Origin of the sequence: Bradyrhizobium sp. DOA9, assembly GCF_000617845.2 — a bacterium.
Taxonomy (GTDB): Bacteria; Pseudomonadota; Alphaproteobacteria; order Rhizobiales; family Xanthobacteraceae; genus Bradyrhizobium.
This window is the reverse complement of the sequence record NZ_DF820425.1, coordinates 4172621-4285039: the sequence shown is the minus strand read 5'-3', so window position 1 is coordinate 4285039 and position 112419 is coordinate 4172621. Positions and strand designations below refer to the sequence as shown.

Below are 112419 nucleotides of genomic sequence, written 5' to 3'. Positions count from 1 at the left end.
CTGGCACAGCGCAGGTCGAGTGTCAGCGACCGTCCGGGCCTGGTGACGTTGTATGATACTTTACAGCGGACCTTCTCACGCGGACCGTCGGACGGCTTCATCGTGCCGGTGCCCGACCATGCGCCGGCCAGACTGTCGAACACCGGCTCTGCGCTGAGCGGACCGGTGCCGACGAGCGCGAGGCAGACGGCGCCAATGCCCATGCGCGCCGTCAAAGACTTCAAAACCATTCTGCCGATCCTGATCCGTGGAGTATGGGCCACCGTAGGCCCGAATAGCCGCGGGATGTTGACGAGGATGTCTAGAAATGTTGCAAAGATTGCCTGAACGTTGCCGGGACCGGCACATCGAGTACACGCCAAGATGTACCCAGGGGAAACAAATGCCTGCTCCGTCCTCCGAACCCATCATCCCAACCGCCCCATTGACCGCCGAGATGCGCGATGCGCTGCGCGCTATCGTCGGCGACAAAGGCCTGATCGAGGACGAGCACGGCAAGCAGCCGTTCGTGACGGATTGGCGCGGATTGCTGGTCGGCAACGCCGGGGCCGTCGTTCGCCCTGGGAGCACCGAGGAGGTCTCCAAAGTAGTCCGGCTCTGCCATGAGCATGGCGTGGCGATCGTGCCGCAGGGCGGCAATACCGGCCTGATGGGCGGGGCAACGCCCTGGCCTGCGCACACCGGCATCGTGCTGTCGCTCGGCCGCATGAACCGCGTGCTGGAGGTCGATCCCGTCGGCTATACGATGACGGTCGAGGCCGGCTGCGTGTTGCAGACGCTGCAGGAGACCGCGAGCCAGCACGACCGCTTCCTGCCGCTGAGCCTCGGTGCCCAGGGCTCCTGCATGATCGGCGGCAATCTCTCCACCAATGCCGGCGGCGTGCAGGTGTTGCGCTACGGCAATGCCCGCAATCTCGTGCTGGGGCTTGAGGTCGTCTTGCCGAGCGGCGAGGTCTGGAACGGATTGCGCGCGCTGAAGAAGGACAACACCGGCTACGACCTCAAGCATCTGTTCATGGGCGCCGAGGGGACGCTGGGCATCATCACCAAGGCTGTGCTCAAGCTGTGGCCGGCGCCCAAGGACGTCTGCACGGCGTGGCTGGCGGTTCGCGATCCCCGCGCGGCGCTGGAAATCCTGTCCGAGGCACACGCGGCATCCGAGGACAATGTCGGCTCCTGCGAGTTGCTCAGCCGGGCCGCCATCGACCTCGCCCTGCGCCACATTCCCGGCACGCAGGACCCGCTGAAAGCGGACACGCCCTGGTATCTGCTGCTGGAATGGTCGTCGGCGCGCCCGCGCCAGGACGGAACCGAGGGCATGTCCGGTAAGATGGAGCAGTTTCTCGCAGATCAACTCGAAGCCGGCCGCGTGCTGGATGCGACGATCGCGCACACATTCGGTCAATCGCGCAACATGTGGCGCATCCGCGAAGCCATGGCGGAGGCCTCCCGCGCCGAGGGACCCGGGATCAGTTTCGACGTGTCGGTGGCGATCTCCAGGATTCCGGACTTCATCGAGAGGGGCCTCGAGGCCGTGCTCGACATTCTCCCGACCATCCGGCCCTACCCGCTCGGGCATATCGGCGATGGCAATCTGCACTTTTCGTTCATGGGACCGAAGGGCATGGACCAGCAGACGCTGAATCAATACGCGGCCGCCATCACGCGAGCCGTGAACGATCTCGTCACCTCCATGGGCGGCTCGATCTCGGCGGAGCACGGCATCGGCATCGACAAGCTCGACGAGCTCAGCCATTACCGCTCCAAGACAGAGCTCGACATCATGCGCAGCATCAAACGTGCGCTCGATCCTGAGAACATCATGAACCCCGGCAAGGTGCTCCGGCTCTGACCTAGAACTTCGCGCCGGGGCCACCTGGACCACCCGGCGGCCGGCCACCGCCGCCTGATGGCGGCGATGTGCCCGACTTCAGCTCGGCCGCCGTCACTTTACAGTCCGCGTTCCTGTCATATCGGCCGATGAAGCGGCTCGGCTTGTCCACGAACTCCTGCCGGCTCACCTTGCCGTCGCGATTGTCGTCGAAATATCCCAACTCCGCCTGGGCGAATGTCCGCTCGGCGCGGCGGATGGCAGGGAATTCCGACGCGCCCAGAAAGCCGTCCCGGTTCTGGTCGGCAAACCGGAACAGCTGCTCCATGTAGCGCTTCCATTCATCGCAAGTGTAGGTGCCGTCGCGATCGTAGTCCCATATCAACGGCCCGTCGGGAAGCGGATCGACGGGCGGCGGCGATGCGCCTGCCGGAGGCGTCTGTGCGCGTGGCTGTGAGATGCAAAGGAGAGAGACTACGCCGACCAGCAAATAACTGGTGGCTCGTGATGGGCGCGTCATCTGAGTGAACCGGAGATCGGAAGCTGCATGCTGGACCGAGCAACCAATCGCCGGCGGCGACAGTGTGGCCCCGACCTGCCCAGCAATCGACTGATACAAATCGGGCGCGCCCGAGGCCCGGACAGCCGCAAGGAAGTTGACGAGGATGTTTACAGATGTTGCGGAGATTGCCTGAACGTTGCCGGCCGGCGCGTCAATCGGTGATGAATCCAATGCCATCGCGACGATCTTCCGTCGGCCCCGTCCGGCCGTAAATGCGGTTGATGTTGCCGATCAAATTGGCCTGCGCGTCGCTCGCGCCGACAAAGCCGTCAGTCGGCCGGGACAGCTCTCTCGGGCTCACGGCGCGGACCAGGTACGGCGTCACGAGAACGACGAGCTCGGTCTGATTGTTGACGAAATCCTGGCTGCGGAAGAGCGCGCCCAGCAGCGGCACCTGCATGAGGCCGGGCAGGCCATTCACGGCACGCTTGGTCTGGTCCTGAATGAGGCCCGCGATCGCCATGGAGCCGCCGGAGGGAATCTCCAGCGTGCTCTCGGCCCGGCGCGTCTTGATCGACGGCACGGTCAAGGAGTTGGTGGTCGTGTCGCTCACGGCCTGGGACAGAGTAATCGAATTCTCGTTCGAGAGGTCCGACACCTCGGTCATCAAATGCAGACTGATGCGGCCCTCCGCGAGCACGACCGGCGTAAAGCTGAGCGCCATTCCGAACTTCTTGAAGCTGATCTGCGTGGTGCACACATGGGTGGTCGGATCGCAGGAATAACCTGCGGGAACCGGAAATTCGCCGCCGGAAATGAAGGTCGCCGCCTCTCCCGAGATCGCCGTCAGCGTCGGCTCCGCCAGGGTGCGCACCACCCCCGCATTCTCCATCGCCCTCAGCGTCGCGGTCGTTCCACCCGCCGAAAGCGAGACACTGTTGCCGTCGACGAGATTCTTGCCATAGGCCGTGAACGGGTTCGCATTGGTCAGGCTGACCACCGAGGTACCGGAGCTGAGACTCGTGCTGAGATCGACGCCCAGCTGCTTGATGATCTGGCGGGAGACCTCGGCGACCGTCACCTTCAGCATCACCTGATCACGGCCCCGAACCGTGATCGAGTTGACGACCTTGTCGGCGCCGCCCGTGAGGCGCGCGGCGATGTCGTTGGCCTGCTGGGCCTCGACGGGCGTCGCGGCAGTACCGGTCAGGATGACGCCGTCGCCGACGCCGTCGATCTGGACGTTGGCGGCGGGAAGCGCCCGTTTCAACGCGGCGCGAACGCCGTTCAGGTCACGCTTGACGGCGATGTCATAGGCCCTGATCGACTGGCCGGCATCGTCGAAGAACACCACGCTGGTCTGACCGACCGCCGCGCCGATGACATAGGCGCGCTGCGCCGATCGCAGCACGACGTTGGCGATCTTGGGGTCCGCGACCAGCACGTCCTTCACCTCGCGCGGAAGGTCGATCACGAAGGATTTGCCGACGCCGAGCGACACGAACTGCCCATCTGACTGGCCGGTCGCATCCTGCTGTCTCGAGATACGGCGGTCGGCAGCCCCCACCGCCGAAGGCGATGGACAGGACACCGCAGCCAGAACGATGAGCAATGGGAGCACGCGCCTGAACGCTCCCGACAACGATCCGGCTCTGCCATACATGACGATCATCCTCAACGTCCAGTCCCACGGAAGATGCCACGGAGCTCCGCGCAGATTGCGGGATCCAAGTGGCATCAACGCGGGTTTAACGTCGCAGGTCGGCCGTTCGGTCGCCATTACAACAAACGAAACAAAACAGAGGAGAGCGATACACGCCGGAAAAGAAACGCCCGGCGCGCACTCGATCCGTAAATCGCGCAAGATCTCCGGCCGCAACGGAGCCGGGCACCCTCACCCTTTCTCAGCCGCGCGGGTTGACCACAGCATAGCCGCGCAGCGAGCGCGCGTGAATGCGGGTCGCGCGGCCGCCCGAATTGGCATCATACGCCATCCACATATCGCCGCCGAGGTGCTGCTCCAGAACGAAGACGTGGCCGCGGCGGGCGGCGACCATCCCGGGCGCCGGCGACGTCCGCGGGAAGCGCAGCCAGTTCGAGGCCAGATTCAATTCCGGAACGATACGACCAAACACGCGCAGGGACGCGCCGCAGCCGCAGAAGGACGAGGGGCACCCGGCCGGACGCCCGCCAACAATCCGGTCATTCGAGACAATCGTTGAGGTGGCAGTAGTCCCCACGTCAGTCACCGTCATTCGCGTCGAGCGATAGGCTTGCAACGCGTTTCCGGGAGCCCGCTCGCGGCGCGCTTGCGAATACGAGAAGTCGCAGGGCATGGTGACGTTGCATTCGGGCGCTTGAAGGCTGCGATAGGGCCGTGCTTGCGAGGCGGCGCAGGTACAGACAATGAGAATGCACGCAGAAAGAACTCGTTTGATCATTGCAGGTCTCTGAGTTGGAGATCCTGCCCCGGCCGGGAGAAGCCAATATCGATTTGGCCAAAATGGGCCTAAAGCGCGGCCAAAAATCTGCTTCTACTTGCGCTCTTAACATGGATTATGCCCAAAGCGCCTGGTCGACGGCGCAAGGCGCCTTCTACTGCATGATCGCAGCCGCGATCTTCTCCGCCGACATCAACACCGGAAAGTTGGTGTTGGCGCATGGCACCACCGGAAATATCGAGGCGTCGACGACGCGCAGGCCCTGCACGCCCTTGACGCGGCCCTGATTGTCGACCACCGCCATCGGATCCTCAGTGCGGCCCATGCGGCACGAGCACGAGGCGTGCCAGACGCCGATCGTGGCCTTGCGCACAAAGGCTTCCAGCGCCTCGTCGTCGTCCATCACCTGATCGAAGGTGAAGCCTTCGACGACGAAATTGTCGATCATGTAGTGGCGCAGCGCCGCCGGCCCGTCCATCAAGGCCGCGGCGATCGTGGTGAGAATCTTGTTCCTGGTGTTGACCACCCCGATCTTGCGGACGCGATCGGTATAGGCCGCCGGGAACGGCTTGTCCGTCACCTTCCGGACGACCTCGCTCATCTGGATCGCCGCCATCTTGCGGAAGCCGCTCATCAGGCGATCGAGATCGCGCCGGTCGGAGAGCAGGTTGAACTCGACGATCGGCTCTGCGGAAGGATTGCGCGAGGCAAGCTTGACCTGTCCGGTCTCGGAATAGGTCTTGTTGACGAAGGTCAGGAGCGAGCCGATCTGCGCACCGACGGCATGCCAGGCCGATTTGCTGATGACGACGACGAACATGTCGCCCCTGGGCACATCAGGCAGCCCGGAGGAGTAGCGCAGGCCGAGTTGCATGTGACGCCTGGTGTGCCCGTTCATGCGCGCGCCGCGACGGACAAAGGACGACAGCGAGATCGAGGGATGATCCATCAGGCGCTGGCCGACACCCGGCAAGCCCATCAGCACGGGAATGCCCAGATCCTTGAGGTGACCGACCGGGCCGATGCCGGCGCGGAGCAGATGCGCCGGCGAATGGATGGCGCCGCTGGAGAGGATAATCTCGCGTCCGCGGAATTCCTGCTCGCGTCCGTCGACCATCGCCTTCACGCCGACGCAGCGCGAGCCTTCGAACAGCAGCTCTCGCACCTGCGTGTTGGTGGAGATCGCAAGGTTCGCACGCGCGCGGGTCTCGCGATCGAGATAGCCCATCGCGGCCGAGACGCGCTGCTCGGCCTGGTTGGAATGGGTCACCGGGAAAAAGCCGTCGACGAATTCGCCGTTCTGGTCGGCCACGAATTGATGGCCGGCCTGCTGGAAGGCTTGCGCGAACGCCTCCGAATGCCGCGTCCAGTGCGCGCGCGGGATGCGGCGGACCGGGATCCGGCCGTCCTTGCCGTGATACGGTCCGTCGAAATCAAGGTCCCGCTCCACTTTCTTGAAGAACGGCAGCACGTCCGCCCACGACCAGCCCTCGGCGCCGCGCGCTTCCCATTCGTCGTAGTCGGTCGGCGCGCCGCGGTTGGCCATCTGCCCGTTGATCGACGAGCCGCCGCCCAGCACGCGCGCCTGCTCGTATTTGCGCAGAGGCGGACGCACTTCGTCCGGATTGTTGTGGCTGACGACCTGCGTCGTGACCTTGAGCTCGGTCCAGTGAAAACGCGGATCGAAATAGGCGGTGCCGGGATAGCTGTCCCTGATCTCGGCCGGCTCGTTGCCCGGTGGCGTGTCCTGACCGGCTTCGCAGAGCAGGACCCTGTTGGCGCTCCTGGCGGAGAGCCGGTGGGCCAGCACGGACCCCGCCGAGCCGCCGCCCACGATGATGAAGTCGTACACGATTGGCGTTTCCTGTTGCTTTTGTTGGCCGAGCTTAGCGCGTTATTGTTTTGCCGTGGAAGTGGCTTGAATGGCGTCGGCGCCGCACCTCGTGTCCCGGACGCGCCGCAACGCGTAGCGTTGCGGCGCTGAGCCGGGACCCAGCAGGCTCCGGATTCGCTGTGGCATGGGCCCCGGCTCTGCAGCGCACCGCTGAAGGGAGGCGCGCTGCGTCCGGGGCACGAGGATGTTACGGCCTGATCGAAAAATTCTCCGGCGGCCCCGCTTTTCGCAGCGGCTCGGCGAGGCGTGCGAACTCGCACAACAGCGATCGCGTCTTCCTGGGATCGATGATCTCCTCGACCCAGAATTTTTCGGCCGAGCGGAATGGCGAGCGCAGCTTGTTGAGACGCTCCTCGATCTCCTTCAGCTTCGCCGACTTGTCCTCGGCCGCGTCGATGTCGGCACGGTAGGCCGCTTCGATGCCGCCTTCGAGCGGCAGCGAGCCCCAATAGGCCGATGGCCAGGCGTAGCGGATCGAGAAGCGGTCGGCCGGCTGATGCACGACGCCGGCGACACCGAACGCGTTGCGCAGGATCACGGTGCACCAGGGCACGGTGGTCTGATTCACCGCGGCCATGGCGCGGACGCCGTGGCGGATGGTCGCCGCCTTCTCGGCGTCGAGGCCGATCATGAAGCCGGGGCAATCCATGAGGTAGACGATCGGCAGATGGAAGGTCTCGGCGAAGTCGACCCAGCGCACCACCTTCTGGCAGGCATCCGCGGTCCAGGATCCGCCATAGTGGAAGCTGTCGCTGGCGAGCAGCAGCACTGCCCTGCCCTCGAGCCGGGCGAGGCCGACAATGATCGGCTTGCCGAAGTTCTTGGCGACCTCGAAGAACGAGCCCTTGTCGACGACGGACTCGATGATGGGCCGCATCTTGTAGACCTGCTTGCGGTTGCGCGGCACCGCGTTCATCAGGGCTTCGTCGCTGCGCTCGGGGCTGTCCGTGCAGGGCAAGGTCGGCGGCAGCTCGTAGACCGACGACGGCAGGTAGGAGAGGAAGCGCCGCGCGCAGGCGAACGCCTCCTCCTCGGTGTCGACGGCGTGATCGACCGCGCCGGCGCGGGTCTGGATGTCGGCGCCGCCGAGCTCCTCCTTGGTGAGATCCTGGCCCAGCGCCTTCACCACCGGCGGCCCCGCGACGAACATCGCCGACGTCCGCGTCATGATGGAAAAATGGCTGGCGGCCAGGCGCGCGGCCCCCAGGCCCGCCACCGAGCCGAGACCGAGCGCGACCACAGGCACGCGCGACAGGTTCTCCGTCGTGAAGCGATACCAGCGCGTGCCGCCGATGCCGCCGGGCAGATTGGCCGCGCCCTTGGTCTCGATGGTCTTGACCGAGCCGCCGCCGCCGGAGCCTTCGATGATGCGGACGATGGGCAGGCGGAAATCGTGCGCCATCTCCTCCGCCATCAGCGGCTTGGCCGAGATCGACGCATCCGCCGAACCGCCGCGCACGGTGAAATCGTCGCCGACCACGACAACGGTGCGACCGTCGACGCGCGCGCGGCCGAACACGCAATTGGCCGGCGTGAGCTTCTTCAGATCGCCGCTGGTATCGTACTCACCGACGCCGGAGACGGCACCGATCTCGTGAAAGCTGCCTTTGTCGGTCAGCTTGTCGATGCGCTCCCGAACAGTCAGCCGGCCCTGGTCATGCTGTCGCTTGACCTTGTCAACGCCGCCCATCTCCCGCGCGAAGGCTTCGCGCCGGGCGAGCTCGTCGAGTTCCGGCTTCCAGTTCATTCACTCCCTCCGAATGGATCGGCTTGTTATTGTTGTGCACGGCCATGGCGACCGGCTTGCGCGAGATACGGTTGTTGAAGGCGTCGCCTTCCGCCCCTTCCATCAGGCTGCCGAGCGAGCGGCCGAGCTGGAGCATCAGCGGTGCGACTTCGTCGTGCAGACGCTGCTCGTCGTACATCGCCGACAGAAGCCCGATCGTGATGACGACGAAGGTCTGGTATTGCGGCGACCAGATCGGCACCGCGAGGCCGTTGATATGCGGACTCCAGAGGCCGCAGGCGACGACATAGCCGCGCTCGCGCAGCATCTGCCGGTTGGCCTCGATGCGGGGCTTGAGAATCTTCGCAGCCTCGGGGGCTTCCCGCTCCATGTCGGCGACGAAGGCATCTCCGATTTCGGGCGCGAGCGCCGCGGTGTAGGCTGCACCCGCGGCGGTCGAGGCCATCGAGATGCGGCTGCCGGTGCCCTCGTGCAAGCCGAGCGCGGTCGCCGAGCGCGCGAATTGGAGATAAACGAGATGGAAGCGGTCGGGGACGACGAAGCCGACCGTGCCCGGCAGCTGCTCGGCGACTTCCTGCAGCCGCTGGCGAATCATGCTGCGCAGCTGCGCACCCTTCATCATCGAAGCGCTCATCGCCACCGCGCTCGGGCCGATGCGATACTTTTGATCGCGCGGCAGATACACGAGCTGGCCCATGCGGGTCAGCGTATGCGTGAGCCGCGATACCGTCGAGCGCGGCAGACCGCAGCGATTTGAAATCTCGAGATTGCCGAGTCGCGCTTCGTGGCCCTCGAAGCATCGCAACACGTCGAACGCGCGCGACACCACCTGGATCACATCACCCTCACCGGCTTCACCAGCGAGCGCACCTTGCCTGCTCAACCGCTCCGAACGTCGTCCCATGATCCCTACCGTTGTGTTCCGCTCTGCGGAATTAAATTCCACTTGCAGACGACGCTACCTCAGGCATTTTGCGACGACAACAAAAAGGCGATGGCATGCCAGAAATTAAGATCGTCACGGAGGTCGCGGGACGAATCTGCGCAACTCCCGTGCAAGTTGGAGGAACCGTTGCGGATGGCGATGACGTTGTGGTGGTCGAAGCGATGAAGATGGAGATACCAGTGCCCTCACCCGCGAACGGCACGATCAAATCGCTTCTGGTGAAGGTCGACGACGTCGTTGCCGAGGGGCAGACGATCGCGATCGTCGCGAGTTGAATGTTTCATCCGTTGTTTCCGCGACAATCTGTCAGCCGTATTCGTGCATGCTCGGTACGGCGTTGCCATCGCTTGATCGCGGTGACATGATCGGTTTCAAACAAAACGTTGTTTCAAACAAAGAATGAAATCTTCGCGGCTAAGCGAGGATCATTGGAGGGAAACATGCTTCGTGGGCTGCTCGTGCTCGCGCCTGCTTTGGTGGCGGGCGTTTCTTTTGCGTCTACACGCTACTCGTTCGCCGAAGATCTCAAGCTGCCGGCGACATTGACGTTCACCGCCTACGACACCGGCACCGCCGGCTTCAACATCGCGGTCGGCGTCGGCAAGATGATGAAGGACAAATACGGCACCGACGTGCGCGTGCTCCCGGCAGGCAACGACGTCGCGCGCCTGGCGCCGCTGCGCGCCAAGCGCGCGGTCTCGTCTGCGATGGGATCGGGCACTTACTTCGCGCAGGAAGGCGTGTTCGAGTTCGGCTCCAAGGAATGGGGGCCGCAGCCGCTGCAGACCCTGCTCTCGACCGTCGACTGCAATTGCGCCTCGCTTGCGGTGGCCGCCGACACCGGCGTGAAGGAGCTGAAGGATCTCAAGGGCAAGCGCGTCGGCTTCGTGGTCGGCTCGCCCGCGCTGAACCAGAACTCGCTCGCGGTGCTCGCCTTCGCCGGGCTGACGCAAAAGGACGTCAAGGCCGTCGAGTTCGCCAGCTACGGCGCGATGTGGAAGGGCCTGATCAACAACGACGTCGATGCCGCCTTCGGCACCACCATCACCGGTCCCGCCAAGGAGGCCGAGGCTTCCCCGCGCGGCCTGATCTGGCCGCCGCTGCCCGCCAATGACAAGGAGGGCTGGGCGCGGATGCAGAAGGTCGGCTCGTTCTTCTTCCCGCAGCTTGCGACCTGCGGCGCCGGCATCTCGCCGCAGAAGCCGATCGAGCTCGGCAATTATCCCTACCCGATCTTCGTCGCCTACGCCTCGCAACCGGCCGACCAAGTCTATGCGATCACCAAGGCGATGATCGTCAATTACGACGCCTACAAGGATTCCGCGCCCGGCGCCGGCGGCCTTGCGGCCGACCGCCAGACCAAGAACTGGGTGGTGCCGGTGCATCCCGGCGCGGTGAAGGCACTGAAGGAAGCCGGCCACTGGAGCGACGCGCAGGAGGCGCACAACAACAACTTGATCAAGCGTCAGGAGGTGCTCGCCGCGGCGTGGACGGAATTCGGCAAGTCCAATCCGCCGTCGGACGACAAGGCCTTCCTCGACGGCTGGACGAAGGCCCGCGCCGCGGCGCTGGCGAAGGCCGGCATGCCGAACGGGTTCGAGGAATAGAGCGGGATGTTGTCGGGCGTGATCGTCGCGCCGCCGAAGGTGCGCTCCCTCTCCCGCTTGCGGGAGAGGTTAAGCGAGCCCGCGGCCGCATTCGATTCAACTATCTGCCATTCGCTTTAGTCTGCAGTAGTAGCGCACGCGGGGTCGATGATGTCTGCTTCCACTTCAACCGCCTCGGCCAAGCGGGTCGTGTTCGACGATCCGCATGGCGCCGCCGGCAACATGCAGGAGGCGGAGGTCACGCGCGTGCGCACGTTGCGCGGCGTCTGGCGGTGGGCGCTGGTCGCAGCCACCGCGGCGACGATCCTGCTCTGCATCAACCAGCAATTCTCCCTGCGCTTCTTCATCGGCTACACCCAGCTCAACACGGAGTATTTCTATCTCCTGATCGCATTGCTGCTGCCGTTCACCTTCCTGATCTTTCCGGGCACCGAGCGCGCGCCGCTCGACCGCGTTCCCTGGTATGACCTCGTCTTGTTCGTCGTGACCTTCGCGGCGGCGCTCATGCTGATGGTCAACGTCCGCAAGGCCGCGGAGGCCGGCTGGGAATTCGGCGGCGCGCCGAACACGGTGATCGCTGCAGGCCTCGTGATGTGGGTGATGCTGATGGAGGCGCTGCGCCGCACCGGCGGCTGGAGCCTGCTCCTCAGCGTGCTGCCCTTCACGATCTATCCGCTGTTCGCCGAAGCCCGCTGGCTCGGGCCGTTCCGGGGCACGCAGTCGACACTGGAACAGGCGACCAGCTATCACGTGCTCTCGGGCGAGAGCCTGCTCGGCATTCCCATCCAGGCCTTTGCCGACACCGTGATCGGCTTTTTGGTGTTCGGCACCGCGCTGATGATGACGGGCGCCGGAAAATTCTTCATCAACCTCGCCTTCGCGCTGTGCGGCACCTTCCGCGGCGGCGCGGCAAAAGTCTGCATCTTTGCCAGCGGCCTGCTCGGCATGATGTCGGGGTCGATCATCTCCAACGTGCTCACCGCGGGCACCATGACCATCCCCGTGATGAAGAAGAGCGGCTTCCGTGCCTCTTATGCCGCCGCGATCGAGGCCTGCGCCTCGACCGGCGCGGTGCTGGCACCGCCGGTGATGGGCGCCACAGCCTTCGTCATCGCGCAATTCCTCAACGTCAGCTACGCCGACGTCGCGCTCGCCGCGATCATTCCGGCGGTGCTCTACTATGTCGGCCTGTTCATGCAGGTCGACGCCTATGCCGCGCGCCACAAGCTGAAGGGCATTCCGCGCGCCGAGCTGCCGCGGATCACGGATACGATCAAGGACGGCTGGTACTACGTCTTCGTCATTGCCCTGCTGATCGTGATGCTGCTCTACTTCAAGCGCGAGAGCCACGCGCCGTTCTACGCCACCGCGCTGCTTCTCGTGCTCAACCAGGTCTTCTCCAAGGACACGCGCTGGACGTTTGCAACGATCGGCAAGTTCCTGGAGGTCAACGGCCGCACCTTCGTGGAGCTGGTCGGCATCCTCGCCGGCTGCGGCCTCTTGATCGGCGCGTTCTCGATGACCGGCGTGGTGTCGAGCCTTGCCAACGACCTCCTGCACATCGCCGGCGACAATGCCTTCCTGCTGCTCGGCATGTGCGCCCTCACCAGCCTCATTCTCGGCCTCGGGCTGACGACGACGGCCTGCTACATCTTCCTCGCCATCCTGGTCGCGCCGGCGCTGGAGAAGCTCGGGCTCAACCGCATGGCGGTGCACATGTTCATCTTCTATTGGGGCATGCTGTCGTCGATCACCCCGCCCGTCGCGATCGCCTCCTTTGCCGCCGCGGGCATCGCCGGCTCGCCGGCGATGAAGACCGGGTGGGAATCGATGTGGGTTGGCAGCATCATCTATTTCCTGCCGTTCTTCTTCGTGCTCAATCCGGCGCTGGTGCTGCAGGGACCGAGCCCCTATCTCGCCGGTCTCGGCCTGATGGGCCTTGCGGCGTTCGGTACGCTGTTCATCTGCGGCGGCATCCAGGGCTATCAGCCCTTCGTCGGCAACCTCCGTGCCGCCGGCGCGCTGGAATGGCCGATCCGCGTGCTGCTGGTGATCGGCGGCTTCGTGGTGGCCACGCCCGGCGGCGGCATCATGCCACTGTCGCAGATGCAGGTGACGCTGCTGGGCCTTGGCATCCTGCTGCCGACGATCCTGGTCGCGCTGCTCCTGGTCCGTCGCCAGCCTGTGATGCCGGACGGGTTGCGCGTGCCCTGATTGCGTTGCACAAGGGAGGCGATGAAACCGCTCTCGCCTCTCGCCACCGCCTGGACCCGCTCGAAGCCGCCCTTACTGCGGTTTCTGGACAATTGTATCAGCGAATTCTCCGCCGAGACGTCGGGCCATGTCGCCGATTACATTCCCGAGCTCGGCAAGGCCGACCCTGCCTATTTCGGCATCAGCCTGGCGACGCTCGACGGCCACGTCTACGAAGTCGGCGACTCCAGGGTGCCCTTCACCATCCAGTCGATGTCCAAGCCCTTCGTGTTCGCGCTGGCGCTGGACCTGCTCGGCGCCGGCAAGGTCGAAGCCGCGATTGGCGTCGAGCCCTCCGGCGATCCCTTCAACTCGATCCGGCTGAATTCCGAGAACCATCCGTTCAACCCGATGGTCAATGCCGGCGCGATCGCCTGCACCGGGCTGATCTACGACAGCAAGGGCGCGGAGGCGTTCGAGCAGATCCGCCTTGCGCTCAGCCGATTTGCAGGACGCGATCTTGCTGTCGACGAGGCGGTCTATGCGTCCGAGAGCCAGACCGGCGACCGCAACCGCGCCATCGGCTATCTGCTCAAGACCAATGCGGTGATCTCGGACAACGTCGCCGGCGTGCTCGACGTTTATTTCCGCCAATGCGCCGTGCTGGTGACCGCGCGCGACATCGCGGTGATGGCGGCAACGCTCGCCAATCGCGGCATCAATCCCGTCACCGGCGAGCAGGTGCTGAGCGCCTACGCGATCTCGCGCACACTGTCGGTGATGACGTCGTCGGGCATGTACGACTATGCCGGCGAATGGATCTACCGCATCGGCATCCCCGCCAAGAGCGGCGTCGGCGGCGGCATCCTGGCGGCGCTCCCGGCCCGCCTCGGGCTCGGCAGCTATTCGCCAAAACTCGACAAGCACGGCAACAGCGTGCGCGGCATCAAGGTCTGCGAAGCGCTGTCCTCGCATTACGACCTGCACATGCTCAACCGCAGCGACGATGCCCGCAACGCCGTCATCGCCGACTACGACATCGGCAAGAGCCCTTCTCGCCGCGTGCGCCGCCCGCAGGAGCGTGAGATCCTGGCGGCCCACCAGCAGGAGGTGCGCATCATCGAGCTGGTCGGCACGCTGTCGCTGTCGGCGGTCGACTACGTCTCGCGCCGGCTTGCCGGACGACCGCGGCCGCAATTCGTGATCTTCGATCTCCACCGCGTGACCTCGACCACGCGCGCCGGAGCGCGCCTCGTGGCGGAAGCGTTCGAGGAATTGGCCGCGCTGAATGTCACGGTGGTTCTGTCGGGCGTCCGGCGCGCCTCCAAGGAATGGAATACGTTGCGGGAATGGACCGCCGAGCTGAAGAACGTCCGCGACTTCTATCTGCTCGATACGGCGATCGAATGGGCCGAAGACCAGATCGTCTATCGCTACGGCGGCTCGATCGATTTTCACGAGACCACCGAGCTTGCCGAGCAGCCGCTTCTGACCGGGCTGAGCGAGGAAGAGCTGACGGATCTCGCCTCGCTCTGCACCGTCAGGACCTATCAATCCGGCGCGAAGATCCTCACGGCCGGCGACCCCGCCGATGCCCTGTACTTCCTGCGCAGCGGGGCCGTGCACGTCACCTTGCCCGACGGCATCAGGCTGGCGACGCTCACCGCCGGCATGGCGTTCGGCGAGATGGCGCTGCTGGAGCAGACCCGCTCCGCCGACGTGTTCGCCGACATGGCCGCGACGGCTTGCGAGGTGCCGCTCAAGGATTTCGAGCGCTTCCGCAGGCAGCACCCTCGCGCCAGCGAATGCATCATGCGCAACCTGGCCCAGCTCCTGGCCGACCGCCTGATCGTCGCCAACGCCAAGGTGGATATTCTGACATCGACGTGAGCGCAGAGGTCTTCACCTCTCCCCGTCGGGAGAGGTGTAACGGCTTCGTCCGCACCTGACCTAACGGCTCGCCGCTTCGCTGATGCGTCGCTTGATCTTGGCGGCACTGGCATCGAGCAGCGCGGATGGCTGCTGGCCGGTGGCGGCGCACAGGCAGGCCCAGTAGTAGACGACATCGCCGAGCTCTTCGACGAGACCTGCCTTGTCGAGCCAGTCGTCGCGCAGCAGCTTCTTGATGTGCTCGGCGACCTCGCCGGCTTCGCCGGCAAGGCCGAGGCCCAGGTAGGACAGCCGCTCGTTGGACGGATGCTGGTCGACTTTCGCAATGCTCGCGGCCCAGGCCGCATATTCATCGATCGTCATGGGCATCCTCGCGGCAAGTTTTGAATCAGCCCACCACTTCGGTGACGGGCTGAAGATCGATCTCGAAAGTCTCCAGGAACTTCGACGTCATGATGTAGAAACCGACCGAGAGCTGGAGCTCGACCAGCGCGGCCGGCGTCAGCTTCGACGCGATCGCCTTGAAGGTCGCATCCGTAGGTTTCTTCAGCTTGACGATCTCGTCGGTGAAGGCGAGCGCGGCGCGCTGCACCTCGTCGAAGCAGGACGCGCCCTGCCAATTCTCGAGCGCTTCGTTCTGCTCGTCGGTGACGCCGACATTCCTGCCGATGCGCTTGTGCGCGACGATCTCATAGGGTGCCTCGCACAGGATGCCGGTGCGGGTGATCGCAAGCTCCCGCACGATGGGGTCGAGCTCGCCCTTGTGCCTGATCGCGCCGCCGAGACGGCAATATTGCTCGAAGTAACTCGGCGAGTGCGCCATCATCCGGAAGATGTTGGCATGACGGTTCTTGTCGAGGATTTCGCGGGTGCGGTCGGATGCCTTGGACGGGTCGCTGTACTGAATGCGGGCCATGATTTTCCTGAAGTTTTCCCTGATCTTTTGATGCTTCTTGTCGCCATCGGCGCAGGTTCCCGAAGACTCTATTCGCGCGCGGACGCAGGAGCAACATCATCGAGTCAAATTGCCGCCGCATTGCTGATCGACCCTGACACAGTCGATATTCGCCGCGTGGGGACAGATCGCGGCGGATACTCGCAAGGGGTGTTCCGAGTAACAAACAATTGGCCGTCGCGTGCGCTACCCGCGCAACGATGAGTCACGCCCAAGTCTAGGGAGAAAACGGCATGAAGGAAGCCACCAAGGGGGCGGCCTCGGGAGCGCTCGCGCATATGCTGGCGGTGACGGCGATGCTCGTCATCGCCAGCATCTTGTTCTACGGGCGTTGAGTTCGAGTTTGAGCGTTTTCGTCATTCCGGGGTGGCTCTCGCACAAGCCAAGCCCAGAATTCCCGTTCCAGGCTCGGTCACACGACCGCCCCCGAATGACGGATCCACACTACTTCGGTCTGGCGAAGAACGGCACCAGCTTGCCGGCAAAGGGCTTGAAGCTCGCAATGACCGAATCGCCGATGGCGAGGTCATTCTCGCCGTGGGCCATCATGCGAAAACCCTCGGCGCAATCGACCAGCAGGATGTTGTAGGGCAGGTGCGCGCGCGTCTCGGGCGTTGCCGCGCGGCAGACCAGCGAGGTCGCGTACACCCTGCCCTTACCGCTGGCGCGTGCCTCGCGCGGATCCGATTCGCCACAAGCCGCGCAGAAGGCGCGGTAGAAATACTGTACATGCCCGCATGAGCTACAGGTCTGGTAAGTGATGGCCTCTGCGCCCGTGGTCCAGTCCGCCAGTCGCTCGCTCATCTGACCCGCTCCAGGAACATGCTGACGTGAGACGACAGCACGCCGCCGTCGCCGTGCAGCAGCGCAATCGAGGCATCGCGCACCTGGCGGGTCGCCGCCCGCCCCGTCATCTGCAAATGCGCCTCGACCAGATGCGCCATGGCCCCGCCGACGCCGCAATGACCGTAGCTGAGCAGGCCGCCATGGGTATTCAGCGGCATCGTGCCGTCGCGGCTGAAATGGCCGGCGCGCACGCGCGCGGCCGCCTCGCCGCGGCCGGCGAGCCCGAGATCTTCCAGCAGCATCGCGAGCGTGATCGTGAAGCTGTCGTAGATCGCGGCATAACGCACGTCGCAGATCGCCAGGCCCGTGGCCTGCTTCGCGCGGGCGATGGAGATCTCGGCACCAAGCTCGCTGAGGGCGGGCGCGGCCGTGACATGCTGATGGGTGTGCGCCTGGGCGCAGCCGCGGATGCGCACGCCCGCTTCCCCGGTTCGCTCGCGGCTGACGACGAAGGCCGCGCCGCCGTCGGAGACCGGGCAGCAATCGAGCAGCTTGAGCGGCATCGCCACCGGCTTGGAGGCCATGACGTCGGCGACATTGATGGGATCGTGGAATTGCGCGCCGGGATGGGTGCAGGCGTGGGCGCGCATCAGCACCGCGACCTCGGCGAGGTCCTCTTCGGTCACGCCGTATTCGTGCATGTAGCGGTTGGCAACGAGGCCATAATAGGCCGGGATAGTTGGGCCGAGCGGCACCTCGTAGTCGGGATGGCCGACCTGCGCCAGCGCCTGGATCGAGGCATCGCGGCTCTGCCCGGTGAGGCGGTTCTCGCCGGCGACGACCAGAACGTTGCGGCAGACGCCTGACGCGACGAGGTGATGCGCCAGCATCGTCATCGCAAGACCCGTGGCGCCGCCGACCTGAACGGCGTGAGCGTAGCTCGGACGGATACCGAAATGCTCGGCGAAGACAGTCGCGAGCATGATGTGCGGGGAGACCGTGGAATAGCCGCAGAGGATGCCGTCGATGTCGGTGCGCGCGAGGCCGGCATCGTCGAGGGCTAGTTGCGCGGCCTTGCTCATCAAGTCGAGCGAAGTCGAGCCCTCGTGCTTGCCGAACGGCGTCAGGCCGACGCCGGTGATGAAGCTCATGCTCTCACCTCCGGCGCGTCACGCGTGACACCGTCGCGCACCATCGCCGCGATCTCATCGTCCGAGTAGCCGATCTCGCGCAAGATCTCGGCGCCGTGCTCGTTGAGCCGCGGCGCCAGGCGTACCGGCTCGGCTTCGGTCTCGGACCAGGTCGCCGTCACCTTCATGCTGCGGATCGGACCTTCGGTCGGATGGGTCACGACCGGAAAGAACCCGGTCGCTTCCAGATGCTCGTCATGCAAGATCGAGGCGAGGTCGTGCATCGGCATGACAGGCACGTCGGCTTTCGTCAGCAGGTCGATCCATTCTTCCGTGGTCCGCGTCTCGAAGATGCGCGCGAGCTCAGCGTAGACCTCATTGATATTGGCGGCGCGGCCGGCGAAGGTCGCGAATTTGGGATCGGCGCGCAGGTCGTCGCGCCCCGTGGCCTTGAAGAAGTTCTCCCACTGCTTGTCGTTGTAGACGATGACGCTGAGATAGCCGTCCGAGGTCTTGTAAGGCCTGCGGTCGCGCGAGAGATGGCGGGCATAGCCGCCCTTGTCGAGCGGCGGCTCGAAGGTGAGCCCGCCCATGTGATCGCCCATGACGAAGCCGGCCATGGTCTCGAACATCGGGATATCGACGCGCTGGCCGCGGCCGGTGCGGTCGCGGTGCACCAGGCTGGCGCAGATCGCGCCGACTGCGGTGAGGCCGACGATACGATCCACCAGCGCGTTCGGCACATAGCGCGGCACGCCGTCGCCGGTCTGCGCCATCAGCGCCGGCAACGCGGTCGCGCCCTGGATCAGATCGTCGTAAGCGGGCTTTGCGGCATAGGGCCCGTCCTGGCCGAAGCCGAACACGCCGGCATAGACCAGGCGCGGGTTGATGGCGGAGACGACGTCGTAGCCGAGCTGCAGCCGCGCCATGGCCTGTGGGCGGACGTTATAGACAAGGACGTCTGCGTCCTTCAAAAGCCGCAACACGGCTTCGCGCCCCGCCGGCTTCTTCAGATCGAGGCAGATCGAGCGCTTGCTGCGGTTGGTGTTGAGGAACACCGGACCCATGCCGGCGTGACGCATCGGACCGATCAGGCGGGTGACGTCGCCGTCCAGCGATTCCACCTTGATGACATCGGCACCGTAATCGCCGAGCATCTGGGTCGCATAGGGCCCCATCAGCACGGTGGTCATGTCGATGACCTTGATGCCCTTCAGCGGCCCCATCGCTTGCTCCCGATTACGCGGGGCTCAAATGCCCTCGCGATTTCAGTCCAGCTAACGGCAGTGCCGCCGCTCGCGCAAGGGCGGGCGGCGTATGGCGGCATGCGCCGCGGGGCAACATCGTCCGCTATTTCTTCTGGCGGGATTCCCGGATCTTCAGGAGCCGGTCGAGCTCCTCGTTCTGCTGGCTGATCCGGTCGGCGATGCGCGACTCGTTCTGCTCGCCCGAGGCGGCAGCGGCCTGCTCGATGAGCTGGCGGATATTGTCCTCGAGGATCGCGATACGATCGTTCAACGCGTCCATCGACAGCGAGTCTTCGTAGTCAGTGCCCATGATGCATTTCCCTGCAAACCAATCAGAGCATTAATGGGGCCGCGCGGGCCCACCATGATCTAACGCAAAGAAGGTGGGCACGGCGCGTGGCGCCTTTGCCCACCCTACAGGACTGAACTACTTCAGCGGCTCCAGGACGGAGACGTAGTTGGCGACGGCAGCACCGCCCATGTTGAAGATGCCGCCGAGTTTTGCATTTTTCAGCTGCATGCCCTCGGGCGCCTGGCCCGCGAGCTGCATCGCGGTCATCACATGCATGGAGACGCCGGTGGCGCCGATCGGATGGCCCTTGGCCTTGAGGCCTCCGGACGGATTGATCGGCAGCTTGCCGTCCTTCAGCGTCCAGCCTTCCTTGATGGCGCGGGCGCCCTGCCCCTTCGGCGTCAGGCCCATCGCTTCGTACTCGATCAGCTCGGCAACGGTGAAGCAGTCATGGGTCTCGACGAAGGAGAGATCGGACAGCGTGACACCGGCCTTCTCCAGCGCGCGCTGCCAGGCGACCGTGCAGCCCTCGAACTGCAGGATGTCGCGCTTGCTCATCGGCAGGAAGTCCTGGGCGTGCGCAGTGGCACGGAAGCCGATCGACTTGCTCATGCCCTTTGCCGTCTCGGCATCGGCCAGCACCAGGGCGGCGGCGCCGTCGGAGACCAGCGAGCAGTCGGTGCGCTTCAGGGGACCGGCGACGTAAGGGTTCTTCTCGCTCTCGGCGCGGCAGAAGTCGAAGCCAAAGTCCTTGCGCATCTGGGCGAAGGGATTGGCGACGCCGTTCTTGTGGTTCTTGGCCGCGATCAGCGCCAGCGCGTCGGACTGGTCGCCGTATTTCTGGAAGTAGGAGCTGGCGATCTTGCCGAATACCCCGGCGAAGCCGCCGACGGTGTCGCCGTCCTCGGGCAGGTAGGACGCCTTGAGCAGGTTCTTGCCGATCTCGGGCCCCGGCGTGCGGGTCATCTGCTCCACGCCGACGACCAGGACGATCTTGGCGGCGCCTGCGGCAATCGCACGCAGGCCCTGATGGACGGCGGCCGAGCCGGTCGCGCAGGCATTCTCGACGCGGGTCGCCGGCTTGAAGCGCAGCTTCGGATCGGCCTGAAGCACCAGGGAGGCGGTAAAATCCTGCGGCGAGAAGCCGGCATTGAAATGGCCGAGCACGATCTCGTCGACATCGGAGGCCGAAATGCCGGCATCGGCCATCGCCTCGTTGGCGACGCGGGTGACGAGGCTTTCGACGGTTTCGGTGTCGAACTTGCCGAACGGCGTATGCGCCCATCCGACGATGCTGGCGGTCATGGTCGTCTCTCCCTGCAGGTCTAGTCCTGAGCTAAGTCTTAGCCCAGGGATGGCAAGACTTCACGCGGCTTTCAGCGCCTTGAGGGTCCGCTCGCAGATGGCAGTTATGCCGGCCCAGTTCCCGGCCCGGATCTCCGCCGTCGGGCACAGCCAGGACCCGCCGACCGCAACGACATTGGGTTCGGCCAGCCAGGTCGCGGCATTGGCCTCGCCCACCCCGCCGGTCGGGCAGAACCGCACGTTCGGGAACGGCCCGCCGAGGGCGCGCAGGCCCTTGATGCCGCCGGCCTGCTCCGCCGGGAAGAACTTTGCGACGTCGAAGCCGTAGGACAGCGCCATCATCAGCTCGGAGGCCGTGGCAATGCCCGGCGCGAACGGCAAGGAGCTGTCGGTCGCCGCCTTGAGCAGATCCGGGGTCAGGCCCGGACTGATGCCGAACGCGACGCCGAGCCTTTCGACCCGGCTGAAGTCGGCCGGATTGAGAATGGTGCCGATGCCGACGACCGCCTCGGGCACCTCGGTCATCACTGCGCGCGCCGCCTCGATCGCAACTGATGTCCGCAGGGTCACCTCCAGCGTGCGGACACCGCCGGCAACCAGCGCGCGCGCCAGCGGCACCGCATCCTGGATGCGCTCGATGGTGAGCACGGGAATGACGGTCGCGGCTTTGAACAGCGCGACGAGGTGGTTCTGTTGGGCAGAAGTGGTCATAGGTCTCGATTCATGTGGTCGCTGTTTACTTGGCGGCCTGGCGGGAGGCCGCCGGCCGGTGCCGCTTCTTCGGCGGCATGGCATAGCCCGGAATGATGGCGCCGGGATAGCAGATCACGAGGCTGGCGAGGCGATGCCCTGATAGGGCTGCTTCGACCGGCTCAGCGCCGGCGAGCCGGGCCGCGATATAGGCGGCGGCGAAGCTGTCGCCGGCGGCGGTGGTATCGACCACCGGCTTGGTCATGGGCTCGGCGCGGACCTCGCTGGCGCCGCCGGGATAGCGCAACAGGCTCACCGGCTCGGGCAGACGGAACACCAGCTCCGGGGTGGGGATGCGCGCCATCAGTTGCTCGTGACTTTCGCCGGGCCAGAGCGCGAGCAGGTCCTCGGTCGAGGTCAGCACGATGTCGGCGATCGCGAAGGCGGTTGTAAACACCTCCCGCGCGATATCGCGGTCCGGCCAGCCGCGCGCGCGGAAATTGGTGTCGAACACGAACCGGGTGCCGAGCAGGCGCGCGCGCTTGATCGCGGCGAACAGACGCTCGCGCCCGGGCGCATCGTAGATCGAGAGCGTGATCGCGGAGAGGTAGACGATGTCGTAGCTCATCAACGAGTTGAGCAGCTCGTCCGTCTCCGGCAGGCTCATCAGCTGGCGCGCGGCAGAGTTGTCCCGCCAGTGGAAGAACTGGCGCTCGCCCTTTGCATCCGTCTGGATCATGTAGAGGCCGGGCAGCTTGCCCGGCAGGCGCACGACGCGCCGCGTGCCAACGTTCTCCGCGTTCCAGGCGGCGATCATCTCGTCGCTTAGCGCGTCGTCGCCGAGCGCGGTGAAATAGTCGACCTTGACGTCCAGCCGCGCCAGATACACGGCGGTGTTGAGGGTGTCACCGCCGAAACTGCGCGAGTACAGGCCGCCGCCCTGCCCCTGCCCGGCAGACGCGCCGCCCTGGGCCTGCCGGAGCTCGACCATGCATTCGCCGATGCAAGCAACGCTCGCCATCATCAGGACCCGCTCAGTCGGAGGTCAGGCGACGAAATTGCCGCCGAGCTCGTCTTCGATGTGAATGCGGATGATATCGTCGAAGGTCTTCTCGGCGGTGGTGAAGCCGAGCTCGCGCGACCGCCTCGCGTCGAAATTGCGCGGCCAGCCGCCGACGATCCCGACGATGAAGGGATCGGGCTCGCGCTTGATGCGCGCGGCGACCTTCTCGCCCGCAACCCGCTTCAAGGCGGCGATCTGCTCGCCGACCGTTGCCGACAGGCCGGGCATGGTCAGGTTTCGGCGCGGCCCGACGGCCGCGAGATCCATGGTGCCGGCGTGGAGCAGGAAGCCGACGGCCGAGCGCGGCGTCGCGTGCCAGTGGCGGACGTCCTCGGAGACCGGGAGGATTGCTTCCTTGCCGGCCAGCGGCTCGCGCAGGATGTTGGAGAAGAAGCCCGAGGCCGCCTTGTTGGGCAGGCCCGGCCGGATGCAGATGGTCGGCAGGCGGATGCCGATGCCGTCGAGGAAGCCGCGGCGGGAATAGTCGGCGAGCAGGAGCTCGCCGATCGCCTTCTGGGTGCCGTAGCTGAGCAGCGGGGTATGGAAGAACTCGTCGCCGATCGCATCGGGAAACGGCGCGCCGAACACTGCGATCGAGGACGTGAACACCACGCGCGGCTTGTAGCCGCCGCCCGCAAGGCGGATCGCATCGAGCAGCATCCGGGTGCCGTCGAGATTGATGCGATAGCCCTTGTCGAAATCGAGCTCGGCCTCGCCGGAGACGATCGCGGCGAGATGGAAGATCACGTCGGGGCGGCCGGCGATCAGCTTCTCGGCGGCGCCCGGGACGGCGAAATCGCCCGAAACGGTCTCGACCGGGAAGCCGGCTATCTCCGGCTTGTTGGGCTCGACCACGTCGTGCATGGTCAATTTCGTGATGTCGCTCTTGCCGAGCCGGCCGTCGCGGAGCAGCCGTTCACAGAGTTTGCGGCCGACCATGCCGGCGGCGCCGAGAACCAGAATGTGCAAGAGCTCAACTCCTCATTTTATTGGCCGAAGCGCGCCGCTCCTGACGCGCCCTCGGCAAGCCCCGCGATCACTCCTTCACGGCGCCGGTCATCGCCGACACATAATGCTCCACGAAGAAGGCGTAAAGGATCACGAGCGGCAGCGAGCCGGCCAGCGCGCCCGCCATCAGTGAGCCCCAGCGGTAGATGTCGCCGTCCACGAACTCGTTCACGATTGCGACCGGCACCGTCTTGTTGCTGGTCGATTGCAGGAACGTCAGGGCGTAGATGAACTCGTTCCAGCACAGCGTGAAGCAGAAGATGAAGGCCGAGATCAGGCCGGGAATGGCCAGCGGCACCACGATTTTGACCAGGATCTGCCAGCGGCTCGCCCCGTCGATCAGCGCGCATTCCTCGAGCTCGAACGGGATGGTCTTGAAATAGCCCATCAACAGCCAGGTCGAGAACGGGATCAGGATGGTCGGATAGGTCAGGATCAGGGCCAGCGGCGAATCGAACAGGCCGTACTGGTACACGACCGTGGCGAGCGGAATGAACAGGATCGACGGCGGCACCAGATAGGCGAGGAAGATCAGGCCGCCGACGAGATTGGCGCCCTTGTAACGCAAGCGCACGATGGCGTAGGCGGCGAACACCGAGGCGATGATCGAGAGCACCGTGGCGCAGATCGCCACATACATCGTGTTCCAGAGCCAATAGGGATAGTAGCTCTCGAACAGCAGCTTGTGGAAGTGCTTGAAGGTCGGATTCCAGGTCCAGAACGGATTGTACTTGTCGAGGTCGAGCAGCTGCTCGTCGGGCTTCACCGAGGTCAGCGCCATCCAGTAGAACGGGAACAGCAGGACGACGACGATGATCGTGAGCGGCAGGTACAGCGTCACGAGCCTGCGCGGCACCGACTGCAGATAGCTCATGCCCTCGCTGTGATCGGCCGTAGGCGCCGAGCCCGACAGCACATTCTTGAGATCGATGGATCTGGTGGGCAGGTCAGTCATTGCTCTCTCCCTGCTGCCACTTCCGGCGCTGCAATCCGAACCACGAGACCATGATCGCGGCCAGCAGGAACGGGATCATCGCGCTGGAGATCGCGGCGCCCTCGCCGAGCTGCCCGGCGATGATCGCGCGCTGATAGGACAGGGTCGCCATCAGGTGGGTAGCGTTGACCGGGCCGCCACGCGTCATCGCCCAGATCAGCTGGAAGTCGGTGAAGGTGAAGAGCACGGAGAAGGTCATCACGACGGCGATGATCGGCGTCAGCAGCGGATAGGTGATGTAGCGGAAATTCTGCCAGCGCGTGGCGCCGTCGAGCGTCGCCGCCTCATAGAGCGAGGGCGAGACGGTCTGCAGCCCTGCGAGCAGCGTGATCGCCACGAACGGCACGCCGCGCCAGATATTGGCGAAGATCACGCAGATGCGCGCCCAGGTCGTGTCGCCGAGGAAGTTGATGTTCTGGTTGATCAGGCCGAGATGCTTCAGCGACCAGGAGATGATCGAGAATTGCGAGTCGAAAATCCACCAGAAGGCGAGCGCGGAGAGCACCGTCGGCACGATGAAGGGGATGAGCACCATCGCGCGCAGCATCGCCTTGAACGGCATGTGCTCGTTGAGCAGCAGCGCGAGGTAAAGGCCGATGCCGAACTTGATGGCGCTGGCGACGAAGGTGTAGAGCAGCGTGTTGAACACCGACAGCCAGAAGATGGAATCGTCCCACAGCCACTCGTAGTTCTCGAAGGCGATGAAGTGTCCGACCCTGCCGATGCGCGTGTCCGTGAAGGACAGCCAGATGCCGAGCCCGAGCGGATAGGCCAGGAAGAAGATCAGGAACACCATGGCCGGCACCATGAACCAGAAGCCGAGCCAGTTGCGATTGTGTTTGAGCTGGGCCCAGGCGCCAGCCTCGGTCATCTGAGGCTTGGCCCGGGGAATTGCGACATCAGCCATGCCCGATATCCCTGATCGAAATGTTGAAGGGCGGGCGGCCGGATGGCCGCCCGCCCCGTGACCCTCAGCGATAGATGCGCTTCAGCTGGCGCTCGGCTTCCGCCATCGCGCCCTTCGCATCCTTGGCGCCAGTGCAGTAATTGGCGAACATGTCGACGACGATGAAGTCGGCGATCGCGGTTGCCGCCTTCTCGCCGACGGTGCCGATGCCGGACGCCGGCAGTGTGCGCTTGGAGGCCTGCGAGAACACGGCGTTCTTGGGATCGGCCGTCCAGATCGGGGCCGATTCATAGGCGTTCAAGGTCTGCGTCAGATAACCCTGCGCGCCGGCCAGCCACTTCTCGTAGTTCTCCTTCTCCAGCATGAAGGCGACGAAGGCCTTTGCCGCATTCGGATATTTGGTGAAGTTGAAGGCGAGGATCGGCAGCGCCAGCTGCAGCTCGGTCGGCTTGCCGACCGGACCGACCGGCCAGAGCGCGTGATAGGTGTCCTCGGTAAGCTCCTTCTTGCTGGCATCGGTCTTGGCAGCGACGTAGATCGAGATGCCGTTCGCCGTGCAATAGAGCTCGCCGGCGAGGTACGCCTTGTTGTTCGAGGAATCGTTCCAGGACGCCGTGCCCGGAATGAAGCTGTCGTACAGCGCCTTGCAATATTCCAGCGCCTTCGCCGTCTCCGGCGAATTGATCACGATCTTGTCGTTCTGGTCGACCGTGTAGGCGCCGTGGCCCCACAGCACCCAGTGCAACCAGGAATTACCGTCGCCCGAGGCGTGACCGAGCGCGAAGCCGGCCGGGGTGTTGTTGGCCTTGAGCGCCTTGCACATCTCGAGGAAGCCGGGGAAGTCCTTCGGGAATTCCTTGAATCCGGCCTTGTCGAGCGCCGACTTGCGGTAGGTCATGTAACCGCCGTTGGTCGCAACGGGAATGCCGAGCCAGTCGTTGCCGAGCTTGCAGGTCTTGGCCGCCGCATCGGTCCAGCCGCCGTATTTGTTGCCGAGATAGTCGGCGACATCGTTCATCTTCAGCACTTTGGTCGGGAACAGCTGCGGCAGCGTGTGCAGGCCCCAGGCGAGATCGAGGCCGGAGCCGGTGTTGGCCGCAACCGAGGCCTTCGGCTGCACGTCCTCGAAGGACTCGCTGAAGGTGTTCATCTCGGTGCCGGTCGCGGCCTTGAACGCCGCCACCATCGCGTTGAACGCATCGTCCTCGGCCGGCACGAAGCGCTTCCAGCGCATCACGGTCAGCTTGGCGCCGGGCTCGGCCTTCCAGGGCGCGCTCTGCGCCCAGGCCTTGGCGAAGTCGAACAGTGCCGGCCCCGTCAGCATGCCGGTTGCAGCCAAAGCGGTTCCGCCTTGAAGCAGAGACCGGCGGGTAAAGTCTTGCATGTTGTCCTCCCTGTGATGCTTTTTGTCGTCTGATGGCTTGTCGCCTTATGCCTTGTCGTCTGATGCGCTAGGCGTTCATGCGCTTGCCCGTCGCATCGTCGAACAAATGGACCAGCGACGGGTCGGGCTTCAGCCGCACCTTGTCGCCCGGATTGAACTGGTGACGCTCGCGGAAGACCGCGACGACCTGCTCGCCGCCGACCTTGGCGAACACCTGCGTCTCCGAGCCGGTCGGCTCGACCACGATGATCTCGGCCTCGGCGCCGTCGTCCGCGATGGTGAAGTGCTCCGGCCGCACGCCGTAGACCGCAGGACGGCCGTCGGAATTGGCCGGTGCGGTCTTGAGCGGCAGCTTGACGCCGTTCGGCCCTTCGAAGGTCGCAACGCCGTTGACGCGCACATGGCCTTTCAGGAAGTTCATCGCGGGCGAGCCGATGAAGCCGGCGACGAACTGGTTATCGGGCTTGTCGTACAGCTCGAGCGGGGTGCCCATCTGCTCGACGATGCCGTCATGCATGACGACGATCTTGTCGGCCATGGTCATGGCCTCGATCTGGTCGTGGGTGACGTAGACCGTCGTCGTCTTCAACCGCTGATGCAGCTCCTTGATCTCGGTGCGCATGGCGACGCGCAACTTGGCGTCGAGATTCGACAACGGCTCGTCGAACAGGAAGACCTGCGGATCGCGCACGATGGCGCGGCCCATCGCGACGCGCTGGCGCTGGCCGCCGGAGAGCTGGCGCGGATAGCGGTCGAGCAGCGGCGACAGCGCGAGGATCTCGGCGGCGCGCTTGACGCGCTTGTTGATCTCGTCCGAGCTGGCATTCCGCAGCTTGAGCGAGAAGCCCATGTTGTCGGCGACCGTCATGTGCGGATAGAGCGCGTAGTTCTGGAACACCATCGCAATGTCCCGCTCCTTGGGCTGGACATTGTTGACGACGCGATCGCCGATCGAGATCGTGCCGGAGGTGATGTTCTCGAGGCCCGCGAGCATGCGCAGAAGCGTCGACTTGCCGCAGCCGGAGGGGCCGACCAGGACGACGAACTGACCGTCCTCGATCGGAATCGTGACGCCGTGCAGGACTTCAAAATTGCCGAACGATTTCCGCACGTCGCGGATTTGCACAGACGACATCTAGCTCCCTCCTCGAAAGTCCACAGCGCCTTGCGCGCCGCGACCGTCTTGTTTTTCGGACTTCACCGAACGAAGCCCGAGCTTAGCGGGCGACATTGTCGGTAGTTTGTGCGGTTTTGGCAATTTGTCTTTGGTTAGTCGTTGCTGGTAGCGCTGTCAACGTTCCTTTGTTTGCGGGACTGACTGTGTTAAGAGCACCAAATGGGTCGAAAACGCACCAAGTCAGGCAAAATCAGGCTGGCGGAAGTCGCCGAGCTCGCCGGCGTCAGCCCGATTACCGCGTCGCGTTTTTTCCGCAATCCGGAGGCCCTGTCGGTCGCCAAGCGGACGCGGGTCGAGAGCGCCGCCAAGGAGCTCGGCTATGTGCCCAATCTTGCCGCACGGGCGCTGGCCTCGCAACGCACCGAGGTCATCGGTGTCTTGATCCCATCGCTCACCAACAACGTGTTCTCGGACGTGCTGCGCGGCATCTATGACGCCTCCGAAGGCAGCCGCTACTCGATCCAGTTGTCCAACACGCGCTACAGCATCCTCCAGGAAGAGAGGTTGCTGCGCCTGTTTCTGGCGCAGAAGCCGGCCGGGCTGATCGTCACCGGCATCGACCAGACCGCGGAGTCCCGCGCGATGCTTCAGGCCGCGGACTGCCCGATCGTGCAGATCATGGAGATCGGCCCTGACCCCGTCGACATGATGATCGGCTTTTCGCACTATGATGCGGCGCGCGCGGCGATCGCGCACCTGTTCGAGCAAGGTCACCGCAAGATCGGCTTCGTCGGCGCGCGGATGGATCCCAGGGTGCAGCGGCGGCTGGACGGATATGTCGCGGCCATGAAGGATGCCGGATCGTTCGACCAGCGCCTGGTGGTCACGACGGCGACGCCGACCTCGGTGACGCTCGGCGGCGCCCTGTTCACCGATCTGCTGGCGCGCGAGCCCGACATCGATGCGGTGTTCTGCGCCAATGACGACCTCGCGCTCGGCGTGCTGTTCGAATGCCGGCGCCGGGAGATCGCAGTTCCCGGGCAGATCGCGATCGTCGGCTTCAACGACCTCGAATTTATGGCCTCCGCCGTCCCCACCCTCACCAGCGTCCGCACCAATCGCTACGAGATGGGGAAGACGGCCGCCACCATGCTGATCAACGCGATCGAGGGCCGGCGCCCGGAGCAACCGGTGCTCGATCTCGGCTTCAAGGTGATCGAGCGGCAAAGCTCGTCGGGACGACGTTCGGACAGCAGGCCAGCCGTATCAGGCGCGGCCGCGGCGAACAAAATGATAGCGTTACCAAGCAGCCCCGACTAGTATCGGAATCGTGAGGAAACGACCCGCCAGCGGGAAGGCAGATCATTGCGCGCGCCGTTGGGCACCGCACATGCCGACACCATGAGACGGACGGTAGTCGCGTTTGCATTGCAGGAGAAACCAATGACAAAGAAACCAACCAACGGGCATGCCGCCGGCAGCAACGGGACCCGCCGCCATCTTCGCTCGCAGGAATGGTTCAACAACCCGCATAATCCGGGCATGACCGCGCTCTATATGGAGCGTTACCTGAATTACGGCCTCACCCGCGCCGAGCTGCAATCCGGCAAGCCGATCATCGGCATCGCCCAGACCGGCAACGACTTGTCCCCCTGCAACCGCCATCATCTCGAACTCGCGCACCGCGTCCGCGAAGGCATCCGCGAGGCCGGCGGCATCGCGATGGAATTCCCGACCCATCCCATTCAGGAGACAGGCAAGCGCCCGACCGCGGCGCTCGATCGTAACCTCGCCTATCTCGGCCTGGTCGAGATTCTCTACGGCTATCCGCTCGACGGCGTGGTGCTGACCACCGGCTGCGACAAGACCACGCCGGCCTGCATGATGGCGGCCGCGACGGTGAACCTGCCTGCGATCGTGCTGTCGGGCGGCCCGATGCTGAACGGCTGGCACAATGGCGAGCGCACCGGCTCCGGCACCATCGTCTGGAAATCGCGCGAGCGGCTCGCCGCCGGCGAGATCGACTACGAGGAGTTCATGGAGATCGTGGCCTCCTCGGCGCCCTCGGTCGGCCATTGCAACACCATGGGCACGGCCTCGACCATGAACGGGCTTGCCGAAGCGCTCGGCTTCTCGCTGCCGGGCTGCGCGGCGATCCCGGCGCCGTATCGCGAGCGCGGCCAGATAGCCTACGAGACCGGAAAACGCATCGTCGAGATGGTCTGGGAGGATTTGAAGCCCTCGGACATCCTGACCCGCAAGGCGTTCGAGAACTGCATCGTGATCAATTCGGCGATCGGCGGCTCGACCAACGCGCCGATCCACATCAACGCGCTCGCCCGCCACATCGGGGTCGAGCTCACGATCGAGGACTGGCAGAAGTTCGGCCACGACGTGCCGCTGTTGGTCAACATGCAGCCGGCCGGCTTCTATCTCGGCGAGGAATTCCACCGCGCCGGCGGCGTGCCCGCCGTGGTGCGCGAATTGATGAAGCACAAGCGCATCCACGAGGACGCCGTCACGGTCAACGGCCGCGGCATCGGCGAAAACTGCAAGAACGCGCCCGCACCCGATAACGACGTGATCTGGGCTTACGACAAGCCGCTGGTGAAGGACGCCGGCTTCCTGGTGCTGAAGGGCAATCTGTTCGATTCCGCGATCATGAAGACTTCAGTGATCTCCAAGGAATTCCGCGACCGCTATCTCAGCAACCCGAAGGATCTCAATGCCTTCGAGGGCCGCGCCATCGTGTTCGAGGGGCCGGAGGATTATCACGAGCGGATCGACGATCCCTCGCTCGATATCGACGAGCGCTGCGTGCTGTTCATCCGCGGCACCGGTCCGATCGGCTACCCCGGCGGTGCCGAGGTCGTGAACATGCAGCCGCCGGCGGCGCTGATCAAGCGCGGCATCCTGTCCCTGCCCTGCATCGGCGACGGCCGCCAGTCAGGCACCTCGGGCTCGCCCTCGATCCTGAACGCCTCGCCGGAAGCCGCCGCCAATGGCGGGCTTGCCATCCTCAAGACCGGCGACAAGGTGCGCATCGACCTCAACAAGGGCAGCGCCAACATCCTGATCTCGGACGAGGAGCTGAAGAAGCGCCACGCCGAGCTCAAGGCCAGTGGCGGCTTCAAGCATCCGCCGAACCAGACGCCGTGGCAGGAGATCTATCGCAATACCGTCGGCCAGCAATCGACCGGCGCCTGCATGGAGCTCGCCACGCGGTACCAGAACGTCGCCGGCACGTTCGGTGTGGCGCGGGATAATCACTGACAGCCATACCGTCATTGCGAGCAAAGCGAAGCAATCCAGAGATATCTCCGCGGAGACAGTCTGGATTGCTTCGTCGCAAGTGCTCCTCGCAATGACGAGCCGATAGACACATTCAAGGTGAGGAGAAAAACAAAATGGCCAACCGCCTCAAGGGCAAGCGCGCCGTCGTCACGGCAGCGGCAGCAGGCATCGGGCGCGCCTGCGCCATCGCATTCGCGCGTGAGGGCGCAACCGTGATCGCCACCGACATCAACGAGGCCGGCATCGCTGATCTGACCAAGGAAGGCATCACTGAGGTCGCAAAGCTCGATGTGCGCAACACCGCCGACGTCAACGCTTTTGCAAAACGCGTCGGCAAGATCGACATCCTGCTCAACGCGGCGGGCTTCGTGCACCACGGCACCATCCTGGAATGCTCGGAAGAGGATTTCGACTTCTCGTTCGACCTCAACGTCAAGTCGATGCACCGGACCATCAAGGCCTTCCTGCCCGACATGATCGCGGGCGGCGGCGGTAGCATCGTCAACATCTCGTCCTGCGCGGCCTTGCGGCCGCCGGCGAACCGCTACGTCTACAGCTCGTCGAAGGCGGCGGTGTCGCTGCTGTCCCGCGCGGTCGCGCTCGACTTCATCACCAAGGGCATCCGCTGCAACGCGATCTGTCCCGGCACGGTCGAGACGCCGTCGATGCTCGACCGCGCCGCAGCCCAGGGCCCGCAGGGCAAGGAGATGTTCATCTCCCGCCAGAAGATGGGCCGGCTCGGCACCGCCGAGGAGATCGCCGCGATGGCGGTCTATCTCGGCAGCGACGAGAGCGCCTTCACCACCGGCGTCGATCTCGTCGTCGACGGCGGCTACATGCTCTGACGCGAGAAGGCCTCCGGCATGAACAAGATCGATCTCAACGGCCGCATCGCCATCGTCACCGGCGGCGCGCAAGGCTTTGGCCGCGCCATCACCGAGCGCTTCGTCGCCTCCGGCGCCAAGGTCGCGATCTGGGACTTCGACGCCGCGATGGCGGAGAAGACCGCAAAGGAGATCGGCGGCGAGACCAAAGTCTTCAAGGTCGACGTCACCGACACGGCGGCGGTCGAGCAGGCGCGCGATGCGACGCTGGCCGCCTTCGGCAAGATCGACATCCTCGTCAACAACGCCGGCATCGCCGGCGTCAACAAGCCGGTCTGGGAGACCGACCTCGAGGAATGGCGCAAGGTGCTGCGCATCAACCTAGACGGCCCCTTCATCGTCAGCAAGGCGATCGTGCCCGAAATGCTCAAGCAGAAATACGGGCGGATCGTGAACATCGCCTCGATTGCCGGCAAGGAAGGCAACCCGAACGCAGCGCATTATTCGGCCTCCAAGGCCGGCCTGATCGCGCTGACGAAGTCGCTCGGCAAGGAGCTTGCCGCCCACGACATCCTCGTCAACGCGGTGACCCCGGCGGCCGCAAAGACCGCGATCTTCGACCAGATGACGCAGCAGCATATCGACTTCATGCTGGCGAAGATCCCGAAAGGCCGCTTCGTGCTGGTGGAAGAGCTTGCCGCGATGGTGAGCTGGCTCGCCTCCGAGGATTGTGCCTTCTCCACCGGCGCCGTGTTCGACATCTCGGGCGGACGCGCAACCTATTGAGGACATCATGATCCGGGAAGGCGGCTGCCTGTGCGGCGCGGTGCGGTTCAAGGCGGAGGGCGAGCCGCTCAACGTCCGCATCTGCCATTGCCGCATCTGCCAGAAGGCGATGGGCTCGCCCTATTTTGCCCGCGCCCAGTTCGACCAGCGCGCGCTCAGCGTCGAGGGCGAGACCGCCCGCTACGCCTCCTCGGAGAATATCGACCGGGTGTTCTGCAAGCGCTGCGGCACGCGGCTGTTCGCCTGGCGCCGCAACGGCACGCTGGCGGGTATTGCGCTGGCCACTTTCGATGATCGCAACGCCTTCGCGCCGACCGAGCACATCTGGGTGTCGGAAAAGCTCGCCTGGTTGAAGCTCGACGACGGCTTGGTGCAATATCCGGGGACAATCCCGGCGTGAATTTGCTCGACTGCACGACGGCAGGCCGAGGCAATCCATCTGCACCGTGGCATTCCGGAACCGGCCACCCTATGTTGAGCCGAAGCGTTTGCTGCACGCCGGTTTGGCTGGGACGGCTGCAAGGCCGCTAGCTAGCGAACCGAAATGGATGAGCTGTGAACATTTCTGTCTATGACCTCTCGGTATGGGTGCTCCCCCTCGTCCTCGCCATCACCTTCCATGAGGCCGCGCACGCCTTCGTCGCGAACCGGCTCGGGGACAACACGGCCTCGCAGCTCGGCCGGGTCAGCTTCAATCCCATCAGGCATATCGACCCGTTCGGCACCCTGATCCTGCCGGCGATGCTGCTGTTCGCGCATTCGCCCTTCTTGTTCGGCTATGCCAAGCCGGTGCCGGTGAACTTCCGCAAGCTCAACAACCCCAGGCTCGACATGGTCTGGGTGGCGCTCGCCGGGCCCGTCACAAACATCCTGCTGGCGCTGGCCGCGGCCGCCGCCTTCCATGCGATGCCCTTGGTGCCCGCAAGCTCGGCGAAATGGGTTGCCGACAATCTCAAGAATGCGCTCATCATCAACGCCATCCTGGCGGTCTTCAACATGATGCCGATCCCGCCGCTGGACGGCGGCCGCGTTGCGGTCGGGCTGCTGCCGCGAGCGCTCGCCTTGCCGCTGGCCCGGCTCGAGCCGTTCGGTATGTTGATCCTGATCGGGCTCTTGATCCTGCTGCCGCTGGCGGGCTCGCAGTTAGGTCTAAATCTTGATGTTATTTCAGCAATACTGCGGACGTTGACCGGTTATGTGATTCAGGCTGTTCTCTTCCTGACCGGCAACGCGTAGTTGAACCTGACATCCGAACCCATGCCGAAGGGCCAGAGGCCGACTTGGTCAAAGCTGCCGATATGCTGATCGCGCGACGCGCCGACACCCGAGCCCGCGCCGATTTCGCCACCTGGAAGATGATGGCCAAGCTCAACGGGGCGTCCGCGCTGCCTCCGGAGGCCCAGGAGTTCCTGAGCAGCTACAAGAACCTGCTGGCGCAGATGAGCGAGGGCGAGGCCACCGAGGCCACCATCGGTGCGATCTACAAGGCCTATTACGTCGAGATGGGCGGCACCGGAACGCCACCCGACGTCCGTCCCCGCCAGGCCGAGCCGGCGGCGGACAATGTTACCGCCTTTCGGCGCCCGGCGCCGAAGCCGAAAAGCGCCGGTTTCTTCGGGACGGGCGCGGCCAGCGGAGCCCAGAAACGCCCCCTCCCCGTGGCGCTGATCTTCGCCTGCCTGGTCGTGGTCTATGTCGGGATCCGGCTCTACTGGCGCTGAACCGTCTTCTTCTTCTTGGAATCCGGCGGCGTGAAGATGATGTCCACGGTCCGTTCGAAGCGGTCGTCGGTCAGTCCGGCAGGCGGCTGCGGGATCGGATCGGACTTGCGGACGATCGACACCGCCGCAGCATCGTAGGCTGCATCTCCCGACGATTCCGCGACATCGACCGACAGCACGTTGCCTTTCCGGTTGATCGCAAAGCTCACCTTGACCTTCTGGTTATTGGGCTGCTTGCCCTCCGGATTGACCTTGTGAGCCGCGAGATGCGCGCTGATCTTGCGGTTCCAGTCGGCCGTGATTTTCAGGATGTCCTTGCCAAGCCCCAGAACCGGTGCCAGCGCCTTCTCGGCTTCGCGCGCGTCCTCGTCGAGCGTCTGCCGCGCACTTGCAACCGACTTCGGCGATGCCTCGGCCGCGGGTGTTTCGACGGCCTGAATCTTCGGATCGTCTTCCGTTGGCTTCTTCGTGTTGTTCTCGGTCACGACGCGGTCGGGATCCTCGACCTCCTGCGCCTGATCCTTCGGAAGCTCGGTCTCCTTGGTCTCGGCCTTCTGCTCGGGAAGCGCCTGCTGCTCTTGCATCGCTTCGCTGTCAGGCCCAGGCGGCAGATCGGTATCGGGGACCTTGGGCGAAGCCATCTCGACCGCGAACTCCGCACCGGCCGCGCCGAGACCATCGCCGTCGTCGTCGGCGCGCAAATGCGCCAGCGCGAGCGCAGCACCACCGAGATGGAGCGCGAGCGCGGCCACAGCCGCCAGGATCCAGAGCTTCCGGGATGGTCTCGGTTCGTCCGCCATCGTTCCGTCTTCTTAAGGCTGGGCGGCGCCGGCCGCAGGAGCCCCCGGCGCGCCTTCCAGCGCGACCAGCTTGACCCGCGTATAGCCGCCCGAGCGCAACAGCTCCATCACGCCCATCAACTCGCCATACGGCACCGAGCGATCGGCGCGCAGGAAAACATACTTGTCCTTGCTCATGTCGGAAAGGCCATCGAGGGTCCCGATCAACTCGGCCCGGTGAACGGGGTTCTCCCCAATCGCGAGCGTCAGATCGGGCTTGATGCTGAGATAGGTCGGCTTGTCCGGCTTCTTCTGCGGCGTCGCACTCGAGGTCGGCAGGTCGATCGGCAGGTCGACGGTGGACAGCGGCGCGGCGACCATGAAGATGATCAGCAGCACCAGGATGACGTCGATGAACGGCGTGACGTTGATGTCATGCGTTTCCGAGAAATCGTCGTCGTCGTCGTTGTCTGCGAGCGAAACGGCCATGGTCTACTCCGCCGCGCGCGAATGCGCGCCGCCGTGGCTGCGGTCGAGATCGCGCGACAGCAGCCGCCCTGCAGCCCCCGAGGCGCGGCTGACGAGCTCGAGATAGCCCTTCGTCACGCGCGAGAAGTGGTTGTAGATGATGACGGCGGGAATGGCGGCGACGAGACCGATCGCGGTGGCGAGCAGCGCCTCGGCGATGCCCGGCGCGACCACGGCGAGATTCGTGGTCTGCGACTTCGAGATGCCGATGAAGCTGTTCATGATGCCCCAGACCGTGCCGAACAGGCCGACGAAGGGCGAGGTCGAGCCGATGGTCGCGAGCACGCCCATGCCGATCCGGATGCGCCGCTGCTCCGCGCGCACGATCTCGGCAAAGCTGGAGGCCGCGCGCTCCTTGATGCCGGCATCGCTGGAGAGGCCGGCCGACATCCGCGCTTCGCGCAGCGCCGCCGCCAGGAACGACGGCAGGATGCCTTCCTTGGTGCCGAGCGCCATCTGCGCTTCGGCAAGCGAGCGCGCCTCCGCAATCTTCTTCAACGCCGAACGCAGCTTGCCGGAGGCGACCGACAGCTCGATCGACTTGGCGATGAAGACGGTCCACGTCATCAGCGAAGCGAAGGCGAGCCCGATCATCACCGCCTTCACGATGACGTCCGCCGACATGAACATCACCCAGGGCGACAATTCCTTCATGGCCGGCGCGATGGCCGCCTCGGGCTTCGCACTCGCGAGATTGGCGGCCACAGGGGCGGCGCCGGCAACGGCGGGAGCCGTCGAGGCCACAGGCGCAGCCGGCGTGGTTGCCGGGGAAACGGTTCCGGCCGCGGACGGCTGAGCGGTCGATTGGCTCGGTGCCGGCGGGCTCGGTGTCTGGGCGGAAACAGGAGATGCGAGCCAGGCGGACGCCAGCATCAAGGCTGCGGCAAGGCTTGCTTGGAACGACATGGTCTTCATACTTCGGCCCAGTAGCGAATGAGATTGTGATAGATACCCGTCAATTTGACCGTTTCGGGATCGTCACGCCCGAGCCGTTCCACCAACGCCTGTATCGCGGTGTCGAGGTCAAAGATCATGCTCCGGGCTTGATCGTCCCGTATCATGCTCTGAAGCCAGAAGAAAGACGCAACCCGCGTTCCCCTGGTCACGGGCGTGACGAGATGCAGGCTGGTCGAAGGATAGAGCACGCAGTCCCCGGCCGGCAACTTGACCTCGTGCGAGCCATAGGTGTCCTCGATCACAAGTTCGCCACCGTCGTACTCCTCCGGTTCGGCGAGGAACAGCGTGATCGACAAGTCTGTGCGGATGCGAAGGCCGGTCAGGCGGTCGCCTCGGATCGCATTGTCGACGTGCAGGCCGAAATGGTGGCCGCTGCTCGCCGCATAGCGGTTGAACAGCGGCGGGAAGATTTGAAGCGGGATCGCCGCCGCGATGAAGCGCGGGTTCGAGGTCAGCGCCGAGATGACGCGATTGCCGAGTTTTCGCGCGACCTCGCTGTCCGGTGGCAGCTGTTCGTTGCGCTTGACCATCGCCGACTGCGCTCCGGCGGTGGAGCGGCCATCCTCCCAATCGCTGGCGTCCATGATGCGGCGGAAATCCGCCACATCATCCTTGCTGAGAACGCCAGGCAGGCACGTCAACATGATCAGAACTTCGCTGTCGTCACGACGTAGAATGCCCGTCCCGGCGCGACCGCCACGAAGGGAACGTTGCTGCGATAGAACGAGTCATAATAGAGCTTGTTGGTCAGGTTCTGCGCGTAAAACTTCATGCTCCAGTTCTGGTCGATCTTCTTCTCGACGAACGCGTCGAAGCGCCAATAGCTCGGCAGCTCGTTGGTGTTGGCCGCGAACGTGCCGCCATAGACCTTGGAGCGATATACCGCCTGGCCACCAAGCTCCCAGCCGTCGTCGAACTTGTACTTGGTGAGCATGCTGAACGACTGATGGGCGATATTGGCGAGTTGCAACCCGAGATTCGAAGCAACGCCGCTCTGTGTGACCTTCGACTGCATCAGCACCAGCCCGCCGAAGATGCTCCAGCGGTCGGTGATCTTGCCTTCCGCTTCGATGTCGATGCCCTGGATCCTGTAGGCAGCACCCGATGTGAGCACGTTGCTGACGGTCTCGCGCGCGTTGTCCTTGGTGGTTTGGAACAGCGCACCGGTTACCAGCAAATGGCGATCCGCAAGCTCCCATTTGGTGCCGACCTCGATCGCCTTGTTGCGTTCGGGCCCGAGCAAGATGGTCGAGTTCGGGGGAACGCCGCCGTATTCAGTGCCCGTCGCATCCAGCTCCGACCCGAACGGATTGGCCGAGGTCGCATAGGCTCCATAGACGCTGCCGATCGACATCGGCTTGTAGACCACACCGACGTTGTAGTTCACCAGATCGGAACTCTGCTTCACATAGTTCGAATTGTTGGATGCGCTCTGGCTGTAGCCGTCATAGCGGACACCGCCGTTGACGATGATCGTGTCCTGCCAGTTTGCGGTGTCCATGACGTACACGCTGCTGGTGTTGACGCCATAGCGCGTTGGGTTGCCAATCAGCGACGGTATGCCGAAGGGAATGTAGGTGAACTGCGGAGAGTAGAGATTGACGTTCTGGACGGCACCGTTGCTGGTGAAGCCTGCCCCGGACAGTTCCGACGCGAGACCGGCGTAACGATCGATGGAGATGTTCTCGTTCGAATATTCGACGCCGAACACCGCCGTGTGCTTGACCCCGCCGGTGTCGAGCTTGAACGTGGCCTCGTTCTGGTTGGCCCATACGTCGACGTTCTGATAGCGGCTCTGCGCACTCGCCGTCGTGGTCCAGAGCAGCGGGTTGGGGCTGGTCGTATTCGGGTTCTGCGGCAGCGTGCCGATATAGTTGAGCAGCGAGTGCTCGCCGCGCACCTTGCTGGTCAGCGTGATCGCCTCGTTGACCTTGTACTCGATCGTGCCGGTGCCGAAATCCTGCCGCGCGGTCTGGAAGTCGCGATTGAGGAAGCCGTACCAGTTGCCACGCGGAATGCCCGCCGACGTCACCGGCACGTTGCCCTGCTTGTAATAGGGCACGCCGAAATCGGGATAGCCGCTGAGGTCGGTATGGACGTAGTTCGTCGTTATCTTGATGTCGTTGGTCGGGGTGTACTTGGTCGAGATGAAGCTACCCCAGCGATTGTCGGTCACGTAGTCGCGGCCGGCGACGTTGGCATCCTGGAACAGCCCGCCGACGCGCACCGAGAAGGTCGGATCGATGACCTGGTTGACGTCGAGCGTGACGCGCTTGGTCATGTCGGTGCCAAACTCGCTGTCGATCCGCTTGAAGTTGACGTCGCCGGCCTGCTTGGTGACGATGTTGATGGCGCCGCCGGCGGTGCCGCGGCCGGCATAGGAGGATGCCGGCCCACGCAGAATCTCGATCTGCTCGGTGAAGAAGTTCTCGCGGATGGAAACGGCGGGATCGCGGATGCCGTCGATGAAGACGTCGTTGCGCGCGTCGAAGCCGCGGATGAAGAAACGGTCGCCGAACGCGTTGCCGCCCTCGCCCGAGCCGAGCGTCACGCCCGCCGTCGAGCGCCCGATCTCCTTCAGCGTCGTCGCGTTCTTGTCCTCGAGCACCTCCTTGCTCAGCACTGTGATGGACTTGGGCGTATTCAGCATCTTCTCGGGAAACTTGCCCGAGGCCTGGACGTGGTCGACCTTGTAAGGCGCGGCAGGGTCGGCATAGGGATTGCCGTCCGGCACGCCGGACGGGGTGGCTGGAGCCGCCTGCGGCGCCTGTTGGCGCTGCGCGGCACGGCGAAGCGCGTTGCGGGCTCGGACCTGCTCGGGCGAAGGCTTCGAAGCCGCCGGACGCGGCCGCTCGACCGGAGCATCGACGGTCACCGGCGGCAGGTTCGATTGCTGCGCCTCTGCGCCGCTCGACACCGACGCCATCGCGATCAAGCTTGCAACCGCAGAAACCTTCTTACCGGAAACCCCCGTGAGCTTCTCATCCAATGAATTCAACGCTGCGACCGAACGCAACGATTTCGGTGCGACTACCTGCGCCATTAACAAACGCCCCATCTTCCTGTTCGTTCGTTTACTTCGAACGTACGATGAGCGTTGGTATCGGCCGCAAAATAGCGGGTCAATGCGAGCCGCGCGCGAGAACCCTTGAATCAATCCAGATCAAAACGATTCTAATCTGTAGTTTGAAATCGTTCTAATCCTGGATGGGATTTGTTCGAGAGAAGCGACGCAATTCGATTGTTCCGTTCTCAGTCGCTGCTCGGCGGCTTCATCAGCGAGAACAATTCGTCGACCGTCTTCTGCGCGACGGCGCGCACGCGATCGGTGTTGTCCATGCCGGCGATGTTGACGCCGTTCACGACGGCTTTGATCTCGTCGCGAAAGTCGGTGAGGAAGCGCAAAGGATCGCGCTGCTCGTTGGCGACACGCGCGATCAATCCCGTGATCAGAATCTGACAAGCGATCAGCTTGCCGTTCAGCTCATCCATCCTGCGCTCCATTCATGGCGGGGCCGATATGGACGATGCTGATAACCCTGACAACGGAAACGGTCACAACGCAACTTAGAACCGTTCTTGCGACTGATCCGAACCACGACCCGGCACGGGGCCCGACCGGCCCCGAGCACGCCGCTGCGCGTGCTGCGCAAGAATGGCACGCCGACCGGCCGCGGCGGGCAAATGCAGCGCTGCACACCGCCGCGCCAGCAAGCTGCCTGCACAGTGCAAAGCTTTCCAATTGTTTAGGATTCTGAACCGATAGTGCTGTTTACACCGGAATTTGGCGTGTATTATACCTCGACATGGAACCCGCACGATTGCCCCGATTAGCCGAGGGCATACGAGCCGACACGAGACGACATGAAAAAGTCCCGGCCGATCCTTTGGCTTCTGATCATCGCGGCCGCGGCCTCCGCGGGTTATTATGGTTGGCAGAATCTTGGCTCCGAGGTCGGGAAATCGCAGGCCGCACAAAAAGGCCCACCTCGCCCCACCGCCGTCCCCGTCAGTATTGCACCGGTCCAGAAGACCGACTTTCCGGTCTACCTGACCGGTCTGGGCACGGTTCAAGGCTTCAACACCGTCCAGGTCCGCAGCCGGGTTGATGGCCAGATCGTCAGGCTCGAGTTCAGAGAAGGCCAGATCGTCAAGCAGGGCGATCTCCTGGTCTCGATCGATCCCCGTCCCTACCAAGCTGCGCTTGACCAGGCGAAGGCCAAGAAGGAGCAGGATGAGGCCAGTCTCGCCAACGCCAATCTCGAACTTCAGCGCGCCACGAAGCTCGGCGAATTCGCCACTGCACAGCGGGTGGATACCCAGCGCTCCACCGTCGCCCAGCTCACCGCGCAGATCGCCGCCGACGAGGCCGCGATCGCCAACGCGCAGACCCAGCTCGACTACACCCAGATCAGGGCACCGATCACCGGCGTCGCCGGCCTGCGTCAGGTCGACATCGGCAACATCGTCAATGCCTCCTCGCAGACCGGCATCGTCACGATCTCGCAGGTCGAGCCGATCGCCGTGATCTTCACTGCGCCGGAAGACCAGCTTCCCTATATCAGCGAAGGCCAGAAGGCCGGCGCGCTCAAGGTGATCGCCTTCACCACCGACGGCAAGAAGACGCTGGCCGAGGGCAAGCTCGCGGTAATCAACAACCAGGTCGACACGGGCAGCGGCACGATCCGGCTCAAGGCGGTGTTCGACAACACGGAAAGAACGCTGTGGCCGGGCCAATCGGTCTCGACGCGGCTCCTGGTGCGAACGCTGAAGGATGCGACCGTCGTTCCGGATGACGCGGTCCAGCACTCCACAAACGGGCTCTACGCCTATACGGTCAATCAGGACAACAGGGCCGAGCTGCACAAGGTCAAGGTCAGCTATGGCATCGACGGGCGTTCGGTCATCGAGGAAGGCTTGAGCCCCGGCCAGCAGGTGATCGTCGGCGGACAGTTCAAGGTCCAGCCCGGAAGCCTGGTATCGACGGCGGTGGCAAGCTCGGATCCGGCCCAGAACAAGGTACGACAGCAATGACCGAGGGCGGGATTTCGGCACCATTCATCCGATATCCCATCGGCACCTCGCTGCTGATGGCCGGCATCCTCTTCGTCGGCCTGGTCGCCTATCCCCTGCTTCCGGTCGCGCCGCTGCCGCAGGTGGACTTTCCGACCATCCAGATCACCGCCAACCTGCCCGGCGGCAGCCCTGAGACGATGGCTTCGTCCGTGGCACAGCCGCTCGAGCGGCAGTTCGCCCAGATCCCCGGCATCGCGCAGATGACCTCGACGAGCTATCTGGGCACGGCGTCCATCACCATCCAGTTCGACCTCAACCGCAGCATCGACGGCGCCGCCAACGACGTGCAGGGCGCCATCAACGCGGCCAGCGGTCAGTTGCCGAAAAACCTGCCGTCGCCCCCGACCTACCGCAAGGTCAACCCCGCCGACGCGCCGATCCTGCTGCTGTCGGCGACATCGGATACGCTGCCACTGACCACCGTCAGCGACGCGGTCGACGCCCAGCTCGCCCAGCAGATCAGCCAGCTCTCGGGCGTCGCCCAGGTCTTCATCGGCGGCCAGCAGAAACCCTCCATCCGCATCCAGGTCGACCCCGCAAAGCTGGTCGCCAAGGGCTTGTCGATGGAGGACATCCGCAGCCAGATCGCGATCACCACGGTCGACAGCCCCAAGGGCAATATCGACGGCGAGAAACGGGCCTATACGATCTACGCCAACGACCAGCTCACCCAGGCGAAGGACTGGAACGACGTCATCATCGCCTATCGCAACGGCGCTCCGTTGCGCATCCGCGATATCGGCCGGGCGGTCAGCGCCGCCGAAGACGCCAAGCAGGCGGCCTGGGCCAACGGCAAGCGCGGCGTGTTCCTGGTGATCTTCAAGCAGCCGGGCGCCAACGTCATCGAGACCGTGGACCGGATCAAGGCGACCTTGCCCCGCCTCGTTGCCGCGATCCCGCCCGCCATCAAGATCGAGCTCATCAGCGACCGCACCACGACCATCCGCGCCGCGGTCGAGGATGTCCAGTTCACACTGCTGCTGACCATCGTCCTCGTGGTTATGGTCATCTTCATCTTCCTGCGCAGCTTTTGGGCGACGGTCATCCCTACCGTCACGGTTCCGCTGGCGCTGCTTGGCGCGTGCGCCATGATGTGGCCGGTCGGCTATTCGCTCGACAATCTGTCGCTGATGGCGCTCACCATCGCGGTCGGCTTCGTGGTCGACGACGCCATCGTGATGCTCGAGAACATCACGCGCTACATCGAGGAAGGCTATTCGCCGATGGAGGCCGCCTTCAAGGGTTCCAAGGAAATCGGCTTCACCATCGTCTCCATCAGCATCTCGCTGGTCGCGGTGCTGATCCCGCTGCTCCTGATGGGCGGCATCATCGGGCGCCTGTTCCGCGAATTCGCCGTGGTGCTGGCGATGACCATCTTCGTCTCGATGTTCGTGTCGCTGACCCTGACGCCGATGATGGCCTCACGCTTCCTGCGCGCCCATGGCGAGGTCCAGCACGGCCGCTTCTATCAATGGAGCGAGCGCGCCTTCGACGCGATGCTGCGCGGCTACGAATATGTGCTCGACCATGCCCTGGCCTGGCGCCGCACCACGCTCGCGATCTTCTTCGTCACGCTCGGCCTGTCGATCTACCTGTTCGTGCTGATCCCCAAGGGCTTTTTCCCGCAGCAGGACGTCGGCCTGATCACGGCCACCTCCGAAGCCTCGCAGGACATTTCGTTCAAGGAGATGGTGAGACGCCAGGAGCAGCTCGGCAAGATCATCCTGGCCGATCCGGACGTTGCCAGCGTTGCGATGTCGATCGGCGGCAGCGGCCGTGCCGGCAACAACGGCAACCTGTTCATCACGCTGAAGCCGCGCAACGAGCGCGACGCATCGGCCCAGCAGATCATCGCGCGCCTGCGTCCGCAGTCCGACAAGGTCCAGGGCGCCCGCCTCTACATGCAGGCGGCCCAGGACGTGCGGCTCGGTGGCCGACCCACGCGCACGCAGTTCGAATTCACGCTGCAAGACGCCAATCTGGATGAGCTCAACGAATGGGCGCCGAAGATCCTCGCCAAGATGCAGACGCTGCCGGAGCTGCGCGACGTCGCGACCGACCAGCAGACGCAGGGCACGACGGTCCAGCTCAAGATCAACCGCGACACCGCAGCCCGCTACGGCATCCAGCCCCAGCTGATCGACGACACGCTGTATGACTCTTTCGGACAGCGGCAGGTCACGCAATATTTCACGCAGCTCAACACCTACAAGGTGATCCTGGAAGTCCTGCCGGAGATGCAGGGCGATCTGGAGACGCTGAACAAGCTCTACGTGAAATCGCCGCTGACCGGCGACCAGGTGCCGCTGTCGACCTTCGCGAGCTGGACCACCGATCCGGTCCGCCCGCTCTCGATCAGCCATCAGGGTCAGTTCCCGTCGATCACGATCAGCTTCAATCTCGCGCAAGGCGTCGCGCTCGGCCAGGCCACCGAGGCCGTGCAGAAGGCGATGGCGGAGCTCGGTACGCCGCCGACGCTGAATTCGAGCTTCCAGGGCACCGCACAGGCGTTCCAGCAATCGCTCGGCACCGTGCCGCTCCTGATCCTCGCAGCGCTCGTCGTGGTCTATCTGATCCTCGGCATTCTCTATGAGAGCTACATCCATCCGATCACGATCCTGTCGACCCTGCCTTCGGCCGGCGTCGGCGCGCTCGCGATCCTGATGGCGGCCGGATTCGACTTCAGCCTGATCGCGTTGATCGGCATCATCCTCCTGATCGGCATCGTGAAGAAGAACGGCATCATGATGGTGGACTTCGCGATTGCCGCCGAGCGCGACGAGCACAAGACGCCGGAGGAATCGATCCGTCAGGCCGCGCTGCTGCGCTTCCGTCCGATCATGATGACGACGATGGCGGCCCTGCTCGGCGGCGTGCCCCTCATGCTCGGCCACGGCACCGGCGCCGAAATCCGCCAGCCGCTCGGCTACGCCATGGTCGGCGGCCTGATCGTCAGCCAGGCGCTGACGCTGTTCACCACGCCGGTGGTCTATCTCTATCTCGATGAGCTCAACAACTGGTTCTCGGGCTGGGGCCGTTCGGGTGACGGCGAAGGCCAGGAGGCACCCGAGCACGGCAGCGTCAAGGAAGCCGCGGAGTAAGCTTGCGCCGCGCCTGCCGCGACGCTACAGCGAGGCCCCGGTTCGCAAATGCGGTTTCCCATGCCTATGCAATCCAGACTGGTCGCCCTCGTCGCTGCTGTCCTGTTGTCGGCGAGCGCAGCACACGCCCAGCAGGGCGCCAAGAAGAACGCCGCGCCCACCCCGGCCGCGCAGCCGGCGCCTGCCCCGACGCAGGCTGACGGGGCTTCCGGACAGCCCGGCTGGATCGTCCGCTGCACCAGCGCAAGCCGCGACGCGCCGCTCGAATGCGCCATGGAGCAGAACGCGGTGCTGACCAAGACCGGCCAGACCGTGGTCCTGATCAACATCCGCATCGCGCCCGATACCCGCACGCCGATCGCGCTGTTGCAACTGCCGCTCGGACTCAACCTTCCCGTCGGGGCCAAGCTCCAGGTCGACGAAGGCAAGTCGTTCGATCTCCAGGTCCAGACCTGCGAGAATCGCGGCTGCTACGCCTCGACCCCGGTTGCGCCGGACCTGCTCGCCGCCTTGCGGTCGGGCAAGCAGCTGAAGGTCTCTTTCCAGAACATGGCCAAGGAGACCATCGCGATCCCGATGCCGCTCGGCGATTTCGCTTCCGCCTACGACAAGATCAAGTAGCGGCGCACGTCACGTCGCGATGTCGCCCGCCCGAAGCAGCGTCGTGAAGCCGCCATAGATCATGCGCTTGCCGTCGAACGGCATGCCTTCCATTTTCAGCCGCGGGTCGGCCATCACCTTCTTGTTCACGGCATCGCGGCTCTCCCGGTCCCGATAGACGATCCAGGCGAACACCACGATCTCGTCCTCCTTTGCCATCACCGCGCGAGGAAACGAGGTGAGCTCGCCATAGGGAACGTCGTCACCGATGCATTCGACATAGTCGAGCGCGCCGTGCTCCATCCAGATGGCGCAGGCCGTCGTCGCCATCGCCTTGTAGGCCTCGAGATTGTCCTTCGGCACGGCGAGAACGAAACCATCGACATAGGGCATTTGCAGATCTCCTTGGGTTGTACAGCCCAAGGACGATGGAGCGTGCCGCGATCCGACCTGGGAATGCCGATGTCGGGTGAGGCAAACCGCCGCGTGTGGAGAGATGTGACGGGGCTTCTCGATGCGGGCAGCCTGTGAAACCGCGCCTGTGCTCAACCGTTGCCGGCGCCTGGCGCTCAATCCCGCCTTTCGCTGACGATTGGCGGGACGATCTTGTCGGCCCGGGCGCGTTGGATCGCGCATTCGCGGACGAAAAAGTCGATCAGCGCGCGGACCGAGGGGAGAAGTCCCCGGCGCGACGGGAATACGGCGTGCACGATGCCCGAACGGGGCCTCCAGTCAGGAAGGACGTGGACGAGGCGTCCCGCCTTGATGTCGTCGGCGACAATGATGGTGACAGCGAGGTTAAGATCCCCCCGGGACAAGTCATCTGCTTTAGGGGACCAGACCACGCCCGGCGACTTATAGCTGCCGACGCGACGCGGTCATCGCGATCCCGTTCAACTGGCGCGCCGATCTCGGCCAGGGCGCGGCGCTCGATCTCAGCCCGGCGATGAGCTAGCCGGAACCGTTGGTGGCCGAGGATCTCGATGTCGTCCCTGACCGCGCGCCGGTGGGCACGATTCGCGGGCGCCCCAGCGTCTGGATCGAGTGATTCTTCCTGCCGAGCCAGGCCGAGCATGTGAGGCAGCACGATGATGTTCGCGCCCGCACGCGCCGAGTTCGCGGCCAACTCCTCCATCGCGCAGATGTCTGGTCCGGTTTCGGCAAAGCTGCCATTCGTGCGTAGAGCGAAGCTCTCCGCGAGGCACGGCTGGCTTACATTTGGCTCTTGGCTCCCCATCCGAAGCCCGGCTAACAAAATCGTCGGACAGATCGCTGAGATCATCTGAAATTGAGCAGAACCGACCGGGTGTGGGAGTAGTAGATCGTAGATGAGCGTACGCGGGAGTGCGTGGCTGGGGAACCTGGATTCGAACCAAGACAAACAGAGTCAGAGTCTGTTGTGCTACCGTTACACCATTCCCCACCGAAGCGCTTGAAATCGCTAAGCTTTCTTCGGGATTTCGGCAAGCTGGCTGAAATTTTGCAAATCAGCGGCCTGCAGGCCGCTCATATAGCCGCGCTGCTCTTCGCGGTCCAGTCCTTCTGTAAACAACGTCCCTTGTTCTCGCTGCGTTCACGCCCAAGCGAGCTCCTCTTGCTGGTCGTTCGGACAGATTTTTCCTCGTTCAAGCAGCGTCAGGCCGGTATTGCGGCCGGGAGGACTCTGGTCTTCCTTCCCGGATGTAAAAAACCGACCGGCGCGCCCGGTCAATCCACCGCTGCACCGTGAACTCAAAGGCGAGCGCCACGGCAGTGCTTACCAACAGGATTCCCGCGGTCTGGAAGAGAATCCGCCAGTGACTTACGCTGGTCGGCTTCGTCAACGTGGTCGGGTCAAAGATCTGCAGATCGATCGCGATCTGGATGAAGAGAAAATGCAGGAGATAGACGCCATATGACGCGTCGCCCAATGCGGTGGACAGCGGCCCGTTGATCCGCTCAAAGAGCGTCGGTATCACGATGCAGGTCGCCAGAACCAGCACCACTCCCTGAACGATGCCCCCGTTTTGGTCTATGTCGGCATAGTGGTTGCCGAGGAGGTAGAGGGTATAGAGAGCGAGGAGCCAATAGCCCGTACGCGTCGACCATGTCAGGCGATCTCGCAGCCAAAATAGCAGGATTCCTGTGCCGAAATAACCGATCTGGCTGAAAAACGGGTAATAAGCCCACCTCAATCCGCAGCACTGGATCATGGTGATCTTGAACGCGAAGGCAGCGACAACGAAAGCGGCCAGGCTCTTCCCGTTGAGCAAAAGCAAGGCGGGAAGCAGTGCGTAGAACACGAGTTCCGCACTGATCGACCATGCCGGTGGAATGAGCAGGTACTTGTTGCTGTGGATTGCTGAAAAGAGATCGAGGCCGATCAGCGAGAGGTTGACCAGATACGGCGGCGTGTCGGTCCGGAAGTAATTCAGAATGCCGGTTTGGTTCGCCGGGTTCCACCAATGCAGAACGAACGTCGCCATCACGACGATGATATAGAGCGGATAAAGCCTCGCGAAGCGGCTGGCGACGAACGCGGCAGGCTGGCCAGAATAGTGCCGCTCATAGGCGGCGGCCATATAGAAGCCGCTGATAATGAAGAAAGCTTCAACCGCGGCCAAGCCTCCGATCGTCTGATGAATGACGCCAAACTTGCAGTGAAATCCGACGACGATCGCCGCCAGCACAAAACGAACGTACCCCATCGGCCCCGCATCCGTTAGTTGCTGCGAACCTAGACCGGCAATCAGCCCTTAACAAGCACCCTCCACGCGGCTTTATCGGCCCCGGATTTCACATCGCATGGTCTAAGGTCAAATGCACTTTCCAGGATCCTATGGCGTGAGCGCGAGTTACGCGTTTCTTCGGGAACAACAGACGGCCGCATCGGCGTCGCCTCGCTCTGGGCTGATCAAACGAGGATGCGATCGAAGTCTGCGGCGATCCGGGTATTCGGGAAGATCTTTGCCGCCTCGGCTAGAATGTCCGCGTCCTCGTAGCGTCCCGACATGTGCGTCAGCACGAGCTGTCTGATCCTGTTCGTGGCGGCAAAGGAGGCCGCTTCCGCCGCGGTGAGATGGCCGTAATTCCGCGCAGTCGGCGCGTCGCGATCGAGGAACGTCGCCTCGATCACCAGCATGTCGGCACCGGCCACGTATCGCGACAGCCCGTCGGTGGTCTCGGTGTCGCCGATCACGACGAGCTTGCTGCCGCCGCTCGGCGGACCCAGGACCTCTTCCGGATCGATGGTTCGGTCGGCAAGCACGATCGATCGTCCCGCGGCCAGCTCGCCGCGCAAGGGACCGTCGGGGACACCGAGCGCCATGAGGCGATCGGGCCGCAGATGACGGCGCGCGGGGCTCTGGAAGACGAAGCCAAAGCTGTCGGTGTCGCGATGCCGGACGGGAAAACAACCGATGGTGAATTCACCGGCATCGATGACTTGTCCCTCGGTCAGCGCCGCGAACGCGACGGAGATCGGCGCCCTGCCCGCGCCCCACAGGCCGGCGAGCATGCGGGTGACGAGGTCGAGCGTGCCTGCACCGCCGTGAATGGTCATGATCTCGGACGTCTGCCGCAAGCCGAGCGTCGAGAACAGTCCGGGGATGCCGAGCACGTGGTCGAGATGGGCGTGGGTGAGCAGGATGCGATCGAGCCGCCGGAAGCCGGCGCCGCTGCGCAGCAGCTGGCGCTGCGTGCCCTCGCCGCAATCGACCAGGACGCGCTTGCCAGCGGCTTCCACGAGAAGCGCCGGATGATTGCGCTCCGCCGAGGGAACGCTGGCCGATGTCCCGAGAAACGTCAGGGCGAACATGGTCGTCGATACCTGGCGACCGCCCTTCTCCGCGCCAATACGGTTGACGGTCTCACCGTCCCCAATGCCACGCGAGCAGCAGCGCGTACAGGCCCATCGACGCGGCATAGAGCGCGGCAAGCAACACGTAGCCCGCGATCTGGCGACTGATCGTCGCCCTCGACGTCACCCACCAGTCGAGCGCCTTGAAGGCGGCGGGCACCAGCCACCAGCCAAGCAGCTGGGTGCTGACGAAATTGCCGAGGAATAGCGACAGCCAGACCGGCACGCCGTGACTGTCGATCAGCGGCCTGCTGATGAAGAAGCCCCAGAGGTAGACGACAGGATAAAGCACCAGGAGAACGATCAGGTTGCTCTTCCAGATGAAACCGGGCCCTTGCTCCGGAGCCGGCGTCTTGCCGGCCGGGAACCAGAAATTGAAGCCGTAGCTCGCCCGCTTCACGTTCATTCCGGCATTGAAGCGCTCGCCCTCCTTAAGAAGGGTCTGCCGCAAGGACGAGTCGAGCCACGCATTGAGGTTGGCATCAGAATCGAACGACAGGATGATGATCCATTCGTCATGCAGGCCCGGAATCGGCCGCTCGATCTTGTGGCGCAGAAATCCCTTGAACTCGGCCTCCGCCGCCTGGATGCGCTGCTGCCAGGTGAGAAAGGCGTCCTCCAACCCTGCAGGTACCTTGAAGGAGATGACGGCGGAGACTGCGCTGTCGCGTTGGACGCCTGTGTCCGGAAGAATATGGACATCTTCCGAACCGACGAAGAAACGCTGTATCTCCGCAATCAGCCTTGCCCGCACCTCGCTCTGAAGCCAGGCGCGAGCTGCGGCCGGACTCGCAAAGCGCACGATCGTCACCCAGTCCACATGCGCGGGCGGTTGCGGCGGCACCACCTCCTGGCTGAGAAAGCCGGGCCAGGCCTTGAGCACCTCGCCGACCTCGCCGTTCCACCGTGCGAACGCAGCAAAGCCGTCGTCGGCGATGCGGCGCTGGATGACGAGGGCGACCGGCTGGCCGGCTTTTTCAGGAGATGCGCTCATCGGCGACTGTCTCAGCTCTTCTTGTAGAGACGCTTGCCCATCACCCAGGTCTCGTCGACGCAGCGATCGTCACCGACCATCATGACGGCGAACAGCATGCTCGCGGCTTCATCCATCGTGCGCGGCCCGGCGCCGTCGGCGATCAACGATTGATGCCACGCTTGCGCGACCTGCCCGCCGTTCGGATCGAGCGCGACGAAGTCGGCCTCCTTGCCGGGCTCGAAATTGCCGAGCTTGTCGTCGATGTAGAGGCCCTCGGCGCCGCCGAGCGTGATCGACCAGAAGCCACGATAGGGCGAGAGCTTGTTGCGCTCGGCTTCCGCGAGGTCCTTGCGTGTGGGGTCGATGCTGCCGTCGAGCAGCGTGTTGTTGCACATGCCGACCTTGTAGGCGTCGTCGAGCACGGAGATCATCGAGAAGCGGTTGCCGCCGCCGACATCCGTTCCGAACGACATCTTGACGCGGTGCTCGGGATCGGTGGCGCGGCCGAGGCGGAACAGGCCGCTGCCGAGGAACAGGTTCGAGCACGGGCAGAACACCACCGCGGCGCCCTTCTTCGACATGCGGCGGAACTCGTTGTTCGAGAGATAGACGCCGTGGCCGCCGGAGAATTTCGGCCCCACAAGGTCGAACTTCTCGTAGACGCCGAGATAGTCCTGGCAATCGGGATGCTCGACCAGCACGCCGCTGCACTCGGCCGGATTCTCGGAGATGTGGGTGTTGACCCAGCAATCCGGATGCTCGTGCTTGAGGCGCTGACACGCCTTCAGCAGCTCCGGCGAAGCGCCGAAGGCGAAGCGCGGCGTGATGGCGTAGAGGTTGCGGCCCTTGTTGTGATACTCTGCGATCAGCCGCTTGCTGTCCCGATAAAAATTCTCAGGGGTATCGATGAAATCGGCCGGCGCGTTGCGATCGATCCCGGTGAGCCCCGCGATCACGCGCATGTTGCGGCGGGCTGCTTCCTCGAACAATTCCTCGGTCGAGACAGGCGAGGAGCTCGTGAAGGCCTGGCAGGTGGTGGTGCCGGAGGCGAGCAGCGCATCGAGGAAACGCTTCACGCCCTCGCGGGCGTAAGTGCGGTCCCGGTATTTGAGCTCTTCCGGGTAGACCCATTTCTGCAGCCACGGCAACAGCTGCTCGCCATAGGCTCCTAACACGCGCGTCTGTGGCAGATGAATGTGGCCGTCGATGAAGCCGGGAACGATGATGCGGTCCTTGATATGGGTGATCTCGACGCCCGGATGCGCGGCGGCGATCTTGTCGTAGGGGCCGAAGGCCTTGATCACGCCATCCGTGACGACCATGAGGCCGTCCTGGTGAAAGCGCGCGGCGGCCTGCTCATTGCCGACGTGCTTCCAGGGATCGTCGACGAAATCGAAGAACGTGCCGCGAATTCCGACCGTGGTCATGATTTAGTTCCTTCCTTAACTGTGTGTCGCCTGCCGCACCGACGGCAGCGAGATCGCGAGCAGCGTCCCGGCAATGGCGCAGAGGCCGAGATAGAGCCATCCGATCGGCGCCTGCGTTGCTTCAGGCAACACCGCCGTGATCGCCATGGCGCCGCTCACGGCGAGATAGCAGAGCGCGCTGATGAGGCCGCCGATCAGGCCGTGGTCGCGCTCGAACAGGCCGAGCGCCATGCCGTACATCATCGGGCACAGCACGCCGCAGCCGCCGAGCACCAGCGCGCCGCCGATCGTGATCGAGGCGAAATCGAGACCGATTGTCATGCCTGTTGCGGCCAGGACCGCGGCGCCGACGAGGAACAGCGCGAAGGCGCCGAAGCCCAGCAAGCGCGCGGGCAAAAGCTGCGCGAAATGCGCGCAGCCGAGCTCACCGGCGAGATTGACCCCGCCAAGGCCGAGCGCGACGAGGCCGTAGATGGCCGCCGAGTAGCCGAGACCGGTCTGGTAGAAGAACGGCGCCACGACGCCGAACGCCAGCTGCGCGCTGGCCGCCGCGGCAAACACCAGCACGAAAGCGAGGAAGCCCGGGCGGACCAGCGCCTCGCGCAAGATCCCAACCGTGCGGCGCGGATCGAACGGCGCGCGTCGCTCGGCCGGCAATGTTTCGGGCAAAAGAAACGCGACGATCGCGGCGACGATGGCAGCAGCGATGGCAATGACGACGAAGACGCCACGCCAGGAGGTCAGCTCGACGATGAAGCCACCGGCCGCCGGCGCCAGCACCGGCGCAAGGCCCCAGGCGGCACCCAACAGGCCGGAGATCGCGGTGAGCTCACGGCCGCGGAAACAATCAGCTGCGACCGCATAGGCGACGACGAGACAGGTGCAGCCGCCGATGCCTTGCAGGAAGCGCAAGCCCAGCAGCAGCGAGGCACTGGTGGCGAGCGCGCATGCGATGCTCATCGCGATCAGCACCGACAGGCCTGCGAGCAGCACGTTGCGGCGGCCGATTGTGTCCGAGGCGATACCGACCGGCACCAGCGCCAGAGACATGCCGAGCATGTAAGCGGTGACGGTGTTCTGCATCGACGCCGCGTCAGCGGCGAGATCCACCACCATCTGCGGCAAGCCCGGCGTATAGGCATCGAGCGGAATCTGGCTGAACGGCACGACGCACAACAGGATCGGCACGATCCCACTCCTGGCGCGACCGGCGTCCGAAGCAAGTGCAGTCATGACTTACGCCCCTCGATGCCCGCGGCCCCGTCTTTTCGTGCGCGCAATGAGAGGCGACGATGCAGGTTGCGGATATTGACGCGCGGGAAGCTGACACAACTGTGTGTAGAAACTCTTAGGAGGCGCGTAGCGACACGAAATCTGACAGCTGATGCTCTGGCCGCGGGGCGCGCCGACAAAAAACGCGAAAACAACCCCATGCAAAGTAGAAATCACTGAAGAATTTCGTCCGCCGCGACTCGTGCCCTGTCGACACGAGGGTTTGACTCGTCGGGCAAAACAGGCGCAGAATCACAGCATGGCCAATTGCGCGCTCGTCATTGCACCGACGCCATTAACCGCTCGGAAGGCATCGCTGATTCCGATACGCGACCGGCTCCGGCCGGGCGAAGCTCAGAGCAGGAATCCCTCGAGTGCTTCGAGAAACTGCCGCGGCGACTGAAGTTGCGGCACATGCGCACAGCCTGGAATGACCTTGAGTTCGGCGCGCGGCAATCCTGCAACGAGTTCGTGCGACATCGGCGGAGGCGTTGCTTCGTCGTGCTCGCCGACCAGAACGAGGACCGGAACTGTCACCGCGGCAAGCTCGGCGCGGAGATCGAGGCCAGCCAACGCAACGCATGCGCTGCGAAACACATCGGGATCGGTCCGTAAGAATGCTGCACGACGATCCTGCATCAGGTCGGGGTGCCGCACCTGAAACTCGGGCGCGAACAGGCGCCGCATCGCGACGTCGGCGACGGCCTCCAGTCCTTTCTCGCGCGAGACCTTCGCCATGTTGCGAAACGCTTCGCGGCCGGACTCCGAGAACACCGCGCCGCTATCGGCGAGAATGAGCCTGGCTGCGATCTCCTTGTGCCGGATCGCCATCTGCAACGCGACGAACCCGCCATAGCCATTGCCGAGCACGATCGCCGGCGCGCCGCCGGCGGCATCGCGCACGGCCTCCGCCATCCGGTCCGCGACCGCTGCAAGCCCACCTTCCACCGCGCGTGAACGGCCGAAGCCCGGCAACTCTGGCACGATGGTTCGAAACGATCCCTGAAGCGCCGGCACGATCGCATCATAACTGGCGCGATCCGACAGCAGCGAGTGGAGCAGAAACAGCGGCGGCCCCTCGCCCGATTGCGCGGCGTTGACGGTCCCGTTGGCAAGAAGCCTGTCCATATTCGGTCTTTCCCTGGCTCGCCGCCGGGTCGGATGCCGCGGAGGCCGCTGATTGATAAATCAACTGTCAGGGATTTCAAGCATTCGGCACTTGACGTGAAATATCAGGCTTGCCAGATTGTGGCCAACGAGGGCCAAGAATCATGCTTTTGCGCGAGAATATTTATGATCTTCTCAGATCTGATATTTTAGCATGCCGGCTTGCTCCTGGCGATGAAATGCGAGAGCAGGATCTGGCCGAGCGCTATTCCGTGAGCCGGCAGCCGGTTCGGGATGCCCTTCTGCGGCTCCAGCGCGAACACCTCGTGACGGTGCAGCCGCGCCAGGGCTGCCGCGTGACGCCGATCTCGCTCTCCGATGCCCGCGATCTCCTGCGCTTCCGCCTCGCGCTGGAGCCGGCCTGCGTCGCTGAAGCGATCGAAAGTGCATCCGACAGCGTCTTGAAATCGCTCGACGAATTCCGCCGCTTCTCGGGCAATCACGAGGACTTCATCGCCTACAATCGTGGCTTCCACACTGCGCTGGCCCATGCTTCCGGCAATCGCCGCATGGCGACGGCGCTGTGCGACCTGATCGGCCAGGCCGACCGGCTCGTCCGCGTCAGCATTTCCAACCTGAAGGGCCACGACCCAGCAAAGCTCGTCGCAGAGCACGTCGCACTGATCGACGCCATGCAGAGCCGCGAAACGCGCACCGCGGCGCGCATCATCAAGGCCCACATCGGGGACACCGAAAAACGCGTTCTGCCGGCGCTCAAGCGCAACGCCGTCATCGTCGAAGAGAGGTCGTCATGAACATTCCGTCGAAACCTGCGTCGATCGACGTCGAAATCCACGGCAATTTCGTCGATGGGCGTGAAGTCGAGGCCGGCAACGGCGCGATGCTCGATATCCGCAATCCCGCGACCGGCGACGTGATCGCCCGCATTCCCAACTCCACCGCCGACGACATCGACCGAGCCATGAAAAGCGCGCGCGCCGCGTTCGAAGGCAAGGCCTGGGGCGGCATGGACACGCGCGCCAGGGCCAGACTGGTCAACAGGCTCGCCGACGCGTTCGAGGCCAATCTCGACAGCCTGTACCGGCTGGAGACGCTCAACAACGGCCGCCCGGTCAACGAGACCCGCGCCCAACTCTCCCGCCTGCCCGATTTCTTCCGCTACTTCGCCGGCCTAGCCTTGTCGCGCCGTGACTCGGTGATCCCCGTCGAAGGCGCCTATCTGAACTACACGCTCCGAACGCCGATCGGCATCGTCGCCAATTGCACCCCGTTCAATCACCCGCTGATGATCCTGTGCAAGTCGCTCGCCGTGGTGCTGGCAACCGGCTGCGTCACCGTGGTCAAGCCATCCGAATACACGCCGCTGACGACGCTGAAGCTGGCGCAGATCTTTACCGAAGCGGGCCTGCCGCCCGGCGTCTTCAACGTCGTGCTCGGCCTCGGCGCGAGCGCCGGCAAGATGCTGGCCGAGCACGGCGACATCAACAAGCTGGTCCTGACCGGCGGCACCGAGGCCGGCCGCATCGCCGGCAGTGCCGCCGCAAAAGTGTTTGCACATCAGACCATGGAACTCGGCGGCAAGACGCCGGTGATGGTTTTCGACGATTTCGACGTCGACCGCGCGGTCAACTATGCCGCCTTCGGCGCCTTCATCGGCGCCGGACAGACCTGCGTCTGCGCCTCGCGCCACATCGTCCAGGCCTCGATCTACGACGAGTTCGTGGAGAAGCTGCAGGCCAAGACTCGCACGATCCGGGTCGGCGACCCCTTCGATCCCAGCACCCAGATGGGCCCCGTGATCTCGGCCAAGCAGCGCGACCGCGTTCTCACCTATGCGAACTATGGTCACGCCGACGGCGCGCGTCTCGTCACCGGCGGCGTTGCCGCCAAGGTGCCGGGCCATGACAACGGCTATTTCGTCGAGCCGACGGTCTTCGCCGACGTGAAATCCGACATGCGCATCTTCCAGGAGGAAGTGTTCGGTCCCTTCACCTCGGTGACCCCGTTCAAGGACGAGGCCGATGCGCTTCGGCTCGCCAACGACTCGCCGTTCGGCCTTGCCGCAGCCATCCGCACCCGCGACGTCGCCCGCGCTCACCGCGTTGCCGCGAACGTCAAGGCCGGCATCGTCTGGATCAACGATCATCACCGCCTCGACCCGGCCTCGCCCTGGGGCGGCGTCGACGATTCCGGCATCGGCCGCGAATGCGGCGCCGAAAGCTTCAACGACCATTTCAACACCAAGAGCGTGATGGTCGCGACCCACGAGCAGCCGTTCGACTGGTATCGCGACACGGCCAACCAGAAGCGGCTGAACTAGCAGAACTGCACCCGGCCGACCGTCCATAGAAGGCGGGCCGCATCAACCAGAATGACAGTCAAGGGAGAGCGTCAATGTCGACCTCGGTGAACGCAGGCAGCCGTCTCGATCGGCTACCGATCGGGCCATTCCACCGCCGCATCATGCTGCTGATCGGCATCGGAATGTTCTTCGACGGTTTCGACATCTACATTGCCGGGACGGTTCTCAGCGTCACGCTGAAATCAGGCTTTTCGACGCTCGCCCAGAACGCGGCCTTCATCTCCGCGACGTTCGTCGGCATGATGCTCGGATCGTTCGGCACCGGCTTCCTCGGCGATCGCTACGGACGCCGGTTCACGTACCAGTTCAATCTGCTTCTTTTCGGCATCGCTTCCCTTGCCGCGGCATTCGCGCCGAACATGGCCTTCCTGATCGCCTGCCGCTTCGTGATGGGCGTCGGGCTCGGCGCCGAGAACGTCGTCGGCTATTCGACGATGACGGAGTTCGTGCCCGCCCGCACCCGCGGCAAATGGCTCGGCCTCACGGCCGTATGCGTCGTGACGGGCCTGCCAGCGGCACTTTTGATCGCATCCGTGCTCGTTCCGCAGTTCGGCTGGCGCTCGATGTTCGTGCTCGGCGGCATCGGCGCGCTCGTCGTCTGGTACATGCGCAAGTCGCTGCCGGAATCGCCGCGCTGGCTCGAAGCCGTGGGACGCACGGCCGAGGCGGAAGCGTTGATGCAGGCGATCGAGAAGGAAGCGGCGCAAGGACAGCCCTTGCCTGCTCCAGCGCCCACGACACCCGCTCCGGTCGCTCCCGATCTCGGCACGTTGTTCACTGCGCCCTTGCTGTCGCGGATGATCGTCGGCGCCATCTGCCTGATCACGATCAACACCCTGCTCTATGGCTTCGTGACCTGGCTGCCCGTGTTCTTCGTCAAGCAGGGCCTGTCGGTCGCGACCTCGTTCGGCTATTCGCTGCTGATGGCGCTCGGCGCGCCGATCGGCGCGGCTATCGGCGCATTGACCGCCGACCGCTGGGGCCGCAAGCCAACGATCATCGGCGCGTCGCTGATCTCGGTGGCGCTGGGCATGCTCTATCCCATGATCTCCGATCCGATCCTGCTGCCTGCGGTCGGCTTCGCGCTGACCGTGCCGATCTATGTGCTGGTCGCGCTCCTGTTCGGCATCTACATCCCCGAACTGTTTCCGACCGAGGTCCGCCTGCGCGCCTCCGGCCTCGTCAACACGCTGGGGCGCGGCGCCACGATCGTCACGCCGTTCCTCGTTGTCTCGCTGTTCGAGTCGCGCGGCGTGGCCGGCGTGATGGCGCTGATGATCGGGCTGCTGGTGGTGCAGATCATCACGGTCTCGGCCCTCGGCATCGAGCCCCGGCATCGCAGGCTCGAGGAGCTCAAGGCCGAAGAGACTGCCGCGCCGGTCCTGAAGGAAGCGTCATGAGAGGCCGCACGGAGGCGCAGGACAAGGCGCAGGCAAGCTTCCACTCCGACCGATGGGCAGATCTGCGGGCCGCGAGATAGTTACGTCTTGTCAGTCGACTGCGCCTCGACCGCCTGCACGGCGACATCAGCGACCTGCCGCAGCGCTTCGCGGTTCGCGCCTGAGGACGCCATCACGCCCATGCCGACCGACACCGCCGAGACATAACGCGCGAGCGCGGCCGGATCGGCGCTCTCCTTGAGATCGCCTTCGGCCTTGGCGCGGACGAAACGGTCGCGGAGCTGGTCCTCGTTCTGGGCGCGGCGCGCGGCGAGTTCGAAGGGAACGTTTTCCGAGCCGGTGCCGCATGCGATGCCACCCTGCACGAGCAGGCAGCCGGGCGGATTGGCGGGATCGGTCTGCTTGTCGGCGATGCCCATCAGCATGCGCTCGGCAACGGCTCGGGCGGTGGGAGCTGCGACCACCTCGTCCATCCAGATGTTGCGCAGCTTGGTGTAGCGGTCGAGCGCGGCCTTCAGCAGGCCTTCCTTGTTGCCGAAGCAGGCGTAGAGGCTGGGCGGATTGATGCCCATGGCCTCGGTGAGCTGGGCAATGGTCGCGCCCTCATAGCCATGGCGCCAAAACACTTCCATCGCCTGGTCCAACGCCGTTTCGGCGTCGAATTCGCGGGGGCGTCCCATGCCCATGTGCCTGTCTCCTCGGATCCGGCGTTCTGCCTCAGCCTAACGCCGGATCGTATCTATTTGTTCTGGCTTTCTTTTTCTTGTGTCTTCCAATCGTCGCGGTATCGGCGTACAATTTTCTTAGTGAATGGTACATAAGTATCTTGCACTGCGGTATCCAGCTCCACATCTGTAGTGAACACTACATATCTGGAGCGCGCAAATGCCCCCCTCCCAAAATACCTCCCGCACCGGCCGTTTTCGCCGCCTTCTGGGCGGCGTCGCCATCGTGGGCGCCCTCGCTGCGGCCGGCTCGATCGTGACCGGCCGTTATTTTCATGCGGCGCAGGCGACCGCACCGGCGGCTGCGGCTGAACAAGCCGTTTCCGTCACCGTCGCGATGATCGAGCCGCGGCAAACCGTCTTGTGGGACGATTTCTCCGGCCGGCTCGAGGCCATTCAACGCGTCGAGCTTCGCCCGCGCGTGGCCGGCGCGATCCTCTCCACCAACTTTACCGAAGGCACGCTGGTGAAGGCCGGCGACGTGCTGTTCAAGATTGATCCCGCTCCCTACGCGGCCGAGGTCGACAAGGCCGCGGCCCAGCTCGAGGCCGCGAAAGCGCGCGTTGTCTTCACCCAGAGCGAGCTCGAGCGCGGCGCGCAGCTCGTCGGCAACGCCGTCGTAACCCGCCGCGACTACGACCAGCGCGACAATGCCCATCGCGAGGCCATTGCCAACGTCAAGGCGGCCGAGGCGACGCTGCAGACCGCAAAACTCAATCTCGACTACACCGAGGTCCGCGCCCCCGTGGATGGCCGCGTCGGCAAGATCGAGGTCACGGTCGGCAATCTCGTCGCCGCCGGCACCGCCTCGCCGGTCCTGACCTCCCTGGTCTCGGTCAATCCGATCTATGCCTCGTTCGATGCGGACGAAGAAGTGGTGCTGCGCGCGCTGAACTCGATCGCGGATGCTTCCGGCCAACGCGGCAAGCTCGACCAGATCCCGGTCGAGATGACGACCTCGGGCGGCCTGTCCGCGAAGGGCAACATCCAGCTCATCGACAACCAGGTCAACGGCCAGAGCGGCACCATTCGCGTCCGCGCGGTGTTCCGCAACGACGATGGGCGCCTGATCCCCGGCCAGTTCGCGCGCGTGCGCATGGGCCAGCCGAAGCAACAGGCCCTGGTGATGATCGACGAGCGCGCGATCGGCACCGACCAGGACAAGAAGTTCGTGATGGCAGTCGGCGACGACAGCCGCGCCGCCTACCGGCCGATCACCCTCGGCGGCGCCGTCGATGGGCTTCGCATCGTCACCTCGGGCCTCAAGTCCGGCGACCGCATCGTGGTCAACGGTTTGCAACGCGTGCGTCCCGGCGCCCTCCTCAAGACGGAGGTGGCGGCGATGGGCGCGCGTGGGCCACACCAGGCGTCGAACCACAGCAACCAGGACGTGGTGCAACGCTAGTTACGTCGTCCCGGGGCGCGCGTAGCGCGAGCCCGGGATCCCGCAGTTTCGAAACTCCGATTCACCTCTGGATTCCGGGTTCGCGCTTCGCGCGCTCCGGAATGACGAATGGAGGTCTCGGAGAACCGCAGGATATTGCCCAGGGGCAAGGCCATGAATCTCTCGAAGTTCTTCATCGACCGTCCGATTTTCGCCGGCGTGCTGTCGGTCCTGATTTTCCTCGCCGGCCTGATTTCGCTGTTCGCGATGCCGATCTCGGAATATCCCGACGTCGTGCCGCCGTCCGTCGTTGTGCGCGCGACCTATCCCGGCGCCAATCCCAAGGTGATCGCGGAGACGGTGGCGACGCCGATCGAGGAGCAGATCAACGGCGTCGAGAACATGCTCTACATGTCGAGCCAGGCGACCACCGACGGCGCGATGACGCTGACGGTGACATTCCGGCTCGGCACCGACCCCGACAAGGCGACGCAGCTGGTGCAGAACCGGGTGCAGCAGGCCGAGCCGCGCCTGCCCAATGTGGTGCGCCAGCTCGGCATCATCACCAAGAAGTCGTCGCCCGACCTCACAATGGTGGTGCATCTGCTGTCGCCGAACGGCCGCTACGACATGACGTATTTGCGCAACTACGCGGTGCTCAACGTCAAGGATCGTCTCGCGCGGATCGACGGCGTCGGCGACGTCCAGCTCTACGGCGCCGGCGACTATTCGATGCGGGTCTGGGTCGATCCGCAGAAGGCCGCCGAGCACGGCCTCACCGCCAGCGATATCGTGCGGGCGATCCAGGCGCAGAACGTCGAGGCCGCCGCCGGCGTGGTCGGCTCCTCGCCGAACGTCAAGGGCATCGATCTACAGCTCTCGGTCAATGCGGAGGGACGGCTCGCCAACGAGGAGCAGTTCGCCGACATCGTGGTCAAGACCGGCACGCGTGGCGAGGTCGTGCGTCTGCGCGACGTCGCGCGCATCGAGCTTGGCGCGTCCGAATACGGCCTGCGCTCGCTGCTGGACAACAAGCAGGCGGTGGCAATCCCGATCTTCCAGGCGCCGGGCTCCAACGCGCTGCAGATCTCCGACAATGTCCGCGCCACCATGGCGGAGATCAAGAAGAACATGCCGGAGGGCGTGTCCTACCAGATCGTCTACGATCCCACCCAGTTCGTGCGCTCCTCGATCGAGGCCGTCATCCATACGCTGCTGGAGGCGATCGCGCTCGTGGTGCTGGTGGTGATCCTGTTCCTGCAGACCTGGCGCGCCTCGATCATTCCTCTGCTGGCCGTGCCGGTGTCGATCGTCGGCACGTTCGCGGTGATGCACGTGTTCGGGTTCTCCATCAACGCGCTCAGCCTGTTCGGCCTCGTGCTCGCCATCGGCATCGTCGTCGACGACGCCATCGTCGTGGTCGAGAACGTCGAGCGCAACATCGAGTCCGGACTGTCGCCGCGCGATGCCACCTATCAGGCGATGCGCGAGGTCTCGGGCCCGATCATCGCGATCGCGCTGGTGCTGATCGCGGTGTTCGTGCCGCTCGCCTTCATCTCCGGCCTCACCGGGCAGTTCTACAAGCAGTTCGCGCTGACGATCGCGATCTCGACCGTAATCTCCGCCATCAACTCGTTGACGCTGTCGCCGGCATTGTCGGCGCTGCTGCTCAAGGGCCACAACGAGCCGAAGGACCGGCTGACGCTGATCATGGAGAAGAGCCTCGGCTGGTTCTTCCGTGGCTTCAACAAGGCCTTCACGCGTTCCTCGGAGAATTACAGCGGCAGCGTCGGCAGGGTGATCTCGGGCAAGGCCGCGGTGATGGGCCTCTATGCGGTGCTGGTCGGGCTGACGGCGTTTCTGTTCCAGCAGGTGCCCGGTGGATTCGTGCCGGGCCAGGACAAGCAGTACCTGGTCGGCTTCGCCCGCCTGCCCGATGGCGCCACCCTCGACCGCAGCGAGGAGGTCATCCGCAAGATGAGCGACATCGCGCTGACCCAGCCCGGTGTCGAGAGCTCGGTGGCCTTCCCGGGCCTGTCGATCTCCGGCTTTACCAACTCCTCCAACGCCGGCATCGTGTTCTCGACGCTCAAGCCGTTCGACGAGCGCAAGGATCCCTCGCTCAGCGGCGCCGCGATCGCGGCCGAGCTGAACAAGAAATATGCCGGGATCCAGGAAGCCTTCATCGCCATGTTCCCGCCGCCGCCGGTCAACGGCCTCGGCACCATCGGCGGCTTCAAGCTGCAGATCGAGGACCGCGCCGGTCTCGGCTATGACGCCCTGAACCAGGCAACCAACGCCTTCATGGCGGCGATGCAGAAGGCGCCGGAGATCGCCGGCGTGTTCTCCAGCTTCCAGGTCAACGTGCCCCAGCTGTTCGCCGACATCGACCGCACCAAGGCGCTGCAACTGGGCGTGCCCGTAACGGAGGTGTTCAACACGCTGCAGATCTACCTTGGCTCCTACTACGTCAACGACTTCAACAAGTTCGGCCGCACCTATTCCGTCCGCGTGCAGGCCGATGCGCCGTTCCGCGCCCGCGCCGACGACATCAGGCAGTTGAAGGTGCGCTCGTCGTCCGGCGACATGGTGCCGTTGTCGGCGCTGCTCACGATCCGTCAAAGCGCGGGGCCGGAGCGCGCGATCCGCTACAACGGCTTCCTGTCGTCCGACATCAACGCGGCGGCCGCGCCCGGCTTCTCGTCGGGCCAGGCACAGGAGGCGGCGACGCGGATCGCGGCGGAGGTGTTGCCGCCGGGCTTTGCCTTCGAGTGGACCGACCTGACCTATCAGGAGTTCATCGCCGGCAATTCCGGCATCTGGGTGTTCCCGCTGGCGATCCTCCTGGTGTTCCTGGTGCTGGCCGCGCTCTATGAGAGCCTGACCCTGCCGCTGTCGATCATCATGATCGTGCCGATGGGCTTGCTCGCCGCGATGTTCGGCGTCTGGATCTCCAAGGGCGACAACAACGTCTTCACCCAGATCGGATTGATCGTGCTGGTCGGCCTCTCCGCCAAGAACGCGATCCTGATCGTCGAATTCGCGCGCGAGCTCGAATTCGCCGGACGCACGCCGGTCCGGGCCGCGATCGAGGCCAGTCGCTTGCGGCTGCGCCCGATCCTGATGACGTCGATGGCGTTCATCATGGGCGTGCTGCCGCTGGTGCTCTCGACCGGTGCGGGCTCGGAGATGCGGCGCGCGATGGGCGTTGCCGTGTTCTCGGGCATGATCGGCGTCACCGTGTTCGGCCTGTTCCTGACGCCGGTGTTCTACGTGCTGCTCAGGACCGTCACCGGCATGAAGCCGCTGGTCCATCACGGCAGCGACATCAGCGCGGCGCCGGTCCACGGGCCTGCCGAGTGAACAGCGTCCCGCCGCGGCACGCCCCGGCGGGACCGACAGGACCGGATCGCAACGCTTATTTCCGGTTCTCCTCGCAGAATTTCAGCGCCGCCAGCGCCTCGCCGGCCCGCGGGATCTGCATCTCGATGCTGTCATCCTCGTCGTCCTCGAAGTCGAGCGTGAGGCGCTTGGCCTTTGCGAGGCGGTCCATGATCGACTGGTCGTAGGCGAAGATGCCGCGCACCGTGGTCTTGTCCATGACCTCCCACTTGGCCTTCTTCATGATGTCGGCATCGTCGGTGCCGACGTCGGCCCGGAGAATCTCGCCGACCTTGTCCCATTCCCAACCGTCGTAGATCATCACGATCACGATCGCCTGTTCGGAATAGGTGATCACGATGACGTAGTCGCGGTTCTCGTCATCCTTGTCCTTGTAGCCGCGGCTGGCATTGCAATGGGTGTCCTGCGCGCGCTTCTCGATGGTCCAGTCGCCGACCTTGGATTGCTGCGCAAGCGCGGGCCTCGAGATCGAGACGGTTGCGCTCAAGGCGCAAGCGAGAATTCCGGCGGCGAGAACAGATCGTTTCATGTCGGCCTCCAGCGCGTTCCCGGCGCCGAGATGACCACCTCCCCCGGCGGCTCGCAAGTGGCCGAACGGGCTGCGGGCGTCCTATCCCCGCCGCGGCACGATCGCGATCGGAGTGAAGGTGTAAACCTCCTCGCCGCTCTGGTTGAACATGGTCCATTTCACCAGCGCGATCCCCTGCGGCTTCGATTTCGACGGCGTCAGGCTCATGACCTCGCCGACCAGATGCACCCGGTCGTTGGGCCGCACCGGCATGGTCCAGCGCAGGCCATCCACGCCGGCGCCGATCAGCGGATGCGGGCCGAACGGACGGGTCTGGATCGCAAGGTTCATGGCGATCGCGGCGGTGTGCCATCCCGAGGCGGCAAGCCCCTTGAACAGGGTCTGCTTCGCCGCCTCATGGTCGAGATGCATCGGCTGCGGATCGAATTCGGCGGCGAAGCGCTTGATGTCGGCTTCGGTGACGACGACTTCGGGGGATGTGAACCGCATTCCGATGGTGAGATCGTCGAACCACTCGACCTGCGCCATGATTTTGCCTCGCAATAAGATGTGCCGCTCCCGCAGAGACCGCTCAAAATCGCCTGAGCCATGAGGGATATAGCGGGCCCGCAGCGCACAAACCAGCGCCGGGTTCCTCACGAAACCCCTTTCCCGATGCGACGAAACACGCCTGAAACAGATCGCCGGTTAAGTGGTTGTCAAAATAAATACAGGGACGGCCAACATGCAGTTCATCCTCGACCTGATCTACGAATATTCGTGCTGCCAGAACCTCGTTGCCCAGCCGGTACGGGAGGACGAGCAATGATCGAGCTGATCTCGGCCCTGCTCGCACTCTGCAGCATCGGCGTCTTCGCAGCGCATGCGCTCGACGCCTACCGCACCACGCATTCCTGACCGTTGCCGTTCCCAACGCTAGAACGGTCGCCGGTAGAAGTGCTCGGAATGTGTCGCCGGCGGAAACCGGTTGGCGAGCGCAAGCGCTCCCCTCTCGTCCGTCTCGAGTGCGATCTTCTGCGCCAGCATCACGTCGCCGGGCACCAGGAAGCCTGACGGGACGAAGCACCACCCCATCGTCGCGCGCCCCTCACTGTCGACCTCGTGGACGTTGGCGGCAGTGCCGTAATGGATGCGATAGGTCCTGCCGGTGTCGCAACCGACGACGTCGAAATACCGGTATTGCTCGAATTGCGCGCGCTGCGCCGGCGACAGCCATTCGGCCAGAAGCCGGCGGCCGCGGGCATCCGGCGTATTCTCGCCGAAGAAGCGGCGATAGAGTTCACGCAGCGCATGCAGGCGCGCACGCGCCGGTGCGCGGAGCCAAACTGCCGCGATCATGAGCAGCTCAGATCAGCCGCCGACCAGGCGGGGATAGAACAGCGTTTCCTGCGCGGTCGGATCGAACGATCGGATCCGGGTCACTTCACCGGGTCCGGTTCGAAGCGCGGCGGTGAAGCCCGCTCCGGTCAGCTCACGAAAGCGCCGTTCGGCTCGCGCCAGCGCTTCGGCATTGCCAGGATCAAACTCGTGGCGCGTATCGCCAGTCTGGTCCATCACGATCTGGGTAGCCATGTTGAGTCTCCTCATGCCCAGCCCTGAACTTGATCAAAGCAAACCTCGTGCCGTCGGTTCCAGAACGCAACAACTTTCTCACGCCGTCGCATCACACGTCGCTGAGCTAGAGCTCAGCGCAAGGCCGCAGCACCCCCGCCCTCGTCGATCTGCCGACCCATCAGCGCGATCGCCTTCTGATAGACGCCGGCCGCATTCCAGGCCTCGATGGCGGCGAAATTCGGCTCGCCCGGCTGGTAGCCGGCTCCTGCTTTCCAGCCATGGGCCTTGAGAAAATTCGCTGTCGAATTCAGCGCGTTGGCGGCGACCTCCAGATTGCCGGTGCCGTAGGCCAGGATGCTCTTGGGCATGAACTGGGTCTGACCGACCTCGCCATGCATCGACCCGCGGGTCGAACCCGAGAGTACACCGCGGTCGATCAGCTTCAACGCCGCATAGAGCTGGTCGGTGAAGAATTCGGGACGGCGGCAGTCATAAGCGAGGGTCGCGATCGACGACAGCATGTTCTGATTGCCGCGCTGGCTGCCGAAGCCGGTCTCCATGCCCCAGATCGCGATCAGCGGCCCCGGCGGGACGCCGTAGCGCTGCTGGATCGAGGCGAACAAGGCGGCCTGCGACTGCTTGAGCTGCCGCCCCTTGGCGACGATGGTGGTGGCGCCGCGCTTGGCCAGGAACTGGTCGAGCGTCAGCGAGAAGCTGCGCTGGCCCCGGTCGGCCGCGATCGTGGCGCTGGCGTAGTTCGTCTGCATCAACGCCGACAGCGCGGTGGGGCCGATGCCCTTTCCTTGCGCCTCCGCGCTGAATTCGCGCTTCCAGGCCTCGAAGCCGGCCGGCGAACTGCCGCAAGTGGCGGCCTCGGCGGAGGATGCCAGGCAACCGAGCAGCGTCATTGCGCCAAGAACCGCTCCCGCAACAGCTCTGCCCCTGATCATGCCCGACCTCTCCTGTCCTGTACCGTTGGCGGCGCAATCTTACCCGGTCGAACGCGCCGACTCCATGGCCTGATCATAGGACAATTCGAGGCCTTCCAAATTGCCCTCCTTGCGCCATTTGTCGAGCAGCCGCAGGAATGCCACCGGCCCGCGCCAATATTGGCTGTTTCTTGCCGCGATCGGATCGAACACGCCTTCGTTGTTGTAGTAGCCCGGCGTGCATTCGGCGAGATAGGTCTGACGGCCGAGCGCGGCCTTGACGACCTCCTCGACCCAGGCGTTCTCCGCGGCATGCGTCGGCTCCAAAGTGCGTGCCTTGCGCGCGCGGGCCTCCTTGATGACATAGGCGATGTGCCGCGACTGCTCGTCGATGATGTGCGGAAAATTGGCGCTCTGGCCGGCCTGCACCATGACGATCAGGAAGCAGTTCGGAAAGCCGCGGCTGTAGAAGCCGTGCAGCGTCTTGACGCCGTCCTGCCAGCGCTCGGACAGGCTCATGCCGTCGCGGCCGTACACCTCGAAGCCCATGCGGCGGGCGTAATCGGTGCCGACCTCGAAGCCGCTGGCATAGATCAGGCAGTCGAGCTCGTAGGCCTTGCCATCGGCGACGACGGCATTCTCGGTGATGCGTTCGACGCCCTTCCCCCCGGTGTCGACCAGATGCACGTTGGGACGGTTGAAGGTGTCGAGATATTCGTCGTGGAAGCACGGCCGCTTGCAGAACGCCTTGTACCAGGGCTTCAGCGCCGCCGCGGTCGCCTCGTCCTTGACCACCGCGTCGACGCGCGCGCGGATCTCCTCCATCTTGCGGTAGTCGGCCTGCTCGATGACCTTCAGCGCCTCCTCCATCGAGGTCACCGGCTGGGGTTGCCGGCGCGGCGCCAGCAGGATCTCGCCGAGCAGCCCGGTCCAGCCGTCCTGCACAAGATCCTGCTCGAACGGCTCGCCCGAAATCACGGCCGTGAAATTGTCCATGCGCTCGCGCTGCCAGCCCGGCGCGAGGCTCTGTGCCCAGGCCGGGTCCGTCGGACGATCGTCGCGAACGCCGATCGCGGACGGCGTGCGCTGGAACACGTAGAGCTCCTTGGCCGAGCGGCCGAGATGCGGCACGCATTGCACGGCGGTGGCGCCGGTGCCGATGATGCCAACGCGCTTGCCGGCAAGACCGGTGAGACCACCGTCCGCATTGCCGCCGGTGTAGCCGTAATCCCAGCGACTGGTATGAAAGCTGTGACCTCTGAACGTCTCGATGCCGGGAATGCCCGGCAGCTTCGGACGGCTCAGCGGTCCACCGGCGAGGATGACGAAGCGTGCGCGGATCTGGTCGCCCCTATTGGTCTCGACCAGCCAGCGCGCCTCCTGCTCCTGCCAGGTCATTCGCGAGATCACGGTCTGAAACAACGCGCGCTCGTACAGCCCGAAATGCCGGCCGATGCGGCGCGAGTGCTCGTAGATCTCCGGCGCCCGGGCATATTTGCGCACCGGCATGTAGCCGGTCTCTTCCAGCAGCGGCAGATAGATATAGCTCTCGGTATCGCAGGCGGCGCCGGGATAGCGATTCCAGTACCAGGTGCCGCCGAAGTCGGCGGCCTTTTCCACGATGCGAAAATCCGCGATGCCGGCCTCGCGCAATCGCGCGCCACACAAGAGACCGCCGAAGCCACCGCCGACGATGAGCACTTCGGTCGCTTCGCTGATCGCCGCGCGCGCGAATCCGGGATCGGCCCAGGGATCGTCGAGATAACGGCCGAACTCGCCCGTGACTTCGACATACTGCGCCTTGCCCTCGGCGCGCAGACGGCGGTCGCGCTCGTCGCGATAACGGGCACGGAGGGCGGAAATATCGACCGTAGATGCGTCGGTTGCATCGGTCTTGTGTCTTTCCGCTGACATTCGAGTCCTCCCGCGCATGCTGCTTCACCGGCAGCTCACTGCAAATTAGCGCCGAAAAAGCGCGGCATGCAATCACGCTGATGGTTTTTTGCGTGAACGCTGCGTGACGTTCCGCTAACCTCAGGCGCAAATCACAAGCCTAGGCCATGCAACGACGTGGCATTCCGGAGGGAGACCATGCAGGGATTGATGATGGACATGCCGCTGCTGATCAGCGGCCTGATCCAGTACGCAGCCGATTATCACGGCGAAGCGGAGATCGTCGCACGCGAGATCGAGGGCGACATTCATCGCTACACCTACGCCGACGCCCATCCGCGCATCAAGCGCATGGCGCTGGCGCTGAAGCGGCTCGGCATGAAGCAGGGCGACCGCGTCGGAACGCTGGCCTGGAATACGCACCGGCATTTCGAGATGTTCTATGCAGCGCCGGGCATGGGCTACGTGCTGCACACCGTCAATCCCAGGCTGTTTCCCGAGCAGCTCGTCTACATCATCAACCACGCCGAGGACCGCCTGCTCTTCATCGACCGCGCCACGCTGCCGATCGTCGAGGCGATCGCGCCGCAGCTGAAGACGGTCGAGGCCTATGTCGTGATGTCCTCGCGCGAGCGGATGCCGGAGACGAAGCTCGCGAACGTGCATTGTTACGAGGACCTTCTGGAACGCGAGAACGATGCCGGCTTCGCCTGGCCGGCGTTCGACGAGAAGTCCGCCTCCACGATCTGCTACACGTCGGGCACGACGGGCAATCCCAAGGGCGTGATCTATTCGCACCGGGCCGCGATCCTGCAGACCATGACCTGCTGCAATTTCGACTTCCTGCCGGGACATGTCGAAGGCGTGCGCGAGGCGATGATGCCGATGGCGCCTCTCTTCCACGGCAATGGCTGGAACATGCCGTTCACCGCGCCCTATACGGGATCGAAGCTCGTGCTGCCCGGCCGCAACTACGAGCCGGACAAGCTCTATGAATTGCTGGAAGGCGAGAAGGTGACGCTGTCGGCGGGCGTGCCGAGCTTCTGGCTGATCCTGCTCGATTGGCTGGCGCGGACCGGCAACAGATTCTCGACCTTGCGCGCGACGCTGTCGTCGGGCTCGGCCCCGCCGCGCGCGATGGTCGAGAAGCTCAAGCGCGAGTACAATGTCGATTACATCCAGGCCTGGGGCATGACCGAGGCGCTGGGCTGCTCGATGCCGGGCCTGCGGCCGGGCTCGGAGCATCTCAGCGAGAAGGAGAAATTCGACCGCCGCCAGGTCTCCGGCCGCGCCTGCTTCGGCACGCATCTGCGCATCGTCGACGACGCCGGCAATGAACTGCCTCGCGACGGCAAGACGGTCGGCCATCTGCGCGCCCGCGGCCCCTGGGTCGCCTCCGGCTACATGAAGCTGGACGAAGGCCTCGACCGCGACGGTTGGCTGATCACCGGCGACATGGCCGTGATCGATCCACAAGGCCACGTCACGCTGACCGATCGCTCCAAGGACGTGATCAAGTCCGGCGGCGAGTGGATCTCCTCGATCCAGCTCGAGGACATCGCCCTGTCCCACCCCGACGTGCTGCAGGCTGCCGTGGTCGCGATCAGCCACGAGAAATGGCAGGAGCGTCCCCTGCTCCTCGTCGTCCGCAAGAAGGGCGCGACCGTCGACGGCAAGACGCTGCTCGAGCACATGCGTCCGAAGATCGCGAGCTGGTGGCTGCCGGACGCCGTCGAATTCCTCGACGAATTCCCGATGACCGGCACCGGCAAGGTGTTGAAATCGGCGCTGCGCGAGCGCTTCAGGGAGTACAGGGTCGGCTGACGGCCGTCGGCACGCCTCGTCTCAGTTCACCGCGTAGACGTCAGGATCTGCGCTCGAGCTCGGTTTCTTGAAGGCGTTGCGCAAGGCTGATGACATCGGGACGTTGTAGTTGAGGCCGTTCGGCGGCGTCGGCGATTGCAGCCATTTCTTGTAGAGCACCTCGATCTCGGGGCTGGCATAAAGCTCCGCGGTGGCGCGATCGGCGAGCGCCTTGAACGGCGCATCCTCTCGCCGCAGCATGATGCCGTAGGGCTCGGGCTTGGAGAACGCTTCCTCGCTGATCATGTAGGCCTGCGGCTCCTTCGACCGCGCGATCGCCACCGCGAGCTGGACGTCGTCGAGCGCATAGGCCTGGGCGCGATCGGTCTCCAGCAGCAGGAAGGCCTCGGCCTGGTCCTTTGCCGGCATGATGTTGATGCCGAGATTGCGCTCGGTATTGACCTTGGCGAGCTGCGTCAGGTTGACCGATCCGGCCACCGCCGTGACAGCCTTGCCCTTGAGATCGTCGATGGTCCTGATGTTCGCCGCCTTCCTGGCCGCGAAGCGCGTCGCGCTGAGGAAATGCGTGTTGGTGAAGGCGACCTGCTTCTGGCGGTCGGCATTATTGGTGGTCGCCGAGCAATGCAGGTCGAGCGTGCCGTTGACCATCAAGGGAATCCGGTTCGAGGACGTCACCGCGACCGTCTCGACCGAAATGTCTGATATGCCGAGCTGCTTCTTCACCGCTTCGACGATCCCAAGGCAGATGTCCATGGCAAAGCCGACCGGCTTCTGGTTGCCGTCGAGATAGCTGAACGGGACGGAGGCCTCCTGATAGCCCAGCGTGATCTTCTTGGTCTCCTTCACCTTCTGAAGGGTGCCCGTGAGCTCTTCGGCTGAAGCTGCGCCCGCAAGACATGTCAGGGTCAGGAGAATGGTCAGCAGGCGCATCAGGGGCTCCTCGAAGGGGATTGGTGTCGAACTATCGAGGAGCTGATAGCCTACAGGTCGGCCCTGCGCCAGACGAGGCTGCGTCTACCTGCTATCGCTGTTTGATATACATTCCGTCGCGGCGCCCATCGGAACGTCACTCGCAGGTCAGCTGCTGCTCGAACCAGCCGCTCAGCCGATCCGACAGGGACGGCCACATCCGCCGGAAGCCGTCGAGCTTGCCGACATTGGCGCGGTACATCGCTCGCAACTCCTGCTCGATGGCCGGCAGGTCGACGCCGGCGCAGATCCCGTCCCGCACGATCGTCTTGCCGGCAACGACGACCTCCTTCACCAGCGAGGCGTTGCCACGCGCGAACAGCAGCGCCATGGGATCGACCGGCATGATCCGGTCGCGATCCAGCCGATCGAGATCGATCACGACGTAGTCGGCCGGATTGCCCGCCGCGAGCTCACCATTCCCGGGCGCGCCGGTCGCATGGCGTCCGTTGCGGATGGCGAGCGAAAACATTTCGGCCGGCACCCATGTCGCCTTGAAGCCGAGGCCGCCATGGACCATCTGCACCAGCCGCATCTCGCGCAAGATGTCGTCGTCCTCGTCCAGCGCCAGGCCGTCGACGCCCACAGTGATGGCGCAGCCGCATCTGTGCGCGGCGGCGATCGGGGCGAGGCCCGAGCGTAGATGCATGTTCGAGCTGAAATTGGTGACGATGCGCGCGCCGGAGGCCGCGATCATCTCGAGCTCTTCGGGACGGGCGTGAATGCAATGCGCCAGCGTCAGCCGCTCGGAGAGAAAGCCGACATCGCGCAGCCAGCGCACCATGTCCGGAAACTGCTGGTCGGCCCAAGCGCGCTGGTACACTGTTTCCAAGAGATGCATGTGGATGCGGCGGCCGGTCCGCGCGGAGTTCTCCGCCACGGCCTCCAGCAGCGGCTTCGAGCACCATTGCACGCCGGCGGGCCCGAGCTGCACGTCGATCATCGGCCCGGCGATGGCTCCGGCAAGCGCATCGGTCAGCTCAATATAGGCCTTCGGCGACATCGGCGCGCGAACGAAGAGATCCTCGATGGTCTTGCGATCGCCTCCGGGGAGCCCTGAAAGCATGGGCTCGGCATCACCGTAGACGATGGGATTCTGGTCGCGCACGGCCAATGCAAACGCGATGCGGATGCCGACGTCGGACGCGGCTTTCGCAACGGCCCTGGCCTCGTCGACCAGGGGCATCGTCCCGCTCGGGCGGGTGTAATGGACCATCATCGCCGCGCAACCAGCCTTGGCGGAACGGGCCAACGCAGAAGCCGCGGTCAGATAGGGATCGACCGGCGAACCCAGTGCGGTGCGCAGAATCCAGCTTTCCAGGGGCATGCCGACCGCACCGAAGGACGATGCGGTGGCGCGGGCATGATCATGGGCGTTGACGAAGGCCGGAATGACGAAGGAGCGAGGCCCCGGCCCCGCTGCTTCCGAGATATCGGTGATGATTCCGCCGTCGTGCCGCAGCACGACGTTATCGCTGACACCACGATCAGGGCCACGGAACAGGCTGATTGCCGAAATCTCCGTGGCCATGATCCTCTCCCCGAAATCAGTTGGCAGTATACACCAGCTCCCGCTCCGCGCGCGGCGGCAGGAATTCGCGCGAGAACACCTCCGCCGGCGTCGGCGCACGGGCGAGTTGATAACCCTCGACCACGATGCCGATGGCGCGGGTCATGCGGTCGTCCTTGATGTCGCCGATGCCGATCTCCTTCATCTCCGGCGAAACGATCAGCTTCTCGAAGGAATATTGCAGCCGGCGCTTCTCCACCTCGGCGTTGATGAGGTTGTCGTAGTTCAGCGCCGCCTTCATGCCGGCATTCTGGTCCTTGGCGACCGCGATCGCGCCCTTGTTGATGGCGCGCACCAGGCCCGCCACGGCCTTCGGATTCGAGGCGATCAGCTTGCGCGAGACCATCACGCCGTTGGAATAGAGATCGAGACCGTACTCGCCGAACGAGAACCATTTGAAGTCCTTGTCCGGATCCTGGCGGTTGAGCACGAGGTTGAAATAGCTGGTGATGTTGAAGACCAGGGCCGCATCGATGTCGCCCTTGATCAGCATCGGCTCCTGCAGGTTCGGCGCCATGTTGGAGATCTTGATCTTCTCGCCGTCGAGCCCGTTCTTGCGGGTGAATACCGGCAACAGGCGCGTCGTGGGCGTGCCCTGCGCACCTCCCAGCGTGTGGCCTTCGAAGTCCTTGATGGTGTTGATGCCGCTGCTCTTCTTGGCGACGATCGCGAAAGGCGGCTGGTTCCACATCATGTAGACCATGACGGGCGCCTCCTGCGGCTTGGTCGAGGCGTTCTGGATGATGGCGTTGACGTCGCCGAAGCCGGCGTCATAGGCACCGGACATCACGCGCGTGACGGTGGCGCCGGAGCCCTCGCCCTGATCGATGACGACGTTGAGGCCTTCGGCCTTGAAGAAACCGTTGTCCTTGGCATAGAAGAAGGCGGCGTCGCTGCCCTGGGTTTTCCAGCCCAGCGTGAACTTGATCGTGGTTTCCTGCGCTGTGGCGGCGCCTGCGGACAGCGCCAATCCCAGCAGCGCGGCGGTGACTTTCCTCAACATCGAGACCTCCTCAGCTTCGTTGCGTGACGGTTCAAGAAATCAGGTGGCGATCACGTCGTTCTTGCGGGTGGCCCAGCCGGTGACCTGCCCTTCGATCAGCGAGAACACGACGTAGAGTGCGACGCCGAGCCCGGCGAGCACGAACAGGCCTGCGAACACCAGCGGCACGTTGAAATTGGAGGACGCGGTCATCATGACGTTGCCGATGCCGCGGTTGGAGGCGACGGTCTCCGACAGCACCGCGCCGACGAAGGCGTAGGAGACCGCAACCTTGAGCGATGCAAAGAAGAACGGCATGGTGCGCGGCAAGCCGACGTTCCAGAGGATGTCGAGCTTGCTGGCGCCGAGCGCCTTCAAGACGTCCTCGAGTTCGGGCTCGGTGGTGGCAAGGCCCGTCGCGATATTGACGACGATCGGAAAGAAGCAGATCGACAGCGCGGTCAGCACCGCGGGCACCGTGCCGGAGCCGAACCACAGCACGAAGATCGGCACCACCGCGACCTTGGGGATCGAGGAGAAGCCGATCAGCAGCGGATAGCAGGTGTCGTAGGCCGTCTTCGAGACGCCGATGATCGCGCCGAGGGCGACGCCGAGCACGACGCCAAGCACGAAGCCGAGCATGGTGGTGGCGAGCGTCTGCACGATGTGCGGCCACAGCACCGGGAAGCGCTGAACCAGCGTCACGAACACCTGCGAGGGCCGCGGCAGCACCAGGTCGGACATCCCGGTCATGAGGCAGAACAGCTCCCAGGCGACGAAGAACAGCACGATCAGCCCCGCCGACCACGCCTTCTGCCTGATATCGACCCCGAACATCAGCCTGCCCCCTCTTCAGCGGCGCTGCGCGCATCCTCGATGAAGGCGCGCAGCTTCTGGTTCAGCGCGACGAAATCCGGCTCGAAGGTCATCGCCACGGTGCGCGGCCGCGCGAATTCGACGCGACTGTCGTCGAGGATGCGGCCGGGACGCGCGCTCATCACGCAGATGCGGCTGGCAAGGAAACCGGCCTCGCGCAAATCGTGCGTCACCAGCAGCACGGTCGGCTTGTGCGTCATCCAGAGGTTCTGGAGGATCGCCCACAGCTCCTCGCGGGTGAACTGGTCGAGCGCGCCGAAGGGCTCGTCGAGCAGCAGCATGCGCGGCTCGTGGATCAGCGCGCGGCAGAGATTGGCACGCTGGAGCATGCCGCCGGACAGCTGCCAGGGATAGCGATTGCCGAAGCCCTTGAGGCCGACCTGCTCCAGCAGCGCATTGGCCCTGTCGCGGAATTCGGTCTTGCGCAGCTTGCGGAAATTCGAGCGGAACGGCTCGACGATCTTCAGCGGCAGCATGATGTTTCGCTCGATCGTCATCCACGGCAGCATGGTCGGATTCTGGAATGCCATGCCGACCCGCAGCGCCCGCGCCGCGACCTCGCGGCCGCCGACGATGACGACGCCGCTGGTCGGCTGCACCAAGCCGCTGACCAGACGCAGTATGGTCGATTTGCCGCATCCGGATGGGCCGACCAATGCGACAAACTCGCCGTCGCCGATCTTGAGCGTGGTCCTCGACAAGGCAGGCACGGCGCGGTCGCCGCGCCCGAAGGTCACCGAGGCCTCGGACAGCTCGATGGCGGTCGTCGCAGAGCCTTCGGGAACGGGCCGGCCGTAGAACTGGGCGTTGGGTTGCATGCGCATCACAGGCAAAGTGCATGCAAGCTGGATGCCAGCGGTCGGCGCTCGCGAAATCAATGGCCTAGCCGAAACCCCGCGCAGACCGCCGGATTCGATTTAGGCAGGCTGGAAGCCGAACTGCATGCAATTGGAGCGCTGAATCGACGCGAACCTATGCTAATGAAAGGTGTCACCTCCTATGGGATTCGCCGGATGGCGGCGCGCGCCAGCAGCAAGACTTCTGAATCGTCGGACAAGGTCAGCGTGATCTGCCGCGCGCTGCGGCGCGCCATCATCGAGCAGGCGCTGGAGCCCGGCGCCAAGCTGCCGGAGGATGCACTCGGCGAGCGCTTCGGCGTCAGCCGCACCATTGCCCGCCATGCCCTGGGCCAACTCGCCGCCGAAGGCCTGGTCGAGCTCCGCCGCAACCGGATCGCGGTGGTGGCGACGCCGAGCTGGCAGGAGGCGCGCGATGCCTTCGACATCCGCATCGAGCTCGAACGCCTCGTCGTGCGCCAGCTCGCGGGCAAGCTGACCAAGGCGCAGATCGCCGAGCTGAACGCCCATGTCGACGCCGAGGATCGCGCCCGCGGCGGCACGGATGCGGTGTCGATCCGGCTCGCGACCGAATTCCACATCCTGCTCGCCCACATGACGAACAGCCCGATCCTGGTGCGCTATGTCAGCGAGGTCGCCTATCGCTGCTGCCTGACGCTGTCGCTCTACAGCCGGCCGCATTCCACCGAATGCGCCATCAACGAGCATCGCGCCATCATCGCGGCGCTGGCAAAGGGCGATGCGGCCAAGGTGATGGAATTGATGCACCATCACCTGGATTCCGTCGCCAATCGCGCGCTGGTCGCCCCGACTCCGCAGCGCGGCCGCGACCTGCTCGACATCCTCGCACCCTATGCGGACGAGGTGACGAGCAATCGCGTCGTCAAGCTGCCGAAGATCGCGCGAAGGGGCTAAGCCTCGATCCCGCGCTGAACGAGAATGCGCTCGGCGCTGTCGTTCCAGACGTCCATCTTCACGATCTGCCCGCCCCTCACGACGAAGCGATCGACATAGCGGTTGCCCTCGAACGGCGTGCCGTCCATCCACTCGCCATAGAGCGTTCCGACGCTGTAGACGACGGTCTCGTCCGCGCCCGGGCAGACGTCGAACCGGTCCATCTTCTTCTTGACCCAGCGATAGCGTTTCGCATTGAAGCCGGTCGGCCCGCGCGGATGGTCGAACGTGCGCCCGCCGGTGAACGTGATCACCGTGCCCGGCTTCATATAGGCCGCAGCGGCGTCGGGATCAGGTATCATCGAAGCGGTGAGATAGGCTTCGACAATCTCGGCGTCTGTCATCGGGTTTTCGGCTTTTGCGGGATTAGACATCGCGGTTCTCCGGATGCCACCATTCTACAATCCGAACTCGAAAGTGTATGCACATTTTTTGGACAATCTGGCCGAGCTCTGCACACAATCTGGAGCTGCCCGGCCCGATGGCTTCCGCTAGGCTGCCACAGCTGAATCCAACGCCATGACCACCCAAGCCGCCTTCGACCTGATCTTCCGCAACGCACTGTTGCGCTCTTCCGCCGCACCCGTCGATCTCGGCGTGAAGGACGGCCGTATCGCCGCGATCGCGCCCAAGCTCGCCTGCGAGGCCGTCGAGGTCGATCTCGGCGGCCTCCTTGCCCTGCCCGGCTTCGTCGACACCCACATCCATCTCGACAAGGCCTGCCTGCTCGGCCGTTGCGGCCACGATCACGGCAACGTCTCGGACGCGATCCGCGCCGTCGCCGCGATGAAGAAGGATTTCACGATCGAGGACGTCTATGCACGCGGCGCCAGAGTGCTCGAACGCGCCATCGTCAACGGCACGACGCGCATGCGCACGCATGTCGAGATCGATCCCCGCATCGGCCTCCGCGGCTTCGAGGCGGTGAAGGCGCTGAAGCGCGATTACGCCTGGGCGATCGATCTCGAGCTCTGCGTCTTCCCGCAGGAAGGCCTGACCAACGATCCCGGAGCCGAGGAGCTGCTGATCCAGGCGCTCCGCCAGGGTGGTGAAGCCATCGGCGGCTGCCCCTACATGGACACCGACCCGAACGCGCACCTCGCGCGCATCTTCGATCTCGCCCAGGAATTCGACGTCGACCTCGACCTCCATCTCGACTTCGATCTCGATCCCTCCTGGTGGCATCTGGACGAAGTCTGCCGCCAGACCGAGCAGCGCAAGTACGGCGAACGCGTCGCGATCGGCCACGCGACAAAACTGTCGGCGTTGCCGCCGGACCGGATGAAGGCCGCCACCGCGCAACTGGCGAGATCCGGCGTGGCCGTGACGGTGCTGCCGGCGACCGATCTCTATCTGATGGGGCGCGAGGCCACCCACAACGCGCCGCGCGGACTGACCCTCGCCCACAAGCTTGCCGGTGACGGCGTGCTCTGCTCGGTCGCGACCAACAACGTGCTCAACCCCTTCACGCCGTTTGGCGATGCCTCGCTGCTGCGGATGGCGAACTTCTATGCCAATGTCGCGCACGCCTCGGTCAGCGACTTCGATGTTTGCCTGGACCTCGTGACCGAGCTGCCGGCCCGGCTGATGAACCTTGATGATTACGGCATTAAGGTTGGCAATCCCGCCGACCTGATCGTGCTCGATACCAAGGACAGCCGGTTCGCCATCGCCGAGCTGCCCGACGTCCTGATGGGCTTCAAGCGCGGCCGGCAGACATTCGCGCGGCCGCGGCCGACGTTGTTCCGTCCGAAGAGCTGAGAGCAATTTCGTTCGATATCCCGGCACTTCGTGCCGCGCCTTGCCCGGGACATTCCGAATCGGTCATCGCGACGCCGTAGGAGCGTTTCCCTGCAGTTCGATTTTACCGCCGGATCGAGCCCGCCCGAGTTCGGTAGAATCCCGGACCGTAGCTCAACGCATTGCGCGACCAGCCTCGCCTGCCATAATTACGACGTGCACTGATCATCTGCGTTCGGTGGGGAAGTATGAGTCTGTTCAGCGCATTCAGCAGCATCGACGTTTCCATCCAGGCCCGAACGCCGACCGATGCGGCGGCGAAGCGGCTGGACGGCATCGGCCACGTCCTCTCCGGTCTCGATATCTCGGGGATCCAGACGCAGGCCGACGTGAACCGTACGCTCTGGACGCTCGATGCCGCCAGCAAGTGTGTTCGCGCCGTGCTGGCCGAGTTCCGCACCCAGCCGGCCACCGAGCAGCTCGTCCGCAAATCCCGCAATCTGATCGACCTGATCGAACGCGCGCGCGACCAGGTCGTGAGCTTTCAGGCTCACGATCCAGTCCTGGGCTGACTATTTCGTCCGATGGATCCTGGCGAGGATCCGGTCCGCCTCGGTGCGCCAGTCCGCGCTGCGTGCGAACTGACTGCTGGCCCTCACCCCGAACAGCCCCTCATCGGCGAGATCGGCCATCCAGGCCTGCCGCTCGGCCGTGCCTTGCGCCGACCACGGCGTCAGCCCCGCCTCGCGCACGGTCTCAGCAACCTCGCGCACCTCCTCGGCCCGGCGGCGGCCGTGCTCGATCACGCGCTGGAAGCAATAGGCGCCCTGCTCCTCCCAATCGATGCCGGGGAACGTTTCCGCAAGCGAAGCCAGCACCGCATCCTCGACGCCATAGGCGCGCGCGGTCGTAAAGCTCTCGATCACCATGGCCTCGAGGCCCTTGATCATGATGCTGCGGCACATTTTGACGGCCGAGGACACGCCGAGCTTGTCACTGGCCACCTTGGCCGCGAAACCGATCGCGTTCAGCAGCGGCTCGAGCTCTCTCGCGCCGGGGCCGCCCAGCAGCAGGGGGACCCTGATGCGATACGGCGGCACCGAGGTCATCACCGCGCCCTCGACATAGCGCCCGGCGGCGCCATCGATCAGCGCCGCCGCGCGCTGCTTGGCGCCGGGCGAGGCCGAGTTGAAATCGAGGAACCAGGTGCCCTGGTTGATCACCGCGGCACAGGCCCTTGCGACGGGAACGGCCTGGCTCGCCGTGACCGCCGAGATGATGAAATCGGATTTCGTGGTCAGCTCTGCGTGAGAGGTTACAAGAGCGACACCGAATTTCGCCGCATGCTCCTTCAGCGGGGCGCCCTGCTCGCCTCCGAGCTTGATATCGTAGGCTGAGACCTTGATGTCCTGCTGGCGCAAATCCTCGGCCAAAATCCTGCCGACCTCGCCATACCCGACCAGCCCGATCTGCCAGCGCCTGGGATCACCTGCCATCAGTTCAGTCCTCGTGTCGTCTCGTCGAACAGCTCTTCGACCGCGTAGCGGCGCGGGATCAGCGCCTGCTGGAATGCGTAGTCGACGATCAGCTCGAGCGGCTTCCTGTTGGCCTCGATCCCGAACGGAACGAGGTCGGGCGTTGCCGCTGGCCCCGCCTGCGCCTTGCTCCGCTTGAGCAGATCATAAACGCCCGCGACCACGTCGGGGCGCGATTTCGCCAGTTGCTCGGTCACGACCACGAGATGGTTGACCGGGACCACGCCGCGCCGCTCATACCATCTGGCAGCTTCTGCGGCCGGATCGGCAAACAGCGGCTTCAGCCTGGGATCATCGGAGGTCTCGCCGAGGACGGCATCGAGCTCGCCGTCGCGTAGCATCTGGAGGATCTTCTTGTCCTTCGGCGCGCGCTCCGTGGTGTCGACATATTCGGCGACATGCGGATCCTCGAAGGTAACCCAGCGGATCCTGTCGAGATCGACGCCGTAATCGTTGGCGAGGATGCCCCTGATCCAGGCGCCCGTCGTTGTCGTGAAGGAGCGGATGCCGACGCGCTTGCCTTCGAGATCGGACGGCCCGAGCGTCCCATGCACGGGATTATAGAGCGCGTAAGAATGCTGGAAGCGGCCGAGCATGGTCGCCGGCAGCAGCACCAGCGGCTTGCCATGCGCTTTCGCCATCAGATAGGTGACGATCGCCATCTCGCAGACGTCGAAGGCCTGCTCGCGCACCATCGGCTTGAACGCCGTGTTGGTCGGCGTGTACGCGACGAAATCGAGATCGAAGAGGTCGGAGCGGAGCTCGCCGCTCTTCACCGCCTGCACACGGGGGTGATTGCCGAGCACGGCTTTCAGCTTGAGACGATCCATCCGTCCGCTCCGCTTCTTGTACCTTCAGACGTCTTCGGAAGTGTCGACATAGATGAGGCCCGCTTTCGCCAGGCCTCGCGCATGTTGTACATGTCGAGGCCGAGCTCGCCCGAGGCGAGGCGCTTGCGCTTGCCGCCTTCATCCGCGGTGCGCTTCTTCGCTTTCTCGGCGACTTCGGCCGCGTAGCGCTTCGGCACCACCACGACGCCATCGTCATCGGCCACGACGATATCGCCGGGATCGACATTGACGCCGGCGCAGACCACGGGGACGTTGACCGAGCCGAGCGTCGCCTTGACCGTGCCCTTGGCCGAGACCGCGCGCGACCACACCGGAAATTTCATCTCGTGCAGCGCCTTGACGTCGCGGCAGCCGGCATCGATGATCAGCCCTTGCACACCGCGCGCCTGAAGCGAGGTCGCGAGCAATTCGCCGAACATGCCGTCGGTATTGTCAGTGGTGCAACCGACGACGAGAATGTCGCCCTTCCTGCACTGCTCGACGGCGATGTGGATCATCCAGTTGTCCCCGGGCTGCGCCAGCACGGTGACGGCGGGACCGGCGATCGACGCACCCGGCCAGACCGGACGCAAGTACGGCTTCATCAGTCCGATGCGGCCGTAGGCCTCGTGCACGGTCGAGACGCCGTACTCGGCCATGCCGGCGGGATCGGCACGCTTGATATTGCGAACGACGACCGACTTCACGCCAGTTCCTCCGCCACGGTCGGAAACAGGCGCTGATAGGCCTCGCCATAGGTCATGGGCACGCCGGTGTTGCGGCTGCCCTGGATGCCCCGATTGAGCGCGACGCGCTCGTAATAGCCCCAGAGATGCTTTTGCGCGGCGAGGATCTGGAACGCCTCGTACTTCTCCTTCCAGACCTCGTCGATCTTGAGGATGGTGTCGGGCTTGTAATTGCACTGCTCGGGCTGATGCGGCTCGAACAGGAACACCGGCGGGGCCGAATATTTGTATTGCGCGCCGGGCTTGTGACCCATGGCCTGCGCGACCACGCGCGTCTCCTGCGCGAAGTGCGCCGCGTTCGGATGGTCGAAATTATAGGGGTCTTCCAGCGCGTGCGTCAGCACGAAGCTCGGATTGAGCTCGCGGTAGATGTCGACCATACGGTCGAAATGCGCTTCCGTCAGCTTCAGCGGATAGTCGCCGCAATCGAAGAACTCGATCTCGGCGCCAAGCAGCCTGGCTGCCCGCTCCGCCTCGTCCTTGCGGCCGGCCTTGACCGATTCCAGTGTGGCGCCCTTCTCCTTCCAGGCGAACTGGCTCTCGCCGCGCTCGCCGAAGGACAGGCAGACGATCTTCATGCGATACCCCTTCTTCGCATGCAGCGCGATGGCGCCGCCGGCGCGCCAGACGAAATCGCCGGGATGGGCGGTGACGACGAGGCCTGTTTTCATGGGCTACTCCTTTTCGTTCTCATGCATGCGTCCACAGCGCATGTTCGCGCAGCGCGTCGATCGCGAAGACGTCGTCACGCCTCGAACTCGAACAGGCGCGCGGGATTGTCGACCAATATCTTCGTCTGCAGCTCCGGCTCCGGCGCGAACAGCGGGATCAAATCGACGAGATCGCCGTCATTCGGCATCACCTTGACGTTGGGATGCGGCCAGTCCGTGCCCCAGATGACGCGATCCGTCGCGGTCTCGACGATCTTTCGCGCGAACGGCACCGCATCGGTGAACGGCGGACCGGCCGAGGACACCCGCTCCGAGCCGCAGATCTTCACCCAGCACTTCTCGTCGCGCTGCATCAGCTCGATCAGGATTCTGAACGGGAGCTGGCCCGGCCCGTCCGCAGCCTTCACGCGGCCCATATGGTCGATGGTGTAGCTGAGCGGCAGCCTCGTCAGCATGTCGGCATATTCGGGCAGATCGATCGCATCGAAATGCAGATCGACATGCCAGCCGAGCGGCGTGACCATCGCGACGATGCGGTCGAACGCGCGCTTGTCGGGGACGCCGCCGAGATGGCGAACGAAATTGAAGCGACAGCCGCGAAAACCGCCCTCGTGCAGCACGCGCAGCTCGCGCTCGGTGATGGTATCGTCGATGTTGGCGACGGCGCGGTAGGCACCATTGCTCTGCGCGATCGCATCGAGCGCCACCCTGTTGTCGGTGCCGTGCACGCTGGCATTGACGATGACGGCGCGCTCGACGCCGAGCTTGGCGTGCAGGATGCGAAAATCCTCCAGCGGCGCATCCGGCGGCGTATACGAACGCTCCGGCGCGTAAGGGTATTTCGCGCCGGGCCCGAAGATGTGGCAATGCGCGTCGCACGACAGCTTCGGCAGCCTGAACTTCGGCGTGCGCGTGTTCGGATCGGGCGGTGGAATGGTCGGCGTGTACATCATCGTCATCAGGTGAACCGCCGAAGCGAGACCGCTTGCTTCACGTCTTGCTGCCGACGACCGGCCGCCGCCGCGCCGGCGCGGCCTGGTCCAGCGCCGGCGCCTGGAAGGCGGCGACGGTGGCCTGCACCAATTGCTCGATGGCGGCCGCGGCATCGCTGCCGTCGGCCTCGCCGCGCGACAGGCGCGACACGCGCTCCGGCGTCACCAGCGAATAATAGAGTGCGCCGAGCAGGAAATGGCTGCGCCAGACGATGTCGGTGCGCGGAATGTGCGGCAGGCTCTCGTGGACCGCGTCGATGAAGGCGTGGCTGGTGTCATCGAAGGTCTGCGCGATGATCTTTCGCGCGACCTCGTTGCCCTCCGCCGACATCACCGCGCGCAGCCGCGTGAAGCGCGCCCCGCCACCGGCGAGATCGCTGCCGGAGGTGAAGGCCGGCACCACATAGGCGCGAACGATCGCCTCCAGCCGGTCCTTAAGATCGCGCACGCGCTTTGCGGCGGCGAGCAGCTCGGAACGGCGCAGGTTCATCGGCCCGCAATGGCGCCGGTAGATCTCCAGCAGCAAACCGTCTTTGGTCTTGAAATGATAGGTCACGCTGCCCGGATTCGCCCCGGCGGCCTGCGCGATGTCGCGCACCGAGACGGCATTGAAGCCGTTGGTGGCGAACAGCTCCTCCGCGGCGGCGAGGATCGCCTCGCGCATGTTCGGCTTGCGGGCCGCTTCCTTGCTGGTGGGCTTGCGTACCATGTTATTTGTACTATCGTACAAAAGATCAGGTCTCGTCAACAAGAACGTGGTGGCGGCCATGCGCGAATGGGCGCTCGATCCGTCGAGGTGCGCGCTTGCGGGGGCAGATCGCGGCGACGCGTGACCGGCGTCACTCGCATACCGTCGGCGCAAGCAGTGCCGAAGTTTAATTCCGGCTGCAGCAACCCATCGCAACAACATGGATAAAGCGTCATTTGTGTTTTGCACCGCCGTGCGCGAGCACGGTCGCAAGACACCGAGGAATGGCGAATGGGCAAGCCCGCATTGTTGAGACTTCATCGCTGGATCACCCTGGTCTTCGCCCTCCCGCTGTTCGTGATCATCGCCACCGGCCTGATCCTGTCCGTCGAGCCTGTTGTGCAAACGGCTGGCATTGGCGGTCCCGCGATCGACGCTGGCCGTGTCGTCGAGCTGATCGAGCGTCACGATCCCGACGGCAAGGCGCGGGGGCTCTTCATCAACGCCGGCAGTCAGAGCATGAAGCTGCAAGGCAGCAACGCGCCGGCGATTGACCTTGCAACCGGCGAAGCCGTCTCGGCGGGTTCGACCCTGTCGAACGTCTTCCTCTGGGCGCGTTTCACCCATGAACGTCTCATCGGGCAGGCCTGGCTGGTGACGGCGTCCACGGTCGCGCTGGTGATCATCCTGCTGCTCGGCATCGTCATGGGACTGCCGCGGCTGCGCAATACACTCTCGGGATGGCACAAGGGGACCGCATGGTTCACGCTGCCGCCGATCCTGCTCAGCCCGTTGACCGGCCTCTGCATGGCGTTCGGCCTCACGTTTCAGGCGGCACCAGTTTCCGGCGCGGATGGTCGCCCCCTCGCCCTGCCCGATGCGATCCGCATGGTCGCAGCCTCGCATGAGCTGTCGCGCGTGATCTCGATCGGGACACGCGGCGACCGCATGATGGCGCGACTTTACGACGGCGGCGAATTGCGCGCTTATGCCGTCACGTCGGCAGGGGTCACGCCGCTGCCGCGCAACTGGCCGCGCCTGATCCACGAGGGAAACTGGTCGGCCCTGATCGGCTCGCCGCTCAATGTCGTGACGTCAATCGCGCTGCTCACCCTGCTGTCGACCGGCCTCCTGATCTGGGCGCGGCGAACGCTGCGCAAGCGGCGACCGCGCGCGGATGGCCCAACCGACGTCGCCATGGCTGGCAGCCGGTGATCGCGTCCGGTGTCAATTGTGTGCAGCCGACCGCACCTTCTCCGATGGGTTGGCGCGCCGGAAAAGATCGGCTTCTTCGTCTCCCGACGGGATCAGAATGGCGCGGTCGCGCGGCAACGCCTCCGGCATCTCGTCGCGAATGAAGGCGATGAGCTTTTCCCTGATCTCGCAGCGCAGGTCCCACGACTGCGGTGCATTCCTTGCGCTGACTAGCGCACGCAACTCGATGGTGCGGGCATCCGCGTCGATCACCTGGAGATTGACCACCTCCCCATCCCACAGCTTCGACTCCTTCACAGCGCCCTCCAGCCAGCGCCGGATGCGCGGAACGTCGGCGCGATAGTCGACATGCAGCGCGATGACGCCGATGAGGGATGCGGTGTCGCGGGTCCAGTTCTGGAACGGCTTCTCGATGAAGTAGGACAGCGGCACCACCATGCGGCGCCAGTCCCACAGCCGGATCACGACATAGGTCGAGGCAATATCCTCGACCCAGCCCCATTCGTTCTCGATGATCACGGCATCCTCGATGCGGATCGGCTGGGTGATGGCGATCTGCAGGCCGGCGATCAGATTGCTGAGCAGCGGACGCGCCGCAAGACCGACGATGATACCGGCGGCGCCTGCGGAGGCGAACAGGCTGAGGCCGTATTGTTTCACGGAGTCGAACGTCATCAGCGCGGCGGAGACCGTGATGATGACAATGATGGTGTCGGTGACGCGCTTGAACACGCGCACCTGCGTCACATGCTTGCGCGCGACGAAATTCTCGGTGACATCGCGAAAGTTCTGCAAGTAGCGCGCCGCGCTCATGTCGACGATCCGGATCGAGATCCAGCCGATCAACGCGATGAAGGCCACCACGAACAGCCGCGTCAGGGGGGTGCGGATCGTATCGTCGAGCGGCGCCAGCGGCAGCACCATTGCGACCGCGGCAAGGCAGAGCGCCATCTGCGCCGGGCCCGCCGTACGCTCGATGAACACGCTCAATAGCGGAAGGCGCGTTCCGAAACCGCGATTGAGCAGCCACGTGCCGATCCGGTAGGCGAGCAGGGCGAGAAGAATCGCACCGGCAACCAGGCTCAGCCCGATGAACCATGACGGTACCCAGCGGAACATGCTGTCGATTTCGGCCGCAACGGCCTGCCAATCCATGGAACGTCCCCATCATTGCATTCACGCAACCCGCACAACGCCTCCCGGCCGGCTTCGCTCCCCCGCCTCGTGCAATGCAGCATCCCGCAGGTGCAACCGTCGCTGAGCTGGGCTAGGCTTGCCAGCATGACTCGACGTACCGGCAGCGCCGATCTTCCTCTTCACACCGGGCGGGTTCCGCCCTGGCTGGCAAGCCGCATGTCCTCCCTCGGGGCGATCGTCACCCAGGCGATCGTGCATCATTACGGGCGCGATGCGTTTCTGCAGCGGCTGTCGCATCCATTCTGGTTCCAGTCGTTCGGGGCCGTGATGGGAATGGACTGGCACTCCTCCGGCATCACCACCTCCGTGATCGGCGCGCTGAAGCGCGGGCTCGGACCGCTGCAGGACGAGCTCGGGATTTACGTCTGCGGCGGCCGCGGCCAGCATTCGCGCAAGACGCCGGACGAGCTGTTGCAGCTCGGCGACCGGGTCGGATTCGACGGCATCAAGCTGACCCGGGCCAGCCGTCTGGTCGCCAAGGTCGACAGCGCCGCGGTCCAGGACGGCTTCGACCTCTACCTGCACGGCTTCTTCGTCACCACTGAGGGCAAATGGACGGTGGTGCAGCAGGGCATGAACGGCGACAGGCGCCAGGCCCGACGCTATCACTGGCACTCCGAGGCGCTGAAGAGCTTTGTCGATACGCCGCACAGCGCAATCGACGGGCCGCAGCAGGGCGAGATCGTCAACCTCACCGATCATCGCGCCGACATCTCTCGGACCGCCCAGCTCGAGCTGCTCTCCGATCTCGGCCCGGATCGCATCGTCTCCGAATTCGAACGGCTCATGGGGACCCCGTCCACGCCGGCGCAGGGCATGCTGCCGCATCTGATCATGCCCGCGCATCACGACGTCCGGCCGAAGGACGTGTTCGCGCGCCGCCTGCACGGCACGCTCGCCGCCGCGGCCGAGCGCGGCCCGGAGGATTTTCCGGAACTACTGCTGACGCCGGGCGTCGGCGCGCGCACCGTGCGCTCGCTCGCAATGGTCGCGGAGGTCGTGCACGGCGCGCCCTATCGCTTCACCGACCCCGCGCGTTTCTCTCTCGCCCATGGCGGCAAGGACCGGCATCCCTACCCCGTTCCGATCAAGGTCTATGACGAGACCATCCGGGTGCTGAAGGGCGCCATCCAGAACGCGAAGCTCGGGCGCGACGAGGAGATGCAGGCGATCAAGCGCCTCGACGAGCAGGCGCGGCGGCTGGAGCGAACCGCGCAAGGCCCTTCCGTAGAGGCCTACATCGCCGGCGAGCGCGCTGCCTCGCCCGCTCTCGACGGCCGTTCGGTGTTCGGCTGGGAGCGTGACCTTGCGCCCACAAAAAAGCGGACCGGCTGAACACCGGCCCGCAAGTTTGGCGGGAGGAATGCCCCGTCTTCAGGTCTGCCCGGTCCCCGGCTCATCCTCGAGCCGGTTCGCAGAATGGTCCTGATATTGCTCGGTCTGGATCGTCTTGCCGTCCATGCCGCGGATGTCCGAATGCTGTTTCTTGTCGCGGTTGGACAGGACCATGTTGTCGCCGATCATGTCCTTGGGGACTTCGGTCATGCCGCCGGTGCCGTCGCCCTTGCCATGCATGCCCGATCTGAAGTGCGTCTTGCTGCCGTGCCCACCAGGCATCCGTCTCTCCTCTTGCAGTGATCTCTTGTAGTCGTCTTGCGAAGATTAATGCTTCTGTTGCGCCGTCGTCGGCTTGGGCGGCTTGTGGCCGCTCTGGCCGGGATCGTTGTGCTTGTTGTGATCGCTTTCCTGGTTGAGGCCGCCGCGACTCACCGGAAATTCGCTGTGACGCACCTCCGGCTTGGCACGATGGACGCGGGTGTCTTGCGGGTTATGACCTACGGCCTGCTCGAGCTCTCGCGCATCCGGAACATCGGGCTTCCGCTCGAGGATGCGCACCTGTTGTTCGTGTGTCTTCTTGCCCTGCATATTGATCTCCAATCGTCACCTGCCGCCGCCTTTTCCGGCCTCGTCGTGCCTGTGATGGGAATCGTGCTCTCCACCGCCGCCGGACACCCGGCTGTGGCTGCGCTGCGGATCGTCCGCCGGCGGCTTCTTCACCTGAAGCGGCGCCTTCGCGTTCTCGTGCGAAGCGCCGGGTCCGCCCTGACGAATGCTGTTCGGTGTCTTCGTGGATGTCGACATGAATGTCGTCCTCCTCAGCGATCTTGCTGGTAGCCTTGATTGGTCGTGTTCTGCTTGATGTTGCCCTGCTGTCCCTGCTGATCCGGATTCTCTGCACGTTGCTGACCGTGCGGCATCTGATCGGCGGGCATTTGCTTGCGATCGCCAGTTCCCTTGCGGCTCTGATTGTCCGGTGGAACAGGTGGCATCTTGCTGGCCATGATCTTGTCTCCCGTTCAGACGTCGATCTCTCGACATGCGCGCAAGGAACTTCCTCCGCGTCATGTCGGGATGACAACAGCACGAACGGCACACCGTTCCTGACCGGTCACAACGGGCAAAGATTTTCCGAAAGGGCGTCGCCGACGTCAGTTCGCCGCGGTGAGGGAACGATGGTCTCTCGTTCCGGTGCGGGCAGTCGTCGCTGTTCCGCGGCCCTCTGCCGTGACGGGAAGCCTCGCGATCGCGCGCAGGCCCGGCCGCTTGCGCCATTGGATATCGGCGGGATCGACCGCCAGACTCAATTTCGGCCAGCGCACGAGCAGCGCCTCCAGCGCGCAGGCCGCCTCGATGCGCGCGAGCTGATGGCCGAGACAGAAATGGATCCCCGTGCCGAACGAGAGATGGCGGTTCGGCTTGCGTTCGAGATCGAGGCTTTCAGGGCGGTCATGCATCGCCGGATCCATGTTCGCAGCGGCGAGCATCACCATGACGCGATCGCCCTTCTTCAGGCGCACGCCTTCGACCTCGACGTCGCGCCGCACGTAGCGCGGCTTGGAGAACTGCACCGGCGAGACGAAGCGCAGGAACTCCTCGACCGCGAGCCCGACGCGGCTCCAATCCTGTTCCAGCCAGTCGCGCAGCTCGGGATTCCTGAGCAGCTCGTAGGCGGAACCGCTGATGAGATGGGTCGTGGTTTCCGATCCCGCGGCGAGCAGCAGAAACACCATCGAGACCATTTCATCCGGCGTGATCTGCCCGCCTTCGCGCTCGACCTGAATCAGCTCGGCAATCAGGCCCTCGCCGCCTTGCACGCGCGCGATCTGCAACTGCTGCTGGAGGTAGGCGCGCATCTTGCGCACCGTGAACAGCAGGGACACGAAGCTGACGACGTTCGTCAGCGAGGACATGGCGTTGGCCCAGGCGATGAACTTCCGACGATCGGCCAGCGGCAGGCCGAGCAGCTCCGAGATCACCGCGAGCGGCAGGATGCGCGCATAGCGCTCGACCAGATCGGCCGGGCTTCCTTGCGCGAACAGCTCGTCGGTCAAACCGTCGGCGATGGCCCGGATCCGCGGCTCCATCGCGACGATCGCGCGGCGGCGAAACGCTTCGTCCACGATGCTGCGCAGGCGCGTGTGATCCGGCTCGTCCATCGTCAGCATGTTGTTGGCGATGCTGCGGACGAACCTCGGCATCCACCAGCGCAAGCCCGCGACGTCGCCATCCTCCTTGCGCAACGTGAAGGTCGCGCCGTCCTTCAGGACCTGCGCGGTGGCGTCATGGGTCGTGGTGATCCAGACATCGCCGACGAGAGGAAACCGCGTCGCGACCACGGGGCCGGACATGCGCAATTTCGCGATCGCCCTGGGCGGATCGCGAAAAAAGGCCTCGCTGGTGAAATCGAGGCGCGCTGTCATGGGGATCACCGGAGCGATTGGTGGCGTATCACCGAGATGGTGTGCGGCGCGGCCGGCGCAAGGGTGGGTATGCTCGTCGGCCGCAGGCGCAGAGAGCGGCGCCTATCCGCGCCCGGAGGAGCGCTGGCCGCTCTTGCGCTGCTGCTGGGTATAGGAGTCCCAATGGCTCCAACTGCCATTGCTGAGGCTTTGCAGGTCAGTGCCAAGTGGACGGCGCGTGCGCTTGTCGTGATCGGCGATCGTGCGCTCCGACTGCGCGATCTTGCGCTTGAGTTCCGCGATCGTCTTCTGCGTCTGGCCGTTGCGCTTCGAGGTGGCGATCTCGCCCATCGTGAAGCGCGCGGTCTCCAGCGCCTTCAGCTCGGCGCGGTTCTTCTTCAACTGAACCCGGTGCCAGGCGATGTTGCTGTCGCTGTCCGCAACCATGTGGGAACTCCGCTGATTCGGTCCCACAGTGTATCGTGCGCCGAATCGGCGCCGCAACGCCCCGGTGGTGGCGAAAATGCGATCTTCTCGCGCAGAAATTCCGGATCCGGAGCCCCGCAACGGGGCTCTGGATTCCTACTTTGGCGCGTTTTCTTGACGCAGACCCCACTTCGCTCGAAAACGCTTTAGCGCTCGGCGAACGCCTTCTCGACCACGAACTGGGCCGGCTCGCCGTGATTGCCCTCGACGAAGCCGCGCTCGCCGAGGAGCACGCGGGTATCCGCCACCAGGGCCGGGCTGCCGCAGATCATGACGCGGTCGTGGGCGGCTTCCAGCACCGGCAGGCCGATATCGGCGAACAGCTTGCCGGAGGTGATGAGGTCGGTGATGCGGCCGCGGTTGCGGAAGGGATCGCGGGTCACGGTCGGGTAATAGATCAGCTGGTTCTGGATGTACTCGCCGAGCAGCTCGTCCTTCGGCAGATGCTCGGTGATCATCTCGCCATAGGCCAGCTCCTTGACGTGTCGGCAGCCGTGCAGCAGCACCACCTTCTCGAACCGCTCATAGGTCTCGGGATCCTTGATCACGCTCAGGAACGGCGCAAGACCGGTGCCGGTGCCGATCAAATAGAGGTTGCGCCCCTCTTCCAGATTGTCGATCACCAGCGTGCCGGTGGCCTTGCGGCTGACGATGATCTCGTCGCCTTCCTTCAAGTGCTGGAGGCGCGAGGTCAAGGGGCCGTCCGGCACCTTGATCGAGAAGAACTCCAGCGTGTCCTCGTAATTGGCGCTGGCGACGCTGTAGGCCCGCAGCAGCGGCTTCTCGCCGACCTTGAGCCCGATCATGGTGAATTCGCCGTTGCGGAAGCGGAAGGTCGGGCTGCGGGTGGTCTTGAAGGAGAACAGCGTGTCGGTCCAGTGGTGGACGCTCAAAACGCTTTCCTGATTGAAATTGCTCATCTCACCTTCCCTGTCGCGTCAATTGCGGTTCCGAGGCCGGCAGCTATGCGTCGTTTGTACACGATCATTCGTATACTAATGAATAATCCGGCTTGATCCCGCGGTCAAGGCTGCCCAAGATCGGAAGCGTTGCAGTTAGGAATAAGGAGCCCCTTCCATGGCGCATGACGCACCCCAGGCCACCGGACCCTCGAAGCTGGTGATCCGCAATATCGGCCTGATCCTGTCCGGCGCTTTGGAAAAGCCGATCCTGGACGGCGACACCATCGTGGCCGAGAACGGCAAGATCACCGCGATCGGCCGTTTCAAGGACGTCAATACCGAAGGCGCCACCACCATCGTCGACGCCAACGGCACCACGGTGGCGCCGGGCCTGATCGACAGCCACGTCCACCCTGTGGCGGGCGACTGGACGCCGCGCCAGAACCAGATCAACTGGATCGACAGCTATCTCCATGGCGGCGTCACCACCATGATCTCCGCCGGCGAGGTGCACATGCCCGGCCGCCCCCGCGATGTCGTCGGACTCAAGGCCATGGCCGTGTTCGCCCAGCGCGCATTCTGGACCTTGCGTCCCGGCGGCGTGAAGGTTCACGCCGGCGCGCCGGTGATCGAATGCGAGATGGTGGAAGAAGACTTCAAGGAGATGGCGGCCAACGGCGTCAAGCTGCTCGGCGAGGTCGGCCTCGGCGGCGTCAAGGACGGTCCGACCGCGCGAAAAATGGTCGGCTGGGCCCGCAAATACGGCATCCAGAGCACCATCCACACCGGCGGCCCGTCGATCCCCGGCTCCGGCCTGATCGACAAGGACGTGGTGCTGGAGGCCGACACCGACGTGGTCGGCCACATCAACGGCGGCCACACCGCGCTGCCCGACGACCAGATCCGCTGCATCTGCGAGGGCTGCAAGCGCGGCCTCGAGCTGGTGCACAACGGCAATGAGCGCTCCGCCCTGTTCACGCTGCGCACCGCGCGCGAGATGGGCGACCTGCACCGCGTCATCCTCGGCACCGACGCGCCCGCCGGCTCCGGCGTGCAGCCACTCGGCATCCTGCGCATGGTCTCGATGCTATCCTCGCTCGGCGACCTGCCGGCCGAGATCGCCTTCTGCCTCGCCACCGGCAACACCGCGCGGATGCGCCAGCTCGATTGCGGCCTGATCGAGGTCGGCCGCTCCGCCGACTTCGTCATCATGGACAAGGCGCAGCACTCGCCGGGCAAGAACATCCTGGAGAGCGTCCAGCTCGGCGACCTCCCCGGCATCGGCATGACCATCATCGACGGCATCGTGCGCACCCAGCGCAGCCGCAACACGCCGCCGGCCGGCAAGGTGCCGGAGGTGGTGGCGAAGTGAGGCAGCCGGAGCGGCCCGCGGCTCGCATCGTCCCTCGAAGGCATTGAACAAGTCGCAAGCCTGTTGCGTCTAACGCAGGCAGCCCTCGGCGGCGGCAGTTCATTGCTCGACCATCGAGGGAGACATGAAGGACTCATCACGGATAGCCGTCGGCGTCGCCGGCGCGGTGGCGGGCTATTTCGCGATCTTTGTGCTGTTCTCCCTGCTCGGCGTCGGCAACCGGGCAGACCCGATCACATCGGGTCTGCTGGGACTGTTCGTCTACTCGCCCATGGGCGCTATCGCCGGCGCGATGCTTACCAGTTGGCTGGTGACGCGTTCAGGCAAAGATACAGGGCAGGATGCAGCCATCGGCGGCGTCGCGCGGAACAGCTTGAAGTCGCTCGGCGTCGTCGCCCTGCTCTGCACCGCCGGCATCGGCGCCTACATCGCCTACGCTTACGCGACCGCAACGCCCTGGCTCAACCGCAACGGCGCCACTCCCCTGCTCGTGTTCGAGGTCCGCTTTCCGGCGGGGGTTACGGTGCCGACATCAGCGCAGGGCATCACCATCGAACTGCAAACCGACCTCAACACGATGCCGGGCGAAGTCAGCCCGGCCGCGTTCTATCGCGACGGCGACCAGGAGGTTATCGGCGGCGAAGTCGAGCTGGCGTTTCGAACCTCGCACCGGCAGCTCGCCGTCAACATCCAGGGCCAGCCGAGCCGGATCTATCCAATCGATTTGACGGCCCGGGCGCCGCATACGCCGGAATTCGGAACGTGGCGGCGGCTTGGCGACGGCAGCGAGATCCGCTACCGCGCCAAATGGCCGGGAAAGACCTAAGAGATCAGCGCTTCTTCGCAATCTCACAGCGCACATAGGTCTGGCGCTTGACCTGCCCTACCGGACCGTTGTCCATCACCAGTCTGCCATCCGCAGCGATGGAGACGCGAGGATTGGAACGAAATTTCTCGCCCTCGCCTTCGCAGGCCAGCTTCATTTTCCAGCCAAGCCTTCCGTCGGCCGTGATCTCGCTGGCGCGGCACCGCGTCTCGTACCAGTACAGGCGGTTGCCGCCCTCGATGCTCATGCGGTTGGGACTGTCGTCGTCGCGACAGTCCTTTTTGGTCGAGGCCCAGAAGCCTTCGTAAGGCTGCGCCGCCAAGGCAGGAGCGCATTGGCCGGCGAGCACTGTGGCCAGAGCGAGAACCATTGTGAAACGCGTTGCCGCTCTCATGCGAAACCTCGATGAAATCATCATCGAGGTTAGTCGCGCGATGCTGCATCATGTTCAACAGGTGCCGTAGGGTGGGCAAAGCGAAGCATGCCCACGACTGCGCTTGCAAGGTGAAAGATGGTGGGCACGGCGCTTTGCGCCTCTGCCCACCCTACGAGACTACGGCACCTTCATCTGAGCTTGTTCAGCAGCGCCATCAGCGTGTCGCGTTCTTTCGCGTCGAGCGGCGCCAGCGTCTCGCGGGTGATCGCCAGCGCATTCGGCGCCAGCTTCTCGGCAAGCTGCTGGCCGGCGCGGGTCAGGCTCACCAATAGGCGCCGCCCGTCCTCGGGATCCTGGCTCGTCTCGGTGAGGCCGCGCGCGGTGAGACGGTCGATCACGCCCTTGATGGTCGCAACGTCCATCGCCGTCAGCCGGCCGAGCTGGTTCTGCGAGCACGGCCCGGTCTCGGCCAGCTTTGACAGCGCTGCCCATTGCGTCGGCGTCAGATTGGTGCCGATGTCGCGCGTGAAGATCGAGCTGTGACGCTGCCAGACCTGGCGCAGGATGAAGCCGACTTGCTCGTCGAGCACATAAGGCGGCTTGTTGAGCGCTTTGGCCGGTTTGACGCTCTTCTTCGCCGCGACGCTTCTCGCCATCCGTCCCCCGCCCTTCCCCTTGCCTCACAACGACAGATGCGCGTCGCGGATATCCGGACGCGCGTCGAGCTCGGCCATGGTGCCGCCGAAGCAGATTCGGCCGCGCTCGATGATGTAGGCGCGATCCGAAATCAGCCGCGCGAAATGCAGATTCTGCTCGGAGACGACGATGCTGACGCCTTCCTTCTTCATGGTCAGGATGGCATCGACCATCTGCTCCACGATCTTCGGCGACAGGCCCTCCGACGGCTCGTCCAGCAGCACCAGCGAGGGATTGCCCATCAGCGTACGCGCAATGGTGAGCATCTGCTGCTCGCCGCCGCTCATGCGCCCGCCCGGGCGGTTCTTCATCTCGCCGAGGTTCGGAAACAGCGCGAACAGCTTTTCGCGCGTCCAGTGCGGCGCGTTCGGACGTTTCGGCTGGCGGCCGACTTCGAGGTTTTCCTCGACGGTCAGGTCCGTGAAGATGCGGCGCTCCTCCGGGACGTAGCCGAGACCCTCGCGGACGATCTCGTGGGTCGGCTTCGACGAGACGTCCTTGCCCTCGAACGTGATGCGGCCGGTGCGCTGGGCGACGAGGCCGACGATGGAGCGGAACGTCGTCGACTTGCCGGCGCCGTTGCGTCCCAGCAGCGCCACCACCTCGCCCTCGCCGACCTCGAAGCCGATGTCGAACAGGATATGCGCGGGGCCGTAATGGCTGTTGAGGTCCTGCACCGTGAGCTTCATGTGGAGGCTCCCTCGCGGTGGCGGGAATCGTAGACCAGGCCCTCGCCGAGATAGACCGCCTGCACCTGGGGATTGCCGCGCACCTCCGCCGGCGAGCCCTCCGCGATCAGCGTCCCGCGGTTGAGCACGAGGATGCGGTCGGCATGCTCGAACACCACGTCCATGTCGTGCTCGGTGAAGAGCACGCCGATGGATTTTTCCCGGGCAATGCGCGCGGTCAGCCGCATCAATTCGACGCGCTCGCGCGGGGCCATGCCGGCCGTCGGCTCGTCCATCAGCAGCAGCTTGGGCTGGTTGGCGAGCGCGACCGCGAGCTCGAGCCGCTTGAGATCGCCATAGGCGAGCTCGCCGCAGGGCCGGTCCGCATAGCCGCCCATGCCGACCAGCTCGAGCAGGCGGCCGGCCTCGGGACGATCGAACTTCGGTGCCGAGCCGAACAGGTTGAACAGCTGCTTGCCATGGGAAATCAGCGCGACCTGCACATTCTCGCGCACGGTCATGGTGGCGAAGGTCGCGGTGATCTGGAACGTGCGGCCGACGCCGAGCCGCCAGACCTCGCGCGGCTTGCGGCCCGTGATCTCTTCGCCGAGCAGGCGGACGTGCCCGCTATCAGGCCTGTTCTGGCCGTTGAGCATGTCGAAGCAGGTGCTTTTTCCCGCCCCGTTCGGACCGATCAGCGCCAGGATCTCGCCGGCCCGCAGCGAGAACGAGACGCCGCGCACGGCATGGATGCCGCCATAGGATTTGGTCAGGCCTTCGACCGCGAGAAGTGGAGGTGCAACGCTCATTCGGCAGACTCGATCGGCTTGGCGAGCAAGGGAGATCCCGGCGGCGATGCTTTCTTGCGGCGCTGCGCCAGCATCTCGAGCATGCCGACGATACCCTTGGGGAAGACGACGACGATCAGCATGATGAAGCCACCGAGCACGAGCTTCGACAGATCGGTCTGGCTCACCAGCCAGATGTTCAGGGCCTTGTAGACGATGGCCCCGATCACCGCCCCCGACACCGTCTCAACGCCGCCGAGCAGCACCATGACCAGCGCGTCGACCGAGAGCGAGATGCCGAGATTGTCGGGGAACACGCTGCCTTTGAGATAGGCGAACAGCGCGCCGCCGATGCCGGCGGTCGTGCCTGAAATCACGAAGGCGGTCCACTGGATGCGCTTGGCGTCGATGCCGACGGCCTCGCTGCGCAGACCCGAGTCGCGCGTGGCACGAAGCGCGTAGCCGAACGGCGAGAACACCATGGCCCGCAGCGCGACGGTTACCAGCGCCGCGACGCCGAGCGCAAGCCAATAGAAGCGCGACGGGCTTGCCGCCCAGCTCGACGGCCAGAGGCCGAGAATGCCGTTGTCACCGCCTGTTACGTTCACCCACTGGAATGCGATCGACCAGACGATCTGCGCGAAGGCAAGCGTCAGCATCGCGAAGTAGACGCCGGAGAGCTGCACCGCGAAGAAGCCGAATACGGCCGCGCCCATGCAGCCGAGCAGCGGCCCGAGCAACAGGCAGACGATCATCGGCAGTCCCGCCATCTTGGCCAGGAAGGCGATGCCATAGGCGCCGAGGCCAAAATAGGCGGCGTGACCGAACGAAGCGAGGCCGCCGACCGACATCAGGAAGTGCAGGCTGACGGCGAAGATCACGAAGATCGCGATCTCCGAGGCCACGGTCAGCAGGTAATTGCCGGCGAACAGCGGCAGCATCGCCGCGATCACGAGCGCCGCAAGCGCCATCAGCCGCTCGCTCGAGGTCAGCGGCCGCCAGGGATTGACGGTGAGGCCCGGCGTCTTGCGCGCGGCGGCTTCCGGCTTGCCGAACAGGCCCCAGGGACGCACGATCAGCACCACCGCCATCACCAGGAAGACCAGGATGATGGAGATCTTCGGGAAGATCAGGATGCCGAAGGCATTCAGCTCGGAGACCAGTACCGCCGCGACGAAAGCGCCGACGATGCTGCCGAGGCCGCCGATCACGACCACGACGAAGACTTCGACGATGATGCGCAGGTCCATGGCGTGATGCACGGCATCGCGCGGAATCTGAAGCGCGCCGCCGAGCGCTGCGAGGAAGACGCCGACGGCGAACACTGATGTGAACAGCCACTTTTGATTGACGCCGAGCGCGGCCACCATGTCGCGGTCCTGCGTCGCCGCCCGCACCAGCACGCCCCAGCGCGTGCGCTGGAACAAGAGCCAGAGAATGCCGAGCACGACGGGACCGAGCACGATCAGGAACAGATCGTAGCTCGGGATGTTCTGGCCGAAGAAATCGATCGCGCCCCTGAAGCCCGGCGCGCGGCGGCCGACGAGATCGTCGGGGCCCCAGATCAAGACGACGAGATCCTCGACCATCAAGGTCAGGCCGAAGGTCGCGAGCAGCTGGAACAGCTCGGGCGCGTGATAGATGCGCCGCAGCAGCACCATCTCGACGATGACGCCGATGACTGCCACAGCGAGCGCGGCCAGCACGATGCCACCCCAGAAGCCGAATGTGCCGGACAGGCGTTCGGTCAACGTGAAGGCGATGTAGGCGCCGATCATGTAGAAGGCGCCATGCGCGAAATTCACGATCCGCGTCACGCCGAAGATGATCGACAGGCCCGACGCCACCAGGAACAGCGACGCTGCGCTGGCGAGACCGGTCAGAAACTGTACGACGTAGAAGGCCATCTTCGGTCCGGGTTAGGTGTTTAGGTCCCTCTCCCCGCTTGCGGGGAGAGGGAGAGATAAAAAGAGAAATCAATCCTTCGGGCGCAGCTTCGCGACTTCGGCATCACCAGGCAGATAGTCCGCGCCCTTTTTGTAGGACGAATCCACCATCACGCCCTTGCCGTCCTTCAGCGCGGTCTTGCCGACATAGGCACCGAGCGTCGACTGATGGTCGATCTTGCGGAACGTGATCTCGCCGAACGGCGAGGGCATCGAGATCCCCTCGGCCGCTGCGATCAGCTTCTCCGGATCGGTCGAGCCGGCCTTGGCGAGAATCGCGGCCGCCGCCTTGATGGTCTGATAGCCGACGATCGAGCCGAGACGCGGATAGTCGTTGTACTTGGCCTGATACGCCTTCAGGAACGCATCATGCTCGGGCGTCTTGATCGAGTACCAGGGATAGCCCGTGACGATCCAGCCCTCCGGCGTCTCCTCCTTGAGCGGATCGAGATATTCGGGCTCGCCGGTCAGGAACGAGACGACCTCGCGCCCCTTGAACAGGCCGCGGGTGTTGCCTTCGCGCACGAGCTTGACGAGGTCCGCACCGAACGTGACGTTGAGGATCGCTTCCGGGTTGGCGGCGGCAACCGCCTGCACCACCGGGCCGGCGTCGATCTTGCCCTGCGGCGGCCATTGCTCGTCGACCCACTGGATGTCGGGGCGCTTCTCCGACATCAGCTTCTTGAACACCGCGACCGCCGACTGGCCGTACTCGTAGTTCGGCGCGATCGTCGCCCAGCGTTTTGCGGGCAGCTTGCTGGCGGCTTCCACCAGCATCGCCGCCTGCATGTAGTTGGAGGGACGCAGCCGGAAGGTGTACTTGTTGCCCTTGGACCAGGTGATGGCGTCCGTGAGCGGCTCAGCCGCGAGGAAGAACACCTTCTTCTGGTTGGCGAAGTCGGAGACCGCAAGACCGATGTTCGACAGGAACGTGCCGGCGAGCATCGCCACGCCCTCGCTCGAGACGAGCTCGTTGGCCGCGGTCTGCGCGTCCGCCGGCTTGCCGCCGTCGTCCTTGGAGACGACGACGAGCTTCTTGCCGTTGATGCCACCGGCCGCGTTGATTTCCTCGACCGCAAGCTGCCAGCCCTTGCGATAGGGCTCGGTGAACGCCGGCAGCAGCGAATAGCTGTTGATCTCGCCGATCTTGATGTCCTGCGCCACGGCAGAATGAGCCATGCCGCCCGCCAGAAGCGCGAAGGCCGCGCCCGCAAAATAGTTTCTCGCTCGCATCCCAACCTCCAGTTTGAACTCGCTTACGACTTCTATCTATCTCAGACCGTCTTCGCCCTTGATCTCCGCAACCGTCAGCCCGCCGACGCGCGGCAGCGGACGGCCGCTGTCGGTGACAGCGACCGCGACCATGATCTCGTTGGCGCGCGGCGCATCGTTGATCTGCACTTCCATGCCGTCGAAATGGCTGCGCACGAAGGCCGCGTCCTTGTGCCCGAGCGGAATGTCCAGCGTCGTGCCCGGACCGCTGCGCTTCTTCGACGACGGGATCAGCGCTGCGCCCTTGCCCAGAACCTTGCGCACCGGCGCGCCCATCTTGGGGTGCAGGATGGCGGCGGCATGCTCCAGCTCGCCGTTCTCGCCGACCGCCGCGGCCTTGCCGTAGCTGTGCGCCTTGGCACCATCGATGCCGAGCGCGGCCACTGCGCGTTTCGACAAGAGCTCGCCCAGCTCCTCGCCGATCGCGATCAGCGGCGAAAGATCCTCGACATATTTTCCGGCGAACGGATTCTCGATGACGGCAATCGCCGCCGCACGCCGGGTCGGCGGCGACACCTGCCGGCCCATCTCCATCTGGGTCTCTTCGACGACGGTGACGATCTTGCGTATGATCGCGCTCATGGCTGCTTCCTCTGGACACGTCCCTGTTCAGGCATGAACCGCGGGCTCCAGCTGACGCGGGCGCGATTCCAGCCGCTCAATATCTTTCGGTCCGATGACAAGCATATCACCACAAAGCTGCAGCACGGCACCCTCGATCAGCCCACGATCGAACAAATGCCGTGCACATTCCGCGCCAGATTCGAGCGCGGCGGCGATCTCATTGCGAGACAGCTCGCCGACATCGCGCGTCACGAGGCGCGCGCCGAGATCGCTGTCGGGCTGAAGCTCGTTCGCCGGCCTTCGGATGATGGCGGGATGCCCGGGCAGATCGACGGCATTGGCGATCATTGTGGCGGCCGCATCGGCCTGCGAAGCGGTTGTCGCCAGCACCGTCACGGCATCGGCGATCCCGAGCGAAAAGCTGCGGCCGTGCCGGCCGCTGGTGGCGACGCCCCGCACCGGATCGTCCGCCTCGATCCGCATCGTCCGCATCACGCCGTCGCGGTCGGGCCGATCCATCAGGCCGACCGTGAAATGCTCGCCCACACCGAGATGCAGCGCGATGTCGCCGCCATTGTTGACGTAAGCCCGATCGAGCGTCGCGGTGCGCAGCATCGCAGCCAGAATCTCCTCCGCGACGCTGCCGGCCACGGCCGCCATCGGCGTGATGAAACCATCGACGGCATGGGGCGCCACCGCGGCATGCATGCGGCGCGCGACGAGGCCCTTAAGCGACGTCCGCATCCCGGCGGCGGACCGCAATTCCGGCAGCTCCGCGCAAAGCTCGTCGAGCAATCCGGTGAACCGCAGCGCCGCAGCGTCATAGGCCGCACGCACTGCATCGGTGCGTCCCCTCGCCTCCACGATCAGATCGATCGGTCCATCCTGCAAATGCAGCCGCCGGCCATCAGACAGCAATGCGATTTGCGGGCGTCTGATCATGTGCGGGGCCCCGGAATCTGGTTCTGCCAGGGCAATTGGCGGATATCGTCGCCGCTCTGCACCTCGGCGAGCGGCTTCACATAGTCCATGTGTCCGCCGAGCGCGGCATAGTCGGACAGCTTCATCGTGAACTCGATCGGCGCGACCAGAGCCGGTGTCGGCACATAGCCGAACGCGCCTGACGGCATCTGCGTCACGTCGACCATGTAGGTGATGCCGCCGCCGGGCCAGACATAGACCGGCGCGCCGCCGCTGGTGACACGCGTCAGCGCATCCTTCACCGAGCGCGTCAGCCGGACCGGGTTGTCCGTGACGCCGGCGCGCAGCGAGCCGCCGGCGCCTGCCATGAACAGCACGGTGCACAGTGCCGGCTCGCAATTTTCCTGGATGCGCTCGACCGAAAACCTCAGCTCGGCAGGCATCTCGGTCTCGACCGGCTTCAAGGCCTCGTCGAGCACGTAGTAGGACGAATGCTCCCCGGTGGTGGAGACCATCAGCATGGTCAGGCCGGGCTTGGCTTCCTTGGGATCGAACGGGCCCAGGATCGACAAGGGATCGGAGATGTCAGTGCCGCCCCAGCCCGTGCCGGGATCGGCCACCTGGAAATAGCGGCCGGGCGTCGAGCGACGGCCCTTCATCTTGATGCCGGTGTCGGCGATGTCGAGCAGTTTTCCGGCCTGATGCTCCGAGAGCACGCCGGTGATGTGGTCGTCGACCACGACGACCTCGTCCACCTTACCGTGCCATTGCTTGGCGAACATGCCGATCGTCGCCGAGCCGCAGCCGACGCGCATGCGCTCTTCCTTCGCGCCGTTGACGATCGGCGGCTGGCCGGCCTGCACCACCACGGTGGCGCCGCCGTCGATGGTGAGTTCCACCGCCTTGCAATTGGCGAGGTCCATGAGCGTGTCGCAGGTGACGCGCCCCTCCTTCTTGGAGCCGCCGGTGAGATGATGCACGCCGCCGAGCGACAGCATCTGCGAGCCGTATTCGCTGGTGGTGACGTGGCCGACCGCTTCGCCCTGCGCCCGGACCGTCGCAGTCTCCGGACCGAGATAGCGGTCGGTGTCGATCTTCACCTTGATGCCGCAATAGGAGAAGATGCCCTCGGTGACGACGGTCACCATGTCGACGCCATCGACCTCTGCCGAAACGATGAACGGCGCCGGCTTGTAGTCGGGATAGGTCGTGCCTGCGCCGATCGCCGTCACGAAGGTCGAGGGCTCATGGACGATCTTGCCGTCCCAATCCTCGGTGCGGTTGAACGGAACGAGCTTGCCGCCATGTGAGACGGTGCGCTCCAGGATGACGTGCGGATCGACGCGGACGAGCTTGCCGTCGTGATTGGCATAACGGTCGCAGGCGCCCGCCGCACCCGGCTTGATGTAGCACATCACCGGACAAGCATCGCAGCGGATCTTGTCGATGACGGCGCTCGTCGTTTCTGTCACCATGTCGGAGCCGGCGGACATCGCAGTTATCATTCGTATACGAACGATGTTGCGCGCGCTGCCCCAGCCCTGTCAAGCGGCGGTGCAGCGTAAAAGATGCCGATGCCGCATAAAACCTCATTTGCCTATCCGCCCTGTCCACAAAGAAGGCAATCGCGCTGCAGTGCGGCATGCACGGCTTGCACGTTTGTGTACAAACGGTATCGTCGCGATGTGGAATTCATGCGGGCTTAGGACCAGAGGATGACGCAGACACCGATCCGCCTCACCGTGAACGGCAGGATCCACGACGTCACGGCAGCGCCGGACACGCCGCTGCTCTATGTGCTGCGCAATGACCTCGCGCTGAACGGCCCGAAATACGGCTGCGGCTTGGGGGAATGCGGCACCTGCACTGTCCTGATTGATGGAGTCGCGGCACGCTCCTGCGTGATTCCGGTGAGCGGCTGTGTCGGCCGCGACATCGTGACGCTCGAAGGCCTCGGCACAAGCGACAAGCCCGACGTCGTGCAGCAGGCCTTCATCGACGAGCAGGCCGCACAATGCGGCTACTGTCTCAACGGCATGATCATGACCACCAGGGCGTTGCTCGCGATCAACCCGCGGCCGACCGAGCGGGAAGCGCTGGCGGCGCTGCGCTACAATCTTTGCCGCTGCGGCACCCATGTCGAGATCCTACGCGCGGTGATGCGCGCCTCTGGCCAGCTCACCGAGGCCGCAGATTGATGGCCTCCCTTGTTTCGAACGGAGCTGCGCGCGCGGGTTCGCTCATCGTCGCCCGCAGCGTGGACGAGGTCACGTCCGAGACCTTCATCCGCGTCACCGCGGACGGTTCGGTCACGGCCTATAACGGCCATGTCGATCTTGGCACCGGCATCCGCACTGCGCTGGGACAGATCGTCGCCGAAGAGCTCGACGTCTCCTTTGCGCGCGTCGTCGTCGTGCTCGGCGACACGGCCGTTGTGCCGAACCAGGGCGCGACGATCGCGAGCGAAACCATCCAGATCACCGCCGTGCCGCTGCGCAAGGCCGCGGCGCAAGCCCGGCACTTTCTGATCGCGCGCGCGGCGGAACGTCTGGACTTGCCGGAAGCCGAGCTCAGGATCGAGGACGGGCTCGTTCGCGGCCACGACAATCGCAGCATCAGCTATGGCGAGCTCATCGGCGACGAGACGATCCGCCTCGAGCTGGCCGACGACGTCACGCTCAAGCCGGTCGGCGATTACGCCATCGTCGGCCAGTCGGTGCCGCGCGTCGATCTGCCTGCCAAAGCCACGGGCGAGCTGACCTTCGTGCACGACATCCGTGTGCCAGGCATGGTGCATGGCCGCGTGGTGCGGCCGCCCTATGCCGGCGTTGATGCCGGGCCGTTCGTCGGCACCAGCCTCATTGCGGTCGATGAATCCTCGGTGCGCGACATCCCCGGAATCATCGCCGTCGTGCGGATCGGCGATTTCGTCGGCGTCGTTGCCGAGCGCGAGGAGAATGCGATTCGCGCTGCCGAACAGCTCAAGTTGAGCTGGAAGCCGACACCCAAGCTGACCGATCTCGCCGATGTCGAGACCGCGCTGCGCGCCAATCCTTCAACCCCGCGCACGCTGATCGACAAGGGTAATGTCGATTCTGCCATTGCCGGCGCGGCCAGGCCGATGCAGCGCACTTACGTCTGGCCGTATCAGATGCACGCCTCGATCGGACCGTCCTGCGCGGTCGCCGACTATAGCGACGGCAATATCCGCGTCTGGTCGGGCACGCAGAATCCCCACGTGCTGCGCAGCGATCTGGCACTGCTGATCGAGCGTCCCGAAAGCGAGTTCGAGGTGATCCGGCTGGAGGCCGCCGGCTGCTACGGCCGCAACTGCGCCGACGACGTCACCGCCGATGCGCTGCTGCTGTCGCGCGCCGTCGGCCGTCCCGTCCGCGTGCAGCTGACGCGCGAGCAGGAGCACGCCTGGGAGCCCAAAGGCACCGCGCAGCTCATCGACGTCAATGGCGGCCTCGACGCCGACGGCGGCATTGCGGCCTACGATCTCGCCACGCGCTATCCCTCGAACGCCGCGCCGACGCTGGCGCTGCTGCTGACCGGCCGCCTCTCGCCGGAACCCGCCGTGCTGCAGATGGGCGACCGCACCGCGATCCCGCCCTACGATTACGAGCACATGCGCGTCGTCGCCCACGACATGGCGCCGATCGTGCGCGCCTCCTGGTTCCGCGGCGTCTCGGCCTTGCCGAACACCTTTGCCCATGAATCCTATATCGACGAGGCCGCCTCCGAGGCCGGCGTCGACCCGATCGAATACCGCCTGCGCTATCTGAAGGACCAGCGCGCGGTCGATCTCGTCAACGCGGTCGCCGAACGCGCGGGGTGGAAACCACGCCCCGTGCGCGAGGAGAAGGATGGCGATGTCGTGCACGGGCGCGGCTTTGCCTATGCGCTCTACGTCCACAGCAAGTTTCCGGGCTATGGCGCGGCGTGGTCGGCGTGGGTTGCCGACGTCGCGGTCAACAAGACGACCGGCGACGTCAGCGTGACGCGCGTCGTCGCGGGACAGGATTCCGGGTTGATGATCAATCCGGACGGTGTGCGCCACCAGATCCAGGGCAACGTCATCCAGTCCACCAGCCGCGCGCTGATGGAAGAGGTCTCGTTCGAGCGCGGCGCGGTGGCCGCGCGCGAATGGGGCGCCTATCCCATCATCCCCTTCCCCGACGTCCCCAAGATCGACGTCTTGATGCTGCCCCGGCAGGACCAGCCGCCGCTCGGCGTCGGTGAGTCCGCCTCGGTGCCGAGCGCAGCGGCGATTGCGAACGCCATCTTCGATGCCACCGGCGTGCGCTTCCGCGAGCCGCCGTTCACGCCCGAGCGCATCCTGAAAGGGCTGCACGGCGAAGCATCGGCGACACCACAGTCGCTGCCAGCGCCCGCAGCCCCGCCGCCGTCGCGCATCTGGGAAAATCCATTCGCCAGGCGCGCCGGCATCTTCGCGACGATCGCAGCCGTCTGCACCGCCGCCCTCAGTATTGGCGCGGCGCTTCTTCCCGGCCGCGCGATTGCGCCGATCGCCCGGCCGGATGCGTCGGTTTATTCCGCGCAGACGATCGCGCGCGGAGAGCAACTCGCCGCGCTCGGCAATTGCGCCGAGTGCCACACCAAGATCGGCGGGGCACCGAATGCCGGCGGCCGCGCCCTGGAAACGCCGTTCGGCACGATCTACGCGACCAACATCACGCCCGATGTCGAGACCGGCATCGGCGCCTGGTCCTATCCCGCGTTCGAGCGCGCGATGCGCGACGGCCTGCATCGCGACGGACGCCAGCTCTATCCCGCCTTTCCCTACACGCACTTCGCCAGGACCAGCGACGCCGATCTGCAGGCGCTCTACGCCTATCTGATGGCGCAGCCCGCGGTTCGCGCGACGGCACCGGAAAACACGCTCGCCTTCCCGTTCAATCTCCGTCCGCTGCTCGCAGGCTGGAACGCGCTGTTTCACGACACGAAGGAGTTCAAGCCCGATCCCGCCAAATCGGAAGCATGGAATCGCGGCGCCTATCTGGTCGAGAGCCTCGGTCATTGCAGCGCCTGCCATTCGCCGCGCAACGCGCTCGGCGCCGAGCAGCGCAACGCCTATCTCGCCGGCGGCTTCGCCGAGGGTTGGGAAGCGCCGGCGCTGACCTCGCTCTCGCACGCGCCGATCCCGTGGAGCGAGGATGAGCTCTACGCCTATTTGCGCACCGGGCATTCGCGCTACCACGGTGTCGCCGCCGGCCCGATGGCGCCGATCGTCAGGGATCTCAGGGCCCTGCCCGATCAGGACATCCGCGCGATGGCGGTCTATCTCAACTCGTTCAATGACACCGCGGTCGGCCCACGGGCGCAGGAAGCGCTCGCCACCAGGCTCGAGAGCGCGACCCAGGTCACTGTCGCATCGTCGACTGGTGCGCGGCTCTACCAGGGCGCCTGTGCGGTGTGCCATGAGGTCGGCGGCCTGCCGCTGTTCGGCGCCAGGCCTTCGCTTGCGCTCAACAGCAATCTGCACAGCGCCACGTCGGACAATTTGGTGCAGGTCATCCTGCACGGCATCGCTGAGCCCGTCTCGAGCGATCTCGGCTACATGCCCGCGTTTGGGAATAGCATGAGCGACGCGCAGGTCGAGGAGCTCGTCAGCTTCCTGCGCCGGCAGTTCGCGCCAGACAAGCCGGCCTGGACCGGCATGCGCGAGACGATCGCAAAGGTGCGGGCGTCGGCGCACTAGAGCCTGATGAGATTAGGTTTCATTTGCCGCGACACGGAAGGTGCGCTCCCTCCCCCGCAAGCGAGAGCTTTGCGTAATGAGTTGTGCTGGAGTGAAGTTCGATATGGGGCTTTTTTTGAACGGCCTCGCGTAGCCCCAGAGGGGTGGGGCGTCTGTTTTTCGTGGCCGCGGGGTAGCGGCGGGTGGTGGTCACGCTGCGGCTCCTATCGGGCACAGCACCGCCCATCGTTTGAGGTTCATGGCGAGGCAGATCAGGCGCAGATGCGTCTGATTGCGCGCCAAACCCAGATAGCGAGCGCGCGCCCAGCGGTAGCTGCCCTTGAGGCGCGCGAAGACCTGCTCGACCGGTGCGCGGCGCTTTCCCACGGCATTGTTGAAGCGCTTCTGCCGCTCGGTGAGCGGATGATGCTTGTTCGGCCGGAACATCAGCCTCGGCTTGATTCCTCGCGCGGCGAGCCCGCTGCGGCGCTTGTGCTTGTCATAGGCTTGGTCGGCATAGACCGCCTTCTCATCACCACAGACCAACTCGTCGGCGGGCACCGTGTCGTTGACCGCAGCGTCGGTCAGCTTGCTGCGGCGGACGATGGCCGAACTCTGATCCATGCCGATATGGGCTTTGTAGCCGAAGTACCGCTTGCCGCCCTTCTTGGTCCAGCGTGCATCTGGATCGCGCTTGCTGTTGACCAGCTTGCTCGGTTCACGGCCGTCCGGGCCGGGCGGCTGCGGGTCCTCTGGCGGCTTCGGCGGCTTTACTGCTGCCGAGATCAGGCTCGCATCGATCAATGTGCCCCGGCGCAGCACCAGCCCGCGTGCGTCGATCTGATGCAGGATCTCGGCGAACAGCTTCTCGTCCAGACCGGCTCGCTGCAAAGCCTCGCGGAATCGCCAGATCGTCGTGTGATCAGGCGTCTCGTCGCTCAGCACAAAGCCGCAGAAGGCGCGGAACGAGGCCCGGTCGTCGAGCGCTTCCTCCAGCGCCGGATCGGAAAGCCCATACCATTGCTGCAGCAGCAGCGCCTTGAACAGCACCAGTCGCGGATAGGGCGGAGGGCCGCGCTCCGGCTCCGGAAGACCATTCAGCACTCTCTCCACTGCCGCCCAGTCGACCAGTTCGCCAATCCGCTTCAGCACCGGGCTACCCTTCCCCCGCCGCGATACCAGCGCATCCGCGAAGCTCAGTTGCCCAACCTCTCGATATGCCATCCGAATCCGCCTCCACCACAGGCCCTAGAGAATCGCAAATCCTCCTCTTGTGCAAAGCTCTCGCTTGCGGGGGAGGGTTGGGGAGAGGGTTCCTCCACAACGGGACACTCTCCTGGAGGAGAGAACCCTCACCCGGCGCGTTGCGCCGACCTCTCCCGCAAGCGGGAGAGGTGCACCGAGCCCGCGGCGGCTTGATTCAATCCAAACCTCATCCTGCTTTAGCCGTGCTTCGTCATCTCCACCGGCGGCGTGCCGTGGGTGTGGAACGACTCGATCGTCTTCAGACCCCAGGCCTGGCCCTTCTTGCGCTCTTCCTCGGTCCACACGATCGGCTTCCAGTCGGGCGCGAGGATGAGGCGCGCGCCGGCATTGGCGACCTCGACGCGGTTTCCGCCGGGCTCGTAGACGTAGAGGAAGAAGGTCTGCTGGATCGCGTGCTTGTGCGGCCCGGTCTCGATATGGATGCCGTTCTCGAGGAAAATATCCGCCGCGCGAAGAATCTCTTCGCGGCTGTCGAGAGCGTAGGTGACGTGGTGGAAGCGGCCCGGCACACCGGAATGATCGAGCGAATAGGCGAAATCGTAGCTCTTGTTCGACATGGTCAGCCACATCGCCGCTTCACGGCCGTCGTTGAGCACGATCTGCTCGGTGAGCCGGCAGCCGAGATAGTTTTCGAAAAACTCGCGGTTGGCCTTGATGTCGACGGCGAGGCAGTTGAGGTGGTCGAGCCGGCGGACATTGACGCCGCGGGCGGGAAAGCGCTGCGCCTGGTTCTTCAGCGCCGGCTTGAGTTCCGGCGGCGCCTGATACCATTCGGTCTCGTAATAGAGCTCGACGATATGACCATCGGGATCACGGCAGCGGAACGTCGGCCCCTGCCCCATGTCACCGTCGATCCAGCCGATGTCGAAGCCGGATCCTTTCAGCGCGGCGACACGCCGCTCCAGCGCCTGCTGGCTGCGCGCACGCAGCGCCATGTGGCCCATGCCCGAGGTCTTCGACGCCGTCAGCTTCAGCGAATAGCGCTCGTAATCGTCCCAGCCGCGCAAATAAACCGACTCGCCCTTCTGTCCGCTGACCGTCATGCCCATGACATCGACGAAGAATTTCAGGCTCTCGTCCGGTTTCGGCGTCAGCAGCTCCATGTGGCCAAGATGGGCGAGATCGAGGATCGGTTCGGGCTGCATGGTTTTCTCCTGGAGCGTGGCTTGCGATCCGCCTGAGCGGGCGGCGCGATCGAGACGCCCGCGGCACGAGGCGCGGGCGGGCTGTGTGCGCCGTGCCGACAGAGACGGCCTCATTTGTACTAATGTACAAATCATTAGGTCCCGTCAACAAAACAACGGCGTCCCCGCCGCGAAGGCGCCTGACCGAAGCCACAGCGGTCGGCCCCAATCAAAGGCCTGCTCGGATGGTAAAGGCTTCCTTAAGGACCATCTCGCCCCTAAAGACCCGGAAATTGCAGTGTTTTCCCGGCGATTCCAGCCATGAGCAGGCATTGGCGACAAGGCTCCGGACCGAATTACCGCGGATTTAACGAAGCGGGCGCGCCCGGCGTTTAACCGTTTGTGCAGCGACCGCCATGCATAGTCCGGGCAAATCCCTCGCTCTTGCCAGGTTCATTCATCGTGACATCCTTTGGACGCGTGATTTCGGTTCGCGGATCGCTCGCCCGGGTCGGGCTTCTGGCGGAAAGCCGGATGCCGATCTCGGAGGTGCGGGCAACCGTCGGCCGCTTCGTCAGCATTCGCTGCGCCAGCTCGGTCATCGTTGCGATGATCACGGAGGTCTCCTGCGAGAATCTGTCGAGCGCGGACAATTACATCGCGATCGCCTCGGTCGACCTGCTCGGCGAGATCCTCAATGCCGCGGACAAGGCCAAATTCCAGCGCGGCGTCACCAACTATCCGACCATCGGCGATGCCGTCGACCTGATCACCAGCCAGGAGCTGCGCACGATCTATGCGCCGACCGGCTCGGACCAGATCAATGTCGGCTTCCTGCAGCAGGACCGCTCGGTGATCGCCTATGTCGACGTCGAGGAAATGCTGTCCAAGCATTTTGCCGTGCTGGGATCGACCGGCGTCGGCAAGTCGACCGGCGTCTCGCTGCTGCTGAACGAGATCCTGAAGGCGCGGCCGAACCTTCGTATCTTCCTGCTCGACGTGCACAACGAATATGGCCGCTGCTTCGGCGACCGCGCGCTGGTGCTCAATCCGCGGAACCTCAAGCTGCCGTTCTGGCTGTTCAACTTCGAGGAAATCGTCGACGTGCTGTTCGGCGGCCGCGCCGGCGTGCCGGAAGAGCTCGACATCCTCGCCGAGGTGATCCCGCTCGCCAAGGGCGTCTACACCCAGTACCAGAACGCCGACCGCATCGGCCTCAAGCGCATCGATCCCAAGCAGATCGGCTACACCGTCGACACGCCGGTGCCTTATCGCCTGGTCGACCTGCTGTCGTTGATCGACGAGCGCATGGGCAAGCTCGAGAACCGCTCCTCGCGCATCATCTATCACAAGCTGATATCGCGCATCGAGGCCGTCCGCAACGACCCGCGCTACGCCTTCATGTTCGACAACGCCAATGTCGGCGGCGACACCATGGCCGAGGTGATCAGCCATCTGTTCCGCCTGCCCGCCAACGGCAAGCCGATGACGGTGATGCAGCTCGCCGGTTTCCCGGCCGAGGTCATCGATTCCGTCGTATCGGTGCTGTGCCGCATGGCCTTCGACTTCGGCCTTTGGAGCGACGGCGTCTCGCCGCTGCTGTTCGTCTGCGAGGAGGCGCACCGCTACGCCTCCGCCGACCGCAACATCGGCTTCGGCCCGACCCGCAAGGCGGTGTCGCGTATCGCCAAGGAAGGCCGCAAATACGGCGTCTATCTCGGCCTCATCACTCAGCGCCCCGCCGAGCTCGACGCCACCATCATCTCCCAGTGCAACACGCTGTTCACGATGCGCCTCGCCAACGACCGCGACCAGGCGCTGCTGCGCGCCGCCGTGTCGGACGCCGCCGCGAACCTGCTCTCCTTCGTGCCGTCGCTCGGCACCCGCGAGGTGCTGGCGTTCGGCGAAGGCGTCGCGCTGCCGACCCGCCTGCGCTTCAAGGAGGTGCCGCCGCACCAATTGCCGCGCGGCGAGGCCACCATTTCGAGCGTGCCGTCCGTCACCTCCGGCCACGACATGCATTTCGTCAGCGCCGTGCTGGAACGCTGGCGCGGCGCCACCTCGCAGCGCGACGTGCCGAACGACCCGGTGTTCTCGGCACCGCCCGCGAAGACGATGTCCAGCGTCGAAGCCCCGATGCTGCAGCCGTCGATGGGGCTCGACCCGGACCGCTTCTCGCTGCTGAAGAAGCCGCTGCGGTAAGGCAACGCTCTCTCCACCCCGTCATTGCGAGCGCAGCGAAGCAATCCAGAGTCTTTCCGCGGAGCGATTTCTGGTTTGCTTCGCTGCGCTCGCAATGACGGCAGATAGAGCGTCGCTCATAACTCGCACGTTCGTCGCGGTCGGAACGGCCGGCCCGTTGAGCCCGCCTTCCGCATCGACTATGGTTCCCGCCTAAAACCGGAACCATGCCCATGACAACGCCCGCCTCGCAGCGCTTCCCCGCGCCCGCCATCGACACGCTGCCCGACGACATCCGCACGCGCCTCCTTGCCGTGCAGGAGAAGAGCGGCTTCGTGCCGAACGTGTTCCTGACGCTGGCCTACCGGCCCGACGAGTTCCGCGCCTTTTTCGCTTATCACGACGCGCTGATGGAGAAGGACGGCGGCCTCACCAAGGCCGAGCGCGAGATGATCGTGGTGGCGACGTCGGCGGCCAACCAGTGCCAGTATTGCGTGATCGCCCACGGCGCGATCCTGCGCATCCGCGCCAAGAACCCGCTGATTGCCGACCAGGTCGCGATCAACTACCGCAAGGCCGACATCACGCCGCGGCAGAAGGTGATGCTCGATTTCGCCATGAAGGTTTCGGCCGACGCGCAGCGGATTTCCGAGGACGATTTCGCCGCGCTCAGCCCCCACGGCTTCAGCGACGATGATATTTGGGACATCGCCGCGATCTCCGCCTTCTTCGCGCTGTCGAACCGGCTGGCGAATTTCACGGGCATGCGGCCGAACGAGGAATTCTACCTGATGGGCCGGCTGCCGAAGACATGATCGAGGCGCCATGACCGAGCTCGATTGGCCCGAAATCCTGCTGCGCCTCGGCGCAGCGACGCTCGCCGGCGGCGCGATCGGCCTCAACCGCGACCTGCACGGCAAGCCGATCGGGCTGAAGACGCTCGGCATCGTCGGGCTCTCCACCGCGAGCGTGGTTCTGCTTGCATTGCAACTCGCCGAACCAGCCAGGGTCGTCGACGCCGCCAGCCGTGTCATCCAGGGCATCCTCACCGGCATCGGCTTTCTCGGCGCTGGCGTCATCGTGCACCAAAGCACGGGTTTTCGCGTTCGGGGCCTCACCAGCGCCGCCTGCACTTTCCTTGCCGCCTGCCTCGGCATCGTCTGCGGCGCCGGACAGTGGAGGATCGTCATCGTCGCCCTGGCGCTGGCCTTCGTCCTGCTGACGATCGGCCGCCGCCTCGAGCGCCGGCTGCATCGCATGCTTGGCGGCAAGGACGAGACGCATGAGGTCGAAGACGCCCCGGAAGAGCAGCACCGATAGGTGCCGGTTGGCCGTCAGCGCCGGCGGCCTGCGCGGTGCCAATGGAACGCGGCAAGCGCAACCGGCAACGAAAGCGCCAGCCACGACAGGTCGTCCCAGATCCCATCGCCGACGAGCGCCAGACCGAGCCCCACGGCGCAGACCAAGCCGACCAGGAGCGGCACCCGGAACACGTCCCACCCGCTTCTGGAGTGCCGGGCCGGGTCG

Annotated in this window: 105 protein-coding genes, 1 tRNA gene and 2 pseudogenes (2 of these 108 only partly in view); 33 read left to right on the top strand and 75 right to left on the bottom strand. The window is 64.7% G+C overall.

Annotation, left to right across the window (positions count from 1 at the left end):
* A protein-coding gene (locus BDOA9_RS19850; RefSeq protein ID WP_244521498.1) for a hypothetical protein crosses the window boundary here: on the bottom strand, positions 1 to 203 show its beginning. It extends 265 nt beyond the left edge of the window; only the first 203 of its 468 coding nucleotides appear in the window; the start codon lies at positions 201 to 203; its stop codon lies off the left edge, out of view.
* 179 nt (positions 204 to 382) lie between these two features.
* Between BDOA9_RS19850 and BDOA9_RS19845 the strand changes: the two genes are divergently transcribed.
* Entirely contained in the window at positions 383 to 1852 is a 1470-nt protein-coding gene (locus BDOA9_RS19845; RefSeq protein WP_025035712.1) for an FAD-binding oxidoreductase, read from the top strand.
* A 1-nt stretch (position 1853) separates the two neighbouring features.
* On the opposite strand, the gene BDOA9_RS36835 is transcribed toward BDOA9_RS19845, so the two are convergent.
* From BDOA9_RS36835 to BDOA9_RS19815, 6 genes are all read right to left on the bottom strand, one after another.
* A complete protein-coding gene (locus tag BDOA9_RS36835) occupies positions 1854 to 2570 on the bottom strand; it encodes an EF-hand domain-containing protein (RefSeq protein ID WP_082847851.1) in 717 nt (238 codons plus the stop codon).
* Positions 2545 to 4071, bottom strand: coding sequence for a type II and III secretion system protein family protein (locus BDOA9_RS19835; RefSeq protein ID WP_244521497.1), 1527 nt, complete (start codon positions 4069 to 4071; stop codon positions 2545 to 2547). Before BDOA9_RS19835 ends, BDOA9_RS36835 begins: the two co-directional genes overlap by 26 nt.
* Before the next feature lie 166 nt (positions 4072 to 4237).
* Positions 4238 to 4774 (bottom strand): hypothetical protein, encoded by a 537-nt coding sequence (locus tag BDOA9_RS38905; protein ID WP_025035709.1) that lies wholly within the window; start codon positions 4772 to 4774, stop codon positions 4238 to 4240.
* A gap of 154 nt (positions 4775 to 4928) precedes the next feature.
* Entirely contained in the window at positions 4929 to 6626 is a 1698-nt protein-coding gene (locus BDOA9_RS19825) for a GMC family oxidoreductase (RefSeq protein ID WP_025035708.1), read from the bottom strand.
* A 229-nt stretch (positions 6627 to 6855) separates the two neighbouring features.
* Positions 6856 to 8415, bottom strand: a complete 1560-nt coding sequence (locus tag BDOA9_RS19820; protein WP_025035707.1) for an acyl-CoA carboxylase subunit beta — start codon at positions 8413 to 8415, stop codon at positions 6856 to 6858.
* The gene (locus BDOA9_RS19815; protein ID WP_042336259.1) at positions 8345 to 9319 is read right to left on the bottom strand and encodes an IclR family transcriptional regulator; all 975 of its coding nucleotides are present in this window, start codon (positions 9317 to 9319) and stop codon (positions 8345 to 8347) included. Before BDOA9_RS19815 ends, BDOA9_RS19820 begins: the two co-directional genes overlap by 71 nt.
* A gap of 95 nt (positions 9320 to 9414) precedes the next feature.
* Between BDOA9_RS19815 and BDOA9_RS19810 the strand changes: the two genes are divergently transcribed.
* The 4 genes from BDOA9_RS19810 to glsA all read left to right on the top strand — a co-directional run bounded on the left by BDOA9_RS19810 (position 9415) and on the right by glsA (position 15051).
* Entirely contained in the window at positions 9415 to 9636 is a 222-nt protein-coding gene (locus BDOA9_RS19810; protein ID WP_025035705.1) for a biotin/lipoyl-containing protein, read from the top strand.
* A 165-nt stretch (positions 9637 to 9801) separates the two neighbouring features.
* On the top strand, positions 9802 to 10968 hold the full coding sequence (locus BDOA9_RS19805; RefSeq protein ID WP_025035704.1) for a TAXI family TRAP transporter solute-binding subunit: 1167 nt from the start codon (positions 9802 to 9804) through the stop codon (positions 10966 to 10968).
* 147 nt (positions 10969 to 11115) lie between these two features.
* Entirely contained in the window at positions 11116 to 13182 is a 2067-nt protein-coding gene (locus BDOA9_RS19800; RefSeq protein ID WP_025035703.1) for a TRAP transporter permease, read from the top strand.
* 21 nt (positions 13183 to 13203) lie between these two features.
* The gene (glsA, locus tag BDOA9_RS19795) at positions 13204 to 15051 is read left to right on the top strand and encodes a glutaminase A (RefSeq protein WP_025035702.1); all 1848 of its coding nucleotides are present in this window, start codon (positions 13204 to 13206) and stop codon (positions 15049 to 15051) included.
* A gap of 60 nt (positions 15052 to 15111) precedes the next feature.
* Here the strand turns inward: glsA and BDOA9_RS19790 are convergent, their stop codons facing one another.
* The 14 genes from BDOA9_RS19790 to BDOA9_RS19725 form a co-directional block, all read right to left on the bottom strand.
* Entirely contained in the window at positions 15112 to 15414 is a 303-nt protein-coding gene (locus BDOA9_RS19790) for a nucleoside triphosphate pyrophosphohydrolase family protein (protein WP_025035701.1), read from the bottom strand.
* Positions 15415 to 15439: 25 nt separating this feature from the next.
* On the bottom strand, positions 15440 to 15967 hold the full coding sequence (locus tag BDOA9_RS19785) for a carboxymuconolactone decarboxylase family protein (protein WP_025035700.1): 528 nt from the start codon (positions 15965 to 15967) through the stop codon (positions 15440 to 15442).
* Between the two features lie 483 nt (positions 15968 to 16450).
* Positions 16451 to 16810 carry a Zn-ribbon domain-containing OB-fold protein gene (locus tag BDOA9_RS19780; RefSeq protein WP_025035699.1) on the bottom strand — a complete coding sequence of 120 codons (360 nt, stop codon included), beginning with the start codon at positions 16808 to 16810 and terminating at the stop codon, positions 16451 to 16453.
* On the bottom strand, positions 16807 to 17943 hold the full coding sequence (locus BDOA9_RS19775) for a thiolase family protein (RefSeq protein WP_025035698.1): 1137 nt from the start codon (positions 17941 to 17943) through the stop codon (positions 16807 to 16809). The genes BDOA9_RS19780 and BDOA9_RS19775 overlap by 4 nt, the downstream gene beginning before the upstream one ends.
* The gene (locus BDOA9_RS19770; protein WP_025035697.1) at positions 17940 to 19148 is read right to left on the bottom strand and encodes a CaiB/BaiF CoA transferase family protein; all 1209 of its coding nucleotides are present in this window, start codon (positions 19146 to 19148) and stop codon (positions 17940 to 17942) included. The genes BDOA9_RS19775 and BDOA9_RS19770 overlap by 4 nt, the downstream gene beginning before the upstream one ends.
* A gap of 124 nt (positions 19149 to 19272) precedes the next feature.
* On the bottom strand, positions 19273 to 19479 hold the full coding sequence (locus tag BDOA9_RS19765; protein ID WP_025035696.1) for a hypothetical protein: 207 nt from the start codon (positions 19477 to 19479) through the stop codon (positions 19273 to 19275).
* A 117-nt stretch (positions 19480 to 19596) separates the two neighbouring features.
* Positions 19597 to 20766, bottom strand: a complete 1170-nt coding sequence (locus BDOA9_RS19760; protein ID WP_025035695.1) for an acetyl-CoA acetyltransferase — start codon at positions 20764 to 20766, stop codon at positions 19597 to 19599.
* A 60-nt stretch (positions 20767 to 20826) separates the two neighbouring features.
* Entirely contained in the window at positions 20827 to 21477 is a 651-nt protein-coding gene (gene eda, locus BDOA9_RS19755) for a bifunctional 4-hydroxy-2-oxoglutarate aldolase/2-dehydro-3-deoxy-phosphogluconate aldolase (protein WP_042336256.1), read from the bottom strand.
* 25 nt (positions 21478 to 21502) lie between these two features.
* Positions 21503 to 22477, bottom strand: a complete 975-nt coding sequence (locus BDOA9_RS19750; protein WP_025035694.1) for a sugar kinase — start codon at positions 22475 to 22477, stop codon at positions 21503 to 21505.
* 24 nt (positions 22478 to 22501) lie between these two features.
* Complete coding sequence (denD, locus tag BDOA9_RS19745; RefSeq protein WP_025035693.1) at positions 22502 to 23488, bottom strand: D-erythronate dehydrogenase; 987 nt, start codon at positions 23486 to 23488, stop codon at positions 22502 to 22504.
* A gap of 67 nt (positions 23489 to 23555) precedes the next feature.
* Positions 23556 to 24482: a carbohydrate ABC transporter permease gene (locus BDOA9_RS19740; RefSeq protein WP_025035692.1), complete on the bottom strand. Its 927-nt coding sequence runs from the start codon at positions 24480 to 24482 to the stop codon at positions 23556 to 23558.
* Positions 24475 to 25392 (bottom strand): carbohydrate ABC transporter permease, encoded by a 918-nt coding sequence (locus tag BDOA9_RS19735; protein WP_445291826.1) that lies wholly within the window; start codon positions 25390 to 25392, stop codon positions 24475 to 24477. Before BDOA9_RS19735 ends, BDOA9_RS19740 begins: the two co-directional genes overlap by 8 nt.
* 100 nt (positions 25393 to 25492) lie before the next feature.
* On the bottom strand, positions 25493 to 26812 hold the full coding sequence (locus BDOA9_RS19730; protein ID WP_025035690.1) for an ABC transporter substrate-binding protein: 1320 nt from the start codon (positions 26810 to 26812) through the stop codon (positions 25493 to 25495).
* A gap of 67 nt (positions 26813 to 26879) precedes the next feature.
* On the bottom strand, positions 26880 to 27947 hold the full coding sequence (locus BDOA9_RS19725) for an ABC transporter ATP-binding protein (protein ID WP_025035689.1): 1068 nt from the start codon (positions 27945 to 27947) through the stop codon (positions 26880 to 26882).
* 201 nt (positions 27948 to 28148) lie between these two features.
* Here BDOA9_RS19725 and BDOA9_RS19720 point away from each other — a divergent pair, with 201 nt between their 5' ends.
* The 7 genes from BDOA9_RS19720 (at position 28149) to BDOA9_RS19690 (ending at position 34554) form a co-directional block, all read left to right on the top strand.
* Positions 28149 to 29249: a LacI family DNA-binding transcriptional regulator gene (locus BDOA9_RS19720; protein ID WP_025035688.1), complete on the top strand. Its 1101-nt coding sequence runs from the start codon at positions 28149 to 28151 to the stop codon at positions 29247 to 29249.
* A 123-nt stretch (positions 29250 to 29372) separates the two neighbouring features.
* A complete protein-coding gene (locus BDOA9_RS19715; RefSeq protein ID WP_025035687.1) occupies positions 29373 to 31202 on the top strand; it encodes an IlvD/Edd family dehydratase in 1830 nt (609 codons plus the stop codon).
* 134 nt (positions 31203 to 31336) lie between these two features.
* Complete coding sequence (locus BDOA9_RS19710; protein ID WP_025035686.1) at positions 31337 to 32068, top strand: SDR family oxidoreductase; 732 nt, start codon at positions 31337 to 31339, stop codon at positions 32066 to 32068.
* Positions 32069 to 32086: 18 nt separating this feature from the next.
* Positions 32087 to 32833, top strand: a complete 747-nt coding sequence (locus tag BDOA9_RS19705) for an SDR family NAD(P)-dependent oxidoreductase (RefSeq protein ID WP_025035685.1) — start codon at positions 32087 to 32089, stop codon at positions 32831 to 32833.
* A gap of 7 nt (positions 32834 to 32840) precedes the next feature.
* Complete coding sequence (locus BDOA9_RS19700; RefSeq protein WP_025035684.1) at positions 32841 to 33233, top strand: GFA family protein; 393 nt, start codon at positions 32841 to 32843, stop codon at positions 33231 to 33233.
* Between the two features lie 155 nt (positions 33234 to 33388).
* Complete coding sequence (locus BDOA9_RS19695; protein WP_025035683.1) at positions 33389 to 34069, top strand: site-2 protease family protein; 681 nt, start codon at positions 33389 to 33391, stop codon at positions 34067 to 34069.
* A 62-nt stretch (positions 34070 to 34131) separates the two neighbouring features.
* Positions 34132 to 34554 carry a hypothetical protein gene (locus BDOA9_RS19690; RefSeq protein ID WP_025035682.1) on the top strand — a complete coding sequence of 141 codons (423 nt, stop codon included), beginning with the start codon at positions 34132 to 34134 and terminating at the stop codon, positions 34552 to 34554.
* On the opposite strand, the gene BDOA9_RS19685 is transcribed toward BDOA9_RS19690, so the two are convergent.
* From BDOA9_RS19685 to BDOA9_RS19660, 6 genes are all read right to left on the bottom strand, one after another.
* Positions 34542 to 35354, bottom strand: a complete 813-nt coding sequence (locus tag BDOA9_RS19685) for an energy transducer TonB family protein (protein WP_025035681.1) — start codon at positions 35352 to 35354, stop codon at positions 34542 to 34544. The two genes, BDOA9_RS19690 and BDOA9_RS19685, sit on opposite strands and share 13 nt — an antisense overlap.
* 12 nt (positions 35355 to 35366) lie before the next feature.
* Positions 35367 to 35822 carry a TonB system transport protein ExbD gene (gene exbD, locus BDOA9_RS19680; RefSeq protein WP_025035680.1) on the bottom strand — a complete coding sequence of 152 codons (456 nt, stop codon included), beginning with the start codon at positions 35820 to 35822 and terminating at the stop codon, positions 35367 to 35369.
* Between the two features lie 3 nt (positions 35823 to 35825).
* Positions 35826 to 36776, bottom strand: a complete 951-nt coding sequence (exbB, locus tag BDOA9_RS19675) for a tonB-system energizer ExbB (RefSeq protein ID WP_025035679.1) — start codon at positions 36774 to 36776, stop codon at positions 35826 to 35828.
* The gene (locus tag BDOA9_RS19670; RefSeq protein WP_025035678.1) at positions 36773 to 37462 is read right to left on the bottom strand and encodes a Fe2+-dependent dioxygenase; all 690 of its coding nucleotides are present in this window, start codon (positions 37460 to 37462) and stop codon (positions 36773 to 36775) included. Before BDOA9_RS19670 ends, exbB begins: the two co-directional genes overlap by 4 nt.
* Positions 37463 to 37464: 2 nt before the next feature.
* Entirely contained in the window at positions 37465 to 39861 is a 2397-nt protein-coding gene (locus BDOA9_RS19665; protein ID WP_025035677.1) for a TonB-dependent receptor, read from the bottom strand.
* Between the two features lie 209 nt (positions 39862 to 40070).
* Positions 40071 to 40310 carry a hypothetical protein gene (locus tag BDOA9_RS19660; protein WP_025035676.1) on the bottom strand — a complete coding sequence of 80 codons (240 nt, stop codon included), beginning with the start codon at positions 40308 to 40310 and terminating at the stop codon, positions 40071 to 40073.
* 372 nt (positions 40311 to 40682) lie between these two features.
* Here BDOA9_RS19660 and BDOA9_RS19655 point away from each other — a divergent pair, with 372 nt between their 5' ends.
* From BDOA9_RS19655 to BDOA9_RS19645, 3 genes are read left to right on the top strand one after another with little or no spacing between them, the layout of a single operon-like run.
* Positions 40683 to 41852: an efflux RND transporter periplasmic adaptor subunit gene (locus BDOA9_RS19655; protein ID WP_025035675.1), complete on the top strand. Its 1170-nt coding sequence runs from the start codon at positions 40683 to 40685 to the stop codon at positions 41850 to 41852.
* A complete protein-coding gene (locus tag BDOA9_RS19650; RefSeq protein ID WP_025035674.1) occupies positions 41849 to 44995 on the top strand; it encodes a multidrug efflux RND transporter permease subunit in 3147 nt (1048 codons plus the stop codon). The genes BDOA9_RS19655 and BDOA9_RS19650 overlap by 4 nt, the downstream gene beginning before the upstream one ends.
* 60 nt (positions 44996 to 45055) lie before the next feature.
* Entirely contained in the window at positions 45056 to 45616 is a 561-nt protein-coding gene (locus tag BDOA9_RS19645; protein WP_025035673.1) for an invasion associated locus B family protein, read from the top strand.
* Between the two features lie 9 nt (positions 45617 to 45625).
* Here the strand turns inward: BDOA9_RS19645 and BDOA9_RS19640 are convergent, their stop codons facing one another.
* From BDOA9_RS19640 to BDOA9_RS19595, 9 genes and pseudogenes are all read right to left on the bottom strand, one after another.
* The gene (locus tag BDOA9_RS19640; RefSeq protein ID WP_025035672.1) at positions 45626 to 45988 is read right to left on the bottom strand and encodes a DUF1428 domain-containing protein; all 363 of its coding nucleotides are present in this window, start codon (positions 45986 to 45988) and stop codon (positions 45626 to 45628) included.
* A 176-nt stretch (positions 45989 to 46164) separates the two neighbouring features.
* Positions 46165 to 46383 (bottom strand): annotated as a pseudogene (locus BDOA9_RS19635) (LysR substrate-binding domain-containing protein); the annotation flags it as partial.
* 561 nt (positions 46384 to 46944) lie between these two features.
* Positions 46945 to 47018 (bottom strand) — tRNA-Gln (locus tag BDOA9_RS19625).
* 202 nt (positions 47019 to 47220) lie between these two features.
* Entirely contained in the window at positions 47221 to 48282 is a 1062-nt protein-coding gene (locus tag BDOA9_RS19620; protein ID WP_025035669.1) for an acyltransferase family protein, read from the bottom strand.
* A gap of 206 nt (positions 48283 to 48488) precedes the next feature.
* Entirely contained in the window at positions 48489 to 49391 is a 903-nt protein-coding gene (rnz, locus tag BDOA9_RS19615; protein WP_025035668.1) for a ribonuclease Z, read from the bottom strand.
* 52 nt (positions 49392 to 49443) lie between these two features.
* Positions 49444 to 50427, bottom strand: coding sequence for an antibiotic biosynthesis monooxygenase (locus tag BDOA9_RS19610; RefSeq protein WP_025035667.1), 984 nt, complete (start codon positions 50425 to 50427; stop codon positions 49444 to 49446).
* A gap of 11 nt (positions 50428 to 50438) precedes the next feature.
* On the bottom strand, positions 50439 to 51836 hold the full coding sequence (gene guaD / locus BDOA9_RS19605; protein ID WP_025035666.1) for a guanine deaminase: 1398 nt from the start codon (positions 51834 to 51836) through the stop codon (positions 50439 to 50441).
* Positions 51837 to 51851: 15 nt separating this feature from the next.
* Positions 51852 to 53069 (bottom strand): multidrug effflux MFS transporter, encoded by a 1218-nt coding sequence (locus BDOA9_RS19600; RefSeq protein ID WP_025035665.1) that lies wholly within the window; start codon positions 53067 to 53069, stop codon positions 51852 to 51854.
* Positions 53070 to 53462: 393 nt separating this feature from the next.
* Positions 53463 to 54236, bottom strand: coding sequence for an alpha/beta fold hydrolase (locus tag BDOA9_RS19595; RefSeq protein ID WP_025035664.1), 774 nt, complete (start codon positions 54234 to 54236; stop codon positions 53463 to 53465).
* Positions 54237 to 54379: 143 nt separating this feature from the next.
* Between BDOA9_RS19595 and BDOA9_RS19590 the strand changes: the two genes are divergently transcribed.
* From BDOA9_RS19590 to BDOA9_RS19580, 3 genes are all read left to right on the top strand, one after another.
* The gene (locus tag BDOA9_RS19590) at positions 54380 to 55030 is read left to right on the top strand and encodes a GntR family transcriptional regulator (protein WP_025035663.1); all 651 of its coding nucleotides are present in this window, start codon (positions 54380 to 54382) and stop codon (positions 55028 to 55030) included.
* A complete protein-coding gene (locus tag BDOA9_RS19585; RefSeq protein ID WP_025035662.1) occupies positions 55027 to 56556 on the top strand; it encodes an aldehyde dehydrogenase in 1530 nt (509 codons plus the stop codon). The genes BDOA9_RS19590 and BDOA9_RS19585 overlap by 4 nt, the downstream gene beginning before the upstream one ends.
* A gap of 74 nt (positions 56557 to 56630) precedes the next feature.
* A complete protein-coding gene (locus tag BDOA9_RS19580; RefSeq protein WP_025035661.1) occupies positions 56631 to 57998 on the top strand; it encodes an MFS transporter in 1368 nt (455 codons plus the stop codon).
* An 80-nt stretch (positions 57999 to 58078) separates the two neighbouring features.
* Here BDOA9_RS19580 and BDOA9_RS19575 read toward each other — a convergent pair whose 3' ends face one another.
* Positions 58079 to 58684: a TetR/AcrR family transcriptional regulator gene (locus BDOA9_RS19575; RefSeq protein WP_025035660.1), complete on the bottom strand. Its 606-nt coding sequence runs from the start codon at positions 58682 to 58684 to the stop codon at positions 58079 to 58081.
* Positions 58685 to 58883: 199 nt separating this feature from the next.
* Between BDOA9_RS19575 and BDOA9_RS19570 the strand changes: the two genes are divergently transcribed.
* Together BDOA9_RS19570 and BDOA9_RS19565 are read left to right on the top strand one after the other, a co-directional pair.
* Complete coding sequence (locus BDOA9_RS19570; protein WP_025035659.1) at positions 58884 to 60128, top strand: efflux RND transporter periplasmic adaptor subunit; 1245 nt, start codon at positions 58884 to 58886, stop codon at positions 60126 to 60128.
* A gap of 153 nt (positions 60129 to 60281) precedes the next feature.
* Positions 60282 to 63470, top strand: coding sequence for an efflux RND transporter permease subunit (locus tag BDOA9_RS19565; protein ID WP_025035658.1), 3189 nt, complete (start codon positions 60282 to 60284; stop codon positions 63468 to 63470).
* 55 nt (positions 63471 to 63525) lie between these two features.
* Here the strand turns inward: BDOA9_RS19565 and BDOA9_RS19560 are convergent, their stop codons facing one another.
* From BDOA9_RS19560 to BDOA9_RS19535, 6 genes are all read right to left on the bottom strand, one after another.
* The gene (locus tag BDOA9_RS19560; protein ID WP_025035657.1) at positions 63526 to 64038 is read right to left on the bottom strand and encodes a hypothetical protein; all 513 of its coding nucleotides are present in this window, start codon (positions 64036 to 64038) and stop codon (positions 63526 to 63528) included.
* A gap of 81 nt (positions 64039 to 64119) precedes the next feature.
* On the bottom strand, positions 64120 to 64566 hold the full coding sequence (locus BDOA9_RS19555; RefSeq protein ID WP_025035656.1) for a MaoC family dehydratase: 447 nt from the start codon (positions 64564 to 64566) through the stop codon (positions 64120 to 64122).
* Between the two features lie 387 nt (positions 64567 to 64953).
* The gene (locus tag BDOA9_RS19550) at positions 64954 to 65376 is read right to left on the bottom strand and encodes a hypothetical protein (RefSeq protein ID WP_025035655.1); all 423 of its coding nucleotides are present in this window, start codon (positions 65374 to 65376) and stop codon (positions 64954 to 64956) included.
* A 12-nt stretch (positions 65377 to 65388) separates the two neighbouring features.
* A complete protein-coding gene (locus BDOA9_RS19545) occupies positions 65389 to 65610 on the bottom strand; it encodes a hypothetical protein (protein ID WP_007592399.1) in 222 nt (73 codons plus the stop codon).
* Positions 65611 to 65723: 113 nt separating this feature from the next.
* Positions 65724 to 66542, bottom strand: coding sequence for a lytic murein transglycosylase (locus BDOA9_RS19540; RefSeq protein WP_025035654.1), 819 nt, complete (start codon positions 66540 to 66542; stop codon positions 65724 to 65726).
* 39 nt (positions 66543 to 66581) lie between these two features.
* Positions 66582 to 68435 carry a flavin-containing monooxygenase gene (locus BDOA9_RS19535; protein ID WP_025035653.1) on the bottom strand — a complete coding sequence of 618 codons (1854 nt, stop codon included), beginning with the start codon at positions 68433 to 68435 and terminating at the stop codon, positions 66582 to 66584.
* Positions 68436 to 68612: 177 nt separating this feature from the next.
* Here BDOA9_RS19535 and BDOA9_RS19530 point away from each other — a divergent pair, with 177 nt between their 5' ends.
* Entirely contained in the window at positions 68613 to 70238 is a 1626-nt protein-coding gene (locus BDOA9_RS19530; protein WP_025035652.1) for a long-chain fatty acid--CoA ligase, read from the top strand.
* 21 nt (positions 70239 to 70259) lie between these two features.
* Here the strand turns inward: BDOA9_RS19530 and BDOA9_RS19525 are convergent, their stop codons facing one another.
* From BDOA9_RS19525 to BDOA9_RS19505, 5 genes are all read right to left on the bottom strand, one after another.
* Positions 70260 to 71168, bottom strand: a complete 909-nt coding sequence (locus tag BDOA9_RS19525; RefSeq protein WP_025035651.1) for an amino acid ABC transporter substrate-binding protein — start codon at positions 71166 to 71168, stop codon at positions 70260 to 70262.
* A 136-nt stretch (positions 71169 to 71304) separates the two neighbouring features.
* Positions 71305 to 72738: an amidohydrolase family protein gene (locus BDOA9_RS19520; protein ID WP_025035650.1), complete on the bottom strand. Its 1434-nt coding sequence runs from the start codon at positions 72736 to 72738 to the stop codon at positions 71305 to 71307.
* A 16-nt stretch (positions 72739 to 72754) separates the two neighbouring features.
* On the bottom strand, positions 72755 to 73780 hold the full coding sequence (locus tag BDOA9_RS19515; protein ID WP_025035649.1) for an ABC transporter substrate-binding protein: 1026 nt from the start codon (positions 73778 to 73780) through the stop codon (positions 72755 to 72757).
* 39 nt (positions 73781 to 73819) lie between these two features.
* Positions 73820 to 74596 (bottom strand): ABC transporter permease, encoded by a 777-nt coding sequence (locus BDOA9_RS19510; protein WP_025035648.1) that lies wholly within the window; start codon positions 74594 to 74596, stop codon positions 73820 to 73822.
* Positions 74596 to 75453 carry an ABC transporter ATP-binding protein gene (locus tag BDOA9_RS19505; protein ID WP_042336609.1) on the bottom strand — a complete coding sequence of 286 codons (858 nt, stop codon included), beginning with the start codon at positions 75451 to 75453 and terminating at the stop codon, positions 74596 to 74598. Before BDOA9_RS19505 ends, BDOA9_RS19510 begins: the two co-directional genes overlap by 1 nt.
* A 195-nt stretch (positions 75454 to 75648) precedes the next feature.
* Between BDOA9_RS19505 and BDOA9_RS19500 the strand changes: the two genes are divergently transcribed.
* Positions 75649 to 76407 (top strand): GntR family transcriptional regulator, encoded by a 759-nt coding sequence (locus BDOA9_RS19500; protein WP_025035646.1) that lies wholly within the window; start codon positions 75649 to 75651, stop codon positions 76405 to 76407.
* On the opposite strand, the gene BDOA9_RS19495 is transcribed toward BDOA9_RS19500, so the two are convergent.
* Positions 76404 to 76820, bottom strand: a complete 417-nt coding sequence (locus BDOA9_RS19495) for a hypothetical protein (protein WP_025035645.1) — start codon at positions 76818 to 76820, stop codon at positions 76404 to 76406. The two genes, BDOA9_RS19500 and BDOA9_RS19495, sit on opposite strands and share 4 nt — an antisense overlap.
* A 145-nt stretch (positions 76821 to 76965) precedes the next feature.
* Here BDOA9_RS19495 and BDOA9_RS19490 point away from each other — a divergent pair, with 145 nt between their 5' ends.
* Positions 76966 to 78207: an amidohydrolase family protein gene (locus BDOA9_RS19490; protein ID WP_025035644.1), complete on the top strand. Its 1242-nt coding sequence runs from the start codon at positions 76966 to 76968 to the stop codon at positions 78205 to 78207.
* 227 nt (positions 78208 to 78434) lie between these two features.
* Positions 78435 to 78758 (top strand): hypothetical protein, encoded by a 324-nt coding sequence (locus BDOA9_RS19485; RefSeq protein WP_152033365.1) that lies wholly within the window; start codon positions 78435 to 78437, stop codon positions 78756 to 78758.
* Here BDOA9_RS19485 and BDOA9_RS19480 read toward each other — a convergent pair whose 3' ends face one another.
* The 6 genes and pseudogenes from BDOA9_RS19480 to BDOA9_RS19455 all read right to left on the bottom strand — a co-directional run bounded on the left by BDOA9_RS19480 (position 78759) and on the right by BDOA9_RS19455 (position 83669).
* Positions 78759 to 79682 carry a DUF1932 domain-containing protein gene (locus BDOA9_RS19480; protein ID WP_025035642.1) on the bottom strand — a complete coding sequence of 308 codons (924 nt, stop codon included), beginning with the start codon at positions 79680 to 79682 and terminating at the stop codon, positions 78759 to 78761.
* On the bottom strand, positions 79682 to 80551 hold the full coding sequence (locus BDOA9_RS19475; RefSeq protein ID WP_025035641.1) for a hypothetical protein: 870 nt from the start codon (positions 80549 to 80551) through the stop codon (positions 79682 to 79684). The genes BDOA9_RS19480 and BDOA9_RS19475 overlap by 1 nt, the downstream gene beginning before the upstream one ends.
* A 24-nt stretch (positions 80552 to 80575) precedes the next feature.
* A pseudogene (locus BDOA9_RS19470) lies at positions 80576 to 81258 on the bottom strand (4-carboxy-4-hydroxy-2-oxoadipate aldolase/oxaloacetate decarboxylase).
* Positions 81255 to 81968, bottom strand: a complete 714-nt coding sequence (locus BDOA9_RS19465; RefSeq protein ID WP_025035640.1) for a PIG-L deacetylase family protein — start codon at positions 81966 to 81968, stop codon at positions 81255 to 81257. The pseudogene BDOA9_RS19470 and the gene BDOA9_RS19465 overlap by 4 nt, the downstream one beginning before the upstream one ends.
* Before the next feature lie 74 nt (positions 81969 to 82042).
* Entirely contained in the window at positions 82043 to 82927 is an 885-nt protein-coding gene (locus BDOA9_RS19460) for an amidohydrolase family protein (RefSeq protein WP_025035639.1), read from the bottom strand.
* Between the two features lie 31 nt (positions 82928 to 82958).
* Complete coding sequence (locus tag BDOA9_RS19455; RefSeq protein ID WP_025035638.1) at positions 82959 to 83669, bottom strand: TetR/AcrR family transcriptional regulator; 711 nt, start codon at positions 83667 to 83669, stop codon at positions 82959 to 82961.
* Positions 83670 to 83939: 270 nt separating this feature from the next.
* Here BDOA9_RS19455 and BDOA9_RS19450 point away from each other — a divergent pair, with 270 nt between their 5' ends.
* Positions 83940 to 84863, top strand: coding sequence for a PepSY-associated TM helix domain-containing protein (locus BDOA9_RS19450; protein ID WP_025035637.1), 924 nt, complete (start codon positions 83940 to 83942; stop codon positions 84861 to 84863).
* 12 nt (positions 84864 to 84875) lie between these two features.
* Here the strand turns inward: BDOA9_RS19450 and BDOA9_RS19445 are convergent, their stop codons facing one another.
* Positions 84876 to 86018 carry a mechanosensitive ion channel family protein gene (locus BDOA9_RS19445; RefSeq protein ID WP_025035636.1) on the bottom strand — a complete coding sequence of 381 codons (1143 nt, stop codon included), beginning with the start codon at positions 86016 to 86018 and terminating at the stop codon, positions 84876 to 84878.
* 126 nt (positions 86019 to 86144) lie between these two features.
* Here BDOA9_RS19445 and BDOA9_RS19440 point away from each other — a divergent pair, with 126 nt between their 5' ends.
* Positions 86145 to 87395 (top strand): DUF763 domain-containing protein, encoded by a 1251-nt coding sequence (locus BDOA9_RS19440; RefSeq protein WP_025035635.1) that lies wholly within the window; start codon positions 86145 to 86147, stop codon positions 87393 to 87395.
* Between the two features lie 39 nt (positions 87396 to 87434).
* Here the strand turns inward: BDOA9_RS19440 and BDOA9_RS19435 are convergent, their stop codons facing one another.
* The 7 genes from BDOA9_RS19435 to BDOA9_RS19405 form a co-directional block, all read right to left on the bottom strand.
* A complete protein-coding gene (locus BDOA9_RS19435) occupies positions 87435 to 87677 on the bottom strand; it encodes a hypothetical protein (RefSeq protein ID WP_025035634.1) in 243 nt (80 codons plus the stop codon).
* 45 nt (positions 87678 to 87722) lie between these two features.
* On the bottom strand, positions 87723 to 87986 hold the full coding sequence (locus tag BDOA9_RS19430) for a hypothetical protein (protein ID WP_025035633.1): 264 nt from the start codon (positions 87984 to 87986) through the stop codon (positions 87723 to 87725).
* Between the two features lie 15 nt (positions 87987 to 88001).
* Positions 88002 to 88202 (bottom strand): hypothetical protein, encoded by a 201-nt coding sequence (locus BDOA9_RS19425; RefSeq protein WP_025035632.1) that lies wholly within the window; start codon positions 88200 to 88202, stop codon positions 88002 to 88004.
* Positions 88203 to 88216: 14 nt separating this feature from the next.
* The gene (locus BDOA9_RS19420; protein WP_025035631.1) at positions 88217 to 88402 is read right to left on the bottom strand and encodes a hypothetical protein; all 186 of its coding nucleotides are present in this window, start codon (positions 88400 to 88402) and stop codon (positions 88217 to 88219) included.
* A gap of 147 nt (positions 88403 to 88549) precedes the next feature.
* A complete protein-coding gene (locus BDOA9_RS19415; RefSeq protein WP_025035630.1) occupies positions 88550 to 89821 on the bottom strand; it encodes a cytochrome P450 in 1272 nt (423 codons plus the stop codon).
* Positions 89822 to 89923: 102 nt separating this feature from the next.
* Positions 89924 to 90247: a hypothetical protein gene (locus BDOA9_RS19410; RefSeq protein ID WP_025035629.1), complete on the bottom strand. Its 324-nt coding sequence runs from the start codon at positions 90245 to 90247 to the stop codon at positions 89924 to 89926.
* A gap of 185 nt (positions 90248 to 90432) precedes the next feature.
* Positions 90433 to 91206, bottom strand: coding sequence for a ferredoxin--NADP reductase (locus tag BDOA9_RS19405; protein WP_025035628.1), 774 nt, complete (start codon positions 91204 to 91206; stop codon positions 90433 to 90435).
* Positions 91207 to 91363: 157 nt separating this feature from the next.
* On the opposite strand from BDOA9_RS19405, the gene BDOA9_RS19400 reads away from it, so the two are divergent.
* Together BDOA9_RS19400 and BDOA9_RS19395 are read left to right on the top strand one after the other, a co-directional pair.
* Positions 91364 to 92560: an amidohydrolase family protein gene (locus tag BDOA9_RS19400; protein WP_025035627.1), complete on the top strand. Its 1197-nt coding sequence runs from the start codon at positions 91364 to 91366 to the stop codon at positions 92558 to 92560.
* Between the two features lie 124 nt (positions 92561 to 92684).
* Complete coding sequence (locus BDOA9_RS19395) at positions 92685 to 93386, top strand: hypothetical protein (RefSeq protein WP_025035626.1); 702 nt, start codon at positions 92685 to 92687, stop codon at positions 93384 to 93386.
* A 4-nt stretch (positions 93387 to 93390) separates the two neighbouring features.
* On the opposite strand, the gene BDOA9_RS19390 is transcribed toward BDOA9_RS19395, so the two are convergent.
* The 9 genes from BDOA9_RS19390 to BDOA9_RS19350 all read right to left on the bottom strand — a co-directional run bounded on the left by BDOA9_RS19390 (position 93391) and on the right by BDOA9_RS19350 (position 102092).
* Complete coding sequence (locus BDOA9_RS19390) at positions 93391 to 93780, bottom strand: hypothetical protein (RefSeq protein WP_025035625.1); 390 nt, start codon at positions 93778 to 93780, stop codon at positions 93391 to 93393.
* Between the two features lie 170 nt (positions 93781 to 93950).
* Positions 93951 to 94418 carry a MarR family winged helix-turn-helix transcriptional regulator gene (locus BDOA9_RS19385; protein ID WP_025035624.1) on the bottom strand — a complete coding sequence of 156 codons (468 nt, stop codon included), beginning with the start codon at positions 94416 to 94418 and terminating at the stop codon, positions 93951 to 93953.
* A gap of 24 nt (positions 94419 to 94442) precedes the next feature.
* Positions 94443 to 95147 carry an ABC transporter ATP-binding protein gene (locus BDOA9_RS19380; RefSeq protein WP_025035623.1) on the bottom strand — a complete coding sequence of 235 codons (705 nt, stop codon included), beginning with the start codon at positions 95145 to 95147 and terminating at the stop codon, positions 94443 to 94445.
* Positions 95144 to 95935 (bottom strand): ABC transporter ATP-binding protein, encoded by a 792-nt coding sequence (locus tag BDOA9_RS19375; RefSeq protein WP_025035622.1) that lies wholly within the window; start codon positions 95933 to 95935, stop codon positions 95144 to 95146. Before BDOA9_RS19375 ends, BDOA9_RS19380 begins: the two co-directional genes overlap by 4 nt.
* On the bottom strand, positions 95932 to 97821 hold the full coding sequence (locus BDOA9_RS19370; protein WP_025035621.1) for an ABC transporter permease: 1890 nt from the start codon (positions 97819 to 97821) through the stop codon (positions 95932 to 95934). The genes BDOA9_RS19375 and BDOA9_RS19370 overlap by 4 nt, the downstream gene beginning before the upstream one ends.
* Positions 97822 to 97890: 69 nt before the next feature.
* A complete protein-coding gene (locus tag BDOA9_RS19365) occupies positions 97891 to 99093 on the bottom strand; it encodes an ABC transporter substrate-binding protein (protein WP_025035620.1) in 1203 nt (400 codons plus the stop codon).
* Positions 99094 to 99129: 36 nt separating this feature from the next.
* Positions 99130 to 99714, bottom strand: a complete 585-nt coding sequence (locus tag BDOA9_RS19360) for an amino acid synthesis family protein (protein ID WP_025035619.1) — start codon at positions 99712 to 99714, stop codon at positions 99130 to 99132.
* Between the two features lie 27 nt (positions 99715 to 99741).
* Positions 99742 to 100638 (bottom strand): UPF0280 family protein, encoded by an 897-nt coding sequence (locus BDOA9_RS19355; RefSeq protein WP_025035618.1) that lies wholly within the window; start codon positions 100636 to 100638, stop codon positions 99742 to 99744.
* Positions 100635 to 102092: a hypothetical protein gene (locus BDOA9_RS19350; RefSeq protein ID WP_025035617.1), complete on the bottom strand. Its 1458-nt coding sequence runs from the start codon at positions 102090 to 102092 to the stop codon at positions 100635 to 100637. Before BDOA9_RS19350 ends, BDOA9_RS19355 begins: the two co-directional genes overlap by 4 nt.
* A gap of 240 nt (positions 102093 to 102332) precedes the next feature.
* Between BDOA9_RS19350 and BDOA9_RS19345 the strand changes: the two genes are divergently transcribed.
* Both BDOA9_RS19345 and BDOA9_RS19340 read left to right on the top strand, forming a co-directional pair.
* Positions 102333 to 102815: a (2Fe-2S)-binding protein gene (locus BDOA9_RS19345; RefSeq protein ID WP_025035616.1), complete on the top strand. Its 483-nt coding sequence runs from the start codon at positions 102333 to 102335 to the stop codon at positions 102813 to 102815.
* Positions 102815 to 106342, top strand: a complete 3528-nt coding sequence (locus BDOA9_RS19340; protein ID WP_025035615.1) for a molybdopterin cofactor-binding domain-containing protein — start codon at positions 102815 to 102817, stop codon at positions 106340 to 106342. Before BDOA9_RS19345 ends, BDOA9_RS19340 begins: the two co-directional genes overlap by 1 nt.
* Before the next feature lie 189 nt (positions 106343 to 106531).
* Here BDOA9_RS19340 and BDOA9_RS19335 read toward each other — a convergent pair whose 3' ends face one another.
* Together BDOA9_RS19335 and BDOA9_RS19330 are read right to left on the bottom strand one after the other, a co-directional pair.
* Positions 106532 to 107545 (bottom strand): IS5 family transposase, encoded by a 1014-nt coding sequence (locus BDOA9_RS19335; protein WP_025032531.1) that lies wholly within the window; start codon positions 107543 to 107545, stop codon positions 106532 to 106534.
* A gap of 218 nt (positions 107546 to 107763) precedes the next feature.
* Positions 107764 to 108732, bottom strand: coding sequence for a catechol 2,3-dioxygenase (locus BDOA9_RS19330; protein ID WP_025035614.1), 969 nt, complete (start codon positions 108730 to 108732; stop codon positions 107764 to 107766).
* A gap of 441 nt (positions 108733 to 109173) precedes the next feature.
* Here BDOA9_RS19330 and BDOA9_RS19325 point away from each other — a divergent pair, with 441 nt between their 5' ends.
* The 3 genes from BDOA9_RS19325 to BDOA9_RS19315 all read left to right on the top strand — a co-directional run bounded on the left by BDOA9_RS19325 (position 109174) and on the right by BDOA9_RS19315 (position 112212).
* Positions 109174 to 110913 carry an ATP-binding protein gene (locus BDOA9_RS19325; protein ID WP_025035613.1) on the top strand — a complete coding sequence of 580 codons (1740 nt, stop codon included), beginning with the start codon at positions 109174 to 109176 and terminating at the stop codon, positions 110911 to 110913.
* Between the two features lie 212 nt (positions 110914 to 111125).
* Positions 111126 to 111707, top strand: coding sequence for a peroxidase-related enzyme (locus BDOA9_RS19320; protein WP_025035612.1), 582 nt, complete (start codon positions 111126 to 111128; stop codon positions 111705 to 111707).
* Positions 111708 to 111717: 10 nt separating this feature from the next.
* Entirely contained in the window at positions 111718 to 112212 is a 495-nt protein-coding gene (locus BDOA9_RS19315; RefSeq protein WP_025035611.1) for an MgtC/SapB family protein, read from the top strand.
* Positions 112213 to 112226: 14 nt separating this feature from the next.
* Here BDOA9_RS19315 and BDOA9_RS19310 read toward each other — a convergent pair whose 3' ends face one another.
* A protein-coding gene (locus BDOA9_RS19310) for a hypothetical protein (RefSeq protein WP_152033362.1) crosses the window boundary here: on the bottom strand, positions 112227 to 112419 show its 3' portion. Its footprint extends 20 nt past the window's final position; only the last 193 of its 213 coding nucleotides appear in the window; its start codon lies off the right edge, out of view; its stop codon occupies positions 112227 to 112229.

What these genes read in the sequence shown, in the direction of transcription:
- BDOA9_RS19360 (WP_025035619.1), bottom strand. Translation starts at nt 99,714, where the DNA reads ATGAGCGCGATCATACGCAAGATCGTCACCGTCGTCGAAGAGACCCAG.
- BDOA9_RS19445 (WP_025035636.1), bottom strand. Translation starts at nt 86,018, where the DNA reads ATGGATTGGCAGGCCGTTGCGGCCGAAATCGACAGCATGTTCCGCTGG.
- BDOA9_RS19495 (WP_025035645.1), bottom strand. Translation starts at nt 76,820, where the DNA reads ATGTCTAATCCCGCAAAAGCCGAAAACCCGATGACAGACGCCGAGATT.
- BDOA9_RS19700 (WP_025035684.1), top strand. Translation starts at nt 32,841, where the DNA reads ATGATCCGGGAAGGCGGCTGCCTGTGCGGCGCGGTGCGGTTCAAGGCG.
- BDOA9_RS19750 (WP_025035694.1), bottom strand. Translation starts at nt 22,477, where the DNA reads ATGGCGAGCGTTGCTTGCATCGGCGAATGCATGGTCGAGCTCCGGCAG.
- BDOA9_RS19475 (WP_025035641.1), bottom strand. Translation starts at nt 80,551, where the DNA reads ATGGATCGTCTCAAGCTGAAAGCCGTGCTCGGCAATCACCCCCGTGTG.
- BDOA9_RS19500 (WP_025035646.1), top strand. Translation starts at nt 75,649, where the DNA reads ATGGCGGCGCGCGCCAGCAGCAAGACTTCTGAATCGTCGGACAAGGTC.
- BDOA9_RS19430 (WP_025035633.1), bottom strand. Translation starts at nt 87,986, where the DNA reads ATGCAGGGCAAGAAGACACACGAACAACAGGTGCGCATCCTCGAGCGG.
- BDOA9_RS19365 (WP_025035620.1), bottom strand. Translation starts at nt 99,093, where the DNA reads ATGCGAGCGAGAAACTATTTTGCGGGCGCGGCCTTCGCGCTTCTGGCG.
- BDOA9_RS19660 (WP_025035676.1), bottom strand. Translation starts at nt 40,310, where the DNA reads ATGGATGAGCTGAACGGCAAGCTGATCGCTTGTCAGATTCTGATCACG.
- BDOA9_RS38905 (WP_025035709.1), bottom strand. Translation starts at nt 4,774, where the DNA reads ATGATCAAACGAGTTCTTTCTGCGTGCATTCTCATTGTCTGTACCTGC.
- BDOA9_RS19375 (WP_025035622.1), bottom strand. Translation starts at nt 95,935, where the DNA reads ATGAGCGTTGCACCTCCACTTCTCGCGGTCGAAGGCCTGACCAAATCC.
- BDOA9_RS19590 (WP_025035663.1), top strand. Translation starts at nt 54,380, where the DNA reads ATGCTTTTGCGCGAGAATATTTATGATCTTCTCAGATCTGATATTTTA.
- BDOA9_RS19770 (WP_025035697.1), bottom strand. Translation starts at nt 19,148, where the DNA reads ATGGGGCCGCTGAAGGGCATCAAGGTCATCGACATGACCACCGTGCTG.
- BDOA9_RS19640 (WP_025035672.1), bottom strand. Translation starts at nt 45,988, where the DNA reads ATGCCCTATGTCGATGGTTTCGTTCTCGCCGTGCCGAAGGACAATCTC.
- BDOA9_RS19315 (WP_025035611.1), top strand. Translation starts at nt 111,718, where the DNA reads ATGACCGAGCTCGATTGGCCCGAAATCCTGCTGCGCCTCGGCGCAGCG.
- BDOA9_RS19550 (WP_025035655.1), bottom strand. Translation starts at nt 65,376, where the DNA reads ATGATCGCGGCAGTTTGGCTCCGCGCACCGGCGCGTGCGCGCCTGCAT.
- BDOA9_RS19655 (WP_025035675.1), top strand. Translation starts at nt 40,683, where the DNA reads ATGAAAAAGTCCCGGCCGATCCTTTGGCTTCTGATCATCGCGGCCGCG.
- BDOA9_RS19560 (WP_025035657.1), bottom strand. Translation starts at nt 64,038, where the DNA reads ATGAAACGATCTGTTCTCGCCGCCGGAATTCTCGCTTGCGCCTTGAGC.
- BDOA9_RS19705 (WP_025035685.1), top strand. Translation starts at nt 32,087, where the DNA reads ATGAACAAGATCGATCTCAACGGCCGCATCGCCATCGTCACCGGCGGC.
- BDOA9_RS19385 (WP_025035624.1), bottom strand. Translation starts at nt 94,418, where the DNA reads ATGGCGAGAAGCGTCGCGGCGAAGAAGAGCGTCAAACCGGCCAAAGCG.
- BDOA9_RS19785 (WP_025035700.1), bottom strand. Translation starts at nt 15,967, where the DNA reads ATGGCCCGCATTCAGTACAGCGACCCGTCCAAGGCATCCGACCGCACC.
- BDOA9_RS19555 (WP_025035656.1), bottom strand. Translation starts at nt 64,566, where the DNA reads ATGGCGCAGGTCGAGTGGTTCGACGATCTCACCATCGGAATGCGGTTC.
- BDOA9_RS19600 (WP_025035665.1), bottom strand. Translation starts at nt 53,069, where the DNA reads ATGACTGCACTTGCTTCGGACGCCGGTCGCGCCAGGAGTGGGATCGTG.
- BDOA9_RS19670 (WP_025035678.1), bottom strand. Translation starts at nt 37,462, where the DNA reads ATGTTGACGTGCCTGCCTGGCGTTCTCAGCAAGGATGATGTGGCGGAT.
- BDOA9_RS19650 (WP_025035674.1), top strand. Translation starts at nt 41,849, where the DNA reads ATGACCGAGGGCGGGATTTCGGCACCATTCATCCGATATCCCATCGGC.
- BDOA9_RS19415 (WP_025035630.1), bottom strand. Translation starts at nt 89,821, where the DNA reads ATGACAGCGCGCCTCGATTTCACCAGCGAGGCCTTTTTTCGCGATCCG.
- BDOA9_RS19580 (WP_025035661.1), top strand. Translation starts at nt 56,631, where the DNA reads ATGTCGACCTCGGTGAACGCAGGCAGCCGTCTCGATCGGCTACCGATC.
- BDOA9_RS19710 (WP_025035686.1), top strand. Translation starts at nt 31,337, where the DNA reads ATGGCCAACCGCCTCAAGGGCAAGCGCGCCGTCGTCACGGCAGCGGCA.
- BDOA9_RS19645 (WP_025035673.1), top strand. Translation starts at nt 45,056, where the DNA reads ATGCCTATGCAATCCAGACTGGTCGCCCTCGTCGCTGCTGTCCTGTTG.
- BDOA9_RS19335 (WP_025032531.1), bottom strand. Translation starts at nt 107,545, where the DNA reads ATGGCATATCGAGAGGTTGGGCAACTGAGCTTCGCGGATGCGCTGGTA.
- BDOA9_RS19540 (WP_025035654.1), bottom strand. Translation starts at nt 66,542, where the DNA reads ATGATCAGGGGCAGAGCTGTTGCGGGAGCGGTTCTTGGCGCAATGACG.
- BDOA9_RS19610 (WP_025035667.1), bottom strand. Translation starts at nt 50,427, where the DNA reads ATGAGCGCATCTCCTGAAAAAGCCGGCCAGCCGGTCGCCCTCGTCATC.
- exbD (WP_025035680.1), bottom strand. Translation starts at nt 35,822, where the DNA reads ATGGCCGTTTCGCTCGCAGACAACGACGACGACGACGATTTCTCGGAA.
- BDOA9_RS19530 (WP_025035652.1), top strand. Translation starts at nt 68,613, where the DNA reads ATGCAGGGATTGATGATGGACATGCCGCTGCTGATCAGCGGCCTGATC.
- BDOA9_RS19490 (WP_025035644.1), top strand. Translation starts at nt 76,966, where the DNA reads ATGACCACCCAAGCCGCCTTCGACCTGATCTTCCGCAACGCACTGTTG.
- BDOA9_RS19425 (WP_025035632.1), bottom strand. Translation starts at nt 88,202, where the DNA reads ATGTCGACATCCACGAAGACACCGAACAGCATTCGTCAGGGCGGACCC.
- BDOA9_RS19845 (WP_025035712.1), top strand. Translation starts at nt 383, where the DNA reads ATGCCTGCTCCGTCCTCCGAACCCATCATCCCAACCGCCCCATTGACC.
- BDOA9_RS19510 (WP_025035648.1), bottom strand. Translation starts at nt 74,596, where the DNA reads ATGTTCGGGGTCGATATCAGGCAGAAGGCGTGGTCGGCGGGGCTGATC.
- BDOA9_RS19780 (WP_025035699.1), bottom strand. Translation starts at nt 16,810, where the DNA reads ATGAGCGAGCGACTGGCGGACTGGACCACGGGCGCAGAGGCCATCACT.
- BDOA9_RS19480 (WP_025035642.1), bottom strand. Translation starts at nt 79,682, where the DNA reads ATGGCAGGTGATCCCAGGCGCTGGCAGATCGGGCTGGTCGGGTATGGC.
- BDOA9_RS19380 (WP_025035623.1), bottom strand. Translation starts at nt 95,147, where the DNA reads ATGAAGCTCACGGTGCAGGACCTCAACAGCCATTACGGCCCCGCGCAT.
- BDOA9_RS19805 (WP_025035704.1), top strand. Translation starts at nt 9,802, where the DNA reads ATGCTTCGTGGGCTGCTCGTGCTCGCGCCTGCTTTGGTGGCGGGCGTT.
- BDOA9_RS19400 (WP_025035627.1), top strand. Translation starts at nt 91,364, where the DNA reads ATGGCGCATGACGCACCCCAGGCCACCGGACCCTCGAAGCTGGTGATC.
- BDOA9_RS19370 (WP_025035621.1), bottom strand. Translation starts at nt 97,821, where the DNA reads ATGGCCTTCTACGTCGTACAGTTTCTGACCGGTCTCGCCAGCGCAGCG.
- BDOA9_RS19575 (WP_025035660.1), bottom strand. Translation starts at nt 58,684, where the DNA reads ATGGGCATGGGACGCCCCCGCGAATTCGACGCCGAAACGGCGTTGGAC.
- BDOA9_RS19815 (WP_042336259.1), bottom strand. Translation starts at nt 9,319, where the DNA reads ATGGGACGACGTTCGGAGCGGTTGAGCAGGCAAGGTGCGCTCGCTGGT.
- BDOA9_RS19565 (WP_025035658.1), top strand. Translation starts at nt 60,282, where the DNA reads ATGAATCTCTCGAAGTTCTTCATCGACCGTCCGATTTTCGCCGGCGTG.
- BDOA9_RS19395 (WP_025035626.1), top strand. Translation starts at nt 92,685, where the DNA reads ATGAAGGACTCATCACGGATAGCCGTCGGCGTCGCCGGCGCGGTGGCG.
- BDOA9_RS19665 (WP_025035677.1), bottom strand. Translation starts at nt 39,861, where the DNA reads ATGGCGCAGGTAGTCGCACCGAAATCGTTGCGTTCGGTCGCAGCGTTG.
- BDOA9_RS19775 (WP_025035698.1), bottom strand. Translation starts at nt 17,943, where the DNA reads ATGAGCTTCATCACCGGCGTCGGCCTGACGCCGTTCGGCAAGCACGAG.
- BDOA9_RS19570 (WP_025035659.1), top strand. Translation starts at nt 58,884, where the DNA reads ATGCCCCCCTCCCAAAATACCTCCCGCACCGGCCGTTTTCGCCGCCTT.
- BDOA9_RS19585 (WP_025035662.1), top strand. Translation starts at nt 55,027, where the DNA reads ATGAACATTCCGTCGAAACCTGCGTCGATCGACGTCGAAATCCACGGC.
- BDOA9_RS19505 (WP_042336609.1), bottom strand. Translation starts at nt 75,453, where the DNA reads ATGCAACCCAACGCCCAGTTCTACGGCCGGCCCGTTCCCGAAGGCTCT.
- exbB (WP_025035679.1), bottom strand. Translation starts at nt 36,776, where the DNA reads ATGAAGACCATGTCGTTCCAAGCAAGCCTTGCCGCAGCCTTGATGCTG.
- BDOA9_RS19320 (WP_025035612.1), top strand. Translation starts at nt 111,126, where the DNA reads ATGACAACGCCCGCCTCGCAGCGCTTCCCCGCGCCCGCCATCGACACG.
- rnz (WP_025035668.1), bottom strand. Translation starts at nt 49,391, where the DNA reads ATGTTCGCCCTGACGTTTCTCGGGACATCGGCCAGCGTTCCCTCGGCG.
- BDOA9_RS19545 (WP_007592399.1), bottom strand. Translation starts at nt 65,610, where the DNA reads ATGGCTACCCAGATCGTGATGGACCAGACTGGCGATACGCGCCACGAG.
- BDOA9_RS19690 (WP_025035682.1), top strand. Translation starts at nt 34,132, where the DNA reads ATGCTGATCGCGCGACGCGCCGACACCCGAGCCCGCGCCGATTTCGCC.
- BDOA9_RS19440 (WP_025035635.1), top strand. Translation starts at nt 86,145, where the DNA reads ATGACTCGACGTACCGGCAGCGCCGATCTTCCTCTTCACACCGGGCGG.
- BDOA9_RS19485 (WP_152033365.1), top strand. Translation starts at nt 78,435, where the DNA reads ATGAGTCTGTTCAGCGCATTCAGCAGCATCGACGTTTCCATCCAGGCC.
- BDOA9_RS19340 (WP_025035615.1), top strand. Translation starts at nt 102,815, where the DNA reads ATGGCCTCCCTTGTTTCGAACGGAGCTGCGCGCGCGGGTTCGCTCATC.
- BDOA9_RS19405 (WP_025035628.1), bottom strand. Translation starts at nt 91,206, where the DNA reads ATGAGCAATTTCAATCAGGAAAGCGTTTTGAGCGTCCACCACTGGACC.
- BDOA9_RS19810 (WP_025035705.1), top strand. Translation starts at nt 9,415, where the DNA reads ATGCCAGAAATTAAGATCGTCACGGAGGTCGCGGGACGAATCTGCGCA.
- BDOA9_RS19390 (WP_025035625.1), bottom strand. Translation starts at nt 93,780, where the DNA reads ATGAGAGCGGCAACGCGTTTCACAATGGTTCTCGCTCTGGCCACAGTG.
- BDOA9_RS19790 (WP_025035701.1), bottom strand. Translation starts at nt 15,414, where the DNA reads ATGACGATCGATGAATATGCGGCCTGGGCCGCGAGCATTGCGAAAGTC.
- BDOA9_RS19330 (WP_025035614.1), bottom strand. Translation starts at nt 108,732, where the DNA reads ATGCAGCCCGAACCGATCCTCGATCTCGCCCATCTTGGCCACATGGAG.
- BDOA9_RS19595 (WP_025035664.1), bottom strand. Translation starts at nt 54,236, where the DNA reads ATGGACAGGCTTCTTGCCAACGGGACCGTCAACGCCGCGCAATCGGGC.
- BDOA9_RS19350 (WP_025035617.1), bottom strand. Translation starts at nt 102,092, where the DNA reads ATGGTGACAGAAACGACGAGCGCCGTCATCGACAAGATCCGCTGCGAT.
- eda (WP_042336256.1), bottom strand. Translation starts at nt 21,477, where the DNA reads ATGACCACTTCTGCCCAACAGAACCACCTCGTCGCGCTGTTCAAAGCC.
- BDOA9_RS19410 (WP_025035629.1), bottom strand. Translation starts at nt 90,247, where the DNA reads ATGGTTGCGGACAGCGACAGCAACATCGCCTGGCACCGGGTTCAGTTG.
- BDOA9_RS19740 (WP_025035692.1), bottom strand. Translation starts at nt 24,482, where the DNA reads ATGACTGACCTGCCCACCAGATCCATCGATCTCAAGAATGTGCTGTCG.
- BDOA9_RS19820 (WP_025035707.1), bottom strand. Translation starts at nt 8,415, where the DNA reads ATGAACTGGAAGCCGGAACTCGACGAGCTCGCCCGGCGCGAAGCCTTC.
- BDOA9_RS36835 (WP_082847851.1), bottom strand. Translation starts at nt 2,570, where the DNA reads ATGGCATTGGATTCATCACCGATTGACGCGCCGGCCGGCAACGTTCAG.
- glsA (WP_025035702.1), top strand. Translation starts at nt 13,204, where the DNA reads ATGAAACCGCTCTCGCCTCTCGCCACCGCCTGGACCCGCTCGAAGCCG.
- BDOA9_RS19460 (WP_025035639.1), bottom strand. Translation starts at nt 82,927, where the DNA reads ATGACGATGATGTACACGCCGACCATTCCACCGCCCGATCCGAACACG.
- BDOA9_RS19760 (WP_025035695.1), bottom strand. Translation starts at nt 20,766, where the DNA reads ATGACCGCCAGCATCGTCGGATGGGCGCATACGCCGTTCGGCAAGTTC.
- BDOA9_RS19620 (WP_025035669.1), bottom strand. Translation starts at nt 48,282, where the DNA reads ATGGGGTACGTTCGTTTTGTGCTGGCGGCGATCGTCGTCGGATTTCAC.
- BDOA9_RS19535 (WP_025035653.1), bottom strand. Translation starts at nt 68,435, where the DNA reads ATGTCAGCGGAAAGACACAAGACCGATGCAACCGACGCATCTACGGTC.
- BDOA9_RS19725 (WP_025035689.1), bottom strand. Translation starts at nt 27,947, where the DNA reads ATGTCGTCTGTGCAAATCCGCGACGTGCGGAAATCGTTCGGCAATTTT.
- BDOA9_RS19515 (WP_025035649.1), bottom strand. Translation starts at nt 73,780, where the DNA reads ATGTTGAGGAAAGTCACCGCCGCGCTGCTGGGATTGGCGCTGTCCGCA.
- BDOA9_RS19345 (WP_025035616.1), top strand. Translation starts at nt 102,333, where the DNA reads ATGACGCAGACACCGATCCGCCTCACCGTGAACGGCAGGATCCACGAC.
- BDOA9_RS19450 (WP_025035637.1), top strand. Translation starts at nt 83,940, where the DNA reads ATGGGCAAGCCCGCATTGTTGAGACTTCATCGCTGGATCACCCTGGTC.
- BDOA9_RS19685 (WP_025035681.1), bottom strand. Translation starts at nt 35,354, where the DNA reads ATGGCGGACGAACCGAGACCATCCCGGAAGCTCTGGATCCTGGCGGCT.
- BDOA9_RS19765 (WP_025035696.1), bottom strand. Translation starts at nt 19,479, where the DNA reads ATGGGCACTGACTACGAAGACTCGCTGTCGATGGACGCGTTGAACGAT.
- BDOA9_RS19800 (WP_025035703.1), top strand. Translation starts at nt 11,116, where the DNA reads ATGATGTCTGCTTCCACTTCAACCGCCTCGGCCAAGCGGGTCGTGTTC.
- BDOA9_RS19835 (WP_244521497.1), bottom strand. Translation starts at nt 4,071, where the DNA reads ATGCCACTTGGATCCCGCAATCTGCGCGGAGCTCCGTGGCATCTTCCG.
- BDOA9_RS19715 (WP_025035687.1), top strand. Translation starts at nt 29,373, where the DNA reads ATGACAAAGAAACCAACCAACGGGCATGCCGCCGGCAGCAACGGGACC.
- BDOA9_RS19520 (WP_025035650.1), bottom strand. Translation starts at nt 72,738, where the DNA reads ATGGCCACGGAGATTTCGGCAATCAGCCTGTTCCGTGGCCCTGATCGT.
- BDOA9_RS19465 (WP_025035640.1), bottom strand. Translation starts at nt 81,968, where the DNA reads ATGAAAACAGGCCTCGTCGTCACCGCCCATCCCGGCGATTTCGTCTGG.
- BDOA9_RS19420 (WP_025035631.1), bottom strand. Translation starts at nt 88,402, where the DNA reads ATGGCCAGCAAGATGCCACCTGTTCCACCGGACAATCAGAGCCGCAAG.
- BDOA9_RS19720 (WP_025035688.1), top strand. Translation starts at nt 28,149, where the DNA reads ATGGGTCGAAAACGCACCAAGTCAGGCAAAATCAGGCTGGCGGAAGTC.
- BDOA9_RS19435 (WP_025035634.1), bottom strand. Translation starts at nt 87,677, where the DNA reads ATGCCTGGTGGGCACGGCAGCAAGACGCACTTCAGATCGGGCATGCAT.
- BDOA9_RS19455 (WP_025035638.1), bottom strand. Translation starts at nt 83,669, where the DNA reads ATGGTACGCAAGCCCACCAGCAAGGAAGCGGCCCGCAAGCCGAACATG.
- BDOA9_RS19525 (WP_025035651.1), bottom strand. Translation starts at nt 71,168, where the DNA reads ATGCGCCTGCTGACCATTCTCCTGACCCTGACATGTCTTGCGGGCGCA.
- BDOA9_RS19355 (WP_025035618.1), bottom strand. Translation starts at nt 100,638, where the DNA reads ATGATCAGACGCCCGCAAATCGCATTGCTGTCTGATGGCCGGCGGCTG.
- guaD (WP_025035666.1), bottom strand. Translation starts at nt 51,836, where the DNA reads ATGACCACGGTCGGAATTCGCGGCACGTTCTTCGATTTCGTCGACGAT.
- BDOA9_RS19730 (WP_025035690.1), bottom strand. Translation starts at nt 26,812, where the DNA reads ATGCAAGACTTTACCCGCCGGTCTCTGCTTCAAGGCGGAACCGCTTTG.
- BDOA9_RS19735 (WP_445291826.1), bottom strand. Translation starts at nt 25,392, where the DNA reads ATGACCGAGGCTGGCGCCTGGGCCCAGCTCAAACACAATCGCAACTGG.